Here is a 111,658-nt window from a genome sequence, read left to right as displayed (position 1 = left end):
TGACCGGGCCGCCGATCGCGAGTGGCTCGTCGGGGTGGGCCTCCTGGAAGTAGTCGAAGTAGGTCGGCATGACCGGCGAGAGCACGACGTCGTGACCGGCTGCCGCCGCCCGGCGGGCGACCTCCGCACCACGCCACGCCATGACCAGCGTGGTGGTCGATCCCGCGTCGGCGGTGCTTCCTTGCGCGGCAAAGCTGTCGTCCCACGTGACCGGTGTTTTGCCGTGCTCAGCCAGCATCTGCCGTACTTCGGCCATCAGGGCGGCGAAGATCTCGGCGCTTCCGGAAAGCCTCCGCTTGTCGGCGAACGCACGCACCACCGGGTCGGTGTCCCACGCCCGCAGGACGGACTCGTCGCCACCCACGTGCACGTAAGGGGACGGGAACAACGGGAGCAGTTCGTCGAACAGGAGACGCAGGAACTCCAGGGACTGCTCCGACGGAGCCAGGAGTGCGTCGTGCACGCCCCAGTTCGTGTGCACCGCGCGATCCGGCACGGACGGGGACCCGAACTCCGGGTAGGCGGCCAGCAAGGCGCCGGTGTGGCCGGGAACGCCGATCTCCGGGATGACCGTGATCGCGCGGTCCGCCGCGTAGGCGACGACCTCGGCGAGGTCGTCGCGGGTGTAGTAGCCGCCGTGCGGCGTGCCGTCGTGGACGACCTCGTCGGAGTAATGGCTGACCTGGCTCGTCGCCCGCCAGCTGCCGACCTCGTGCAGGCGCGGGAAGCGAAGGCTCTCCACCCGCCAGCCCTGGTCGTCGCTGAGGTGCAGGTGCAGCGTGTTCAGCTTGTGCGCGCTCATCAGGTCGATGTGGCGCAACACTTCCCGCTTGGGCAGGAAGTGCCGAGCGACGTCGAGGAGCATTCCTCGCCAGCGGAATCGTGGACTGTCCTCGACGCGGACGACTGGTGCGACCCACCGGGTGTTCGACGGCGCGGCCTGCCGGTAAGCGGCGTCGGGAAGGAGCTGGCGCAGGGTCTGCACGGCATACACGACACCGGAACGGTCCGCCGCGGTGATGGTCACTCCGGCCTCGGTCACGTCGAGCACATAACCCTCGGGAGGGGTCACGCCCGCGCGGACCAGCACCTGCAGAGCTGCGGGTTCGGTGACCACCTTGCTGGTCATGGGCACCAGCGCGATCGCCCGCAGGACCGCCGCCCGTTCCTCCGCCGGCACGTCCAGGCGCACCGGGAGTTCGGCCGGAAGCTGGAGCACACCCGCGCCGAGCAGCACCGAATGCGGTTGGGGAACGAGGTGCGCTGCCCGCTGTCGCGCGTCGTCCTGGCTCATGGTCGCTGCCTCCTGTATGCGTGCACATGTTTCTTTTTGTTCACTAGACATCTAGAGTGAGCATCTAGTGCTCATTTTAGGCCTATTATGCGCATAAACGAACGAGAATCACCACGAAGGGACGCCGATGTACCTCCAGATCGCCGAGGTTGCCTGTGTGCCGGCTCGGGCGCGCGTCTTCGAGCAGGGCTGGCAGTCCTGGAGTCCTACCGGCACCTACCCGGGCGACGCGACCTCGCCCCGGCCGTCCTCGGCGCAGATCGCGGCGAGCTGCTTCCGCTTCGACCGGCCGATGCCGGAGTCCGGCTTCCAGAGCGAGGGATTTATCGTGATCGACCCGGGCGACGGCGGCCCGGTGCGGTCGTGGTCCGCGGTGGATCACTCCGCCGAAGTCCCCTCCATCCGCGTGCAGGCGCTCGGGGACCGGCTCGTCGTCTCCAGCCTGGGCACTGTCCGGGAGACCGAGCACGCCGACCTCCCGCGCGCACTTGTCGCCTGGGCCGAGGAGGTGGCGGCCGCCGGTGGCGTGACGGCGGTCCGTCCGCTCGGTCCGGGGTGGAGCAGCTGGTACGGGCACTGGAACAAGGTCACCGAGCAGGACATCGCCGACACGCTGGTGCACGCCGAACGACTGGAGCTGCCGCTGGAGATCATCCAGCTCGACGACGGCTACCAGAGCGCGATCGGGGACTGGCTCGACATCCGGCCGGGCTTCGGATCCCTTGAAGGAGTGGCGAAACGCGTCGCCGACACCGGGCGGCGCGCGGGCATCTGGCTGACGCCGTTCTTCGTCGCCGCCGACAGCCGGGTGGCGACCGAGCATCCGGACTGGCTGGTGCGGGACACCCCCGCGATGCGCGAATGGGACCGGGACATCGCGGTGCTCGACGTGACGCACCCGGGCGCGGCGGAGCATCTCGGCGACGTGTTCAGGTCCCTTGTCGCGACCGGGTTTTCGTTCTTCAAGATCGACTACATCTACGCCGGAGCGCATCCCGGCCTGCGGCACGCCGACGTGTCGGGGCACGACGCCTACGTGGCGGGGATGCGGATCATCCGCGAGGCAGTCGGGCCGGACTCCACCGTTCTCGGCTGCGGCGCGCCGATGCTGCCCAGTGTGGGACTCGTCGACGCCATGCGGGTCAGCCCGGACACCGCGGTCGCCGTCGAACCCAAGTCCGGGGACGTCAGTCAGCCCTCGCAGCTCGGCGCGCGGCTGGCCGGGGCCGCGCGGGAGTTCATGCACGGCCGGTTGTGGGTCAACGATCCCGACTGCCTGCTGGTGTCTCCGCGCGTGGAAGACCGCGCCGGCTGGGCGGATCACGTGGCCTCCAGCGGTGGGTGGAGGTGTTCGAGCGATCGCCTCGCCGACCTCGACGAGTGGGGAGCCACGCGCACCCGCGAGTTGCTCACGCCGTCAACCGGTCCTGCCTGATCTCTCCGGAAAGGAGTCCACCATGGCTCAGGTCCTCACGGTGCCGACCCCGCCGCCACCGGTCTCGCCCCGGCCGGTGCCGCCACGGGGACGTCGTCGGCGGGCGCGGGAAACCCTGACGGCCTATGTCTTCGTGGCCCCGAGCCTATTCGGCGTCGTCGCGTTCCTGTTGCTGCCAGTCCTGATCGTCGCCGGGCTGAGCCTGTTCGACTGGAAGCTGCTGGCCACGCCGGAGTTCGTCGGGCTGGCCAACTACGAGCGGCTCTTCGCCGACGGCGGGATCGGCCACTCGCTGCTGGTGACCATCGCCTACGTGGTCCTGACCATCCCGGTGCAGACGGTGCTGGCCTTGTTGCTCGCACTGCTGCTCAACCAGCGAGTGCGCGGCGTGAAGATCTTTCGCGCGATGTTCGTCCTGCCCTGGATGGCGACGCCGGTGGTGATGGGACTGGTGTGGGGCTGGATCTTCGACCCGGCCAACGGCGCGGTCAACTCTTTCCTGGAGATCTTCGGGATCGCCGGGCCGAGTTGGCTGTCCTCGTCCGGCCTCGCGCTGCCCGCGGTGGCGTCGACGCAGGTGTGGCAGTTCGCGGGCTATAACATGCTGTTCTTCCTCGCCGGGTTGCAGTCCATCCCGAAGGACTTCTACCAGGCGGCCTCGCTGGACGGGGCGTCGCCGGTCCGGCAGTTCTTCTCGATCACACTGCCGCTGTTGCGCCCGACGCTGTTCTTTGTCCTCGTCACCAACGTGATCGGCTCGTTCCAGGTCTTCGACACCGTTTTCGTGATGACCAACGGCGGTCCCGGCAACAGCACCGAGGTCATCAACTACACGATCTATCAAACCGCGTTCCGGCAGTTCGAGTTCGGCTACGCCTCCGCCATCGCGATGGTGCTGTTCCTGATCATCCTCGCGGTCACCATGGCGCAGGTCCGGTACTTCAACCGCACCACGACCTACGACCTGACCTGAGAGGGGCCGACCGTGACCATGACGACCCGGCGACGGCGGCCTTCCCGCCGCGCCGCCCTCTACGCGACGCTGATCATCGGGGCGGCCATGTCGGTCTTCCCGTACTGGCTGATCGTCTCGACCGCGTTGAAACCGCGTGGTGAGCTCTTCGAGGCGGCACCGTGGGCGCCGCCGTCCTCACCGACGCTAGAAAACCTCGGCGCGCTGCTGGGCTCGGACTTCGCGCGGTCCATCCTCAACACCTTCATCTTCGTCACCGTCCTCACCGTGGGGCAGCTGATTTTCACCACGCTGGCGGCGTATGCGTTCGCGCGCTTGGACTTCCGGGGCCGCAACTCGCTGTTCTGGCTGTACCTGGCCACCCTGATGGTGCCCAACGTGGTGACCCTGATCCCGCTGTTCCTGATCATGCGTGAGCTCGACTTGGTGAACAGCTGGTACGGGCTCGTCGCGCCGTACGTCTTCGGCACGCCGTACGGGATCTTCTTGATGCGCCAGTTCTTCCGCAGCATCCCGCGCGAGATCGAGGAGGCCGCGCGGATCGACGGCGCGGGGCACCTGACCATCCTGTGGCGGATCATCCTGCCGCTGAGCAGGCCGATCCTGGCCACGCTGGCGATCGTCACGGTGATCTCGTCCTGGAACAACTTCCTGTGGCCGCTGATCATCACCAGCAGCGAGGACACTCGCGTGGTCACCGTCGCGATCGCCGCCCTGCGCTCGGAGATCGGCATCGACTACACCCGGATGATGGCAGGCAGCCTGCTCACGCTGCTGCCGATGCTGCTCGTCTTCGTCTTCTTCCAGCGCTACATCGTCCGGTCGGTCGCCCTGACCGGACTCAAGTGACACGAAGGAGTGTCCCCATGAAACTCTCGGCTTTCCGGCGGAAGATGCTCAGCGCGCTGACAGTCGGCGCACTGGTCGGGCTGGTCGCCGCCTGCGGCGGCAGCGGCGACAGCAACGGCAAGACGACACTGACCTACCGAATCTGGGACGAGCAGCAGCAGAAGGGGTACGAGAAGGTCTTCGAGGCGTTCAAGGCCAAGCACCCCAACATCGATGTCAAGATCGAACTTCAGCCCTACGACCAATACTGGACCAAGCTCGTCACCGAGATGGTCTCCGGAACCGCGCCCGACGTGTTCTGGATGACGCCCGCGAACTTCCCCGAACTGGCGACGCAGGGCGCGTTGATGGACGTCTCCGCCGCCGTGGAGCAGTCCGGCCTGGCCAAGGACAAGTACCACCCCAACGTCGTGGATTCTTTCACCTACAAGGGAAAGATGTACGCCGTCCCCAAAGACTGGGGCGTGCCGGGGATGCTCTACAACAAGCAGGTCTTCGCCGAGGCGGGCGTCGAGATGCCCACCGAGCCGCTGACCTGGGCGCCTGACGGGTCCGGGACGTTCCTGCCGTTGATGCAGAAGCTCACCGTCGACGTGAACGGCAAGCACCCCAATGAACCCGGCTTCGATCCGGCCAAGGTCAAGCGGTGGGGCTTCGCCTCCTGGAACCACTCGGGCACGCAGTGGCTGAACTGGATCCCGAGCAACGGCGGCACGACGATCACCAAGCCCTACGGCACGTTCAACTTCAACGAGCCCGATTCGGTCGAGGCGTTGCAGTGGGGCGTCGACCTGATCAAGAAGTGGCACGTGTCCCCGCCCGCCGAGCAGACCAACCCGCCCGCGGGCCGGGCGACCGAGATGTTCCAGCGCGGCGAGGTCGCGGTCTTCCCGGCCAACAACGCGCTGCTGCCCTTCGTCGCCCCCAGCTCGACCTTTCCGATCGGCACCGCATCGCTTCCCGCGGGCAAGGCAGGCCGCGTCGTGATCATCAACGGCCTCGGCGAGGCGGTCTACTCCCGCACCGAGCATCCCGACCAGGCCAAGCAGCTCGTGTCGTTTTTGGCCACCCCGCAGGCGCAGGCGATCATGGCCGAGGGCGGCTATGTCTTCCCGGCCATCAACGACCTCGCCCCGCGCTACGTCGAGCACTGGAAGGCCAAGGGCATCGACACCCAGCCGTTCCTGGACGAGGCGCGCGGCAAGACGGTGAATTTCCCGATCGTGTCCGGCTTCGCCGCGGCGGAACCCAAAATCAACCAGATCTTCAACGACATGTACCTCGGATCGGTCAACGTCCCCGACGCCGCCGTGGAGGCTGTCAAACAGGGCAACGCCCTGCTCCGCCCCGAGAAGTAAGGAGGTCTGCCATGTCCGCATCACCCAAGAGATGGCGCACGGCGGCGATCGTCACCGCCGCGTCGCTGGCCGTCTCACTGGCACCGGCCGCGACGGCCGAGTCCGCGCCCGGAGTGCCCGTGCAGCTGCTGTCGATCACCGACCTGCACGGCTACTTCGGCGAGTACACCACGACCGTGCCCGGCTCGCGTGCCGGTGAGCCAGCGATAACCGTGGGTGGCGGGGCGTATCTCGCCTCGCACCTCAACCGGCTGCGTGCACCGGAGAACTCCGTACTGTTCTCCGCGGGCGACGACTTCTCCGGCTGGCCGTCGGAGACCGCGTGGTTCTGGAACGAGCCGACGATCGAGTACATGAACATGATCGGCGTCGAGTTCTCCACCGTGGGCAACCACGAGATCGACCGAAAACCGGCCTACCTCAAGCACATGATGGAGGGCACCTGCCAGGGCCGCCCCGATCGCGACCTCTGCTTCACCGACTCGACCGGGAAACGCTTCCAGGGCGCGGACTTCGACTACTACTCCGCGAACGTGATCAACGAAGCCACCGGCCGGCCGCTGGTCGAGCCGTACCACGTGCGGCAGGTCGACGACGGTCGCGGCGGCACGCTCCCGGTGGGATTCATCCACGCCACGACCACTCACACGCCGGAAGAGCAGCTCTCCTACTGGCCGAGCGAACTGAAGTTCCTGCCCGAGGTGGAGACGATCAACCGTTACGCCGAGGAGCTCCGCGGGCGGGGCGTCCAGGCCATCGTCGCCGTGGTGCACGAAGGGTTCTCGCAAGCGAACGGTGCGGGGTACAACGACTGCACCGCACCGTTCGGCCCGCTTGCCGACATGAACAAGCAGATCAGCCCGGCGGTGGACGCCATCGTCGGCGGGCACTGGCACGCGCTGGTGAACTGCATGCTGCCCGACCCGGCCGGTAATCCCCGCCCGGTGGTGGAAGCGGCGAACCACGGCAGGCTGATCAACGAGATCAACTTGGAGCTGGACCCGGCTACCGGCGATGTCCGCCGCGACCGGACGAAGTCGGTCAGCCACGCCAACACCCGTGATGTCGCACCGGATCCCGAGGTGCAGCGGATGGCGAAGTACTGGAAGGACCGGCTCCCCGCGCGGGGTAACCAGCAGGTCGCCACGGTCAACGGCGACCTTACCCGCACCTCCGGCACCGACGAGGAGTCCACGCTCGGCAACGTCACCGCCGATGCGTTCCTCTGGGCGGCCAACAAGGACGGACAGGCCGACCTCGCGGTCGCGATGCCAGGAATCCTATTGCGCGACATCCCTTTCGCTCCCAATCCGGCCAATCCCGCTGACGCGCCGGGACGGGTGCTGTTCTCCGAGCTGGTCTTCGGCACGGTCTACGAGAACGGCATCGGCCCGGCCGTCGTGCGCGGGACGGTGACCGGCAAGAAACTCGACGAGCTGATCGAGAGCCAATGGCAGCGGGGGCCCGACGGCGTCGTGACGTATCGGCACATGGCCGTTTCCGACAACGTTTCCTACACTTACGACCCCGGCGCCCCGCTCGGGCAGCACGTCGATCTCAAGAAGATCCGGATCAACGGGAAGCCGGTGAAGGCCGACCGCGAGTACCGGATCGCGACTCTGGCCAACAACTTCTTCGCCCGCAACGCCACACCCGGGTTCACGGCGCTTTTCGAGGCCAGGAAACAGGATCGGAGCATCTACTCCGGCGCGGACGCGCTCTGGAAGTACCTGGAGGCGAGGTCACCGGTCCGGCCGCCGAAGCTCGACCGGGTCCGGCCCGTACCTGGAAACCGACCGGCGTAGTCCGGTGCCAACGGCTGTCGACCGGTCCTGCTGCCGGGCCGCGTCTCTCACGGTGTGGATTTTGGGGCGTTATTGAGGGATAGGGCGAAGGTGTCGCGAAAGCCACTTTCGGGCCATCACATGTCCTGAAAGTGGCTTTCGCGACACGAGCAGCGGGCGCCGCCTTCGCGGGAACGCGCACCGCATAGGTGCCGACCACGACACCTGTGCCTCATCCTCACTAACCCTCTTTATCTTGAGGGGTAAGGCGAAGGTGGCATGCCCTGGGGGCAGGGTTGGTGTTGCGGAAGCGGCTTTCGCGACACCTTCTTGAGGGCTGGGGGGAGGCTGGTCATCCCTGGTGGTGTGAGCAGGCAATCGGGAGGCGGGCATGTCTCCAATGCGGCATTGGAGACTGTCAGTGTCCCCAATGCGTCATTGGGGACATCCGGCCGCGGCGCGAGCCGACGTCGCACGCAACGCGACACCTTTGCCTTACCCCTCAATAACGGGTCAGCCGGAGACCACGGTCCCGCCCTGGATGACGTGCCGGAACTTCTCCGGTTCGGCCAGGACACCGATGTCCGCCAGCGGATCGCGGTCCACGACGAGCAGATCCGCGTGCGCGCCGGGAGCGAGCGTGCCGATCTCGCCGGTCAGGTTCAGCAGGTCCGCGGCGGTCGAGGTCGCCGACCGGAGGATGTCAAGCGCGGGCTGGACCTCGCCGCGCAGCCGGAATTCGTGGTTCTGGTGCCGGTGCATCCCGCCGAGGAGATCGCTGCCGTAGACCAGTTTCACCCCGCCGCGAGCGGCTCGCTCCAGTGCGGCCATCCCCGCACCGAGCACCTCGTCGACCTTGCGCCAGCTGGCTTCCGGCAGCCCGTGCTCGCGCCCTTCCTCCTTCAACGCCCAGTACGTGACCAGGGTGGGAACGAGATACGCGTCGTGCCGGCGGAACAGTTCGACACTGAGATCGTCGATCAGGTTGCCGTGCTCGATCGACCGCACGCCCAGTTCCAGCGCGCGGTTCACCGCACGAGCGGTGTAGGCGTGCGCGGCGACGTAGCGGTTGGCCGCTTCCGCCTCCTCGACGATCGCGCGCAGTTCGTCGGCGGAATACTGCGTCGAGTCGATCCGGTCGGTGGGGGAGGCGACACCGCCGGAGGCCATCACCTTGATGTGGTGCGCTCCCTTGCGGAGTTCGTCGCGCGCCGCCGCGCGGACCGCGTCGACCCCGTCGGCGAGCCTGCCGAGACCCGCGCAGCACGGGTGGTCGTCACTGGCGTTGGCGCCGCGGGTCCGGCTGTCGCCGTGCCCGCCCGTCTGACTCAGCGCGCGTCCGCAGAACAGCAGTCGGGGACCCCGGAACAAGCCCTCGGCCTGCGCGTCGGCGAGGCCGTAGTCCGCGCCCGAGGCATCGCGGACCGTGGTGAAGCCGCGGTCCAGCATCCGGCTCATCGTGCGCGCGCTGTGCGCGGCCACATAGGACGGTGACGACGAGGCGAGCGATCCGAGATCCGCCGTCGACGCGGTCACGTGCACGTGGGCGTCGACCAGACCGGGCAGCACGACCGCGCCGCGCAGGTCCTCGGTCCGGCCGTCACCGGCGGTGAGACCCGTGCCGATCTCGACGATGCGGCCGTCCTCGCACCGGAGGTCGCCCTCGGTGTACTCGCCCTTGGCCGGGTCGAGCAGCCGGGCGTTGCGCAGCAGCAGTGATCCGTTCATCGCGTCTCCAGGATTTCGCGCAGGGCCGGGACCGCCAACGGTGCCAGGGAACGGGCCGCCACGACGGAATCGTCGTCGTAGCTGCCTTCCGCGTCGAGGATGTTGAGGACGCCGAGCGTGCGGCCGTCGTCCACCACCGGCACGTTGATCACCGCGCCGCAGCCCAGCCGCTCGATGAGTTCGTGGTCGGCGAAGATCTCCCGTACCGCCGCGCTGTCCGCCCCGAAATAGGGTTTCTGCCCGGTGATGCACCGGTCCAGCCAGCCCGCGGCCACCTCGACGGTCTTCTCGCCGCCCACCGGGTATTCCGCCGGGTGGCTGCTGTGCACGCGTCGTAGCGCCTGTCGTTCGGGCACCCACGCCAGTACGGTGAACAGGCGCACGCCGATCGTGGCGCGGGTCTTGTCCTCCACAGTGGACAGTGACACGGTCACTTCGTCATCTCCTTCGCGGTCTTCACGGGGGCACCGTGCTCGGTCAGTTCTTCCAGGGAGCGACCGGCGGTGGACAGGCCGAACACGACCACGCACACCACCCCGGCCGCCAGGACGGCGGTGGTGAGGCCGAAGACACCGGCGAAGCCGAGGCTCGCCGCCGACAGGCCGATGATCGTCGGGGCCAGGATGCTGCCGACCCGGCCGAACGCGCTGGACAGCCCGGTCCCGCTGGCGCGGATCCAGGTCGGGAACACCTCGGGGGTGTAGGAGTAGACGCCGGCGTAGGTGCCGTTGAGGAAGAACGACAGCACCGCCCCGGCGAGGGTGATCGACCACGGCGCGTCCATTTGGCTCAGCCAGAACGCGCTCACCGCGGAGCCCGCCAGATACAGCGCGATGGTGTGCTTACGGTCGAGCCGTTCGGAGAGCCAGGCGGCGGAGAAATACCCGGGAATCTGGGCCAGGTAGATGATGATGGAGAACTCGAAGCTCTTGGTCACCGTGATCCCGCGCTGCACGAGCAGCGTGGGGATCCAGGAGAAGAAACCGTAGTAGGAGAACGTGATCACGAACCAGACGGTCCAGATCACCGCCGTCCGGCGTGCCATCGCGGGGCTCCAGAGGAACTTCAGCGCGCTGAGGAGATTGACCTTCGGCGTCTCCGTCGCCGGCTGGGCATCGGTCTCGGCCACGGCCGGAAGTGCCTGCCCCGTCGCCTTTTCGACGTCGCGTTCGAGTTTGATGACGATCTTCTCCGCCTCCGCGTGCCGCCCGTTCGCGACGAGGAACCGCGGTGATTCCGGCAGGGACCGGCGCCACCACAGCAGCATGACGATCGGCAGCGCGGTGATCAGCTGAGCGACGCGCCAGCCCTCCGGCACCGTCGGGACGACGAAGCGCCCGATCAGCGCGGCGGCCACGAACCCGAACGAGAAGAAGCCTGCCAGCGCGCCGACGAACCAGCCGCGTCGTTTGGCGGGGACGAACTCCGACAGGAACGGGGCGATGATCGCGCTTTCGGCGCCCGCGCCCGCTCCGGCCAGCACCCGGGCGCCCAGGAAGATCTCGTAGTTGGGGGAGAAGGCGGCGAGTACCGAGAACACCGCGTAGAAGGCAAGGGCGTACATCATGACCTTCTTGCGGCCGATGCGATCGCCCAGCAAGCCGGCCGCGATAGCGCCGAAGAGGAAGCCGAACGGCGTCGCCGAACCGATCAGCCCGAGCTGGCCGTTGTCGAGGTCCCAGGCAGCTTTCGCGCTCGGCAGGAGGAAGGCGACCACGGCGGAGTCCATTCCGTCGAAGGTGTAGCCGAGTCCGCCGATGAGCAGGAGTTTGTAGTGGGGGCGGCTCAAGGGGAGCCGGTCCAGTCGTGCCAGAAGCGTCATGGGGAACGCCTTCCGTGTTCGGGCGACGAAGAGTGCGGACAACGTATACTGCGTTTCGTTAAAACTGCAATGGTTGTTGCACGTGGCTCGACGAGCACTATGCGTTACCGTGACGCGGTCGAGGGAGGGTGTGCGTGGCAGAGACGGGAACCGACGACGGTTTCGAGGCATGGCTTCGGGATCGGACGCCGGAACGCGGGTTGCGCCCGAAGTCGGCCGCCGTGCTCGAAGTGCTGGTCTCCCAGCCGCGCCGGGCGTCGTTCGGCTCGACGGCCGAGCTCGCCCAGCTCGCCGGGGTCAACGTCGCCACCGTCACCCGGACCGCACAGGCGCTGGGTTTCGCCGGCTGGCCCGCGCTGCAACAGGAACTGCGGGCGCGGTACATGTCCTCGCTGAGCGCGCCGCAGGTGGCCGAGGAACACCGGGACGTCGACTCGCCGGGTTCGGCGTCGCTGCGCCGCGACCTCGACAGCCTCGCTCTGCTCAACCGCCGGTTCGACGAGGACGAGATCCGCAACGTCGCCGAGGCGGTCGCCGCCGCGCGCCGCACCGTCGTCATCGCCGATGGCAGTTACGCAGCCGTGGGGATCGCCTTCGCGCACAACGCGCGGCTCGCCGGTTACGACGTTCACGCGATCACCGCCGGCGACGCCGAACTCGCCAACGCCACGGCGAAACTCACCGCCGACGACGTGCTCATCGCGATCAGTTTCTGGCGGCTGTACGAAAGCACCGTGCTCGCCGCGAACGAAGCCAAGGCCAGGGGAGCGCGCGCCTTCGCCATCACCGACGCGGCCAGCCCCGCGCTGGCGGGCGCCGTCGAGCAGGTGCTGATGGTGCCCGCCGAGGGCGTCACCTTCTTCCCGTCCTTGACCGCCGGAATGAGCCTGGTGCAGGCCATCGTCGCGCAACTCGCCGCCGTCGATCCCGCCCGGACCAGTGAGTCCATCGAAGCGGCCGAGGCCATGTGGTCGCGATTCGATCTGCTGCACCGTCGTCCTTCGGGTAAGCGGGCCTCCGGCGACTGACCCGTCCGGGGTCGGCCGAACGGACAGCGCGGAAAAGGCCGACCGGTCGAGGTGCCTCCGCCGGATGACCGATCCGCCGCACCCGCCGGACGGCGATCCTGGTTACAGGCCGCCGAAACCAGGCGGCACGGGAATCAGGAGGCGGAAATGACGATCGTCGCGACCCTGGGCGCTTACGCCGGACTCGCCCTGCTGGCGCTGATGGCGGTGACCCCGCTGCTCGTCGAACTCGACCAGCGCTTCCCGGTCACCCGCCGGGCGAAGGCGGCCGACCGGGAGCGTCGGATGCCCGCCAAGTTCGCCTCGGCGTGACGCAGAGCACAGACATCGCTGTGGGGCTACCTCACGTGAGTGATTCCACCCCGGCCAAGTCGTAACTTTGTGTCGCGTCGTGAAACGCTGAGTGACGTGACCGTGGATTGCTGTTCCAACGCCCAACCCGCCGACGCGTTCGCCGAGTTCCGGCACAACGTCGACGAACTGACCCAGGCGTTCATCGACGCCTGCCGTCAGGGCCGTAGTCCCGGGGACGCCACGCTCGACCTGTTGCAGCGGGTCCACCGCGAAGACCGCAATTGGGTCGTCGTCCACCTGACGTTCGCCATCGCGGCGCTCGCGCATCAGCGTGCCCTCGCTTCGGCCGATGCCGTCACCCGGCCAGGTGGCGTAACGGGTGCGCCGGAGCGGGCGTTGCTAGCTTCCGCGAGTGACTGATCCGACCGTCTCCGCGGTCATCGCGGTGTTCGCGGGCTTCGTGTTCGCGGGCCTCCTGGCCGTCCCGTACATCGCGGCGAGTTACCGCCGCCGCGGCGAACTCGGGCTCTGGCGGGTCCTGCTGGCGTTCGGATTCCTGGTCTACGTCATGTCCTTGTGGACCTACACGTTGCTTCCCATCCCGCAGACGACGGCGGCGTGGTGCGCCGAACACGCGGCGAGTCACCTGCAACTGCGACCGTTCCAGTTCATCGCCGACATCCGCCGCGAACAGCTCGGGAACGGCCTGCGGGCGTTCCTGCGCAATCCCGCGCTCCAGCAGGCGGTGTTCAACGTCGCCTTGTTCGTGCCGCTGGGGATGTTCGTGCGGCACCTCTTCCGGCGGAGCTTCCCGGCCACCGTCGCGATCGGACTCGCGGTCTCGCTATTCATCGAGTGCACCCAGCTCACCGGGGTCTGGTTCCTGTTCGAGTGCCCGTACCGGCTGGCCGATGTCGACGACCTGCTGACCAACACCCTCGGCGCCGCCGTCGGCTTCGGACTCGCTCCCTTGCTGCGGCTGTTGCCGGGGAACGAGCCGTCCGCGCCGCCCGGGATCCCGCGACCGGTCACCGCCCGCCGCCGCCTGCTCGGAATGGCCGTCGACGTCGTCTCGGTCATCCTGCTCGGCACCACCATCGGGTTGGTGACGACCTTGTTGGCGGGCGAACCGAACACCGTGGTCACGGCCCTGATCAGCACGCTGCTGCCCGCGGTGCTCCTGCTGCTCGTCGTCCCTGTCGCGGGGAACGGCGCCAGCTTCGGCCAGCGGGTCGTGTTGCTGCGCCCTGCCGGACCGGACGGCGGGAAGCCGGCCGGGTGGCGGATGCTCGTGCGGTTTCTCGCCGGTTCCGGCGGCTACTTCACCTTGCTCACCCTGGCTTCGGTGGTCAACGACGGATTCGAGCCGTTGGCGAATCTGCTGTTCTTCGCCAGCGGCATCCTCGCGATTCGACCCCAAGATCACCAAGGACTGTCCGGTCTCCTCGCCGGTTTGCAGGTGGTCGACGCCCGGACGATTACCCGATCGGGTCTATCCTGCCGTTCACGCGAGTCATTCCACCTGGTAGCGGACGCGGACCGGAACACTCCCCGCCGTGGACGTGGAGTCGATGGATGACGTGGCCGACTGCCTGCTCTCGGTGGCGTGGAACATTCTCCCACTGACGGGAAAAACACCCGCTCGCGCGGGAAACCGGCCGCACGAGATCCGGTCCTTCCTCGTCGACGCCTGCCACGACGCCGGGATGCGGGCCCGCGAATGGGCGGCCGCGCACGGAGTGGGGACCCAGGAGGACCTCCGTCCCTTCCTGCGGCTCGCCGAGGTCGCGGTGGACACGAATCTGTTCCTGAGCATGGTTTCCGGCACACTGATCGCCGACGACGAGCGGATCCGCCACCGGTGGGCCGAAATCGAGACGCTGGTCGGCGAGGCGCGCGACCTTACCGGGCAGATCGAGGAATTCCTTGACAGGCACGCGGCTTTGCCCTGCCCCTGATACAGCCCCGTCGAATTCGACGGGGGCGGCCGGGGAACTCGGCCGCCCCCTGCCAGGGTGATCAGTCCTTTTCGAGGGTCAGATCGTAGCGGTCGAGCACCTCCTTGACAGGCTGGAAGAAAGTGGTGCCGCCTTCGTCGCAGTCACCGGATCCGCCCGAGGTCATCCCCTGCGCCTGCACGAGTTTCGTGCCGGAACCCGACGAAGGACGGCTGACGAACGAACCGCCGGAGTCGCCCGGTTCGGCGCAGGCGTCGGTCTGCGTGAGACCCTTGACGATGTTCCCGTTGCCGTAGTTCACCGTCTGGTCCAAGGCTTCCACCCGCCCGCACTGCCAATGGGTGGTGATCCCGGACCGGCAGATCCGGCCACCGACCCCGACGACGTCGGCGCCTTCGATCCGCACGTCCGAACCGTCCTCGTACCGATCGACGCGGGGCGGGGTCGAGACGTCCGATTGGGTCACTTCGACGGTCCCGTAGTCGTTGCCGGGGAAGGACGACCGCGCGACCTTGCCGATCGTGCCGTCGACACCGCGTACCGTGCCGCCGAGTTCGGTGCAGTGGCCCGCGGTGATCACGTAATGGTCATCGTCGTCGTAGGCGTTGAACCCGACAGAGCAAGCCCCGCCGCTGAAGTAGAGTCCCTGCCCGCCGATGACCGCCCACAGCGGCCGCGGCGCGCTCTTCACTTGTGCCACTCGGACCGGGACTCCGGCGGCCGTCGCCCAGGCCCGGCCCGCGGGGTCGCCGCCCACCACGCTCACCACGACCTCGTTCGTGGGCGCGTCGATGTACCAGCCGGCGACCGAAGCGGGCACGCCGGCGGCTCTGTTGTCCAATGTGGACTGGATCTTCTTCAGTTCCGCCAGGCTGTGCCGTAGCGGTTTCGGGATCGCGCCCCGCCGCGCGGATCCGCGCCGAGTGGCTCGCGTCGGTGGTGCCGACGACCAGCTCGCCGGTCGTCTTGTCGAGCCAGGAACCGGCGAACGCGGCGCCGAGCGAACCGCCGAGGCGCTGCTGCGTGGCGGCCAGCGCGGCCGGGCCGGCCGCTTCGCTCTGCACCGGAGTCGCCGCCGAAGCCGGGGTCGCGAACGCGGTCGCGGACGCCGCGGCGCCGAGTAGGGCGGCCATTCTGCGCAGAGGACGTCGAATCACGAAAGCCTCCAAATATTGCGGAATTCGTTGCGGGGTGTGTACTGAAGACACGCTCCTCATTCGACGTTACGACAAGGAAGTACCGGTAGAATGCCGCCATTTGAGTTGCACCGGTGGTTCCCCTTTCCGGCTCAGTGGGCTCGAGTGTTTCCGGATCTCCTCACTCTTGTGAGTGGAGCCTGCACGATTTACCGTCCCTGATTCGCCGATCGGCAATCGACAATCCGCGACGCTCGTGCGCTCATTCGGGAAACGATCGCTCGCGGGGAGGGTGGGCACGTCACCTGATGGTGATCGTGCTGAACCCATTTGTTCGAATCGGTGACGAACGTGTCTCTTTCGCCCGGCCCTCGCGGAAGCGGCCAGCCGACCCGGCCGCCGTGACAGGCCCCCTGGTGCGGTGTTCACTTCGTCAGCTAGGTTCGGGTCGTCAACTGGGGTGGCACGGCTTCGTCGTGCCTGGACAAGGAGTTTCAATCACAATGTCACGTACTTTGACGCGGCGCGCCGTGGTCGTCGGCGTCACCGCCGTACTGCTCGGCGCGTCCACCGCGGTCGCGAACGCGGCCGATCCGACCGTCTTGATCCCGACCGGCAAGTATCCCGAAGCCGTTGTGATCAGCCCGGACGGCAAGAAGGCCCTCGTCACCAGCCCGCCGGACGCGACCGTGACCGTCGTCGACACCGCGACCAACAAGGTCACGAACACCATCGCGGTCCAGCGTGGTCCCTTCGAAGTCGCGTTCACCCCGGACGGGTCCAAGGCGTACGTCGCGAACGCCTACGCGAACGCCGTCTCGGTGATCGACATGGCCTCGGAGACCATGGTCGCCTCCGTGTTCGGCGGCGACTACCCGACCTCGCTCACGGTGTCGCGTGACGGCGGCCGGGTCTACGTTGCCGGACGGGAAGCGGTCCACGTACTCGACACGGCCACGGACACCGAAGTGGCCGCGGTCAAGCTCGAAACCTCCGCCTACGCGCTCGCCACCGCGCCGGACGGCACGAGGATCTGGGCAGCGACGGAGTCCGGCGAGCTCACCGCGATCGACACCGCCACGAACACCGTGACCGACGCGGTGAAGACCGGCTCAGGCGGCGACGTGGTGCTTTCCCCGGACGGAACACGCGCCTATCAGAACGGTGGCAGCGCGCTCGTCGTCGTCGACCTGGTCGCGCACGAGGTCGTCACGCGCGTGCCGGGGCTGCAGAACGGCCACCGACTCGCCATCAGCCCGGACGGAAGCCGGGTCTATGCGGGCAGCAGGGCGAGCGACACGACGCAGGGCACGCTCGCCGAGTTCGACACGCGCACGAACACGCTGGTGCGCAAGCTGCCCGCGGGCGCCTACCCGTACGGCATCGCGGTCACCCAGGACGGCACGCACGCCTACGTGGTGCTCGCCGGGCAAGCGGCCGTCGCCTACATCGATCTGCGGAGTTGATCTCGCTGCGTCGTGAGTGGCTGGCGTGAAGTACGTGATGGCCCCCTTCCTTGCGCTAGGCGCAAGGAAGGGGGCCATCACGTACTGTCGGCCCGGCCGCTAACGGGCTCATTCCGCCGTAGGTAGCTAAAACACCCTTGGCTCTGGCCCGAATCGCCACTCACGACAACGCTCGTCACTCAGGCGTATCTGCGGGTGCTCGGCCGAACCACTCGGCTACCCGGTGTCGAAGGCTGCGGGCGGTGAGGCGTTGTTCTCCTGCGCGCGACCCGCCGCGCTCGACGCGAACTCGGTCAGCGTTTCGTGGAAGACCGAGTGCGACCTCGCCGGTGGTTCCAGCGGTGGCCCGTGGCTGCGGAACTTCGATCCCGCCACGGGAAAGGGGACCATTTTCAGGATCACGAGCCGGGGAACGATGAACAAGGATCTCGTGACCCTGGACCTGAGCGGTGCCGCGCTGAGCGAACCCGTGCGCAAGCTGTTGGAGAGCGCGGGGACCCACCTTTAGCTTGCCCCTCAGCTGTGGTTCGTTCGACCGACAGTGCGCCGCTACGCGTGCCGGTAACTTGTGGCCGACCCCGACAACACCAGAGGAGCACCATGACGACCACCCGGCGCGTTCTCACCGTTCTGGCCACCGCAGGCCTGGCCGTCTCGGTCCTCGGCGCGGGTTCCGCCTCCGCCGCGACCAAGGGCAAGATCTACATCTCCAACAACTGCGGCAAAGCGGTTCCCACCACGATCCACCGCGGCGGTTTGATGATCGCGGGTACCGGGGCCGCCCCGGCAGGCAGCTACTTCGGCTACCCCGTCGACCCCGGCACCTATCAGGTCCGCGTGCCCGCGGGGAACAAGGACGTGAAGATCCTCGACCTCGGCAGCAAGGCGCACTCGGTCATCGTCAGGGCCTGCTGACCGCCACCGAGGACACGAAGTCGCCTGCGCCCCGCCTCCCCCGGCGCCCCGGCATCTTTCGAAACGCGGTCGATTCCTTTCGCCATGACCGGGGTCTACCTGAGGGGAGACGCGGCCCGCGTCTCCCCTCAGGTACGCCGAGAAGCTAAGGCTGACCGCCGACGACCGTTCCAGCGACCATGCAGCGGACTTCCCTGGCCGGTCCGCGTGACCTGCGCCTGATCACCGACGCGTCGGTGCCGAACCCCGGAGCGGGTGAGGGTCCTGATCCGCGTGACCGCGGCAGGCGTCAACTTCGCCGACGTCTCCTGCCCGCTCGCCAACGGGCGATCCTCGTCCTGCGCGAAGTGCTGGCTTTCTCCGCGGCCGAGACCGCGGAGACCCTCGGCACCACTACGGCCGCGGCCAAAGCGGTCTGCAGCGCCGCGACCGCGACCGATGTTGACGATCCCACGCTGGTCGCGATGTCCGGCTTCCCGGAACACTGGACCTCATAAAATCACTCCCGGCCGAGCAACCCCGGCGCGCTCACCCCCGGTTGTAGGAGGTGTGAGCGAAAACCACGGGAGGCCTGGGTGAAGCGGTCCGAAGAAACGGCGTACCGGGAGTACGTCACGTCTCGGATGGAGGTGTTGCGGCGGACGGGCTATCTGCTCTGCCGCGACTGGCATCTCGCGGACGATCTGGTGTCGATCACGATCACCAAGCTCTATCGGCATTGGAAGCGGGCGAGTGGCGTCGACCATCTCGACGCGTATGTGCGCCGGATCCTGGTGCGCTCTTGGCTCGACGAGCGCGGGCGGTCGTGGCGGCGTGAGGAACTGTCGGGAGATCTGCCCGAACCGGCGGTGGAGCTGAACTCCGGGGTGCTCGACCGGGCGCAGCTGTTCGCCCTGCTCGAAGCGCTGCCGCCGGGGCGCCGGGCCGCCGTCGTACTGCGCATCTATTGCGACCTCTCGATCGAGGAGACGGCCGCGATTCTCGGCTGTTCGGCGGGAACGGTGAAGAGCCAGACCGCACGGGGCCTCGACACGTTGCGTGCGCGGCTGGCCGAAACCACCCTGAGCTGAAGGAGACGAGATGACCAAGGAACGGATCGACGAGATCATCGGCGCGACCCCGCCGTCCACTGTGGACGTCGACGCGATCGTGGCGCGGGAACGGAAGACGGCCTGGCTTCGGCCCAACCCGTGGGTGGTGACGGCCGCTGGCGTGGCCGCCGTCGCCGTCGGAGCGGCTTTCGTCCTCGCGCCCGGACCATCCGGGACGGTGAGTCCGGCGGCGGGACCTTCCTCGGCGCCGGAACTGCCGGAACCCTGCAAGATTCCCACCCTGATGGGCCCGGTGCCGACGGAGAAGCCGGCCGACGCGACGACGCGGCTCACCGGTGTGCTGACCGCCGCGGTGAACACCCGGCTCGCGGCGGGGACGACACTGGCCCCCAGCGCGGCAAACTACCCCGTGGCGGACCCCGGGCGCGGGGCGCTGGAGGTCGTCCATTCGGCGAGGCCGGTGACCAACGGTGGCGGTGGCATGTGCAGTGGGGGAGAGGACGAGTTCCTCGCGGGGGCGGCCACGGTCAGGTCGGGTAAGAAGGGGAGCGTCCAAGTGACGCTGGGACGACTGGGCGGTCGCCTGAACATGCCCGCCGACTGTGTGAATCAGGCCCCGAAGGGCATGGAACAGGTGTGTCGCCAGTCGATCGGGCCGAAGGGGGAGGTCATCGTGGCGACCACGTTGACCTCGAATGGCGGTGGGCCGTCGATCCATCGGGTCGAGGTCGCCCGCGCCGACAAGATCGGGGTGATCCTCGAGGCCTCGAACGCAGTCGACGCCAAGCGCGACCGGAAACCGGACAGTCCGGTGCCGCCCCTCGACCTGGAGCAGCTGACCGAGATCGCGCTCGACCCGGGGTTGACGCTGTACCCGTGAGCCGCCGCGATGTCCATTGTGGAAGACGGTGAGGAAGGCAGCGCGAAGCCCGCCGCCCCGGCAGGGTGCCGGGGCGGCGGGCCCGGCCGGTCAAAGCCAGTCTGCCTCGATGCCGCGGGCTCGCAGCGTCTCCAGTGCCTCGTCGTTGCCCGTGTAGAGCAGGGTCATCGACTTCAAGTTCGGGAAGTGCCGCACGTCGGCGAATTCGTCGACATCGAACAGACCGTCCTCGCCATCCCAGTTCGGCGCGATCTGGAGATAGATCTCGTTGCCACCGTCCATCTCGATCTCGGTGATCTTCTCCGCGAGCTCGACCGGGACCTCGAGCGCCTCGAAGTAGGCCAGAGCCTCAGGCACCGCCTCGACGCTGCCGCCGTCGAAGGTGACGCCCTGCGTGGCGGCGTAGTCACGCAGGTCGAACCGTGGCAGGAGGCCCTGGGTGTACATCAGCTCCTGGACCACGGCGAGCTTGAAGTTGAGGTCCGTGAACGGGATCGGCTGGCTCATGGCCGAACCATACAAGCGGTGAAGTGCTCGTTGTCACATCGGCAGTTGTTCATTCGTTTGGCGGCGACGAAGGTTCCGGGCTCAGTCCGACCAGCTGACCAAGCCGGCGTAGCCGAAGCCCTGGTGGCCGCAGCCGGTCCAGGTGACGAGGTAGCCCTGGGCGCGTTTCTGCTGGGCCAGCTGGGAACCTGCCGCGTCGCACTCGGCGAGGGTGAACCCGGTGACGGTCTGCTGGTAGTACGCGGGCACGGCCTGCGCGGGCGTGGCGACGGCGATCGACAGGGCGGTGATCGCTGTGGCGGCGAACAGTTTCTTCGGCACCGGATCAGCCAAGCACATGGTCCGTCGCCGCTCTGCGGGTAATTTCCGCGGCATTCGAGCGCTTCTCGGGGCGGAGGCACCTGACGACAGGAGTGAAATCCGGCAAAACGGGTAAACCTCGGTATGACTGAGGGTCGAGTGGCGGTGTTCGCGCCGTCTCCGCAGCTGACGGTGACGGTGGAAGAGTTGGACGGGGCGCCCGACGTCCACGTACACGCGGGCGGGCAGGGGGTATGGCAGTCGCGGATGATCCAGGCCCTGGGCGCGCGGGCGGTGTTGTGCTGCGCGCTCGGCGGGGAGACCGGGCGAGTGCTGCGGCATCTGATCGGTGTCGATGCCGAGGTCCGCGAAGTCGCGGCGCGCAACGGTGCCTACGTGCACGATCGGCGCGACGGCCGTCGTGACGAGATGGTGCGGATGCCCGCGGACGCGTTGACCCGGCACGAACTCGACGATCTGTACGAGTTGACTCTCGTCCAGGGGCTGCGCGCGGACGTCGCCATCCTCAGCGGGCCGGACGGGGACGACGTGCCGGTACCGCATTCGGTGTACGAGCGACTCGCCCGGGATCTGGGCACGCACGGCACGCCGGTCGTGGTGGACCTGTCCGGGGAACGGCTCGCCAAGGCGCTCGCGGGCGATCCGGCGGTGATCAAAGTCAGTCACGAGGAAATGGTCGAGGACGGGCTGGCCAAGTCGGATTCGCTGCCCGATCTCGCGGACGGTTGCCGTGAGCTGGCGTCGGGTGGCGCCCGCGCGGTGGTCGTGTCCCGCGCGGCCGAAGAGACGCTCGCTTACCTCGAAGGACGGCTGGTCCTGGTGGAGTCACCCGACCTGAGCCCGGTCGACACCCGCGGCGGCGGGGATTCGATGACCGCCGGGCTCGCGGTCGGCCTCGCGCAAGGCCGGTCGCTGGAGGACGCGGTGAAGCTCGGGGCCGCGGCCGGCGCGATCAATGTGACACGACACGGTCTCGGTTCGGGTAGCGACGGCGCTGTGCGGGAACTCTCCGGACGAGTACGCCTGAAACCGTGGGAGGCCTCCTGATGCGTGCCCTGATCACCAATGACGACGGTATCGATTCCCCGGGGCTGGCCGCGCTGGCCCGGGGAGCCGTGGACCACGGCTGGACCGTGGTGGTCGCCGCGCCCGCGGCGGAGGCCAGCGGAACCAGCGCGGGCCTGACCGGTGCCGGGGAAGAGGGGCGGGTCACGGTCGAACGGCGGGAACTGTCCGGCCTCCCCGACGTCCCGGCGTTCGCCGTCGCCGCGCATCCCGGGCTGATCGCCTTGGCCGCCGCGCAGGGAACGTTCGGCGAGCCACCGGAGATCGTGCTGTCCGGGGTGAACCACGGGGCGAACGTCGGGCGCGCGATCCTGCACTCCGGCACGGTCGGCGCGGCGCTGACCGCCTCGATCAACGGCGCCAGGGCCCTCGCGGTGTCCCTCGACGTGGGATTGGAACCCGGGCCGCGACCCCACTGGGACACCGCCGTCGCCGTCGCAGCGACCTTGTTCGACAGGCTCGCCGCACTGCCGCCCGGCACGGTCCTGAACCTCAACGTGCCCGATCGTGCCGAGGCGGGGCCGCCGAAACGCACCGGGCTGGCCGAATTCGGTGCGGTGCGCAGTCACGTCCAGAACGGCGAGGACAGCGCGTTCACCGTCACCGCCCTCACGATCGAGGGCGAGTTGTCACCGGACAGCGACGCCCGTCTGCTGAGTGAGGGCCACGCGACGGTGACCGCGCTGAAGTCGGTCACCGAAGACCCCGACCTGGTCTGGTGATCACCAGCATGCCTTCTGACGACCGGGAAAACGTGTCCGCCGCGGCGCTCGCCGAGCTGAACCCGGAGCAGCGAAAGGCGCGGCTGGGCTTGGCGCTGCTGCCTCTGGTGCAGAAACACCAGCCCATCCTGGCCGTGCACGTCACGAAGAAACTCCTGGAACTGGCCGACGACGAGGTGCTCGCCTTGCTCGAGAACGACGCGCGCCTCGAACGGAAGATCGAGGAAGCGACGACCGAACTCGCGCACCGGCGGGTGGAGTGAGAATGCCGCCTGCTGTCGATACTGCGGCTAGCCGCCACCAGTTGTCACAACGCTCGTGCTGGGTCAGGGGGCGGCCAACGGAAGGTCCATGATGCCGGTGGCTTGCGACCAGGCACAACGCCAGGTGCCGCTGGCATGGGTGTAGACGTCGGTGTGCCAGGCCTCGTGCCGCGGGATGTCCGCGCCGTCGACGGTGAGTTCGATGACGCACCGGTAGCGGAGGACGACGACGTCGGTGCCGACGATGGCGTCCACGTCGCCGGTCAGCCCCAGTTCCCGGTAGGCGACCCGCCCGGTGGTGAGGAGATCCAGGTATTCGGTTTTCGTCCACACGGTGCCGGTCGGGTTGCACAACCGGTACTCCGCGGCGTGTAAGCGGTCGTAGGTGCCGCGGTCCACGTCGAGGAGACAGCGGATCCGCTCCTGCTCGGCCTTGATCACTTGGCCGGCCACATCGTCGGTCATACCCGCTCCTGTTCACTCGTCGGTCTGTGCCGGTGCCGAGCCCTTGAGCATGGCCGTCGGCCACACGGCATCGGGGGACCAGGAGTACATCACGGCTCGCTGCTCGCACCTGCGGCCTTGAACCGCCCTTGTCCGCGAGGGGCCGTTCCCGCGCGATGTCACGGACAGCGATCACGGCCGCCATCAGATCGAGTTCGGACTTTCCCCGGACGGCGCTAGCGGGGCATTTCGGCGTGGATCAAGCTGAGCCGATGTCGGAAATGCTCGTACCGCCGGGGTTGTCGGCTCTGGAAGCACTGAAGTACCAGGGCGATCCGCTCGCCGACGCCGTCGTCGCCGAGGTGGTGACCGGTGAGCGAACGGGTGCGGTGAACGAGGTGCTGGCGCATTTCCGGGACAACGATCAACCCATTCCGGAGGAGCTGCCGGAATCGGTGCGCCGGTATCTGATCGAGACCGACACCCCGCCGGCGTGGGCGGATCTCGAGCGAGTCGCGGGCGCGTACGAATTTTTCGTCGACGACGGTATGCACGTCGCTTCGGTGCTGTCCTTCGGGGCGATGGTGAACTGTTATGCCCAACCGCGGCCCTCCCGCGTCCTGTCGCTGACCCACCGGCTCAATCAGCCACATCGACGGCTGTCGGAGACCTCCCAGTTCGTGCTGAACCTCATGGGCCGCGACCCGTTCGGGTCCGGTGGCAGCTTCGTGCCCACGATCCAGAAGACCAGGCTGATCCACGCGGCCGTCCGGCATTTCATCACTCGGTCCGGTGAATGGGACGTCGAGGCGGACGGCGTCCCGCTGTGCCAGCAGGACATGCTGGGCGCACTGCTGATCTTCTCGGTACAGGTCATCGACGGGATGCGCCGGATGGGAATCACGGTGTCCGACCGGGAAGCCGAGGACTACTACTACGTCTGGCGGGTGACGGGCGCGATGCTCGGTATTCCCGCCGAAGCGATGCCGGAAACCCTGAGGGAGGCCCAAGAACTCAACGCCGGACTCGTCGAGGCAAGTTACGGCCCCTCCGCCGAAGGCATCGAACTGACCCGTAATCTCCTGCGCCTGTACGAAAACATGGTGCCCGGCACCGCGTTCGACGGCGTGGTCGCCGCGATGGTGCGCCAAGTCGTCACCGAAGACGTCGCCGACTGGCTCGAAGTGCCACGCTCACGTGGCTGGGGTCGCGCCGTCGACGCGGGCGCGCGCGCCATGCGACTCCTGGAACGGGCGGAGGACCACAGCCGGATGGCCACGGCGGTGCTCGACAAGGCGGGCAATCTCCTGCTCGGCGGCAGCGTCCGCACCCTCACCGACGGACAATCCACCGCGCTGACCATCCCCGCCGACCTCCGGGAAAAGTGGCTTGCCGCAGGGGTTTGCCCCGTCGCACCTCAGCGGACTTGACGGGCCGAGAGGGTTCCGACGGCGATGAGCACGGCGCCCAGTAGCAGGAAACCGAGATCGTAAGCGAGCTGATGGGGGCCTGGGCGGACGTGGTGAACACCGAGGATCAGGTGGTCGACCGTGCCCTCGACGAGATTAAACACACCCCAGCCCGCGAGCGCCCCGCCCCAGAGGACCCGAGCGGGCAAACGATCTCCCCGGTTCAGCAGGACGACGCCGGAGAGTACGAAGATCAGGCACAGCAGGTGGAACAGGCCGTCGCCGACCATGTTCAGGTGCAGGTCTTCGGGGTTGTCCGGGGGGAACCAGCTCGACAGCAGGTGATGCCAGCCGAGGATCTGGTGCGCCACGATGCCATCGACGAAACCGCCGAAACCCAAGCCAAGGAGTAAGGAAGACGCGGGGAGCCTCATGCGGACAGGGGTAGCCTGAGCGCCCAGGGTCAAACGCCGATTGCCGGATCCCGCGGAACCCTACGCTGACCGTGCCTCTGTCTCAGGCCCCCGGTAGTGACGCATGCGGCTGAAGGCGAAGAGGACGCAGCTGATGGTCAGGCAGGCTCCGCAAAACCACATGGCGGTACGGAGTCCGGCGAAGGCGCCGAGGTAGCCACCGAGCAGACCGCCGAGGGGGACGGCGCCGTCGATGACCAGGCGGTACGACCCGGTGACGCGGCTCAAGTGATGGGAGGGCACGATTTCGGCGCGGATGCTGAGTGCGTAGACGTTGAACACCGCCAGGCCTGCCCCGTGAAGTACGAGACCGGTGAGCAGGATGGTGATCACCGCGGCCGGTGCCCCGGTCGCGGCGGGTACGGCGAACAACGACACCGAACTGATCGCCATGGCGAGCACGGTGGCGCCGCCGCTGCCTGTTCGCCGTCCGATGCGGCCGGCGAGCAGCGCGCCGGCCAGTGCGCCGGCGCTCCCGGCCGCCAGCAGCCCGCCGAGCAGGCTCGCCGACAATCCGAGGGTCTCGATGCCGTACAGCAGGTACAGCGTCAGAATCGCTTGTTCGAAGCAGTTGAACACCGCTGACTGGACGGCGAGGGTGCGCAGATGGCCGTTGCGGAAGGTGAACCGCACTCCTTCACGCATGTCACGCCACAGCGATGGGGACTTCCGGGGCGGCGGCCGCGGTTCGACTCGCTTGATACGACCGATGCCGATGGCCGCGAGCAGATAGGTCATGGCGTCGACCAGCAGGACGAAAGGGGCGGCGAACATGCCGACGAGCAGGCCGCCGAGCCCCGGTCCGCCGATCTCGGCGATGGAATAGGTGGATTCGAGCCGCGAGTTCGCCGATACCAATTGGTCTCGCTCGACCAGCGTCGGCAGGTAGGACACGTAGCCGATGTCGAAGCACACGGTGAGCGCGCCGATGAGCGCGCTGATCACCAGCATGGCGGCCAGGGTGAGCCAATCGGCCAGGAAGAGAAGGGGGATCAAGCCGAGCAGGGCCGCCCGGCCGAGGTTGGTCAGCACGAGCAGCGGGCGGCGGCGGTGGTTGTCCAGCCACACCCCGGCCAGCAGCGCTATCACCAGGACGGGCGCGGTCTGCGCGGCCCTGAGCCAGCCGAGTTGTTCAGGGCCGGCGTCGAGGTACAGGATCGCGATGAGGGGTAGCGCGAGGAGGGTGATCTGGCTACCGACCTGGGACAGTGTCTCGCCGCCCCAGAGCTTGGTGAAGTCGGTGTTGTGCCAAAGGCTCCGGGAACGGCCGGTATCGGCCTTCCCGTCGGTCACGGCGGGTCCATCGCCCAGCCGCCGAGGTCCCACTGCGACGACGGGGCCAGGTTCGGAGCCGTCTTCGGGTTGTCCGCGTACCGGCGGTAGAGCTCGGTGTTGTGCTGCCTGATCTTTTCGGCGGCGTTCGTGAGCGCTGCCTGACCGGAAAGCTCGACCAGCCACAGCGGCCGCAGGTCGGCACCGCGGAATGCTTTGGACACGGTGTTCTCGATCCCGGCGTGCAGCCGGCCGGCGCCGATTTCGACACCGCGGCGAAGGGTGCTGTAGTACATCAGGTTGAAGTATTCGGACGCGTCCTGCAGCAGTTCGTAGTCGAAACCGACCCAACGCACGTACAAGGTCCCGTGCCAGGGGTAGTAGAGACAGAAGCCCGCGAGTTCCCCGGCCGCGGTATGGCAGAGGGCGACCGTGGCGTCCTCCGGCAGGGTCTTCGCGTGATTCTCCAGCGCTGCCAGCTCGGTCTCCGGGTCGGTCCGGTGGCCGTACCGATTCAGCGTGGCGGCGGCGAGCCCGCCGAGGTCTCGGTAGTGGTCGGCGAGCTTGGCGTGGGACACGGTATGCCCGGCCTGGTCGAACTTTCGGATGTCCTGCCGGACCATGCGGCGGCGGTTGGCGGACAGCGACGCCAGCCAGGCGTCCCAGCCGCCGTCCGGAATGCTGATCCAGGCGTCGACGTCGAGCAGGACCGGCGGTGCGGTGACGCCGGCCTGGTGCAGGGCACCGGCGTCCTCGGAAGTCAGATACATGGCGACACAGGATCGATCCGGACCCACCCGGTGCCGCAGCCGGTCGATCAGGTCGGCGACCGCGTCGGTGGCCGGTTCGCGGCCTCCGCTGAGCAGATTCGTCTGGTACCCCTCCCGAGAGCCGACGAGCAGTCCGGACTCGTTGATACGAGGCAGTTCGCGTTCGGTAAGCCCGCTGTTCCAGTGGTACCGGGACCAGGACGGCAGCGCACCGGCGGTCACGGTGGGCACCGCGCAAACCGGCTCGTCACCGTCGAAGACGACCACGGCGTCGCTGGGGGATCCGTAGTCGGTTTCGCAGAATCGCAACCAGCCGCTCGACGAATAGAAATGCGGTCCGGCAAGGCGATCCCATTGTTCGGCGGTGAGCCCGCCGAAAGTGGCATCCGGGTTCATAACATCTCCGGTGACGTGTGCTGGCAACGGGCGAGCTCCTCGTGCAAGGCGCGCAACCGCGGGCCGTAGAATTCGGCGTCGTCTTCTGTCGCGGGGTACCACAACGACCACAGTCGCTCTTCGCGGAAGCCGTACTTGCGCTTGAAGTCGTCGTTGCCGCGGCCGAATTCGATCCGTCGCCAGCCGTTTTCCCGGTCGGGGGACAGTAGTTCGTAGAGCAAGAAGAGGTAGGGACTCGCCTCCCGCGCCGCGGCGTGGTCCATACCACCGACCCACAGGTGCAACTGCCCGTCGTGCTCCAGCGCCAGGAAACCCCCCACCGTGCGCCCGTTGAGTTCCGCCCGGAACAGCTTGCCGTAGGGCGTGGCGAGAACGGCCTGCATGGTCGGCAGGTCGTAGAGCACCGGCCAGCCGTGCCGGGTGGCCGATCCGTTGGCGAAGCCGATGATCTCTCCGATGGCGTCGGCGCTCGGACTCTGTTCTTCGACGATCCGCACCCCGGCTTCGGTCGCCCGCCGCCAGCGCCGCCGCCAGTCCGTACGGGCGCTCTTCGAAAGATCGCCCATCACGGGGTCGGCGCCTTCTCCTGGGACACGGTAGTAGGTGTTGTCCAGGCGCACGGTCAGGGCGGGAGGGCGGCAGGCGCTCCAGCGGCGCGCGAATGCCTCACGGAGGTTGAGCACCAGGACTCCGTGTGCTTCGCGATCCCGTGCCCGGTCGAGGGCGTCTTCGACCACGTTGGCGACGGCGGCCTTGTCGGCGGCCAGGTACTCGGGGCCGAACACCGAATACACCGACCCGATCGTCACCAGTGGGCGTTTCCACGTCGGTCCGGTACCGGTGTCGATTTCGTACCCGTGCCAGAACGGCGAATATTCGAGCAGGTAGGTGGGCGGATCGTGCTCGCGCAGCACCTCCTGTCGCTCGATCGTGGAGGCGGCCCAAGTGGACGTCCACGCCCGGGTGTCGTAGACGCTGCCTCTCGAATCAGTGTCCATTTGCCTCTCCCGCTCGAAATTCGGCGCCGGTCACTCGGCCGTACTCGCCAGGCCGCCCGCGGTCTCCCCGCCGTCGATCACGATCGCCTGGCCGGTGATGAACGCCGCGTCCGGCGACACCAGGTAGGCACCCAGCGCGGCGATTTCGGCGGGCCTGCCCCATCGGCCCAGCGGAATCCTGGCTTCGCAGGCCTTCAATTCCTCCGTGCTGTATTCGGCCTCCTGCATCGGGGTCAGCACGTAGCCGGGGCAGATGGCGTTGACGCGGATCCGCGGCGCCAGTTCGAGCGCCAGGGTCTGGGTCAGTGACAGCACACCGGCCTTGCTGGCGTTATAAGGGGCGTATCCCGGCATGCCCACCAGCCCGCTCACGGAGGCGGTGTTGATGATGATTCCCGACCCGGCGGCGGACATCCGGCGCGCGGCTTGCTGGGCTACCAGGAAAACACCGGTCAGGTTCACCGAAAAGGTGTTTCGCACCTGGTCTTCCGTCGTTTCCAGGAAGGTGGCGCGTGCACTGATCCCGGCATTGTTGAACAGGACGTCCAGCCCGTTCCAATGGCTGTCGAGGTCTGCGAACGCCGCCCGTACCGCGTCGGCGTCGGCGACATCGGCCGTCAGCCCGAAAGCGATCCGCGGCTCGTCGCGCACTGCTTGTGCCAAGGCGTTTTCGTCGCGATCGAGAATGGCGACGTCCGCACCGTCGTCGACGAACCGGCGCACGATCGCCGCGCCTATTCCAGAGGCCCCGCCGGTCACCAGGACTCGCATGCCGCCACCCTCCCAGCCGGTTGGCATCCGTGGCCGTCGAACAAGCTAGCACGCTTGTCCGCCGAAGACTCGTCGATCATGAACGCCCCGCCTTTCGGCGCATCGTTTACTGTTGGCGCATGTCTTTCCCGGTGAGCGAAAACCTGGTGATCGAGCGGTCGGAGCGCTACGGCTGTGACCTCGGCGAGAATCTGGTGGAATACCTGGAGTGGTACCGGCGTGCTCTGGTCCGCAAATGCACGAATCTGTCCGAAGCCCAGCTCACCACTCCGGTGCGGCCGGTGACCTGGTCTCCGCTGGGCCTGGTGCAGCATCTCGGCTGGGTGGAACGCCGTTGGCTGCAGTGGGGATTCGCCGCCAGGCAGGTCGAGCCGTACCCCGACTGGGTGAGCGGTGTCGACCATTCCGCCGAATTCGTCATTCTTTCCGCTGACACTCCGGCGGAGGTGTTCAAGCGGTACGAGGCTGAGCTGGACATTTCTCGCGAGGTGATCGCCGGTGCCGAGATGAGCGACGTCGCGGCCCTCGGCGGCCGATTCACCCGACCGGAAGAGGCGCCCGCTCTCGGCGACATTCTTCTCCACCTGGTGCAGGAGTATGCCCGGCACGTCGGCCAGCTCGACGTCGTTCGACAGTCGATCGACGGCGCGATCGGTGAATGACCTCGGGTTCAGTCCAGACCGAGCATGGCTTCCATTCGGTTCACTTCGGCGTCGAAGGCCACTTGAAAGGCTCGGCCGGTGGGCGCGATATCGGCGAATCCGGCTGTCACGTCCAGTCTGCCGGCTATCACCGTGAGGTTGACCCAGCCGACGGCGATGTCGCCCCAGAACAAGGGCAGGGCGTAATACCCGAATCGCCGTTTCTTCGGCGGCGTGTACGCCTCGAAACGGTATTGCCAGCCCCACAGGTGCTCGAACCTGGTGCGGTCCCAGACCACGGGGTCGAAGGGGGCGAGGAAACGGACCCGGCGCCGGCTTTCTCCCGGCAGGCAGCCGACCGGTGTCAGATAGGTGACGCCTTCGACGTTGTCGCTCCGCAATGCTCCCCGGTGCAGCAGATCGGTGACGACGCTGTCGTTCCCCGGCAGGGCGCCACCGTTGTTGCGCAGTTGCGTCAACGCCCGTCGCAGGCCGGCGGCCGACACGGGAGCCAGGAGCCTGGTCATCAGCAGCGTCAATTCGGCGAGGCGTTCGGCGGGCTCGAGCGCTTGCACCACCGGAGGGCGCGGAGCGTAGACCTTGCGGTTGTCGAGCCTGCCCGAGACGCGGGCGAAGCCGTGGTAGTGCAGGTATTCCAGCGCGCGGGTGGTCGCCGAGGACACCCCGCCCCAGTCGTTGGTCTCCGGTACCCGTCCCAGCGTCGTGGCCGCTTCCCGCGGGGTCAACCGCCCGCGTTCGCGGAGCAGGCCGAGCACCATCGAGGCCAGCCCGGACGGCTCGAAGGAACCACCGCCCCGCGGGTGCAGCAACTCGCTGTACGCCGACGGCAGGACGCCATAGGTGTAGAAGTAGTCCTCTTCCAGGTTCGACGAGGGATAACAGCGGTCCAGGTCGCCTGCCCGGAAGCCGCGGACTCGCTGGTGCAGGATGAGATCCTGGGCGCGGGCCGGACGGCGGATCGGGTCGTACTGGACGAAACCGAGTGCCGCGACGGCGGGTTCGAGTGCGCCGGGTGCGGGCAGGGACGCGGCTGCCGCTCGTAGCCGCTTCAGCGCCGCTGAACGCCGGGTGGACATTGTGGTTCTCCCGTGTTCGCTCGGCACTGAGCCACCGAGGGTAGTACCCGCCGTCCGGCACCGCGGGCCCGCCTCAGCGTTCCCAGGGCACGACAGGCCCGTATTCGGCCACGGGTCGACCGTGGTAAGCCTGCGCGACCGGCGTACTCCACTCGTAGTGCCAGAATTCCCACGGATAGGGCGAGAAACCCGCTCCGGTCATGGCCCAATAGAGCAGTCGCCTGCGGTCGCGGAAGAGCAGTCCGCCGTTGCCGGGGTTCTCTTCGTAGTACCGCAGCCACGACACGTCGTCGAACTCGTCGAAGCCCGCGCCGAGGTCCAGCGGCTCACCATCGGTGTCGCACAGCGTGAGATCCACGGCTCCGCCCGTGGAATGCGGAGGTGGCTGGGCCCGGAACTCCGCTTCCGAGCGCGGTGGTGGGGCCAGGTAGCGTTCCACGACTTGTTCACGGCCTTCTTCCGGCAGCGACGCGCGAAACGCTTCGACGATTTCCGCCTGCGTCCGCAGCGGACGCAGCCCGTCCCAGATGAGCAGGTCGATCCCGGAGGGCAGCGAGGCGGTGACCTGCCGGAGCTTGTCGAGTACGCCCGCGCGGAGCTGGATCCGTTCGGGCGCCCCGGGAATGCCGCGAGCGTGGTAGGCGGGCGCCGCGTGGATACCGTTTCCGGGTTCGACGGTCACCACTGGGTCGTTCGACTCGTCGATCCGGACGTCCTCCGGCCGGCCACGGGGGTTTACCGGCGGAATGGCGATGTCCATGGGGCTGCCTCCGTTCAGGGGAACCACACGTCGTGCAAAACGGCGCTTAGCTGGTCGGGCAGCTCGACGACCGGCGGGGGCGCCAGTCCTTCCGGAGTAGCGGAGTAACCGAAGGCGTAGGCGCCGACGTTGGGCACGAGCAACGGTGCGCCCGGTTCGAGCGGGGGCAAGTCGGCTTGACGCCGGACCACGTCGAACGAGTCCATCAGAGGGCCCACCACGTCCGCGGGCCGCGCGGGCGGCCCCGGCCTTGCGCGGACCATCGGCGGGTCGGCACCGAGTCCGATGAAGCACGACTCGAACAGTGTGGCGTAGGCGCTGGCGTCCACGTGCACCAACCGCCGTTCACCCAGTACACGATCGGCGATCACCCGGGTGAACAGGATGAGCGTGGGTTCGCTCAGATACCGCCCCGGCTCACAAAGGAAGTCCACTTCGTCACCGAACCGGCGGGCGAGCTGATCGGCGATGCCGAGGAAGAATTCCGGATGCCGCCGGTGGAACTGCCGTTGAGCGCCGGGGAAACCGCCGCCGATGTTGATCATCGGCACGAACAATCCCCGTGCGGCGAGCTTCCCGTGCAGTTCGGCGACCAGGTCGACGCCGAGCCGGAACGGGGTGCCCGCCTCCAGGTCCTTCCCCGCGGCGCCCACGAAGAACGAAAGGGCTTCGACCGTCGCTCCCGCGCCGGCCACGGTGATCGCCAGATCTTCCACCGCCTCGACGGTGTTTCCGAAGCGGACGACCGACCTCGCCGACTGCCCTGGAGCAGGCGGTAGTACCCGGAGAGTCACCCGCGGCCGGTCGATCACCGAGCGCAGCACCTCGAAACCACGTTCGTCGTCCACCACGAACCGGGTCACGCCCAGCGCGGCGGCGGCGTGCAGGGTTTCCCGCGGCAGCATCGGGTGGACGAGGGCGATGCGTTCCGGCCGCACGCCGAGACCGAGCAGCGTCCGCAGATGGGCGAGGTTGGTGACATTGAATTCGTCGACCAGACCGGCCAGTTCGGTGAGCAGCCGTGGAGATGCGTTCGCCTTGGTGGCGTACGAAACGCGCATGCCGAGGCCGCGGCGGAGGCGGTCCACCGCGTGATACGCCATTCCGGGCGCCAGCAGCAGCGCCGGGCTCGGCACGGATTCGGCGTCGGCCCACTGGATGATCCGCTCGGCCTGTTCCGGTGCGGGCAAGTGCGTCTCCTCAGCTGTGTCCGGGGCCGCGCAGCAGGTAGCCCAGTTCCAAACCGGTGGAGTCCACCGTCTCGTCCGTGGTGACGAACGCGACCGTGACCAAGCCCGCGTCCTCGAAGAGCTCGTCCCAGAAGGACTTCTTCTCCAATTGTTGTTCAGTAAAGGAATGGATGAGGTAATACGGGTTCCAGAAGTTCTTGGCCAGACCGTGCCGCATGATCGCGGGATCGGCGATTTCGTCGGCGACTTCGATGACCACCACGTTCAACGCCGGGAACGCCTTGACCAGTCCCTGAAGCAGTTCGACCACCGCCGTGCGCCCGCGCTGGGCGAGGATCTCGTGCAGGACGAAGGCGAGCACGGTCAAGTCCGGACGGCAACTTTCCGGTGGAGCGGCGAAAAAGTCCGTGGCCGAGGCGTTGATCACCTGGACCCGGTCGCTCAGCCCGGCTTCCGCGACCAGTTCACGGGCCTCCCGGTAGCCGCCTGGATCCGGTTCGACCCCCCAGGCCCGCAATTCCGGCATCGATCGGCAGAAGTCCACGAGATACAACCCGTTCCCGCAACCGAGATCGAGTAGTTCCTCGCAGTCCGCGCCCGCCCGCGACAGCAGTTCCCGGGTCATGGGCATTCCGTCATACCGGGATACCTCGCAACTGCCGAGCCCGACATAGCGGCCTTCGCGAGTGCAGTACGCGGAGCCAAGGCGAAGTGCCGCGCCCATTTGGGACAGTGTCGAGGTGTAGCCGCCGATCATGATCGTGTACCACGCCCGGAATTCCCCGTATCCCCGGCCGCGCGTGGTCAACCTGGCGGTGTCGCCCTCGAAGGCGATCACGCCCTCATTGGCCAGGTAGCGTAGGAGGCCGGTCAGGCGCTCCGGCTCCAGGGAAAGCTCCTCGGCGAGCGCGTCCGGCGTCCGGCCGCCGGGCTGGGCGGCCAGCGCGTCGAACACGCCGGTGTCGAACAGGTGGTGCAGGGCCCCGGCCAGGAAATGCTCGGCGATGGGGCGGATGCCGTCGATGAGCCGCTGCTCGAAGCCGGAGTCGGTGACGGGCCGGGGGTAGACGTGGGGAAGCACGGGATCCTCCGCTGGAGAACTGGGGGCGGTCATCGGCGCGCCGGATCGTTGTCTTTGGAGAAGTTCCCGTGCCGGACCAGGTCGTACAGGCGTTTGCCGGTCGGCGCGGGAGTGAAGAAGAAGTCGGAGCGCTGCGGTTTGCCCAGTACCCCGTATCGGAAGAAGTCGCGCAGGGTGGCCGCCCAGTACCGAGGCCCGAGGCGCGCCAGCAGCCCGGCGTAGTCGGCGAATCCCATCGGTTCCCCGAACCAGTGGTTGATCGAGATCGAGGGGCTGCGCGAACGGATGTCGTGCCAGCAACCCCGCGGCATGAACAGCACGTCGCCGGGGTTCATGGTGGCGGCCAGCAACGGAGCCTCTCGCAGGCGGGGAAACCGGCCGAGGTCGACCTCCGCCAGGTCTACCTGACTGTTGACCAGGTTGTCCGGGAACGGGTAGGCGGCCATGCTGTGTTCCCAGGGCAGCAGCACGACGTGCTTGTGACCCCAGATCTGGCAGAACAGGTTGTCCTTGAGGTCGGAGTGGAACATCGATCTGGTCCCGGCCGAGCCGATCCACGCCCGGGTGTCGCCGGTGCCGTCGTCCGCCCGGCCGAGGAGGGTGGCGAAGTCGTAGTCCGCGCTGGGAAGGATGTCGGCGACACGCGTGTACGCCAAATAGCACGGTTTCGTGGTCGTCGTGGTCATCATGGTTTCGACGAACGACGCGAACGTGAGCGTGCGCTCGTAGGCGCTTTGCTGGTCCGGCATGAGCACACCGTCGGCGGGCAGACCCATCAGCGCGGTGACCGTCGTCCCGCCGTGGCGCTTGATCAGCTTCTGTGGCGTCCAGTCGGTCCTGGCGGGCCAGTCTTCGATCATGCCGGTCAGGATCACCGGCTGGCGGCGACGGGTGATCAGCTCGTCGATCTCGCCCGCGGACGGTCGTTCCAGCCGGGGCACCGGTCGCACGGTCAGGCCCGAGGCCCGCATGGTGACTTCTTGTGGATCGGGTTCCGCTTCGGCCATTCCATTTCCCTTGGTTCGCGGTGGCGCTCAGCGCAGCACCGACGCGGGCACTTGGGCTTCGCCGTCGGCGACCAGGAGCGGCATCCCGGTCAGGCTCCAACCGTCGACGCCGCTGGTGACGACGAGTTCCGCGTCCGGGACGAACCAGCGGCATCGGTGCGGCCAGAACCGGGTCGATTCCTCGCTGGTCAGTCCGAGTGCCCGCAGCACGAAAGCCATGGCGATGACCCCCGATCCACAGGCGAGGGTCTCGCGGTCGATAGCCCGTTCGTAGGTGCGGTACTCGACGGCTCCGGCCGGGAGCCGCCGGGCGAAGTTCAGATGCACGCCCTGCGGGAACAGATGGCGGTAGGTGTCGTTCACGTGGCGCCCCAGGTGATCGACCAGCGCCAGCGTGGCACGGACCTCCGGGGTCGGTGGCTGCCCGATCAATTCCGGTCCCTGCCCGCCCGGCTCGATGAAGAGCACCTTCTCCAGTTCCTCCGGCAAACCGTGCCCACTGATCAGGGCGAGATGCGGTTCCCCGGTGAAGGTCAGGTAACCGCTCAGCGGCAGGACCGGGGGCAGATCCCCAGCCCATGCCGCCTCCGCGGGCAACGGGACCTCGATTCCGGTCACGTGGTCGATACGGGAAGTCGGTGGTGGCTCAGCGCGGTTGAACAGTTCGGCAGGCGCGGGCCGGGGCTCACCGACGTTGATCCACGTGGTCCCCTCCCGCTCGCCGGTGCCGAGCCGGACTGGTCGCGGGTCACCGGTCGGCACTTCGGTGAGCACGACCGCGGTCCGGTGACCATAGCGGGCGTTGAGGAACGCCGCGGTGCAGAGCAAGCCGTTTCCGCAGGAAAGCGTTTCCGTGCCGTCATGTTCGAATATGCGGAATTCGAAGTCGGCTGTCCCGCTCGCCGCGTTTCCCGTCGCGACCACCGAGTCTGCCGCCGTATTCGTGCTCAGCCGGGTCAGGTAGAGCACGTTGTCGGTACCGCCGAGGCCGAAGGCGCCGTTGAGCAGCCACCTCGCCAGCGAGGCGCGTTCGCTGTCACTTGGCAGCGGATGCGCCGTCTCGTCGACGATGAGGAAGTTGTTCCCGAAAGACGTGTATTTGTCGAACGGGACCGGGGTGGTTCGCATGCTTCGCCCTCCCTGCTCGGTTCAGGCCTGCCTGGACAGTGGGCCCACGGCGACGGGATAGGCTTCGTCGCCCTGAATGAGCGATTTGACCCACGCCCGGACAGGGGTGTCGGCAGGCGGGAATTCCGACCCGTAAAAGTTCTCGCAATGCCGCGCGCGTAGATCGCGATCTTTCCCGGAGTACTCGGCTCGGCGGTGCATCATGCGGATGTTGTCGATGACCGCCACCCGGCCGCGCTGCCAGTGCAGATGTTGTTCGGCCGCCAGCGCCTTCCGTTGGATGAGTTCCGGCAGTTCCGGGGGGACCGGTGAACCGTCTGCGAAGGACATTCCGTAGAAGGAGGGCTCGGTGATGGCCTGCAGCATCGTGTTGCTGAAACTGTCGGTGCCGTCCACGGTCTTCGTCACAATGGGGGCACGGTAACTCACATGGACGTCATCGTTCGGCAGAAAAGTGTACTCCAGGTGAGGGACCTGCCGGAACGCCGCCGCCAATTCGTCCTTGGCGTCCGCTCCGACGGCCTGCTGCCACAGTGCCGCCGCCCATCGTCGATCGAAGCGCAATTCGTTGCGGTAGCACATCTCCCGCCACGGTTCCTCGAGTCCGGCGAGCAACCGCACACCGTCGACCACTCCGGTCGGTGCCCCTCCGTCGCTGCCTTCGAACACGCACAGGAACCACAAAGTGTCCGGGCGGTAGGGATTGTAGGCATCCTCAGCGTGAAAACCGAGCGCTTCGCCGCCCGGCGGGTAGTGCACTGTCCTGGTGTTGGCGCACTCGCCGAACTGCGCGGAAAACGCCTCGAACTCGGGCACGGTCACCTCGAAACCGGTGAAGGCGATCCAGCCGTGACGGCTGAGTAGATCGCGCACCGACCGTGGGTCGCACTCATGAATCTTTTCGGATCCCTCGGCGAGTACCTCGCAGCCCACGTCCTGAAACTCTGTACGCATGGGACGGTTCCCCCTGACAATGATCAAATCATTGAGAAGTGCCGATATGGCGCACGCTACCCTTCTGTCAAGAACCCGGCAACCGGGGCAATCGTGTGCCGGCCGGGAAACTCCTCAATGGACAATTGATGCCGCCGCATGAATTCGATCAAGAAATATGGTCACCGGCAACGCCCATACTTTTTGCCGGTGGCGAATCGCGCGGAAGCTGTGTTACCGTCCGAATCGGGGTCCTGCAACGGAAGCGGTCGACTCGGTGTTCGCTGCGGTCCCCATGATCGTCCACTAGGGGATGGCATGCACATGGACAGCAGGTTGGTCACGCTCGAACCCGGTAAAAAGATAAACGGCCCGCAGTGGGTACGTGAACAGTCGGGCAAGTTCGGCACGTTGCTTTCCCGCGGTGACTATCCGTGCAATTTCGGCCGGACCGCGCTGTTGCGCGGAGATCTTTACGCCACTTGGGTCAATGAGGCCGAGCCGACGCACCTGCCGGACGACATGCGGCGCTTTGTCCACGCCGCGCTGAGCCATCCGGACCGGCGGCAACCGTTGGCCGTGTTCGTGCGGCCGCGTGAGTCCGAACGCACCCAGTTCGACTACGACCGGCGTTTCTGGTCCATCCTGGCCTATCTATTGGATCACGATGGCGAGTCGTGGCCGTCAGACGTCCCACGGGATCCGGGCGAGCCGGGCTGGCAGTTCTGCTTCGCCGGGCAGTCGATCTTCGTGTTCGCGCTGACGCCTTTGAACGAACGGCGGCTTTCCCGCAATCTGTGCGACTGCCTTGTGCTGGTGTTCCAATTGCGCAGCGTGTTCTCCGGCATCGAGGTGGGTACGGCGGCCGGAGACATCGCCCGGCAACGGATCCGGGCGCGACTGGCCGCTTGGGACGAAGTGGGCAGGCATCCCAGCATGGGCGATCACGACGAACTTTCCGACGACGAATGGCGTCAGTACTTTCTCACCGACAGCAACGAAGACCTTCATCCGAAGTGTCCATTGGCCGACGACTGAGAAACCCGGCTCGATCAAAGGGGGAGACGAGCATGAGCCTGACCGAGCCCGGCCGCGCGGTCATCAGTTCCTATACCGAGTGGGATCCGCTCGAGGAGGTGGTGGTCGGCAGACTCGACGGCGGCGTGTTCCCCACCTGGCAACCGTCCATGGCCGCGGTCATGCCCCCCGGTGTGACGGGACTGCTGCGGCATCGAGGCGGCCAGCCCTTCCCCGGCGAACACCTCGAAATCGCTTGCCGCGAGCTTGACGACTTCGCCGATATGCTGGCGCGTGAGGGGATCGAAGTCCGGAGGCCGGGGGTCGTCGACCACTCGGCGGAATTTTCCACCCCGCATTGGCGCACCAACGGCGGGCTTTATGCCGCTATGCCGCGAGATCTGCTGCTGGTCGCCGGCACGACCATTGTCGAGGCGCCGATGTCCTGGCGCTGCCGCTACCACGAGGTACACGCCTACCGGGAGCTGATCAAAGCCTACTTCCAGGCGGGGGCGGGCTGGCTGCAGGCGCCGCAGCCACTGTTGACCGACGAATTGTTCCGCGCCGAGCACGACCGCGAGTCGGCCGGCTACGCGATCACCGAGTTCGAGCCGGTGTTCGACGCGGCCGACTTCCTCCGTTTCGGCCACGACATCGTCGCCCAGCAATCCCACGTGACGAACGCATTCGGCATCCGATGGCTCGATTGGGCGCTGGGAGACGAGTTTCAGGTGCACCGCATCACGGTGAACGACCCGCACGCCATGCATATCGACGCCACTCTGGCAGCGCTCGCGCCCGGCGTGCTGCTGGTCAACCCGGAGCGGTACCTCCACAGTGATCTGTTCAAGGACTGGAAGATCATCGAGGCGCCGGAGCCGACGCTACCGGCGGATTGGCCGATGTACTTCTGCAGTCCTTGGGTGAGTATGAACGTACTCTCACTGGACGAACGGACAGTCGTGGTCGAGCGGCAGGAAAAGCCACTCATCGACGTGCTCACCAGCGCCGGGTTCGACTGCCTTCCGGTGGACTTCCGGCATGTGTACAGCTTCGGGGGATCCTTCCACTGCGTCACCGCGGACATGCGCCGGGCCGGCGGGCCGGAAACCTATCTGACCTGACGAGGAGACAGCGATGCGGACCATCCGGATCGACGGACCCCGCCGGTGCGCGCTCGCCGACAAACCCATGCCTGCCATCGACCGGGACTACGCACTGCTTCGGGTTCAAGTCGCCCCGATGTGCAACGAATACCTGGCCTATCGCGACGGGATCTACCTGGAGCGCAACCGGCCCGATTCCTTGGGGCACGAGATGGCGGGCGAAGTGGTCGCCACCCAGCCGGGATCGCGGTTGAAAACCGGTGACCGGGTGGTGGCCCTGTGCGGCTATCCCTGCGGAAACTGCGTTCCCTGCCAAGACGGGTACTACGCGCACTGCAGCGCTCCGGACGACCCGCGCCAAGTGTGCGGCAGTGAGTCAGGGGAGTGTGGGTTCGCGCAGTACGCGATCAAGCCCGAGCACCTGCTGGTGCCCATTCCCGACGACTTGAGCTACGAGCACGCCTCCATGATCTGCTGTGGACTCGGACCCACTTACGGGGCGCTGCAACGAACCTTGCTGCACCCCGGTGATTCGGTGGTGATCACCGGTTTGGGCGCCGTCGGTTTGGGCGGTGTGCTCAACGCCAAGGTCAGGGGCGCGCGAGTTGTCGGTGTGTCGCGAAGTCCCTACAGGGCGGCTCTGGCGGAAAAACTCGGGTGTGACGCCGTGGTGGACCCCTCCAGCACGGATGCCCGGGAGGCAATCCTGGACCTCACCGGCGGACAAGGTGCGAACGCCGTGCTCGAGTGTTCGGGACAGCAACCGTATCAGCGTATCGCCCTCGACTGCGTAGCCCGGCTCGGCACCATCACCTTCATCGCCGAAGGGGCCCTTCTTCCCGTCCACATCGACGATCATCTGGTGCAGAAAGGAGTTCGGTTGCAAGGCAGCCTCGATATCAATTTACGCGACGCCCAGCGCCTGCTGAACGTGATCCGCGCCGTTCCCGGCGAACTCGATCACTACATCACCCACCGTCTCCCGCTCGACCGGATCACCGACGCGTTCGAGGCACAGATCGCTCGTGAATGCGGAAAGATCTTGCTGTATCCCTGGCCGGCATGAGCAGGAGGCCGCGGTGACCGCCGGGACGGAATTGGCCGCACTTGCCACGGAATACTCGCGACCGATGCGCAGGTTCCTCACCGAATTCGGCAGCCATTCGCTCGGCGCACTGGTGGAACACCTGCACAACCAGCCGACCCGAGGTTGGCAACCGCGCGAAGATTTCGTCCGGGTGGTGCATCGAGAGGCGACATGCTTGTACGGTCCGCACATCGCCGACGCGGCACGACGGGAACTTCTCACCGCCGCCGCCGTGCCCACCGCCAACCATTTCGGCGTGGACACCTTCGCCGATTCCGTGCAGGGCACCTTGCTGTTGGCGTCGGCCCGGCCGGATTGGCGGCGGCACGCATTGGTGGTGCTGGGTTTCGGCTCCATCAGTATGAACAACCTGACCTATCCGATGGGACTCCGGCTCTACGACGATCCGGGAGACGGCGCGCTGGAACGGATACCGCTGCGGTTTCCCGTGCTGCCGAACCGGGTGAAGCGCAGTACGGTGCGGGCCGCGGGGCCATGGGATCGGACCATGCTCACCCGGGCGTTGGCCCGACTGCGGAACGCGGCTCGCGAGGACAAGCTGACTCCGTTCACGGCTCGCTCGGCCACCGAAGTCCTCTCCGAACATTACGGCGATGAAACCGTCCTCGGCTTGCCCAGCTACGCCGAACAGGCCGCCCAGGTCACCGCCGCCCTGTGGCGGCGCCTTTCCGCGCATGGCGACCTGCCGCCCTTGGTCAGCATCCAAATCGAAGACGTCTGCTCCGCATTGCTCGAAGAGGATCTGCTCAATCCGTCGAGTCTGGCCACAATCATCCTCTTCGAACCGGCTACTCGTCGTCGGCTGCTGTCCGCTTTGGACGGTCGAAAGGGCTGCTGGAAATTCGGCGACCCACCCCTCGGAACTGTGTTCTTCTGGGCGTTGGACAGGCAGGGCCGACGCGTTCCCCTGACCATGACCGGCCTCGACCGGCCGGTTCCCAGATTGGTCGGCGGCGGCGCGAGCTACGACTTCACCCCCGCCGCGGTTCTCGACGGTTTGCGGACCGGCTCCCTTTTGCCGTCCCTGTTCAGCTGTTTCCTGACTCTCGCGTTCGCCCGCGGTATCCCCTGCGTCGGTGGGTACTTCCAAGCCGAGTACCTCCCCGTGATGCGACGAGGACTGCTCGAGGCCCTGTCGGTCGCCTCGGAGCTGTCGCCGCTCACCGAAGCCATCACCCGAGTCCCAGTGGATCTGTGCCTGGCAGGCCTGCAGGGCGTCACCCGCGTACTCGGCGATGGCAGCGCGATCCCCGCCGGGCCGGTCGAGATCGTCGGTGCGGGCGGGCTGTCCTCCGAAGAACTCGGCCGCCTGCGTGCGCTGCCGGTGCGGGATGCCTGCTTGCTCGCCTTTACCGAGGTGCTGCCGCATGTCGTGCCCCCAGAACGACTTCGCGGCCGATGGCAGCTCCACCTCGCCAAAGAGAACGCCGCCGGACGCGGTATCCGACTCCGCACTGCGGAACCTCCGCACCCTCTCGCACACCGACATCGTCAACCGCTTCTCGACTGGGGTTCTGGTGAAAGGTAAGTCGTGTGGGTTGTCGGCCGCGCTCTTCCCTGAGCCGCCGAGTTGCTAACGTGGCCGAATGGGATTTCTGGACCGGATGCGCCGTACCCGAAAGCGACCGACTCCGGCTGACACCACGAGTACGTCGCCGCCGAATCCGGCCGAACCGTCGATCGACGACCTGTATCTGACCCTGCGGGCTCCCGCCTTCCGTGATCCTCACAGCGGCGACCCCGGCCCGCTCGACCCGCACGGTGACCTCATCAGGGCCGCGGTGCTCCGGGGCGACACCGCGGCGGCGTGGCAGTTCCGGCCGGAACTGGATCTTTTCCAGCCGTGGCTGGTCTTCGAGGAACCGACCGGTGAGAACCGTGTCGTCACGCCGGAACTGCTGGAGAAACTGGGTGCGGACCGGGAGACCGCGATCGAGCGGGCGCGGGCCACCACCGCCGGACTGCTCGGTGGAACCGGCGGGGCCGAGGTGAGGATCGGTGACGGCGGCCCGGCGAAGAGCTTCGCCGTGCGGTCCGTGCGGAGTTCCCGCCGCACCATTCCGCTCGTGGCCCCGGCCATGCTGGAGCCGTGGCGGAATCGGGTGCCGGGCGAACTCGTCGTCCTGCCCGCCTGCGACGACGACATCATGATCATCGGTGCGGACGGCGAGTATCTCGAAGTCATGGTGAGCAGCGCGATCGACCGCTTCCGGTATTCGGGAAGCCGGCGGCTGTCTCCCGCGCCCTACGCGATCGTCGACGGCGCACTCAGCCCGTGGCGGCCGCCGGAGGATTCACCGGCATACCCGACGGTGCGTGAAGCCGAGGTGATCCAGCGGGTCGTCGCGTACGCCGATTTCATCGACTACCTCCGTGAGCACCTGCACGGTGTCGAAGCGGACGTCGCGGCGGCGCAACGGGGCGAGAACGCGAAGACCTCGCTCCCGTTCAGCTACAGCTCCACGACCCTGGTCGGCCCGACCCAGTACCTTCCGTTCGTCGAGTACGTCGGGTTCGAAAACCTGGACCCCCAGCAGGACGACTGGGCCTGGATCCCCTTCGACAGGCTTCGCGACCTTCCCGGCGAGACGATGACGCCCGCCTGGCAGTACGGCCTGCCGGTCGTCCGCTTCGAGCCACCCGTGGACCCCGGCACCCGACGGCAGATCTCTACCGCGCTTCGCGAGTACGCCGAAAATCCTTGGTGACGGCGTAGGTTGTGGAAGGTCTATCGCGCCTCGCGGATGCTGAACGTCGTGACGCAGAAGCCACCGTCCGCCGTGCGATCCGCGATCACGGTGCCCCTGGCGGGCCGTCCTTTGACGACTCCGGTGACGTCGGCCAGGACGAACTTGGCGGTTCCGCCCGCCCTGGTGATCTCGACGCGGGAACCCAGTGGGAGAAGTGAGTCGATCTTGTCGTCCATGAACCGCTTCTGCGCCTCGCAGGCCGCCGCGATCGCCCCCGCCCTGTCGCTTCCTGCGATCTTCGCGAGGAAGTCCATGACCACCTGAACACCCTCAGCGGGTGGCTTCGGAGCCGGGCGTACGGTCACGGTGACCCTCGGTCGGGTCGTGCGGCTGGCTGTGGTCCTGCTCGGGCTGCTCGTCGGAGTGGAGGTCGACGCCGAGCTGGAGGACGGGGTGGGCAACGCGATCCCAGCGCTCTCGCGGAGCAGGAACCCCGGAGCGGCGAAACCGGTGACGCAGAAGGCGATCAACGCGATCACCCCGACCAGGATCCCGATGGCCACACCGGGTTTGACGGCCGAAGACGGAGTGTTCTGCTGGTCGGGCAGGCGTGGATAGGTCATCGGATTCACCTCTCGTGCGGATCTGAATCGGCGATCCGACGGAGCCTTCGGGGGGTAGGTTCCGATCCTTTCGGAAACCTTACGTATCTGAGTAATTTGTTCCCTGACAAGGAAAAACGTGCCTCCGCCAGATATCGGCGATCTTCGCTGGGTAAACTGTCGATGAGGCCTGAAGCAAGGGCTGGGCCGCTGCCGACCAGTTGACCAGTGGCGGTCAGTGTGCCGAGGTCGGTGCCACTCGTGTGGGCGCCTGTGGCACGCTGGGCTGGAGATCGCCTGCCCGGTTTGCTCGACTTATAGAGGGGTAAGGCAAACGTGGCGTGTTCGGGCGGGATGATGGGTTGGGTGACGTGGCGCCGTACTCGCGTGCTTGAAGGCGTAACACCCGTGCTTGAAGGCGTAACACCCGTGCTTGGAGGCGTATCACCCGAGTGCGGGGTTCGGGCACGCGAGTTCCGTCTCTGAGCACGCGCGTTACGCCGTCGCCCTGCCCCTCACCTTGGCGAACAGCCCGCCCGCAACCACGACACGTTTGTCTTTCTTCTCGCGATACTGAGAGAGGATCACATGGAATCTCTATGGACGACACTGGGCGTCGTGGCCGTAGTGGTGGTCGCTGTCCTCGTCGTGGTCGCGCTGTTCCTTGTGGTCAAGCTGGTGCGGAAGCACCGTGAGGTCCATCGACCGGGCACGCCGGTGCCGACCAAGGTCGCCTACTGGGTTTCCCTGGCTTACACGGTCTTCCCGTTCGACTTGTTGCCCGACCCGGTGTACTTCGACGACATCGTGGTCCTGTCCAGCGGGCTGATCTTCGTCAGCAGGTCGCTCACCAAGAAGGCGCGCGACGACCGCCGGGCGGACTGAAGCACGGCCCACCGGCGTCGCGGGCCGTGTTCCTCGCGTGCTGCGATTCCACGTTGTGGCCGAGCACGCCCCCGGTCTCGGCCGCCGGGCCGGTCGCTTCTAGGTCGGCCGCGGATCCGTCCATAGAGGAATCGGGACGGACGCGCCACTGCCGGGCCGAGGGCGAGCCTCGGCGGTCAGGATCGAGAGTTGAGGACGTGGTCGACGGCTGCGTGCAGCGTCTCGGTTTCGTTGGCCAGGATCGATTCGTCGGAGGGCAAGGCTCTCGCGATGGCAAGTCCGTTGAGGACGGTCACGAGGAATCTGGCGCGTCGCCGGTTGTCGCCCTCGGCTAGCGCGCCTTCGTTGCTCAGGACGGTCAGCCAGTGCTCGACACGGCGTTGCGCTTCCCGGTCGATAGCCAGATATGCTGCGCGTTTCTCGTCGGTCGGTTCAGGCTCGATGTACGTCTTGAAGATCTCGGCCCAGCCTGCTCGTGCCTGTTCGCCCACGCCGGCAAGGGCGAGCACTTGCCGCAGGCAATCGATCAGCCGGTCCCGTGCCGGCGCCGATCGGTCGTGGATCCTGTCGTCGGTGGTGATCACGTCGTAGATGCCGGTGAGCACGGCGTCCTGCAGTGCGCGCTGCGTCGGGAAGTGATACCTGAGCGAGCCGGTGCTCACCCCGGCCCGCGCCGCGACCGCCCGCACGCTGAGCCGCGCACCCGGATTCTCGCCGAACATCGCCATGGCCGCCTGAAGGACCTTGTCCCGGCTGCCGGTACCCGCTTTCCGCTCCACCGCCACCTCCTCTAACACACCGTACTAGCACACTGTGCTACAGTCGCCACCGACCGCACTAGCACAGTGTATTAGAAGCTGTGGCGAAGCGGTCGGCATGTGGTTGCCCGACTAGCGAATGGACGTGAATCCATGCACCGCCTCCGCAGACCGTTCCAGATCGTCCGCGCTGACCTTCGGGCGTATCTCCTCGTCAACGTGTTCGTCTACGGGATGCTGCTCCTCGGCATGGCACTGGGATCGCTCTTTCCGGCCCTGCGCGCCGCGCGGGTCGCCTCGTTTACGGGAGGCGGTCAGGGGGAGCTCGTCAACGCCGTCGTCGGCAACGGCTGGCTGTTCGGCACGGTCATTTTCCTCGTCAACGTATTCCCGACGGCGCTGCTGCTCATCACCCTCCCGTCACTCGTGGCGCCTTTCGCCGGGCTCGCGGTGTTCGCGGTCAAGACGATCGACCTGGGCATCACGCTTGCCCCCGTCGACTCGATCTCGCGTCTGACCCTCATCCCGCATTCCCTCACGCTGCTCATCGAGTTCCAGGCCTACGCGCTCGTGATGTTCGGCGCGTACCTGCTCGGCAGGTCATGGCTCCGGCCCGCGACAGTCGACGCATCCACCCGTCGGCAGGGATACGTGCGCGGGCTAACCCGACTTGGCTGGCTCTGGCTCCCGGCACTCGGGCTCTTCGTCATCGGGGCCGTGTATGAGGTCGTCGAGATCTACTTCCTCGTGCCGCTGGTGCTCGCATCCTGATCGTCGAGCACCCCTTCGCCTGGTGACGACTCGCACCATGCCGGGCGGCGCTGTCCCCGTCCTGACGTTTCGTTTTCACCGAATCGATCTCCGCCGACGATGTCGGCGGCCTGAGGAGGCACTGTCATGTACGAGTGGGGCCGACGTCGCGCGGCGAAGCGGGTGAAGCCCGGTACTGGGCGGGAACTGAAGCCATTCCGCTGGTGGCAGCCATTCTCGCGATCGCTGTACTCGCTGGCACTCGAGCATGACGGCGGGCGCGGGGTGTACGTCGTCGACGTACCTCATCGCCGGCGGTTCTGGGCGAACGACGGCAAGGGCTCCGCCGACCTCTACCTCGACGGCCGTCATCACGCCGAATCCAAGCTCCCCGCAGCCTTCCCCGTCCCCGGCGGCACGATCGAGGTCGCGGAATCTCCGTTCGGGCTGAAGCGCTGCCACTACACCACAGCGGCAGGGGAGGAGTATCCGCTGACTCCGGAGCACACCTCGGCCGAAGGACGCCGGGCTCAACTCGCGCGCAAGCATCCCGCACTAAGCCGTGCGATCAGTGTCACCTCGGTCATCTTGCTCGTGATCTCGGTGCTCTTGCTCATCCCGCAACTCGCCGAGGTCGCCTTCAAACTGCCGCCCGTCGCGGCGCGCTTCGGGACCTTTGTTTCGCCCGTCTCCCTGCCGGCGTGGCTCAACTCTTTGCTCGGCATCGGCGCCGCGCTGGCCAGCATCGAACGCGCACTCCGCCTACGCCACAACCGGTTCCTCGACACCGTCGGCTAGAAGCCGAGCACGGCGGCTACGAATGTCGACGTTCAGGCCGATCACGAGAATGATGACTCCGTCGCTGTCGCCTGGCATCCTGCGCCGGTCGGCGGTAAGAGGCATGCTGGAGGGCGTGGCTTCGTCTGATGGGGAACGAGTACACGTGAGCTCACGTCGCCGTCGCGGGTGGATAGTGGCGTATTTCGTAGGGCTCGCCGCACTGTGCTACCTGAGCGCGGTCGGGATCAACTACCTGTTCGGTCGCACGGACATCTGGTTTCACGGGATCGTCGGGTTGGGTCCGTTCACCGGCGGGATCGCTGTCGAGTGGTGGAATCGACGTCGGCGTCGTCAGGAACCCCCGTGACGATCAAGGCACGGATCAGCGTCTCGGCGAACGGGCTCGACGAACCTGAGCATCGGCATGCGCCGGCGGTCGACACCCGACGAGGTGGAACCCCGCCGTCTTTCGCGAGGCCGTCTACGGCACACCTCGTGGCGAGGACTGTGTGAGGACAAGGCCAGGGTGAAGTCGTGGCCCCGCGACGAGACACCTGCTTCAGGATGCGATCCCTCGACGTCATTGTGAGAGCGATGCTCGCAATCGGCCGATGACCCGCAGGATCTCGCTGCGGTGCTGAGCGGACTTCAGCCAGGCCGGAAGCCGGGCCAGCATGGTCAGCTCGCTTGCAACCACAGTGGTTGCCGGAAGTACGGATCAACCTGACAGCCCCACCGCAGGATCGGTGAACCGGCCATGCGCCGTGGATGGCTTAGCGTTCACTCCGCCATTGTGCCCACTGGCTCCGTCCTGACGCATGCTCTTTGCCCAGCAACGGCGGCGGAACTGCCCCGCAGACACGCCGCCGGAGTCATCGTCGCGGGCGCTGGAGAAAGATCGCCGGAATTTTCGATGGGCGTGTTCGGCCACTCGAAAACGGGTATCAGGGCATGGTCAACTGTGGGAAGGCCTGGGGGCGAGAACCATGAACCTGACGGGGAAAAGGCTCCTGGCCAGCGGCGGCGCCGGATCCAGCGGTAGCCACGGCGTCGATCGACTGTTGGAAGCGAAGGTAGCAGGGATGGTTGTCTACTCCGGGCTGACCGTCTTGGCCGATCGGCCCGACATTCGCGGCTTCGACCGCGTCGGCGTGGGCACGACCCTCCGGGAGGTCGTGTCGACGCTCAGCGACTTGACCGGTCGTCCCATCGAACCTGAGTACCGGGAGGCCGCCGTCCCGGCGAATCTGGTCACGAAACGTAACGGCGGCAAAGACAAGGCTGCTGACCTTCTCGGGTTCTCCGCGGGGCCGAACTCGCCGATGGCCTTCGAAGTCCGGTCGAACGGCGCGATCGGACCCGCGTCGGCGGCGTACCGTCGCGGTAGCCCGTGCCCACGCCACCTCACGTCCGACGTCCACGCCGAGCGCTGCCGGTGGGACTCCGTCCGCTGCGCCACAGCCGGTTCCGCTGGCTGTGGGTGGCGGGCGTTGCCTCGTTCTTCGGTACATGGATCCACAACGTGGCCGCCCGGTGGACGGTGGCCACGCTCTCGCCGTCCCCGTCCCCGTCCCCGTTCCTGGTCACGGTCGTGGACGCCCTCCAGGCGCTGCCCATCGTCCTGTTGTCCGTCGCCGCCGGAAAACTGGCGGACACCCGGGACCGCCGGAAATTGCTCATCGGCATCAACCTCGCCCTGATGGTGGTGTCGCTGGTCATGGGCCTGCTGGCAGCACTCGGTCAATTGCGGATCCCTGCGCTCTTCGTACTCACCGCGCTCATGGGCGCGTTCGTGGCGTTGGACAACCCGGTATGGCAGTCGACCGTCCCCCGGCAGGTGCCCGACGAGGATGTCCACGGCTCGGTGGCGCTGGTGAGTACTGGCTACAACGCCGCCCGGACGCTGGGGCCGACCATCGGAGCCTGGCTACTGGTCGTCGTCGGCGCGCCGACGGCGTTCTTCCTCGACGCCGCGAGTTTCGCTCTGATGGCGGTGCTCGTGTGGCGGTTGCTGCCGCCGTCGGAGAAGAAACGAATCCGGACCGAACGGGCCCGGCCGCTTCGCGATCCGGTCGTCCGCAAGCTATACGGTGTCGCCTTCCTGTTCTCCCTGTTCGCGATGCCGTCTATGTCACTGCTTCCTGTGGTGGCGAGGGATTCCTTGCAGGGCGGTGCGCTGGGCTTCGGCGGGCTCCTCAGCGCGTTCGGTGCGGGCGCCATCGTGGCTGGGGTCTTCGTCGCCGGGCTCGCGGCCAAACTGGGCTACAACCGGTTCGTCGCGCTCTGCTGTCTGACCGGTGCAGCAGGAATGACCGTGCTGGCCTTCTCCTCTCACCCTGTGCTCGCCCTCATGGGCGCGGCGTTGAGTGGTGCCGGCTGGCTTGGCGCGATCAGCATCACGAACTCGACCGTCAACACCTCGGCCTCGGACGAGACGCGAGGTCGGTTGCTCGCGGTGTACTTCATCTTCGCCTTCGCCGGGCAGTTCGGCGGTTCCCTGCTCGGCGGGCTGACGGCGCAGGCATGGGGGCTGACGGCAACCTTCGTGCTGTTCGCCGCGCTACTGGCGGTGCTCGCGGCCGGGATGGCCAGGCTCGGCGAAATCCGACTGTGACGACTCGAGAAAGCTCCTCCGTGAAATACACGAGGAGACCGGTCTCGACGTCGAAATCGACCGGCTCACCGGTGTCTAATGTGGACGAATGCGGTGAATACCTCCCGTACGACTCGTACCGCGGCGGCTGAGCGACGCCGAGGCCATCGACCCAGGCTGTGGGTTGAGAGGGACAACTTGCCGGCCGGCCGAGTGCGGGCGTTCGTGCTGTGACCGCCCCGCGGGCCCGGCGTCGCCCAGCGAGATCGTACGGGAGTAACGGGGCGAGTCGTGTTACGGAACTCCAGCCGCTGGAGGGAAGCCGAGCGCGGTCTCCGTCCGTTGCTTTTCATGCCGGAGACAAAGAAGCAACGGGCATTCGAGTGAATCAGCTGCCTCGCGCAGTGAGTGACGGAAGGCGGTCAGGGAGCAGTGAACTTTTAGAAGACTTTTGAAGACAACTCTCTGTAGTATTTCACGCGGATTTCACCGGGCTTCTGCCTTGTCGTCATTGCCAAGTTTGTTTGACAGCGTCTTTGATATTCCTTTACTTTGGTTGGGCGATGATCAATCCACATCGTGTTCCCCGAGCACTCCGGAGGCAAGCTATGAACGAGCTGGTCAAGAAAATCGCCCAGGACAGTGTGTGGACCAAGTGGGTCGCCGCGAACTCGGCACCCGCCGCGAACAAGGACGGATGCATTTCGCGCGCCAAGCAGGGCTGTATTTCGCGATCGCAGAACCGCAGCTCCTGACGGACTCCGGGCCGGTGGCCGGTGACCGCGATGCGGTCGCCGGCCACCGGTGCGGCATCACACGACGGGTGACCATGACAAGCCAGTTCACGACCGGCACGGCCGAGATGCTCGACCAGGTCCGCGATATCCCGCTTTACCGTGATTCCGTACGCACCGGCGAGTTCCCGGTGCTGGAGAAAGCCACTATCGCGGACGGGTTCCCGGACAACTGGATGACGCCGAAGCTCAGGGCGGCCCTCGATTCGGGGGAGGCCGAGTTCGTGCTTTCCACCGGCACGAACCATGCGCGCATGCAGTTGATCCGGCCGCCGTACTTCCTGCTCAAGTCCTACTACCGGCTTTGGAGCGAGCATCCCGAGCTCGCGCGCACCTGGGAACTCGGCTGTCCGCGGGTGTCGATCACCACGGTGCTCGCGACCGAGCACGTGGCGAGGGTCAACGCCAAGGCCCGTGGTGAGAAAGCCGCCGAACACCCGAGTCTGGCTGATCGGCGACTCGACGACCGCACCGTCTACGTCAACCAGACGCTGGATCCGGCATTGTGGCGCCGCGGCGAAGTGGAGCGCATGCTCGACGAGATCGAGCAGACACGGGCAGCCCACGCCGACGGGCGTTATCACCTGGACTGTTCGAGTTATCACCTCGCCCACCTGGTGCTCAAGGCGCGTGAATGGGGACTGGACGACCGGTTCCCCGAGCCGGACAGCATCATCCACGCCTACGAGTACACCCCGGACAACGTGTCCCGTTTCCTGCGCGAGCGGTTCGCTTGCCCGATCGTCGATCTGTTCGGCAGCACGGAACTGGGCTATCTGTATTACAGCGACGGCCAGGACACCTATCGTCCGTACCTTGACCAGATGAAGGTCGAGCTGATCCCGGTTGAAGAGGGCAGCAGCCTGTTCAGCTTGATCGTCTCCAGTGTCCGCAATCCGTACATGCCCCTCATTCGCTACCGGTCCGGCGACTGTGCGCGAACTATCGACGGCAGTCCCGATCCCACCCGGATATCGCGTTTCTGTGGCAGGGAGAAAGAACTCGTCCGGGTCGGCAGCACCCTCGTCTGCCACGGTGATCTCGATCGCTGGATAGGCGAATGCGCACCCGCGATCTTTCTTTATCGGCTGTGCGTCGGTGAGGGCTCCGACGCGCAGCTGGAATACACGACGTTCGACGGCGCACCGATCGCTCCGGCGGCTTCCGCCACCCTCGTCGCTGCCTTGTCGGACAACCTGGAGATGTCCGTGACACCGGTATGGCGCGAACATATCCCGATCGGAAAATCGGGAAAGTACGCCTGGCTGCACCCGGATTCCCGAAACACTTAGGAGTATCGTGTCCCTTGTCTCCGAGGCCGATCTGCGTTCTCTGCTCGGCGAGCCGCTGTACACCGAGGTGGTCGAGTACTTCACCGAGAAGACCGGTGAACCGGCCGAGTACGTGGCACGCCAAACCCTCGAATGCCTCCGCTACCTCTATCTGGTCTCCGCGCACCACGAGGAACTCGCCGGCCTGTTTCTTCCGGTCGAGCAGGAGATCGACGAGATCTGGCACTACCTGATCCTGCAGACCAGCGAATACCGGGAATTGTGCGAGCGGCTCCCCGGCCGGTTCTTCATCGAGCACCGCAGCATCAGCTACGGCGAGTACCAGGAGGAACCGCCACGCGAACAGGCGGCTGCCGAAGCTCTGCGTTGGATTCCTTTGTACATCAGCGAATTCGGCCCCTTCGACGAAGGCGCTTTGCCACACTGGACGATGGTGCGGTTCCTGGTCGAAGAGCTGGGCATGTCTCTCGAGCAGATCGCCGGACTCGACGCGGCCGTCGTCAGCTGACCGCCTTGCCGCGGAAGACATACGCGACCGCGATGCAGGTGAGCAGTTGCGCTACGAGGACGAAGCCGAAGGCCGTCGCGTGGCCGTGACCCAGCGCCACTGAGAACACGGTGCCGAGCACGGCCACACCGACTGCCATCGACCCCTGTTGCGTGGTCACCAGCACTCCGCCCCCGACACCAGCGTAGGCGGTCGGCACCGCGCCGAGCACCGAGATGTTCGCGGCGCCCACCACCAGTGCCTGCCCGAACCCGATCAGCACCAGCCCCGGTAGCACGGTCCACACGACGTCACCTGGCCGGCCCAGCCACCCCAGCGGCAGCGCCGCGAGAAGCCATGCCACGCCTAGTCCCTGTAGCAGCGCGCCGCCGGGGACGACCCTGGCGGCGAACCTGGCGCGCAGCGGCGGAACGATGAACGAACCGATCAGGAACGCCAGTGACATCGGGACCACGGCCAGCCCGGCGGACAACGGGGTGAGGCCGAACCCGTGCTGCAACGTCAAGGGCAGGGCGAACAGGAAACCGCCCCACGCCGCGAGGAACGGTCCGAGCATCAGCAGCCCGCCACGGACCCGCGGCTCGGTGAGCACAGCGGGCGGCAGGAGGGGCACCCTGCCGGACTGGGACACCCGGTTCTCCGTGCGCCACAAAACGATGGCAGCCACCGGCGCGAGCAACAGCGGCACGATCGCCCACCACGGCCAGCCGAGCAACGGGCCGCGGTTGACCGGCACGAGTACCAGCAGCACCGTCGCGCCGAGCAGCGCCGTGCCCCGCAGATCGACGCCGACCGGGTGATCGGACCTGGATTCGGGTACCAGGATCAACGCCATGACCACGGCGGCCAGGCCGATCGGCAGGTTGATCAGGAACAGCAGACGCCAGGACGTGCCCCACAGATTCGCCTGCAGAAGGACACCGCCCAAGAGCAGGCCCAGGATCGCGGCCAGTCCGCTGACCGCGGCGTAGAGACTCATCGCACGGGCACGGCGTGCAGGCGTGACAGTGGCCTGGATGGTGCCGAGCACCTGGGGCGGGATCAGCGCCGCCGTGGCGCCCTGCGCGATCCGGGCCGCGACGAGCCACCCCGCGGACGGAGCGAGCGCGCACAGAAGCGAGGTCAGCACGAATCCCAGCAACCCGAACACCAGCACCCGACGCCGCCCGAACGCGTCGCCGAGCCGCCCGCCGAGCACCAGCAGCAAGGTGAACGCGATGCCGTAACCCGCGACGACCAGTTCGAGATCGGCGTTGCCCGCGCCCAGATTCCCGGCGATCGTCGGCAGGGCGACGTTGACGATGAACGAGTCCATCATCGGCAGGAGCGTGGCCAACAGCACGACGCCGAGCCCGAGGGACGACAGCAACGGGTGCCCGGCGCGCACGGGGGGAGCGGCTTTCTGATGGCTCATCGCGTCACCGGACCGGGCTCGCTTTCGCGGACAGAGTGAATCCTCGGTATCCGTCCGCGGCCACCGAATCGCAGATGCGGCGGTACACGTCGAGTCCACCGGCGTACGGCATGAACACCCGAGCCTTGCCGGGGATGTTGGCGCCGAGGTAGTAGGAGTCGGTGTGGTGGTAAAGCGTTCGGCTCGCGGCTGCGGCCACCTGGTCGACCCAATCGACCTGGGCCGTCGGCTCGGCCTCCGCGAACAGCCGGTCTGTCGAGCGCAGGGTCAGCAGCAGATCCCTGATCCATTCGACATGGTGTTCGATCGCCCGGAGTACGTTCGACAACACCGTCGTACTTCCTGGACCGGTGATGGTGAACAGGTTCGGGAATCCGGCGATCGCCAGCCCGAGGTAGCTCTTCGGCCCGTTCGCCCATTGGCCGGTCAGCGAGACACCGTCACGTCCGGTGATGTTCATCCGGGTCAGCGCGCCGGTGAACGCGTCGTACCCAGTGGCGAAGACCAGCACGTCGAGGGGAAAAGAAGCACTGGTGGTGCGGAGACCGTCTGCGGTGATCTCCTCGATCGGCTCCGTGCGGAGGTCCACCAGCCGCACGTGATCGTGGTTGAACGTGGCGAAATAGCCGTCGCTGACGCAGAGCCGCTTCGTGCCGATCGGGTAGTCCTTCGGCACCAGGCGTTCCGCGGTCTCGGGATCGGTCACCGTCGCGCGGATCTTGCCCCGGACGAAATCGGCCAGCAGCGTGTTCGCTCGGAGGTCGCGTCCGGTGTCGGTGAAGGCGGCCACGATGGACGTCCCGCCGAATGCCCAGCGGTCTTCCAACACGGCCAGCCGGGTGGCAGGGTCGGTGTCCAGGATCGGCTGTCCGGTGCCCGGTACCACGTGCCCGAACCGGGTCGTGCTCGCGAGGGCCACCCGTTCGTCGTACTTCGCGGGTTCGGCGGCCCGCTCGGCTTCGGTCAGCGGGCGGTTTCCCGCGCGCACGCTGAAGTTCGGTGTCCGCTGGAAGACCACGACCTCGGCGGCTTTCTCGGCGATCTCCGGGATCACCTGGATCCCGGACGAGCCGGTGCCGATGACCCCGACGCGTTTGCCCGTGAGATCGACCGGTTCGCGTGGCCAGCGGCCGGTGTGGAAACTTTCGCCACGAAACCTCGACAACCCTGGCATTTCCGGTGTCTGTGCCGCGGACATACAGCCGACGGCGGTGACCAGGAACCGGGTCCGCACCGTGTCACCGTGTTCTGTGCGTACCAACCAGACGCCTGACGACGCGTTGAAGTCCGCGGCCACGATCCTGGTGTCGAACGTGATCAGCGGCAGGATCCCAGCGCGGTCCGCGAAGTGCTCGGCGTAGCGCAAGATCTCCGGCTGGGTGGCGAACCGCTCGCTCCAGACCCAGTCGCGGTGCAGCGTCCGGTCGTGGAGGAAGCAGTAGTCGACGCTCTCGATGTCACACCGCGCGCCAGGATACCTGTTCCAGTACCAGGTCCCGCCGACGCCACTGCCAGTTTCGTAAGCATGGCAACGGAATCCTGCCTTCTTCAGTTCGGAGAGCATGTGCAGCCCGGCGAATCCGGCTCCGATCACAAGGACGTCGTAATCAATCCGCCCGCAGTCACCCAAGTGGTCCTCCTCCAGGCGCCACTGGAGCGCCGTTCCGATCCGTCTCAGCGACACTACCCGTGAAAAGGATCATCTGGACAGATCGGTCACCCAGCTGTCGCTGTCCTCTGCCCGGCCGCGGTGACTGGTCACCGATGTGAACGAGATGGATCTCGGCGATCCTGCCGGAGCGCCCGGCCACGGCCGGCGTTTGGTGCCGTAGAACGTCACGGGAACCTCGTTGACGTAGGTCGCGGTGAGCGGGGTGCCCGCCCGTTTGCGCCGTTTGGCGCGCGCGAGTTCGACCACCCCTTACCGCCACCATCAGGAGGGTGCCTGCCGGAATGCTCCCGGCCGGCGGCGTTTCCGCCGGGTCCAGACCGCGAAGCTACCCGAATTCAGCCCAGGGTGACCGGGAGGACCCGGTGCCCGTTGGAGATGAAGGACGCCGTGGGCTCCAGCTCCGCCGGTTCGACCGCCAGCGCCAGCTTCGGGAAGCGCGCGAACAACGCCGGCAGCGCGATCTCCGCCTCCACCCTGGCCAGCGGGGCGCCGAGGCAGAAGTGCACCCCGTGCCCGAACGAGAGGTGGCTCTTGTTCGTCCGCGAAAGGTCGAACTGCTCCGGGTTTTCGCCGACCTCCGGCGCGCGGCCCGCGGCCGCGTACGAAGCCAGGATCGCCTCGCCCCGCTTGATCGTCACCTCGTCGTCGACAACGATGTCTTCGACCGCGTACCGCAGCGGGAGGTGCGCGACGGGCGCCTGCCAGCGCAACGTTTCGTCGATGACGTCGCCCCAGCCGTACTCGCCGTCGAGCACCTGGCGCAGCTGCTCCGGATGGGTCAGCAACGCCGTGATCGCGTGGTCGAGCAGATTGACCGTGGTCTCGTGCCCTGCCGAGATCATCAGGATCAGCGTGTCGACGAGTTCGGCTTCCTGCAACGAGGAACCGTCCTCGTCGCGTGCCGCGATCAGGCCGCTGGTCAGGTCGTCGCCCGGCTCGGCGCGCCGCAGCGCCACCAGTTCGCCGAGGATCCGGTACATCTGCTCGCCGTTGGCCGCCGCCTCTTCCGGGGTGGCGGTGGTGTTGAACACCCCGTCGACCGCCTTGCGCAGATCGGCGCGGTGCTCGTCGGGCACGCCGAACAGCTGGCAGATCACCTCGATCGGCAGCGGGTAGGCGAAGTGCTCGCGCAGATCTACGACCCCGTCGGTGCCCTCGATCCGGTCGAGCAGGCCGCCGGTGATCTCCTCGATCCACGGCCGCAGCTCCTCGGTGCGACGGAAGGTGAACGCCTTGGACACCAATGACCGCAACCGCCGGTGCTCGCCACCGTAGGCGGTGAACATGTTCTGCACGGCCACCCAGATCATCAGCGGCCAGTCCGCGGGTACCGTGCCCTCCCGCCAGGCGGTCCAGTGCTGCCGCGGGTCCTTCGACACCCGCTGGTCACTGAGCAGGCGCTTCAGCAGCTCCGGATCGGTTACTGACCACGCCACCACCTGGCCAGGGAGCTCCACCAACGTCGCGGTGCCGCGGGCGCGGAGTTCGGCGTTCTCGGCGTGGATGTCGGCGCCGGTGGGGTCGAGGACGAGGGGGCGGGGTGCGGCGGATTCCAACGGTGCTCTCCAGTCGGTTCGGTGGACGGAACTGGTGTGGGAACGACAGGGGTGAACAGCACGGGCAGCGCGGCGAGCGCGCGGTGGAACGGGCCTGGCCGCCACCGCAGCTGGTCCTCCGGCACGGCGAGGCGCAGATCGGGCAGCGCGTCGAGCAGGGTTTCGATGGCGGTGGTGGCGATCAGCCTCGCCGGGCCCTGCGCGGGGCAGGAATGCACGCCGGCACCCCAGGCGATGTGCGCCCGGTTGCCCACCCGCTGCTCGGCACGCAGCGCGGGATCGGTGTTGGCGGCGGCGAAGCTGATCACCACCGGTTCGGCGGCGGGCAGGTGGGTGCCCATGAAGTCGACCCCTGGCCACGGGTAACCGGCGGAGTAGTTGGCCATCGGCGGGTCCCCCCAGAGGATCTCTTCGAGCGCGTCCTCCACGTGCAGGCTGCCGCCGGCCAAGTCACCGGCGAAGCGGTCGTCGACCAGCAGCAGCCGCACCCCGTTGGCGATCAGGTTCTGCTGCGGCTCGGTGCCCGCGCCCATCAGCAGCACCAGCTGGTGCAGCATCTCCTCGTCGGTCAGCCGCGCCGGGTGCGCCATCATCCACGACGGCACGTCCTGGCCCGGCTGCGCCCGCTTGAGCGCGAGCAGTTCGAGCATGCTCGAGGTCAGCTCGGCGTTGGCGCGCTCGGGTTCGACCATGTCGAAGATGCCGCGCATGCCGGCCACCAGCCGGTCTCCGAGCGCAGGCGGGCAGCCGAAGAGGTGGTTGAACACCTGCAGCGACAACGTGGTCGCGTAGTCGGTGAGCAGATCTCCCTTGCCCTCGGCGGAAAACCGGGCGATCAGCTCGCGCGCGGTCTGCTCGACGTAACCGCGCAGCGCGTGCGGGTTGAGCCGCGCCAGGCTGCCGGTGACCGCGCTGCGCAGGCGCGCGTGCACCGCGCCGTCGGTGAACAGGCAGTTGGGGCGGTAGCCCATCATCGGCATGACCGGGTTGTCCTCGGGCTGGTTTTGCTGCCAGCGCCGGGGATCGCGGGGAAAGGTCGACGGCGCGCGCAGCACTTCCAGCGCGGCTTCGTAACCGAGGACCAGGGTGGCGTTCACGCCAGGCGCGAGTTCGACCGGCGCGACGGGTCCGTGCGCGGCCCGCATCTTCGCGTAGACACCGGCGGGATCGCGGGCGAATTCTTCGTCGTAGAGGCGGGCGCGCTCGGCGTGCGCGGGGCAGCCGGGTGGTGGTCCGGCGGCGGGAGTACTCACGAATGCTCCTGGCGGATGGGGTCGAAGAGGTAGTCGACAAGGCTGATCAGCGCCTGCGCGGACGACCCGCGATCGCGGGCGTCGCAGCTGACCAGGCGGGTTTCGGGAAGCAGGTCCAGTGCTTCGCGAAGCTCGGCTTCGGGAAATCTCGGGGCGCCGTCGAACTGGTTGATGGCCACCGCGTACGGCAGGCCCAGTTCCTCCAGCAGGCCCATTACGTCGAAGGACTCTTCGAGTCGGGTGGGGTCCACCAGCACCAGCGCGCCCAGTGCCCCGTAGGCGAGGTCCTTCCACATCTGCGTGAACCGCTGCTGGCCAGGCGCGCCGAACAGGTAGAGCACCACGTCGTCGCCGATGGTCAGCCTGCCGAAGTCCATCGCGACCGTGGTGGTGTTCTTGCCGCGCACCCCGGACAGGTCGTCCACCAGCGCACCGGCCTGCGTCATCGTTTCCTCGGTGCGCAGCGGGCGGATTTCGGACAGCGTGCCGACGTAGGTGGTCTTGCCGACCGCGAACGGCCCCACCACAAGGATCTTCACCGAGGTCCGGACGGTGGCAGAGACGTAGCCGTCAGGTGAGAGCACGGAGGCCATCGAGTACTTTCTGCAGGAGTTGGTGGTCGGGGATATCGGCCTGGCGCACGGCGGCGCGGGCTTCGATGTGACCGGAATCGAGCAGGTCGGACAACAGCACTTTGGTCACGCTGGTCGGCAGGCTCAGGTGTGCGGCCACCTCGGCCACGGCCAGCGCGCCGCCCCGGCAGAGCTCCATCACCCGCCGCTTCTCCGGGCTCAGCCCGGCCATCGGCGCCCAGGTGGCGGAGACGACGGTGGCCACGTCCAGCGTGTTGCGGGTCGGGTGGGCGCGGCCCTCGGTGACCACGTGCGGCCGCACCAAAGCCTGCTCGCGCCGGTTCGGGGTCATGCCCGGGAGCCTCCGGCGGCGGGGAAGCGCGGCGGCGCGGTCAGTTCCTGGCCGAGCCGCTGCACCAGTTCCTGCATGCGGGAGGCGACGCCTTCGACGTCGACCCTGCCGGTGGTGGACACCGCGACGTAGGCGCCCTGGCCGGCGGCGGTGAGGAAGACGAACCCGCCGTCGAACTCGATCAGCGTCTGCCGCCACTGCTCGGCGGGCTGGCGGCAGAACTCGCCGGTGGCGCGGGCGAGCGACTGCAGACCGGACACCGCGGCGGCGGTGCGCTCGGCGTCGTCACGGCCGATGCCCTCGGAATGGGCCATCAGCAGGCCGTCGGCGGAGAGCAGCACGGCGTAGAGCATCTCCGGCATCTGCAGGGCCTGGTCGAGCATCCAGCCGAGCCGGTTGGTGGTCGCGTCGGTGTTCGTGCTCACTGGGCATCCCTTTCGAGGTCGGTGGAAGTGACGCGGCCGCGACGGGTTCCGCGTTGCCAGGCCGCGGCGGTGGCGACCGGGTTCGAGTCGGGCGCCGGAGCGGCCGGTGCGGCGAGCTCCGGGGCCTGGGTGACGGCCACCGTGCGGCGGCGGCGCCGGGGCAGGCCGTGGGCGGTGGTGCCCAGATCCGTGGTCTTCACAGAGGAAGCGGCCACGACAGGCTCGGCAGGCCGGGCTGGTTCGGGCGTCGCGGGCATTTCGGGGGTTTCGGTTCGTGGAGCCGGGGTGAGCACGGCCGGGGACGGGCTCGGCGTGGTGATCCTGGTGAGCAGTTCCGTCGGCAGGAACAGCACCGCGCGCACCCCGCCGTAGGGCGACCGGGTGTCCACCGAGACGCGGAACCCGTACCGGTTGGCGAGCGCGCCGATTACCGCGAACCCGATGCGCGGCGGCACTCCGAGCGCGGCGATGTCCTGGCCGCCGTGGCCGCCGAGCAGCCAGGACGCGCGCTGCACCGCCTCCACCGTCATGCCGACACCGGCGTCGTCGATGATGATGGCGAGGCCGTTGTGCGCCTGCTGGAAGGTGACCTGCACCGGGGAGCCGGGCTGGGAGTGGCGGGCGCCGTTGTCCAGCAGTTCGGCCACCGCAAGCACCACCGGCTCCACCGCCTGGCTGACCACGGCGGTGTCCGACGGCACGGGGATCTGGACGCGTGCGTAGTCGCGGATGCGGCCGGTGGCGCCACGGGCCACGTCGGTCAGCGTGGCGGCCGAGCGCTGCAGACCGGGCCACGAACCGCAGAGCACCGCGGTCGCCTGTGCGCGGCGGCTCAGCTGCGAGTTCGCGTGATCGAGGCCGAGCAACCCGTGGAGCACGGACGGATCGTCGTGCCGGTCCTCCATCGCGGAAATCAGCACCTGCTGCTCACCGGCGAGGTTCTGCACCGTGCGCATCATCGCGCGCAGGGTCGCGGCGGCGGAATCGGCGGAATCGCGGCGGGTCTGGCCAAGCAGTTCGGTGATCGTTTCGAGCACCGCGCGGTGCGGATCACCGTGGCCGTTGCCGCGCAGCGGGCCCGGCACGGTCACCGACGGATTCGCCAGGGACTCCACGATCGCAGGGAGCCGCACCTCGCGCAGGTGGCGCTCCTCGGCTTCGCGCGCGTTCAACTCGGCGACGGCGGCATCTCGGTACTGGCCGACGGTGGTGGTGACGTTGCGCTGCCGGAGCAGCAGCACGGCGAGCGCGATGGCGAGCAACAACAGGCAGATCAAGCCTGCCAGCAGCAGGGTGTATTCCATGAAATCCTCACGGTCAGCTGGGCGGGGACCGACCAGCCGGCTAGGCGATCGCAGGGAGCCGCATCAGGTCCGCGCCGGGGCCGCGACCGCGCTGCCGGGCGATGAGCATTCGGGCGGGCCCGGGACAGGACGGCATGTGCGCAGCTCCACAACGGCGGGGATGGACGTCGCATCGCGCCTGGCGCAATGTCAGCAGCGAGTACCGTAGCGCAAACTGGGCGTGTTCTCCCAGACTTCGTGAAGAAAGAGCACACCGCCAGTGAGGAAGGGCTTCACCGCCGCCGACCTCGTCGACGAACACGGCGAACGGTTCCTCGTGTGTGACACGCAGTTCCGCGAATTTGGTGGGCACCGGCGGGTTTCCGGTCCGGTGCGCACGGTGGCGTGCCACCAGGACCACGGTCTGGTCCGCCAACTGCTGCGCACGTCGGCCCCAGAACTCGGACGAGACGTGCCAGGGGTGACATCCGCCGTGCTCGGCGGGGGATGTTGATCACGGTGTTCGTTCTCCACCGACACTTTCGTTCCCGCCACCTCCCGCGGTGCATGGCTCGGTTCCGATGTCAGCGGGGCACTGTTTCGGTGCATATCCCGACAACGGAGGAACCGATGTCACACTCGAGGCGTGGAAGATCCGGAACCGTGCGATGTGCGCAGGCTGGACCAGAGGTCGTCCGGATTGGCGCGCTTAAGGGAAAGTCTCCTTCTTCAGAAGAGTCGTTGCCTGACAAGCCTCTGGCGGTTCTTTACCAGGCGATACCGCCGCCTTCGTTGAATGGCAGCATGAAGCCGTCCAATCCCGTCGGATACCGGGACTCCTCGGCAGACATCGCTTTCTCCTTGGCCATGGCCGGCCGTGCTGACACCTATGCCACCCGTCTTCGCCTAAAGCTAGGAGAGACGGCGGAAAGGCCACGCTTCCTGCATACCGTCTGCAGGGTCGGCCTAAAGCTCCATATCCCGAGTGACGACCACGTGCGACGAAGCTGACCTTTGCCGGTAAGCCTCGTGTCATCCCTCTGGCCGAGTTGTCTGTGGACAGTCCGACGGGCCGCGTCTCCCGACATGTCGCATCAGGGAACGATAAGGAGGGCCAGTTCGCGCTCGACGTCGTCGCGTTCGCACTCGGTGCCGACGGGTACCGAGTTGTAGGTGTGCTGAAGGAATGAGCGCACGCTGGCCGTCAGTACGTATGCCGTCATGGTCGAGCCGTGGGAGGCCAGGTCCAGCCGCAGGCTCTCCTGGCCGTCGGCGGGGCGAATCCGGACGTCTCCTTCGCCGGCGGTGGTGCCCAGGCCTGTGTCGAGCAGTTCACGGCTGAACACCCACCACCTGACATCCCATGTGTCGAGGCGCAGCAGGGTGATCGCGTACGGGTCGGCCGGGTTGTAGCGGAGCTGGGCGGGGTGTGATTCCGGTTCGTCGCGTTCGCTCATGCGGAGCGTGACGGGAAAGCTGATCACGCCTTTTTGCGCGGACACAAGAATTTCTGCCTTTCAGCCGGATGGATTCCAAGACATCCACAGCACGGTGGGATGGCCGACCGTGGTTCACTCGGTGCCCGCCGCCTGGCGTTGGTATCGACCGCGACGGTCCTGTCTGCCCCGGCGCAGCCGATCTGTTCGTAGTTCGGGCACAGCTTCCGGGGCAACCACCTGCCGCTGTGCCATCTGGAGGTCGACAAAGGTCACCCCACCTCACCATCGAGCAACCAGGTGTAGCGCAGCCGCAGCGCGCGCTCCGTGCTGGCCAGTGCGGCGGCGATCCGGACCGCGATGTTGAGCCACCCCGGCAGGTCCACCGGTGAGGTGAAGAAGTCCTCGTGCGAGCGGACCGCGTGCTCCTGGGCTCGAACGCGGGAGCACCGCTCATCGGCAGAAGCCAGTTCCAACGGGGAAGAACTATTGCCCGGGCTCGAGCAGGGCCAGGAGGATCCGCCGCAGTTCGGTGCGATCACGAGGCTCGATCCTCGCCAGTCTGCGGTCGAACTCCGTCGCGAGTGCCGCGAGTGCACGGTCGCGCGCCGCCTCACCCTCGGCGGTCAGCACCAGCCGATGCCGCCGGAGGTCCGCGTCGTCGATCTCGCGTCGCATGAACCCTTTTGCGACGAGGTTGCGCACGTAGACCGTCACGCTCGCCTTGGGAAGCATCAGCGTCGCCGCCAGTTCGGCCGGGTACGGCGACGCGGTCACCTCGGCGAGCACGAAGAACTCCTTCGTCTCGAGGCCGAGTGCGGCCAGTTCGGCGCTGCAGGCGTCCATCACGACGGTCAGCAGGCGGTGGTTCAGCGTCCACAGCTGGGCGGCGTCAGCCGACACGCGTGCCCTCCATCCGGGTGGTACAGTTCTAAACTAGTTCAATTTCGTACGGACATGCAGTTCGTACTGACTGGTTAACGAACAAACCATACGCGAAGGTGGCATCAGGTGCTTCAGCACGTCACGATCCCGCGCGGGCCGATCGAGCTCGCGGCGGACCTTCACATGCCCGACCGCGCAGGCGGGGCGGCGCCGCTGTGTGTCGTGGTGCTCTCCACTCCTGGCAGCAGCGTGAAGGAGCAGATCGGCGCGAACTACGCCTCTCGTCTCGCCGCCCGGGGCGTCGCGGCGCTCGTGTTCGACCCCGCCCATCAGGGGCAGAGCGGCGGTGAGCCCCGCGACCTCGAGGACCCGTACCGCCGCGGTGAGGACATCTCTTACGCGATCGACGCACTGAGCACGGTCCCCGGCATCGACGCGGAGCGCATCGGCGTCCTCGGCATCTGCGCCGGCGGGGGCTATGCGGTGCACGCCGCCCGCACGGATCACCGCATCAAGGCGGTCGGCACGGTCGTGCCGATCAACGTGGGCAAGGCGTTCCGCGGTTTCCAGCCGGATGGCCCAGCGGCCGCGCTCGATGCCATGGCCGCCGCGCGCCTCGAGGAGGCTCGCGCCGGTGAGCTGACCCGCGTGAACTGGCTGCCCGACACCTTGGAGGACGCCGCCGCGGCCGGGCTGACCGATATCGACACGATCCAGGCGATCACCTTCTACCGCACAGAGCGGGGTAGGAACGAGCACTCGACGAACCGCCGCCTTTCACGTGGCGACTCGCTGCTTCTGGGCTACGACGCGTATCACCTGGTCGATCAGCTCATGACCCAGCCGCTGCAGGTCATCCTCGCGGGACGCCTGGGCAGCACCGGCTCCCACGAGTCCGGCATGCAGCTCTGGAAACTGGCACCCAACCCGGTCGATCTCATGGTGGTCGAGGGGGCAGGCCATTACGAGATGTACGACGAACCCGAGTACGTCGATGCGGCCGTCAATCGGCTCGCCGTCTTCTATTCGGACACCTTGTAAGCCGGACCGCGGCATCAGCGGCACCTCGACTCGGACGGGACCGCGGTGCCGCGCCAAGCACCGACCTGCTTCCCAGTCTCTCGCAGGCGACAGCACACCGCGCGGCATGACCGCGACCAATCCTCCGTCGGGCAGTCAAACGGTGGCGCCACAGGCCGCGAGCTGAGTGTCGACGGCCAGTCGAGCAGATCTCCCCGGCGCCAAGAATCCTCGGCCACCGGGACAAGGCTCCCGTCCGATCGGCACAGTGCGATCGCGGTAACCTTCGCCGGCCTGACCTGTCCGGTGTGGACTGCCCCAGGGGCGATCATTCACCGCCACAACCACGAGCAACCCACGACAGCTGAATACTTCTGCCGCGTCTTCAAGTCATGGTTCGTGGCATCCGCTGGCGCGCTCCTTGTCGGGATAGGCGGGTTTCTGCCATCGGAGGTAGGGCACGCGGGAACGTGGTTTGCGGTCGCAAGGACACTGCGGGCGGTCTTCCCAGTCCAGCGGCATCGTGTCCTCGGCGGCATGCTCGACGAATACCGCCGAGCGGCCTGAATCAAGTCCGGGGTCGGCACGAGTCTGCGCTGTCGCTCTTACGGTGGGCCGCCCAGGCCGCCGTTGGGCCACGCGGGCAGCGCTACTTCACGCACCGTGCCGATGTCGGTTGCCCGCGTGCGGAGGAGACCAGCGAATACTGTGAACCTGGACGTCGCGCTGTACGCGGCGGTCTCCGCCAAAGCGCGGGCGGAGGGCCTCGGCACCGTCGTCCACCTCGGCTGAGCGACCACACAGCAGCGTTTTCACGGCCTCGGGATGTTGCGGAGGTTGGCGCGGGCGAGGTCGATCATCCGGCCCACCCCGCCTTCGAGCACGACTTTGCTCGCGGCCAAGGCGAATCCTCCGAGCTGACCGGCGGTGATGTGCGGTGGGACGGACAACGCGTTCGGGTCCGTCACGACATCCACCAGGGCGGGACCCTCGTGACCCAATGCCTCCTCGAGCGCCGCACGCAGCCGGGTCGGATCGGTCACCCGCTCGGCGCGCAGTCCCGCACCACTGGCGATGGCGGCGAAATCGACCGGCCGGTGGTCGGTCTGGTAGTCGGGCAGGCCGTCCACCAGCATCTCCAGTTTCACCATGCCGAGCGAGGAGTTGTTGAACGTCACGATCTTGACCGGAAGGTCGTGCAAGGCCACGGTGAGCAGTTCGCCGAGCAGCATGCCGAGTCCCCCGTCGCCGGACATCGACACGACCTGCCGTCCCGGATAGGCGAACTGCGCGCCGATGGCGTGCGGCAGGGCGTTGGCCATGGTGCCGTGCAGGAACGATCCGATGACCCGGCGGCGCCCGTTGGGCGTGAGGTACCGGGCCGCCCAGACGTTGCACATGCCGGTGTCGACGGTGAAGATCGCGTCGTCGGCGGCGAGTTCGTCGAGGAGGTCGGCGGCGAACTCCGGATGGATGGGCACATGCCGGTCGACGTTGCGGGTGTAGGCGTCGACGACCTGTTCCAGGTTTTTGCAGTGATCACGCAGCATGCGGTCCAGGAACGTCCGGTCGGTCTTGCGCCGAAGGAGCGGCAGCACGGCCCGCAGGGTCTCCCGTACGTCGCCGTGTACCGCCAGTTCCAGCGGGGTGCGTCGGCCGAGCCGGGTCGCGTCGTGGTCGATCTGCACGGTCCGCGCCTGGGGAAGGAAGGAGTCATACGGGAAGTCGGTGCCCAGCAGCACCAGGAGATCCGCGTCGTGCATGGCCCGGTAACAGGCGCCGTAGCCGAGCAGGCCGCTCATTCCGACGTCGTAAGGATTGTCGTACTGGATCCACTCCTTACCGCGCAGGCTGTGGCCGACCGGCGCCTGCACGGCGTCGGCCAGCTCCATCACCTCGGCGTGCGCGCCGCGCACCCCGGCACCGGCGAACAAGGTGACGGTTGCGGCTTCGTTGATCAATTCGGCGAGCCGGGCGACCTGCGGTTCGGGCGGCACGACCGTCCCGTGCTCGGTGACCGGCGCCCCGGTCCCGGTGGGCGAAACGGCGTCGAGGTGCGCGACGTCCCCGGGCAGCACCAGCACCGACACCTCACCGCGGGACAACGCGTGCTGCATGGCGATCCGCAGCACCCTCGGCAGCTGAGCGGGCCGGCTGATCTGCTCGCAATAACCACTGCAGTCGACGAACAGCCGTTCTGGATGGGTCTCCTGGAAGAACCCGGTCCCGATCTGACCGGACGGGATATGCGAGGCGAGCGCGAGCACCGGGGCTCCCGTGCGGTGCGCGTCGTAAAGTCCTTGCACCAGATGGGTGTTGCCGGGACCGCAGCTACCGGCGCACACGGCGAGCCGCCCGGTCAGCTGGGCCTCGGCGGCCGCGGCGAACGCGCCTGCCTCCTCGTTGCGTACGTGCACCCATTCGATGCCCGGGGTACGGCGGATGGCGTCGACGATGGGGTTGAGGCTGTCTCCGACCACGCCGTAGATCCGTTCCACCCCGGCCTGCACCAGCACTTGGACGAACTGCTCGGCGACGTTGAGCTTGGCCATCAGGACCCCTTCGATGCTCCGGCGGCGGGACTCCGTTCATGATCCACGTGCGGGCGCCGCCTCGCAGGACACGGCCTACCTAGCCGAGCTCGGCCGTGGAGCCGACGACGACGGCGTAGAGATCACCGATCGTGGCGAGGGCCGCGCGGTGCTGTTCTGCGGCGGTCACCGCGCCGGCGACGGACGGCAGCGAGCGCGTGGCACAGGCGGCGGCCACCACGGTCGGGGTGTTTCCGCGCAGGAACGCGCCTTCCGCGGTGAACGTGACGCACATATGGGTCATGAATCCGGCCACGACGACGTCCTGATGCCCGGCGGCGTCGACCAGCTCACCCAATGGTGTCCCGACGAACGAGTTCGGCGCGGTCTTCACCACGACCTGTTCTCCCGGGCCGGGAGCGACGCGCTCGTGGATCCGACCGATGTCCTGCCCGAGGTCGTACGGGCTGCCCTCGCCGCCGTCGTGCATGACGTGGATGACCGTCGCGCCCTCCGCACGGGCGCGCGCCAGCAACGTGGCGGCCTCGTCGAGCGCCGCTTCCCAGCCGTCGAGTGCCATCACGCCGCGCGTGTAGGTGTTCTGGTAGTCGACGAGGATCACCGTCGCTTCCGAGAGCGTCGCGGGGGTTGTTGGCAGGGTGCTGATTTCGCGGAGAGTGGTGCTGGTCATCGTGTTTCCTTCGCTTTCCGTCGGTACGGTTACCATCGTGACTGACCCGATCCGATATCGAGATATGGATTCGGGTCACGCATGGTCGAGATCGGCCGACATCCACGGGAAGAGAGATCGATGAGCGCTCCGAGGGTGGCGGTCCTGGCGTTCGAAGGGATCAGCCCGTTCCACCTCGCCGTGCCTTCGCTCGTGTGGGGGCCCGAATCCCCGGCGAGTGACCTGGAGCCGTGGCCGATCACGGTCGTCGCCGCGGAGCCGGGCCTGCTCGCCACGAGCGCCGGCTACGCGATCGACGTTCCCGCCGACCTCGGCGCGCTCGCGGAAGCCGACATCGTCGTCGTGCCGTGGTGGTCCGACCCGGAAGCCCCGACACCCTCGCCCGTGTCCGCCGCGCTGCGGACCGCGTACGAACGCGGAGCACTCGTCGTCGGGCTCTGTTTGGGGGTCTTCGCCATCGCGGACGCCGGGATCCTCGACGGTCGCGCGGCGACCACCCACTGGAAATGGGCCGAAACCTTCCGGAGGCGTTTTCCCTCGGTCGAACTGCGTCCGGAAGACCTGTATGTCGACGAGGACGACGTCGTGACCGGCGCGGGCGCGACCGCCGGGATCGACACCTGCCTTCATCTGCTCGCCCGCCGGGCCGGGCAGGACGCGGCCAACCGTGTCGCCCGGCGGATCGTCGCCGCGCCGCACCGTCCCGGCGGGCAGGCCCAGTTCATCGAGTTCCCCGTCCCCGCCCCCGACGAGGATCCGCTCACCCACGTGCTGAACTGGGCGCAATCCCATCTCGACGAGCGCCACAGCATCGACGGCCTCGCCGCCCGGGCCCATATGAGCAGGAGCACCTTCACCCGCTCGTTCCGCGCCCGCACCGGGACCACCGTCCACCACTGGCTTGTCGCCCAACGCCTCGCGAGGGCGCGGCACCTTCTCGAAACGACCGCGCTCGGCGTCGACGCCGTCGCCGCACAATCCGGTTTCGGCACGCCTGCCCGCCTTCGCGAGCACTTCGCCGCCGCACTGGGCACGACGCCGACCCGCTACCGGGTCGAGTTCTCCGGTCGCACCGGTGAGCAACGCTACTTTGCCGGCGAGGCGTTGCGGGCGTGCGGCGCGGCGGCGGACTCGCGATAAAGAACGAGATGCTCGTGGTAGAGCACGCCGTCGCGGATGTCGCCCGTCGCGGTGAACCCAGTGTCGTCCACATAGTCGAGATGGTTCCCGGTCACGGTGTATCGACCGGTATAGGCGCTGCGCCGTTCGCCGCGCGCCTCGTCGTAGCGCCCGTCGGCGCGCAGCTCCTGCCGGATATACCCGTCCGCGGTGACCCACATGCCGACCACTTCGATATCGCTCGTCATACCGACCAGCGTCGGCAAAGCGGACAAGCGATGGCAGGACGTGTGGTGGCTGGGTGTGCCGCACCCCCCACCCGGACGGACACCGACCTACCCTGGTGCCATGGGCAGTGGCGAACTGGGCGCGTTCCTGCGAGCGCGCCGCGCACAACGATCTCCCGAAGAAGCGGGTGTGCTCTGCGCCGGCCGGCGCAAGGTGGCCGGACTGCGCCGCGAAGAAGTCGCCGTGCTCGCCGGGGTGAACGCCGACTATTACACCCGCCTGGAACAGGGCCGCGAGACCCACCCGTCCCCACAAGTGCTCGACGCCCTCTGCCGCGCATTGGATCTCGGCCCCGACGCCCGCGAGCACCTGTACCGGCTGGCGGGCACCACACCGGACAACACGTCCACGCCGGTTCCCCAGACCGTGAGCCCCGAACTGCGGCAACTCATGGACGGCTACCCGCAGACCCCCGCCTTCGTGCTCAACCGCGTCTTGGAAGTACTGGCCGCCAACGCCCTCGCCGACGCGCTGTTCTCACCGTTCCGCGCGGTGGACAACCTCGCCCGCATGACCTTCCTCGACCCGGCAGGACGAGGGTTCTACGCGCGCTGGGACTGGACCGCGCAGGCCACCGTGGCGAACCTGCGGGTGGCCGCGGGCTTCGACCCCGACGACCCCGCCCTGCGGCACCTCGTGACCGAACTCGACGAAGGAAGCGCGCATTTCCGCACCGTGTGGGAATCCCACCAGGTGCGCGGCAAGACCCGCGAACCGAAACACCTCGTACACCCCGACGTCGGCCCGCTCACCCTCACCTACCAGGCCTTCGACGTACGCAGCGCCCCCGGCCAACAACTGATCATCTACCACGCCGAACCCGCTACCCCCAGCGCTCACGCCCTCGCACTGCTGAGCAGCCTCCACGCCGGCACACACCACGCGCGTACGGTCGCCACCTGATTCACGCGTTTTCCTCGGAAGCGCCACGTTCGAGAACGTCCGCGAGGCTGACCCGCCCCGGCGGGAACCGGGGCGGGCCAGCGGGTGTCATGAGTGCTGCGAAACGACGGCCGGACGCGCGGCCGCCGCGGTTCCCGCCGTGGGCACCGGCAGGGGGTGGGGCGCGATATCGAGGTCGCCGTTCGGGAGCAGGCCGTCGACGAGGTATTCCTTGCCGATCCGCTGGGCCTCCCCATTGACCATCGCCGGGTGGCTGCCGAACAAGCAGTGGGTACCCGCGCCACGTTCGGTCACCAGCACCGAACTCGGCAACTGCTTGTGCATCGCGACGGTGTTCGCGTACGGCGTCGCGGAGTCTCCTTCGACGCCGAAGAGCAGCATCGGCGGCAGTTTCCTCCCCGAAGGCACGATCCGCTGGTCATGCGCCGGCCAGTGGGCGCAGGCGGACGGGATCGACACGTTGTACCAAGCGAAATCGCTGGTCTCGGCCAGCTCGCCGAAGTCGCGTTCGATCTTGGTCCGGTCCGTCGGCGCGTCGGAGTCGACGCAGGCGATCGAGATCATTCCCGCGATGGAGCGCTCGCCCTGCGCGCCACCCGATGGAGTCGCCCAGTCCAGTACGGCACGATCGTCACCGCGCAGAACGTAGTCCGCCATCGCCTTCGCGAGGGGTTCCCAGTACAGCTCGTGGGAAAGGTTGGCGATGTAGACGTCCAGCAGTTCCACCGCGCCGACGTTCTTCGACGGCCCGCGCGGCGCCTTCCGGAAGTCGCCGAGCAGCTTCTTCCAGGCCGCGTTCACCTCGTCGTGGGTTTTGCCGAGGTGGAATACGTTGTCGTACTTGGCGATCCAGCTCAGGTAGGCATGTTCACGGGCGACTCCCGCGGTGACCTGCCCGGTCGAGTTGTGGTACCACATCTGCGGTTCCACCGGATTCATCGAGCTGTCGAGGACCATCCGGTCCACCCGGTCCGGATACCGCTCGGCATACGCGCTGCCGAGGTAGGTGCCGTAGGAATATCCCAGGTAGCTGATCTTCTCCTCGCCGAGCAGCGTGCGCACGCGGTCCATGTCCTGGATCACGTTGCGGCTGCCGGTGTGCTTCAGCTTCTCCCCGTTCTTCTCCGCGCACGAGCGGGCGAAGGCCTTCCAGCGCTCCCAGCTCTTGTCCCGCTCTTCGGGCCGGTCCGGGTCGGGCTGCAGCTGGCGCCAGTAGTCCTCGCCGACACAGCTGAGCGGCTGGCTGTGGCCGGTGCCACGGGAATCGAGGCCGACGATGTCGTAGGCCTCGAGCACTTCCTTCGGCAGCCGGGTGTACCCGGTCGCGTTCGGCAGTGACAGCTTTCCCGCCAGCATCACCGCGGAACCCGCCGGGCCGCCGGGATTGACGAACAGCACTCCGCGCCGTTTCGCCGGGTCGGTGCTGGCGTGTTTCGAGACGAGCACGTCCATCCGCGCGCCGAACGGCCGCGAATAGTCGAGCGGGACGTTGACCGTCGCGCACTTCAGTGCCGGGTAAACCTGGGCGACATCCGCCGGGCAAGCCCCGAAGTCGAGCTGCGAAGCGGCATACGCCGGTGTACTGACGGCCGCCGCAGTGCTCATGGTGAGCAGCGCGGTCAGGCCGATAGTGAGGAATTTCCTCATTCGAACCCCCAGTTCGATCGGACCCGGGGACTGTAGCGACAACACCGATAGCCCGTCCTGACATCCGCCAAGATTTCCCGCCGACGCAGTGCACTGAACGGCAGTTCGCCGGAAGCGACAGCGCGATGACAGAACGATCAGTCAGACTCCGCGACATGAACAGAACGAAGAGTCTCCTGGTCCTCGCCGGCGCGGCACTGGCCACCGGCACAGTGCTGACTCCGTCGGCTTCGGCCGCGCAGGCGGGCGACCCGTACAGGTGCCAGGCCGGCAACGTCTGCGTGTGGGAGCACACCAACTTCGACGGCGGCCTCGCGCAGTTCGATCTGGTGAAACTGAACTACCAGTACGAAATCTACGACAACGGCGTCAACGTCAACGACACGGCCAGCTCGATCCACAACCGCAGCAGCCACCCGATCAACTTCTACTGGAACTCCGGCGCGAACATCCGCGACAAATGCGTCACCGTCCAGCCGAACAGCACCATCAGCAACCTCGCCGCCTACGGCTGCGACAACACTCTCAGCTCCCACTACTCCGCGAACCTCTGAGCCCGACCACGTCTCTGTGACGGCGTGGCGCGACAGGCGAACCGCACCAAGCGGCATTTCGTCACCGCGCCCGCCGTCACGCTCATTCGAGACGCGGCCGGCCCCCGCCGGAATGAGCGGGTTTCAGCCCGGCTGCACGAGACCGTGACGGTAGGCCACGAGTTGTGCCCGGCCCTGTGCCCCGAGCTTGGCCAACGCGCGGCTGATGTGCGTCTTGGTGGTGGCCGGGCTGATGACCAGTTCCATATTCGGTTCGTTCTCGATCAGCACCCGGAAGCCGCCGCGCACCAGGGCCTGGTCATCGGCAAGGCGCACCGGACTTCGAATCCGCCTTCGGGTAGGGGGCCAGCGGTCAGTGATCCACCGAGCTTCTCCGCTCGGACCCGCCTGCCCTCGACGCCGTGCCCACCGACCGTAGTAACCCCTATCGCCGCGTTTCCCGTTGTCGCGCACGGTGATCTCCAATGTGTCGGCGTAGACCAGAACCACCCGGACCCTGGACGCGTCGGCGTGCCGTCGGACGTTGGTCAAGGACTTCTGGATGATGCGCAAGGCCGCCAGATCCACGGCAACCGGCATCGCCCGGTCCTCGCCGCGCACCACCAGTTCGACCTCGACCCCAGCGGTGTCGAGCAGTTCGTCGAGGCTGCGCCAGGCCACCGGTAGCCGTACGCAGATCCGGTGACCGCATCGCGCATGCTTCTGACGGGGTGGGTTTGAGGCATGCCACTCGCCAGCCGCGGCCAAAACCGGACGACACCCACAGGGCGGCGCGATTTCTCAAGCTGTCTCCTGGGAGTGCCGCCGCGGCTGAGAGACGCCAAGGCCGAGGCGATCATGCTCGCGGCGGGCCGGGAACCGCTGGAACGCTATCCCGGCAGGCACACGCCCTGGCGGTCCCGACGTATCCGCTGCGGCATCGAACGCAGCCCGACCCTGGGCAACGTGCTGGCCGCCCGGATCGGGTGCGGCGCGGCACCTTCCAAGAGGGTCGTCCGAACCGGAGGCTAACTTGGAGATCGACTGGCAGGCGCGTTCGCGCAGGTAAAAGGGAAATGAGACGGCCCGACCGGCTGTCCGTTCAACCGGCCGGGCCTAGGCCGCGCTCAACCGGTTGGACCAGGCGAGTCGACCATATGCCACTAATTCACCAACATAGCCCTCATTAAACCCATGTCGACTGCTCTAATTGGGTGTCGAGCCAAGGGCGCTTTCCTGATCCGCGTCGGCCTCGACTTCGACAAGCCTGGTCAAGGCGCGGATAGCTCGTTCGCCGAAGCGCAGCAAGTTCACCGATGATGTCATTCGACTGCCCGAGCGGTTCGCCATCGAGATGGCACTCGTGTACGGACTCCCACGGCAGAGTCTGCTCGAGGTCTTCACGGACCTGGACGAGCAGTGGCAACTCGGCTTGGCTGACATGGACCAGTTCAACGACCAAGACTCGGAGAAGCGCCTCACGAAGGCGCTGCACAAGCCCGGAGTGCACGCTCAGTACGTGTACTTGCTCGCCGGAACGGTGCCACCCACGGTCGCAATCCGATCCTTTGACCAGGGGGCGCCGCGGCGACCTCGTGTCCTTGCGCGACGAACCGGCCGCGAGCTGCTCGACCACGCCCGGACGCCGATGTGCCCGTGCCGGGTGTGCTTGCTGACCGCCTTCGACGACGCGCTGCTCGGCTACCAGGAGCGGGGCCGGATCGTCGAGTGCTGGCTGACGTCCGAGTGTCGGCGACCTGGAAGCCAACGGCGACGCGGTGGAAGTGACGCCGCTCCTCTCGGATCAAGGACAGCCGGGACGTGCTTTGGTCAGAATGAGCCCATGTCGGACGAGATCCAGTGCTCGGGGCGGAGGTAGATGGCCATATGCTCGCCGAGTTGGCTCAGCTCGAACTCCACGAAGCCGTCGACCTTGTCCGCGGGCAGATAGCGCGCGGCCATCTGCCTCGACAGCTCGCGGGTGCCCGGCTCGGTCCGGACCACCGGCCCCTCCACCGCTACCTAGCGAATGGTCGGCTCGGTCCGCTGAACCATCAGGCTGAACCGCCCGGCCGCCTCGATCGCGCGAGCCTTGCGCGAGCCGGGCGCGGTGTTCACCCACAGTTCGCCACCGGGCGTGTAGTGGTACCAGATCGGCACGACCAGTGGTGCGCGATCGGCACTCTCGATCACGGACAGCGCCCCGATTCGCGGCTCGGCCAGGAACTGCTCGCGTTCCTTCTTCGACAGCGACATCATCCGAGACTATCGAGATGACCGGAGGGCTGCAGCTCCAGCCCGATCAGCTCGTCAGCCGAACGAGGTGAGGTTGAGAACGACGGCTCCTCGGCAGTGGAGAGAAACACGGACCGCGAGGACGAGAAAAGCTAACCGTGCCTGCGCCCGTCATGCCCGGTAGGACCCAGGTCCGTCCGTGAAATCCGGGCACGGGCCCGGTGACTGGAAACGACAGGTTGCTGTCCTGGGGCTGGTGCCGGCCTGCGGAGCCGAGCGGTTGAACGCCGAAGGCGGTTTCGATCCGATGCGGACCGTAGGAACTCGCACGGCACAGCTCAGCGATTCGCCGCGCTATCCGAACTTCTGGTGGACCGGTGTCGGCCTACACGACGTGCTCTCACGTCACGTTCGATGTGCTCGCGGCTGTCGATCGTGCTCTCCGTCGTGTATGAGGCGAATCCGGGCCAATGCGGCAGATGTACCTGCGCGCCAGGATCGGCCCTGATGGGAGTGCCGATGGTGGTGCGGATCGTGCCGCGACTGACGTTGTGTTCACCGGTGAGCGTGGCTACGCCGTCTCCGCTGGGGTTCCGCTGCCGAAGTGGAGCCTGACACGGTCCGATACAGCCTGGCACTCGGATGGGGCGCAAGGCCAGTTGACTGCGCAGATGGTCGAAATCAGACACTTCGCGGCACGGACTGACCTTGCAGCGGGGGAGAGACTTGTAAACAGAAGGTCATGAGTTCGGGCCCGTTGGCGGCTCAAGACAAACTTGTCCTTTGAGAAGCCAATTTCCTTGGTGTCCTTGGGCTCCGTTTCGTCTCCGTTTCGCAGGCGAGCCGATTTCGGGTCGAGTCTGCCTGCCGCACGTGCTATGTCCTGGGCAGGATGAGCGACACGGTGCGCACACCTTCGCTAGTCAGATCCTGCTCAGTACCGCCCAGATCCGGCCCTGGTTCGACGCCTATTTTCGACGATCCGCTTCTGGTGGCAGCCCCGGGTCGATGCCACTGGCTTCCCAGGGTGCGGGGGGTTTTGTGTCGGTGCTTCCTGTGCGGCCGTGTGGCGATTATAACGCTTCAGCAGTGCTAATCAAGAATGTGCAACAAGAGGGCTGATGTGGTCGACTTTCATGGTGACGGCACACGGATTCACCTGCTCGGCAACGATCGAGACACTGAATGGGTAGCCGCCAGCTTCGATAATCGGTGAACGCGACTCTGTGAGACATCGCCGCACACCGGTTTGCCGCCCCCATGATGTGGCGAGGGTGCGATTCTCACTTTTCCACGGACAGCCGAATCAACTCGGCCCGGAATTCCAGCGAGGAAGACATGCCTACAACGGGCCAGCGGTTCGCAAGTCCCCCACCGAACGATCGTGGTCGCCGGCGTGCCCTTCGGCGGGGCACGGTCCTTGCCCTGATCGTGGCCGTCGAACTCGGCTATCCGGGAGCCGCGGTCGGTGTGGCGGGGGCCGCCGGGTTCGACCGGATCACGGTGACAGTGTCGATCGACGGCAGCACCGGAACCTGGGCCCACACCCACGCCACGGCCACGGCACCAGCGGCGACCGAGAACACGACGGCATACCCCGAACCTCTTCCGGATCAGCCGAGCACTCCGGCCACATCCGAGACGACACCGGCCACATCCGAGACGCCACCGGCCACACCCGAGACGACACCGGACACAACTACACCGCCTGGCACCACACCGGTCGGCGAACCACCCAGCCCGAGCGAGTCGGAACCGCTGACCCGGCCCTGACACACCGGGCCACCCACGCCGACCAGCGCACCCTGCCCTACCCATCCTGCGGCCTCCGGCCACGGTTTTCACCCCCAGAAGGAGAATCACCATGCGCATCACCAAGAAAGCCAAGCCCGTCATCGTCCTCGCCATCACCGGCACGCTCCTCGGCCTCAGCGGCTTCGCGATCGCCTCGTTCGTCCAGGACAGCACCGCGGGCGGCGTGGCCGGCTCGGCCGAGGCGATGTCCCCCGCCACCGTGACCGGCGCGCAAACCGGTGTCCTGCTGCCCGGGGAAAAGGGATACGTCACCTTGACGCTGTCCAACCCGAACGCCAACGTGAAGATCAAACTGGTGTCGGTCACCGCGGGCCAGGTCGTGATCGACACCGTCGCGAACGAGACCGACAAGCCCTACTGCCAAGGCCAACTCGAACTCTCCACCACAGGCGCGGACCCACTACAGCCGACCTTGGCCGTGAGCGAAGCCAACTTCCCCTACAAGCTCACCGACGCGGTGACACTCAAGCCCGACACCGACATCCGCTGCCAGGCCATGACCTACCACACCACCTGGGTCACCCAGTTCCAGGCCGTCCGCTAAGCACCAGCGCGACAATCACGAAGCCGATGGGCTCGTGATTGTCGCGCGGACCCGCACCCACTGGCCTCCGCCCACCCGGCCGGGAGGTTCCGGCTCCAGACAAGGAGAAAGTCCATGACCGGCACCAGGAGGGCCACCCCGGTACTTGTCGTCACCGCCGTGGGTCTCAGCGCCGCCATGCTCGCCGCGTTCGTTCAGAACACCACCGCGGCCGGAGTGACAGGCTCGCCGGAAGCCGTCACCCATGCCACGGTTCCCGGCACCCAGGTCGGTGTTCTGCTGCCGGGGGAGAAGACGTACATCACTTTGACTCTCACCAACCCGCACGCCAACGTGAAAGCAAAGCTGCAACCCGTCTCTGCCGGGGATGTCGTGATCGACACCGTCGCGAATCCCGCCGACAAGGCCTACTGCCACGACCAGATCGAACTGTCCACCGTCGGCGCGGCCCTCCACCGGCCCACGCTCGATCCGAACGAAACCGGCCACCACTACACGATGGTCGACGCCGTTACTCTCAAGGCAGACACCGACATTCGCTGCCGGGCCATGACCTATCACACCACTTGGATCGCCCGCTTCAAACCCGTGCACTGAGCCCTGCGGGACGGGAGAACGTTCGGTGCCACTCCCGATCATCGCAGGGCACCTGATCTCGGTGTCGGCGGTGAGGTCGGCAGCGAGCCGGTGACCGCCGCTGTGCGGGGAACCTGGCGGTGGAGCCGACAACGGTGGAGATGCCGACGATCCCGCTGGTCCAGCCGTGGTGGCCGGCCTCGTGTCCTGTCGTTCGGTGGCCGGGTGGGTGTGCGTGGTCAGGACTTCCGGACAAGTATGGCGGAGGGGTGGATTGTGTCTTTGGTGAGCTCTCGGGCGAAGGTGGAGAGTCGGCGTCGCTGGGTGTGGGCGTAGTGGCGTAGGTGGGCGAAGGCCTGGTCCCTGTCGAGGTTTCGTATGCGGCGGGGGCGCCCACCGCTGTGCCGCCCCGCTGGGAGAGGGCCGCTCGCAGCTCCAACGCGAGGACGACCGCGTGTCGACGACGGCGGCTTTCTCCGCCGACTTCTAGACGGTGACGGCCACGTGCTCCGATGGGGCAGGTCGTCATGCCGGTCTGGATCTGCGGGTCAGCTCGCGCGTGAACGATTTATTGGCTCAGTGGGGACGCCGAGAGCGAGCAGGGCCGCGTCGTCGCTGAGACCGTCACCGAAGCTGCTCAGCAGGTCGGTGAGGTCGGCGATGAGCACTTCCGGTGTTACGGGCGCCAGTCCGCCGGCGAGGGTGCAGAGGGCTTCCTCGCCGTAAAGGGCTCGGTCGCGGCCGGTGCGGGCTTCGGTGAGGCCGTCGGTGTAGAGCAGCATCGTGTCTCCCGGGCTGAGCACCGTCTCGGCGGCGGTGAAGACAGGGTTGGGCAGGAAGCCGATCAGCATCCCGCCCGGGGTGGGGAGATAGTCGGCCCCTCCGTCCGCGCGGGTGACGAGCGCCGGCGGGTGCCCACCCGCGGCGAGGCGGACCCGTATGGAGTCGCCTTCGGGATCCAGAGTGCCGAAGATCGTTGTGCAGAAACGGGTGTCACCGCCGGTGTATCGCTGGTACAGCACGGCGTTCAGTGTGGTCAGCGTGGCGACCGGGTCGGGGTTGTGCATCGCGGCGGTGCGCAGGGTGTAGCGAATCAGCGAGGTCACCGCCGCCGCCTCGGGTCCTTTGCCGCAGACGTCGCCGAGAAAGAACGCCCACCGGTCGCCCGCGAGCGGGAACAGGTCGTAGAAGTCGCCGCCCAACTGGTCGGGAGAGGCCGTGTGATAGTGGGCGGCGGACCGAAGGTTCGGTACCTGCGGCAGGTTTTCGGGCAGCAAGCTCTTCTGCAGGACCGCCAACGCCTGCTGCAATCGTGCCCGGTCGGCGTCCGCCTGCTTGCGCGCTTCTTCGGCGATCCGGCGTCCACGAAGGAGTTCCTGTTCGTAGGAACGACGTTCGCGTGCGTCGAAGATCGTGGTGCGGATCAGCAGTGGCTCGCCTCCGCTGCCGCGTTTCACCAATGAGGTCACCAGCACCGGCAACTGGTCGCGGGTGGCGGTGCGCAGTTCCAGTGCGATGCCCTTCGCTTCGCCGTGCAGATGCAGCAATGGTGCGAAATGTGTTTCGTGGTAGAGCTTCCCGCCGACGGTGAGCAGGTCGGAGAACCGAATCCGGCCGACGACCTCGTCGCGCCGGTAGCCCAGCCAATCCAGCAGCGTGCCGTTGATCTTCGCGATCGTGCCGTCCATGAGGGTGGACAGATACCCGCAAGGAGCGTTCTCGTAGAGCTCCTCGGCGCTGTCCTCCAGCAAGGCCGAGAAGGACACGTCCGTGCCCGCGTCGTCGGGCTGCTGTGGCGGGCACTGCCCGCGGGGGGACATCAACGGCGGTTTTCCAGGAATTCCAGGATGGCGCCGACCGTCGCTTCCGGTGCGCTCAGCTGCGGGCAGTGCCCGACCGCGTCGAGGGTGCGCAGCCGGCTGCCCGGGATCGACGCCTGCACGAAGGTACCGACCTCCGGCGGGGAGATCACGTCCTGGGTGCAGTCCAGGATCAGCGTGGGGACGTCCACTCCGGACAGATCGGCGCGCGAGTCGGAGAGAAAGGTCGTGCGGGCGAACACCCGGGCGATCGCCGGGTCCGTGGCGCAGAAGCTGGCGGTCAGCTCCTCGCCCAGTTCCGGCCGGTCGGGGTTGCCCATGATCACCGGTGCCATGGCCGAAGCCCAGCCGAGGTAGTTGGATTCCAGCGATTCCAAGAGTTCCTCGATGTCCTCGGCGCTGAACCCACCACGATAGTCCCCGTCGTCGATGTAGCGGGGCGACGGTACGAGCAGAACCAGCGACGCGAACCGTTCGCGCGCCGCCTTCGCCGCGAGCACGCCCACCATCGCGCTCACCGAATGCCCGACGAATGTGACCTCGCGCAGGTCGAGTTCCTCGCAGATGTCCAGCACATCGCGGGCGTAACCGTCCAGGGACGAATACCGTTGTTCGTCCCAGGCGGACCATTCCGAGCGCCCCGAACCGACGTAGTCGAACAACACCACGCGATGGCGCTCGGCCAGCACCGGCGCCACCAGGCGCCACATGTTCTGGTCACAGCCGAACCCGTGCGCCAGCATCACCACCGGCCCGTCCTCAGGCCCCGTGACGACGACGTTGTTCCTTCGCCTGACATCCATTCGCGCATCCTCGCATCCCGCTCCGCCGCAACGAAGGTAGCAACCCGCGAGCTGTGACGCCGTCTGGTCAGTCGAGTGGCTTCGCTCACTCATCGCTCCGCGATCGGTCCCGGCGGGCGACCGATCGCCGACGGCAGCGACGCGAACACCGTCCGCATGGCATGACGGTGCCGTGGAAGAGGTGGCCAGCTTTGTCGGCTGGTCTCGCCCTGAGCCTGATTGGGTTGGCCGAATATACATACCTGCATTCAGATTCATGTATGTATATTTGACCGTAGCGGAGATGTGGTCGGTGTGGTGGAGATCGCCCGCGCGGTTCGCGAGGGGGATGTGTCGGCCCGCTCAGGGGGAGTGGTGAGCTCGTTGATGTGCTGCGCGAGCGCGTCGATCTGGCCGAGCAGCTGGTCGACCTCGACTTCCAGGTCGAGGTGCCGGACGTGGATGCGGATTCCGGCGGTGGGGAGGACGTGGGTTGTGCCGTGGTGGGGGTCGTCGGCGCGCGTCGCCCGGACCGGTGTCCAGGCGGTATTTGAGTTCGCCGACGAAGCGGCAGTGGGCATCAACCGAGCGGCTCAAGCCCGGCTGGACATGCAGTACTCGCTTGTGGTGAAGGTGAAGTGCTGAGGAGTCAGCGCCCTGCCGACAATGCCGCTGCGCAGGGCGTGTTCGAGCGCCTCGATTCCGAGCCACGGCAGGGGGAAGGGGTCGTAGGCAAGGCCGAAATTGGAATAGGTCATCCAGTCCCACAGTTCGGGTGTGCGGCGACGGGGAGCCCGAGGCGACTGGCTTGGTCGACGACGATTTGCGGGTCATCCTCTGAACTGGGTTCGCCACATCGGCGGCGGGTTCGGGGTGATCTGCCCGCCGGAGGCCAGCAATGGCCTTGGGGTGGTGTGCTCGGGAGGCCACACCCCCGGATCCGTCGTCGACTCGAACAGGGTGACCGTGGGTGGCGGCTGGGGACTCGATCAGGACTTTAGTGCTGCCGGGGGATGAAAGCCTTCGCTACAAGCGAAGACCGAGAGTGGCTTTGGTGTCGGCCCCGCATATCGGTGAGGCTGACGCATCGTTCCTTCGGGCACTCCGATCGCGTTCTGTGGGAAACCATCCTTTACGGTGGTGGTCGGGATCTTCGTATATTCCCCCGGCTTGCCGCTGGCATAGTCACGATCGAGCATTTCGCCATTTCCCTTTCGAGCTGGATGAAGGATGGATCCTCAATGCAGACGGATGCCCTCGAACGTGTCACGCTCATCTTCACTCTGTTCGACCGCAACGGAAACGGGCGTCTCGAAGCCGAAGACTTCGAAATCATGGCGGCCAACGTCGTTGAGGCGGCACCCGAATCCAGCGCGGCGGCCAAGGATTCGATGCGGGTGGCCTTCCGGCAGTATTGGCGAACCTTGGCCGGGGAGCTGGACGCCGACCGCGACGGTGCGGTCACCTTCGACGAGTACACCGCCGTCGTTCTGTCACCGGAACGGTTCGATTCCACCGTCAGTGCTTTCGCCGAGTCGCTGGCGGCGCTGGGTGACCCGGACGGGGATGGTCTCATCGAGCGTCCCGTCTTCCGCTCGCTCATGACGGCGATCGGTTTCGAACGGCCCAACATCGAGGCGCTCTTCGATGCCTTCGGCCCGTCCGCCGAAGACCAGATCACCGTCTCGGCCTGGGTCACCGGGATCAAGGACTACTACAACCCCGCGAAGACGGGTATCCCCGGCGATCACCTGGTCAGCAGCACGCCCACGGCCTGAACCCGGCATCCGAGCAGAAAAGGAGCATGGTGGACCCCACCATCGGACTGGCCGTCGGCCGCGGCACCGGGCCGGAACTCGCGCACGTCTTCGAACGTGTCCTGGCCACCCTCGGGAAGGCCTCTTCGACGACCATCCGCATCGTGCGCTCGCCCAGGCTGTACCACTCGTACTTCTCCCTCAAGGCCGCGGGAAGCGGCTTCGCGGAGATCGACGCACTGACCCTGCAGGACGCCGATCACTACGAGCGATTCTGCCGCGCACAGGCACTCGCGGGCACCACCGCTATCTTCCGAACGGCGATCAACGCCCAGTCATTGTACCTGGTCCGCGAGCGTCTGCAGGCGGTGAAGATCGACCTCATCGAGGACAAGGACTCGTCGTTGCTGTTGGTGCGCGACGAAGCACAGGGCTTCTACACCGGGCAAAACAGCCATGATCCCGGCGTTGTCCAGCGCACCATGAAGTTCAGCAAGGAGATCACGGAGAAAGTGGTCGCCGCAGCCCTGGCACAGGCGCGGCGGCAGTGGCCTGGCGAACAGGTGGACCGGATCGTCATGGCCTACAAGTTCCACCTGCTCGACGGCGCTCTCGGGGACTGGGTCGAGGAGATCACGGCACGGCACGGCGTGGAGATCGCCCTTGCCCAGCCGGACACGGTCAACCGCAACCTCATCGAGCATGGGCTGCCCCGGCGCGCGGTCATCATCGGGGCCAACGAATGGGCCGACATCATGCACGTGGTCCTGCTGGACAGGCTGGGTTTCGAACGACAGGAAAGCCGCTACACCGAGAACATCCACCTGCGTTCCGACGTCGTCGGGCTGGTCGAGTACCAGACCGTCCACGGTTCCGCCGACGACCTGGAGGGTCTCGGCATCGTCAATCCCGTGGCGACGATCCGGGCCGCGGCGGCGATCGCGGAACGGCACGGCGGCTGCACGGGTGCGATCCAAAGTACGGAGGACGCTCTCGCATCCCTAGGACGCCGGGAGATCACGACTCCGGATCTCGGCGGGTCCCACTCGACCACGGAGGTGACGGAAGCTGTGGTGGACTTGCTGAGGCAACCCGGGCGGCCCGCCGACGCTCTCTCGGCAGTGGAAGGGTGACCGGGACGGCCTTGGTCGTCATGGACCTGCAGAACGACTTCTGCACCGGGCCGGTGGTGGCGGCCAGGTATGCGGGCGATCTATCCGCCGTGGACGCGGCGACGGCCGGTGCGGCGCGGGCGGTCGAGGTGGCGAGGGCTCGCGGCATCGAGGTCGTCTTCGTCCGGTTCCACGGTGACGTCGAGCATCAGGGTCCGAGCTGGCGGCACCGAGACCTGATGCGGGGCAAACGACCCAAATGCCGGAAGGGCACCTGGGGAGCAGAATTTCACCAGGTCTCGCCGTCGCCAGAGGAGCGCGTCTTCACCAAGAACGCTCGCTTCGACGCCTTTCTCACCAACGGTTTCGAAGAGCATTTCGTCCGCGGCGGTATCGGGCATCTGGTGTTCGCGGGCCTCTACACCGACGTCTGCGTGGACTCCACCGCACGGACGGCGTTCCAGCAGGGCTTTCACGTGACTGTGTTGACCGACTGCACCACGAGCCTCCACCTGCCCGACGACACGATCCTGCGATTCATGAACACCGTCTACGGCGCTCACCTGACCACCCTTGACGATCAGCAAGTGTGGTCACCGCCCGAAAGACAGGAGGATTGGCCGGTATGCAGCACGACTGCGGCGCGATAGCCCTGGGTGTCGGTCGGACCGCGCTCATGGTCGCCGCCGCCCGCGCGATCGAAACCCATCGGCCGGACTCACTCGCCCAGGACGGCTACGCGGAACATTTCGTACGTGCCGCCCCGACATGCGCAGACTGGCCGCTGCGCATAGAGCAAGTCCCGGACGGGGACACCGATCCACTGTGGGGGAGGCTCGGCCGGTATTTCGGTCTGCGAACCCGGGTCCTGGACGACTTCCTCCTCCGGTCGGCGCGGGCCGGACGATGTCAAGCCGTGCTGCTCGGCGCGGGCCTCGACTCGCGCGCCTTCCGGCTCGACTGGCCCGCGGGCTGTGTGCTGTTCGAGATCGACCGCGAGCCGGTGCTGGAATTCAAACAGGACGTCCTCGACAACCTGGGAGCCATAGCGAAAATCCGGCGCGTGGCGCTCGCAGACGACCTGCGCGGCGACTGGGCCGCCACCCTGATCGCCGCCGGATTCGACCCGGCGGTGCCGAGCGTCTGGCTGGCCGAAGGCGTGATGCTCTATCTGTCCAACGCCGCCGAGCGAAACCTCATCGACACCGTGGACAGCCTGAGCGCCGAAGGCAGTTCGCTGGCGTTCGAGGTCAAACTCGGCGTGGAAACCCCCGAAGTCCGGGCGAACGCCGTCTACACCTCGGCGAGACAGCAGATCGGGATCGACCTGCTCACCCTGTTCGCCCAGGAACCACGCCCCGACTCCACGAGAGACCTCGAGAGCCGGCGGTGGTCCACCCAAGTCAAGACGCCCTTCGATTTCACCCGCCAGTTCGGGCGCGGCCCCCAGCCCGAGCCGGACGACGCACTGGCGAGCAATAGGTGGGTCTTCGCGAGCAAGAGTTGACCAAAGCCGGGACGCGTGGCCACCTGAATCGCGCACCTGGTGGTGAAACACGATCCTCACGGCGAGCCGGTGCCGGTGCCGGTGGACACGGGAGCGGCTCACGCGACACTCGAGGCCCTCGGCGGGCGACCTCGGCTGTTCCGGCAGGAGGTGGTTGAGCAGTGCACCGGCGCCCGGGAGACGCCCTCAGAATGGCGCTGCTGCACTGCTTTAAACGAACCAGCCAGTCGCCCGGCGATGTCGGTGGCGGGCCGGGGTCAGCGGAAGTCTTCCACGTGATCACGCGTCCACTCGGCGAAGGTGCGGCCGGTTTCCCCTGTCGCCAGAGTGAAGCCGGGTAGTGGCTTCATGAGGTCCGAGTAGTCCTGGTCGGAGTAGTAGCCGTCGTCGCTGGAGCCCTCGCCGCCGTCGTAGTCGACGAACCCGAGTAGCAGGTCGGCACTCTCGGCGGCGGCGCCGCCCATCGCCTTGAGGGTGTCGCGGGCTTCCTCGCGCGTGACCTCCTCGTAGCGCACCTCCTCGCCGAGTGCATCGGCGATCGCCTGCACCTGGCCACGCACGGTGAGCTGCGCCGGGCCACTGAGGGTGTAGGTCTTGCCAACGTGCTTGTCCTCCAGCAACGCCGCCACGGCGACGGTCGCGATGTCCGCCTCGTGGATCGGAGCGGTACCGAGCTCGTCGCCGAACGGGTAGCGCACCGTCCGCGACTCTTTGATCATCGGGCCCCAGCTCGGCAGGATGTTCGTCATGAATTCGCCGGGTCGTACGTGGGTCCACTCGAGCCCGGACTCCTCGACCGCGCGCTCGACGCGGGCGTGGTGATCGGTGTCGAAGCCGAGCGTGACGGCCGCCCCGGACAGGACGACGACGCGCCGCACGCCCGCCTGCTTCGCGAGTTCGACGATCTTGGCGGCGGTCTCCGGTTGCGGGAACAGGAAGAGCTTCTCCACACCTTCGAACGCGGCAGCGACCGACGCCGGCTCGAGCAGGTCGCCCTGGCAGACCGTGACACCGTCGGGCAACGTGGCCTTCGCCGGGTCGCGGGTCAGCGCCCGCACCGACTCGCCCGCCTGCAGGAGCTGGTCGACGACGTGCCTGCCGACCAGACCCGTCGCACCGGTTACCAAGATCGTCATAGCGTTGCTCCTCGTCTTCGCGCTGGCGACAACACCGTAGAGCGAAATTGTTTGTGAGCTCTTCGTAGCTGAGCATGTGCGCGACTACGTCCGTGACGGACCATCCCGTGCACAGGGCAGAGATCCGCAGCTCACGTGATGATTTTAAAGTCATGGGGTCGTTGTCGGAATCGCGCCGGGGGCACTCGCAGGATGCACATTCGTTCCCACCTGCGCAGCTTTGTTGCGAAGCGGTGTCGCCGATGGAAGTGATCGAGTCCGGGTCGGCGGGCAGGGTGGCTGTGATGGTCGCTTGGTCGGTCTTGTAGTGGACTTCGATCGTGAGCTGTGTCAGGTCGAGCAGGCGGTAAAGCAGGTCTGCTGGGGCGTGGTGCAGGTTGGCCTTCAGATACGGCAAGGCGTCCAGCAGGTTCGCTTGGTCCAAGTTCGACGGGCCTTGAGCGTCCGCATCATCGGTGATTCGGCTCAACGCGTCGAGGAGTGTTGTGCGCTCGTTGAACACCTCGTTGCAGCGCTGTCTGAGGTCTTGGGTGAAGGGATCGTCGACACTCCAGCCGGGTCAGGTCGCCAGCCAGGAGTCGAACGTGCGGCGAACGCTAGAAGGCTGTTCGACCGGCACGTCGGCGGGTCGCTCTCGAGAAGGCGTGGTTCCGACCGGCCGTCCTCCGGGAGTGGCGGAGCCGATTCATTGCCCATAGCGACCGCGGACCCGAGATGATCGCCAGTACCCGGGATCAGGCGGCCGTGGAAGGAGCCGCCTCATGATCTTTCATTGGGCAGGAAGGTAACTGTCCTTCTCCCTGAAGATCGCTAGTATGAAGTCGTATGCCCGTTCGCGTCCTGATGGATGCGCGGGCGTCCAGACTCGTCGACGCGACCTCACTCGCCCTTGTCCTCACGATCCTCGGAGTTGCGGATGCCTGTCGTCTTCGTCCACGGAGTGCCCGAGACCGCGGCGATCTGGGAACCGCTGTGCGGTGAACTCGCCAGGACCGACGTCATCATGCTTTCACCACCCGGATTCGGTGCTGCGGTACCCGACGGTTTCGGCGCTACCTCGGACGAGTATCTCCGCTGGCTCATCGCCGAACTCGAGCTGATCGACGGGTCGATCGATCTGGTCGGGCACGACTGGGGCGGCAATCACGTGCAGCGTGTCGCCGCCACCCGGCCCGACCTCATCCGCTCCTGGTGCAACGACGTGGCCGGAGCCAGCGACCCGGCCTATGTTTGGCACGATCTTGCGCAGGTCTGGCAGACACCCGATGCGGGGGAAGTCGCGATTCAGCAGATGTTCGGCGCTCCGTTCGACGAACAGGTCGCGAACTTGGTCGCGCTCGGGATGACCACTGAAGCCGCGAAGGCAACGGCGGAGGCCGGCCCCGAGATGGGAAAATGCATTCTGGCTTTGTACCGCTCCGCGGTGGACCTCTCGGCCATCGATTGGGGCACCGGTCTCTCTGCGGAGGAACGCCGTCCAGGGCTCGTCATCAACGCTACGGAAGACCGGTTCGTCGGAGGGCCTGAGTTCGCGCACCGTGCGGCTGAGCGATTCGCCGCCACGGAAGCCGTATTGGACGGCCTTGGGCACTGGTGGATGATGCAGGACCCAACACGGGGCGCCGCTGTGCTGAACGCTTTCTATGCCGACCTGGACAACCGGTAGGTGTCGCGCCCGCCGTGCATGTCCGCAGGGATTTTGGCCGATCCCACTGCTCGCGGACGAGTTCCTGCTGTGGCTGTCGGGTCAGGACGCGAGAATGCGACGCAGAGCGAGCAGCTTTCCGACGTAGGCCTTCTGCGGGGTTTGATCTTCGCACCGACGTTGGATGTTGGCTGAGCTGCGCAAGACGACTGCGGTCATCGCCGGTGCGCCGAGTTGTCCGAACACGGTGTTCCCTGTGCCTCGGACAAGTAGTTCTCTGTCGTATTCGGTGCGTGGTCTGTCATGGAGCCGGTCGACGGCGGCCGCGCTGAACGGGCTCTCCGGCCGGCGCGATCAACGCGAACGCCAGGACGGTCCCGGTGAGACTCGGCATGTCGAGCGAAGTCGGCAGGGCTGACGCTTCGGAAACGCTCCTGAAATCCGGTTCCGGTGACGACCGATGCCTTACTAACCGGCACCATGAGTATCGCGTCGCCGATCAGGGTGCGGCGTCGGGGGAGACGTGGGCTGATTACGGAGAGCCTCCGCTGCCGGACTTGATCTTCGTCAATCAGGCCGTAACGACGTTCTCCGTCTCAACTCAAGTCGCCCACCGCTGAGAAACGCCAAGGGCCTCCGCCGCGTCAGGTGAGGAGGGTGAATCCCGGCGGCATGACCATAGGCCGCCCGGTGTTCAGCCCGCCGTCGACCAGGACGGAAGCACCTGTCAAATACGCGAAATCAGGTGATGCCAGCGCGAGCACGGCCGAGGCGATCTCCTTGGCCTCGCCCATCCTGGGTAAACCATGCACGTTGAGAGGGCCCCATGCCTGCTTGAATTTGGTCCACACGTCGTCTGGAATGCCCTGCGGACGGGCCAGGCCTGTGTCAGTCGTACCGGGATCGATTGACAGGACGCGAATACCTTTCGCCCCATAATCCAGGGCGGCCGCGCGCACCAGGCCTTGTACAGCACTCTTACTCGCGCTGTAAGCAGCGTTCCCCGGGCGGGTTTGCTGTGCCTGCGCGGACGCGGTGCAGACGATGACCCCGCCGCCGGCCTTCAGTAGGTGTGGCACCTCGTACTTGATTGAGAGGAACACTCCGCGCGCATTAGTGCGCTGCATGTTCTCCCACTCTTCGACTGACACTTCGTGCAATGGCTTGCCACGGTAGATCCCGGCGTTGTTGAATGCTATGTCGAGTTTGCCGTACCGATGGACGACGCCGTCGACGAACGCCTGTACCTGCTCGGGCACCCGGACATCCGCCTTCAAGTACATCGCCTCGCCGCCCGTTCGTCGGATCTCCCGCTCAACCTCTCGGCCGAGTTCTTCTCGTCTGCCGCAGAAGCCGACCTTGGCACCGGCTGACGCGAAGGCGAGGGCAGCGGCCCTGCCGATTCCGGACGTCCCGCCTGTGATCACCACGACCTTGCCGGCGAACCGTCCCTTGCCTCGCTGATCTTCCTGAGCCGCAGAAGTACCGGAGGCCAGCATGGTTATCCCGGCCGCCGCGGCACCGCCGAGAACGGCTCGTCGCCCCAATTCTTCGCTCACAGTCCCTCCAGATGTAATTGCTAATTCCAGCGAAAAGTAACGGATTCAAGCTGAGAGAATCTCAGTGAACGATAACGGGTCCAATTGGTCGTGGCTCACCATGCGAATTAAGCTCGCCTTCATTGTCTGATGTGTATCAGTGATGACTGAAGATGCATCGATACTGGCGGTCAGGTGGGTTCTGGCTCGGGGCCCGATCGTGACCGCGCGGGTATCCGTCGTACTCCGGATTCCCGATGAGCGGCTGCTGTGTCCGGGGGCGAATCAGCTACCTGCTCTCCTTCTGCCCGAGGCGATCGAGGCGACCTGGTCACAGACCACCGCGGGAGACCTGCACGGTCCACCTGATCCGCGCGGCGATGCGGTTCGTGTCCTACACCGACCGCAGGAAGATCGCCGCCGCGCTGAAACCGATAGCAAGGCTCATTGAAACCGGTTACTCCGCGACGGTGTGAGACTGGGGAATCGCCGGTGGCCGTTCCGGGTGCTGTAAGTGGCGGCCGCCATTCTCGCCGGACAGGCTCTGGTTGCGTTGGGCATAGGGTCTCGATAGCTGTGCGCCGCATGGCGATGTTGGTCATTCGTGGTCCTGCGGGATGATGACTCCTGTGGACAAGGGATCGCATCACGGGCTCCATACAGGCGGAATCTGTTGGCAGCGTGGCGTGGGCCGTGCATAGTGGGCGGGGTAGGCTCATCAGGAGGTGTCATGTCAGGCGAAGAGATCGTGCTCGGCCCGCTGCCGAAAGGGATCACTCCCGCGAACGAGGCCATGGGGTCGAGGGTATGGAACGTGTTCGGCCATACCTACACGATGAAGTCATCCAGTGAATCGAGTTTCGCGTTCGAGACGTTCGACCCTCCTGGGACCGGGGTGCCACCGCACGTGCATCCGCGGCAAGATGAGCACATCTACGTTCTGAGCGGACTCTTCACCCTCTACATCGACGGGAAGTGGGAGACAGCAGGTCCGGGTGACACCGTGCGGATGCCCAGAAACCTTCCGCATGCCTACTACAACCGCGGCGATGTGCCGACTCGAGCGTTGTTCTGGGTCAGCCCAGCCGGTCAGCTGGCTTCCTTGTTCGACAAGCTGGACAAGACCGAGTGCATGGAGGAGGGGTTGAGTGTGGCGAGCCAGTATGGTGTGGATTTCCTTTCGCCAGGGGCTGTCGAGGGCGTCTGACCCAGCAAACTTCTACCGCTCAACGGTATTTCGGGCGGCAATTCGGCTTGTCCTCATCTTGAATGAAAGGCGCCTTGGCGATAATCGAGAAGTGAGTGTCGCGCATTGGAGCAGCGGGAGTGCCGATGTTTGTCTTGCGGCAGGCTACCCGGAAAGAAGCAAACTGTGGAAAGCCGAAGCACACCCATCGACAGGGCAGCCGTCCTGCGCGCGCGATGTAGGGGCCACCCCGCTCTCGGCACATTGTTGACCGCCGGGACGGCCTCGGCCGCGCCGGGGCAGGCGCACGAACACCCGAACGTGAGCCTGATCCGCACCTGCTACCAAGCCTATGGTTCTGGAGAACTCAACGCGGGATCGAAGCGGGCAGCCCGGTGGAAAATCCCGATATCACGTGTACCGGTTGGGTCGGCCATGCGTACCCTCTGGATCGGCCTGACGCCGCACCGGCTCGGGTGTGGATCGATGTGCGGCCGGTTATGGATCCTCGATCAAGAGTCATGGCCGAATCGCGGCTGCTTCCTGTCATGGCGGCGAACGGCGTGTTGAATGGGTGCTTCCAAGCGGTTGTAACGTACTGGGGCGCCCGGGCGCTCCCGTCGGCAACTGTGTCGCGAGCCACCTAGGTGTAACCGTCTTATGAAAAGGCCTCATGTGATCGTGTGGAGCACTGGATTCATATTCGATCGTGTGTTTTCTGCTCGAACGGGTCAGCTTTCTCGTCATGAGCAGACGATGCGCTCGTCATCTTGTACGTATTCCCAATCTGGCTGGGTCGCGTCATTCCTTGGCGGCCACTCGGTGGCGAGTCACCGTGCGAGCCGGCGAGCGCCTGGAGGTCGCGAGATTCACCAGCAGCCCAACGATGCTGACCGAGGCGGCGGCGAGCCCCAGCCGGGCAGGGTCGAGGTGGTTCTGCAGCATGCCACCTAACGCCCCGCCGAGTGCGACACCGGCATAGATGGCCGAGCTGTTCAACCCGAGCAGCACCGCCGACGCGCTCGGTGCGTGTGCCACTAAGCGGCTCTGCTGAGGTACGACCGGAAAGGAGACGAACACGCCCCAGAGTAGCGCCCACGGCGTCGCGGTCTCCAGCGATCGGACAAGAAGGGGGCTCAATGCCAGCAGGACCGCCGCGGCTGTCAAGCCACCGGTCACGACCCGATGAGGCGGGTACCGATCGGCGAGTCGGCCGGAAAAGCCGTTCCCGATCATATTGCCCACACCCCAGGCCAGCAGAACCATCGTCAGCGACGTCGCGGATCCGCCGGTGGCAGCGCCAAGCGCCGGGCCGATGTAGGTGTAGAGCAGGTGGGTGCCCGCCAACGTCATCACCGTCACCCCGAGTACGGCGAACACCCACGGCTCACGTAGCGGTGCGAGCCGTGCCCGGAGACCGTCGACGGGCAGGGTGATCGGCGGTAGCGTGATGCCGATGCCGATGCTGATCGCCGCGACGACGCCGAGGCCCGCGACAGCCCACAACGTCAAACGCCAATCGTTGCCTCCTATCAACGTCCCGGCGGGCAGGCCGAAGGCGATCGCCGCCGTAAGCCCGCCCATGACGAGCGCCAATGCCCTGCCCCGGCGCTCCACCGGCGCGATTGCCGCTGCGGCGCTGAACGCGGCGGTGCCGATCAGGCCGGCACCGAGAGCGGTGACGATCCTGGCCGCGAGCACTACCGCGTAGCTCGAGCCGATCGCGGTGACGACATTGCCGGCAATGAAGATCGTGAGCGCCAGCAATAACGCATTGCGGCGGTCCATCGCGCTGGTCACCGCGCCAAGGACGGGAGCGGAGACGGCGAAGGCCAGTGCGAAGGCGGTGACCAGCTGTCCGGCCGCCGGTACGCCGACCTCGAGGTCGGCGGCGATTTGCGGAAGCAGCCCGGCGATGACGAAACCGTCCGTGCCCACGGCGAACAGGGCCACGGCCAGTGGGAGCAGCCGCCCCACCAGCGATCTGGGGCGCTCGGGTCGTTCTGTGTTCATGCCGTCACGGTCCACCGCGTCGCTTGCCGGTCGCTGTCCATCCGCTGTCCACGGATACGGTAGAGAGATGCGGTTCGGGGTGCTCGGCTCACTCGCGGTATGGCGATCGGATGGCGGCTCGGTCGCAATACGCGGAGCGGACGTGCGCGTCCTTCTCGCGGTTCTGCTGGCGCATGACGGTGGCTTTGTGGCTGTCGACGCGCTGATCGAGGCCCTGTGGCAGGATTCCCTACCTGCCCATCCCTCAAATGCGCTGCAGGTCCGGGTGTCCCGGCTCCGGCGTGCGTTGGAAGAGGCCGAATCCGGTGGACGAACACTCGTCGAGCACGGTAAGGCCGGTTACCGGCTGCTGCTCACCGAACCGTCCGATGCCGGCCGGTTCGATTCCTTACTGCGGCAGGCCAGACATGCGGACGATCCGTGGACGCGTAAGCGTGCCTTGACCGACGCCCTGAACTTGTGGCGTGGAGCGGCGTTCGCGGGCTTCGAGGACGAGGCGTTCGCTCGCCCAGCGGCTCGACGCCTGACCGAGGCGCGGTTCACCGCGGTCGAGGATCTAGCCGAGACGCGCCTGGAACTTGGTGAGCACGAAGCCGTGGTGACCGAGCTGGCCGAGTGGGTTCATCACGCCCCGGGACGGGAGCGGCTCAGGGCAGCGCAGATGCGTGCTCTGTACCGGTCGGGACGGCAAGGCGAGGCCCTTGCGGCCTATGACGTAGTGCGGCGCGCATTGGCTGAAGAACAAGGTCTCGACCCAGGCCCTGTCTTGGTCGCGCTGCATCGCGCGATCCTGACGAGGGACTCGGAGATCGACATCCCACCCTCCCCGGTGCGGACGAACCTGCCCGCACCGGTCACCGAACTCGTCGGTCGCGACGATGCGGTCGCGGACATTCTCAAGGTGCTATCCGGACGGCGGTTGGTCACCCTCGCCGGGCCTGGTGGTGTCGGCAAGACACGGCTGGCCCTCGAAGTCGCGCACCACCGATCCTGGGCCGATGTCACCCCCGATGGCGTATGGCTGGTGGAACTCGCGAGCGTCCGGTCAGGTGAGACGCTGGCCGAAGCCGTGATGGCGGTGCTCGACATCCACGAGGACACACCCGTCAGCCAAATCGACCGTCTCGCCGGTTACGTCCGCGGAAAACGGATGCTCCTTTTCTTGGACAACTGTGAACATGTGGCCGACCAGGCGACGGAACTGGTATGGAGGTTGCTGACCGCGGCCCCAGGGCTACGGATCCTGGCCACGAGCCGGGAACCACTGGGAATAGCAGGGGAGATGCTGCGACCGGTACCACCCCTGGATCCACCTGCCGCCAGAGCGAACCTGGAGGACGTCCGGTCGTCGAGCGCGGTCCGTCTTTTCTGCGCCCGGGCCGTGGATGCGGACCCCTTGTTCGTTATGGACAATTCGAACTTCGGTGCGGTCGCGGAGCTCGTACGGGGTTTGGACGGCCTGCCACTGGCCTTGGAACTGGCGGCGGCCAAGGTGCGGTCACTCGGCGTGAGGCACCTCGCCGATCGGTTCACCGATCGGTTCCGTCTGCTGACCAGGGGGAACCACGGCGGCCCTGCCCGGCAGCGGACTCTGCCGGCTTTGCTGGACTGGAGCTGGGAGCTGCTGACCGAGCCGGAGCGGATCGTGTTGCGACGGGTGTCCATTCTGGACAGCGGCACACTGAAAACCATCGAGTCGGTCTGCGGCGAAGGCGTGGACGATGTGCCCGTTGTCGTGGCACGGCTCGTCGACCGATCGATGATGTCTGTCACCCTGGACCGCCGCTACTACCTTCTGCAAACGGTCCGCACATACGCCCTTGCCAAGCTCGTCGATGCTGGTGAGGCCGACAAGGTGCGCGACCGGCATACGTTGCATTGCGTCTTACTGGCCGAAACGCGGGCTACTGCGGAGGGAATGTGGGCGGAACTGGACAGGGAAATGGGTGACTTCCAAGGTGCGTTCGATCACGCGGACGGGCGCGGCCACGCCGAGATGGCGTTGCGACTGGTCGACGCCCTCGGTCCGTATCTGCTCGAACGCGGAAGGCTCCAACAGGCCGTCCGCTGGGCCGACCGGGCACTGGGAATCCCCGGGCAGGCTCGACCTGAGCTGCGGAATCGGGTCGCGTCCTTTGCGCAGGCACTCACTATGAATGCCAACGGACCGTGAGACCGGAGGCTTTCCACCCTCTTTCTCACGGCGATCTTCCTGCGGAGGGGTCCCGAAGAAGCCGCTTCACCCCATTGAGCAGACAACCAGCCTGAATCAGCGACCAACCAGAGCCTCGGTGACCACCCGGGCACTCGTCGCGGGCCAGTTCTTGTTGGTCAGGTTCATCGGACCGAGGCGGACGACCACGGTGTCGGAGCCGGGATCCACCTGGACGACCTGGCCGCCGAGACCGATGGCCCAGTACATATCCGCGGGCGCGTTCGACACCATGCGCCCGCGGGGGGCGTTGGCGCTGTCTTCGCGGGTCATCGGGACCAGGGCGTTGGCGACGGCGCCGAGGTTGTTGAGCCACCACAGGTAGCCGTAAGACGAGGTGATGGGCTGGGACGGTTTGCCGGTGGCCTCGTGCACCCAGCGGCTGGACACGATCTGCCGGAGGTTCCACCGTCCGTCTTTGAGGAACAGGTGGCCGAAACGGGCCAGGTCCACGCAGGTGGACTGCATGCCGAAGAACATGTTGGTGTTGCCCGACGGGTCCCTGGTCAGGCGGGTGTCACGCATTCCTATGGGGGCGAACAGGTTCTTGTCGGCGTAGTCCGCCGGTTCGACGCCGGTGGATTTGCTCAGCACGTCGTCCAGGGTCTGGATGGCGGCGTTGTTGTATGCCCAGACGTCGCCGGGGCGGTGCTCCTGCGGGAGGGAAGCACCCAGGGCGGTGCGGTCGTCCGCAGTGGGGAGGGTGGCGTAATCGGTGACCGCGTCCCAGTGCCTGCCGGAGTTGTTGCTGAGTAGGTTCTTCACCGTGACCTGGGAAGCTGGGGTGCCTGCCCAAGCCGGGATGTACTTGGCGGCCTTGTCATCGACATTGAGCTTCCAGCGGGACTGGGCGATGCCGACCAGGGTGCTGGTGACCGACTTGGTGACCGAGAAGACCTCTTGGGCCGAGTCGGCGTTGGTGCCGTTCCAGTACCACTCGCCGACAAGGCGGCCGTGGCGGATGACGACCATGCAGTTCGAGCCGTCGGCTTGGGCGGCCGAGGCGATTTCGGCGAGTTTGGCCGGGTCGAAGCCCTCGGCGGCGGCGTCGGCGCGCTGCCAGTCGGCGCCGGGATAGGTGCCCGTCCACCAATTCGCGCCCTGCGGTGTGCCCGCCCACGCTGAGGCGCCTGGCTGGAGCACGACCAGCGCACCGGCGGCGAGCATCACGGCCGTGGCGGTGGTGGCGAGTTTGCGACGCGCGAAAACAGGCATGCTTACCCTTTCTTATTTTCCGTATCCTGAAAATATCGACGACACCGGTAAACGGTCGTCAACGCCAACTTCCTACTTTGCACCTCGGGCAGCCGACAACAATCGCGGGCGGGCGAGGGCGGTATTCGCTGTATGTTTCGCGCAACCGACGCCAGGCGCGTGCTGCCAGGAACATAGCCTCCGCCTTCTACCATTGTGCGGTCGCCGCCGCGACTATCGGGATGTTATGGGACGGCCTGGGATGCGTACCGGTGGATCGGCTGTTCCGGCGCTGTTTTCTTCGCTGATGAAGTGAATCCACAATCTCGCGTAGATCTGCGCGGCTTCATCGGGATCGGTCAGTTCGCTTAGATGGACACTCTGGCCCGACGCGCGGTCCCGGAGTGGATCGACGACCACGAGGTGGACTTCGTCCGAGGTGGACGAGGGGCCACCCCAGAGTCGAAGGGGTGACACCCAGCGCCATCGGGTGACCATCGGCCAGGTCGTCCGGACGACGGCCGGTATCGGCGCGGTGTTCCAGGTGGGCTTGGAGCCTGTCACGTGATCTGTCGCGCCTTGCCGTTCCGCTCGACTGCCGACCAGGAGTCTTTTTCGCTGCAGAGGCCGCAGGATGACCGGGGGCCGAAGAAGAGGGCGGCCGCGCGCTGGTCATCGACGAGCCAGTAGCGGAACCATGCGGCGAGCACGCCTTTGAGGCGTTTTCCGCCGCCATTGGAGAAGTAGTGGTCGGAGTTTCGCAGCTCGGCGAAGACGGCGGCGGCGTCATCCGCGTGGTGGTACCGGCCTCGGACATAGAACGATGGGACGGTGGTGTCGGTTTGTCCGGCCACGAACAGGCTCGGTCCACGCAACGCCCGGACGTCGCCTTGTGGTCCGGGCTGGACCGGTGCGGTCACGGTCACCAGCGGGTCTGAGCCGGCCGCGATCGTGCCGCCACCGCCCTGTGAATGCCCGCTGGCGCCGACTTTGACCGGATCGATGGCGTCATGGAACGGACTTGCGAGACGTGTGTTCTCCTCGATCAGAAACCGGCCGCCCGCGAGCATTTCCGAACCGGATCCCGAGTTCTTGGTGTTCGCGGCGGCGACCACGACTCCCCAGGAGGCGAGGTGCTGCAACAGGGAGTCGTAGGCCTCCGGGGTCGCACCGGTCCCGTTGCCCCAGAGCAGGATCGGGTAGCGGGTGCCTGCCCTGAGGTCGGCGGGGTAGTAGAAGGTGTGATCGGGGCCGCGGTGCAGCTTCACCGTGGAATGGGGACCCGGCGCCGCGTAGAAGTCGGTGCCGACGCTCTCGGCCACAGCAGGCGCGGGAGCGGCCGACGCAATCAACGCCAAGGCCATGACGAGTATCGATATGGGTCGTTTTCGCATGCGAGGTGCCTTCTTGTATCGACGAACCAGACAGTGAGCGGGGTCGGCGCGTGGCGGTTCCCGGACCTCCTTGGCCTCATCTGTGGCCGGCAGGGCTTCGCCGGTGATCATGTCGAATGTTGCCTGGAGAGGGGAGAGGGTCACATCGTGGAAACTACGTAGATGCCGCCACTCCCACGTTTGGGGAGAACCGGCCCGCCGGGCCTGCCACTTGTCGGCGGTTAGAGGGTTCGGCCAGATGACATCCTGCTTCGATATGCGCTCACCTGTGCGCCCCAAGCGACGACGGTAGGTGGTGAGGCAGATGGAGAGTGACAGTGCGGCCCAGCGGCAGGCTTGACGGGCGGTGACGCCCAGCGCCCATGGGTACCGCTCGCGTCGGCGCGAGCGGTGAGGTTCTCCAGGACTTCGGTGGCTGCGTCGAGCTCGCCGCAGCGGACGGCGGCTTCGATCAGTTCCGGCAACGCGATACCCGCGAGATAGAGATCGCCCGGTGCGGTCGCTTGCCGGGTAGCCCGCGCAGGCGTTGTACAGCACCGCGGCGGCCCAGTGCGCGTTCGCGACCAGTGCCGCGCAACGCGGTGGCGTGCACTCTCGCGTAGACCATCGGCGGATCGTCGAACGCGTCCGCGATCGCTTCCTCCTCGGCCACCGAGGTCATCGCGGTGCCGAGATCACCAGCGTGCGTGGTGGCGACTGCCTGCTGCGCGAGGGCAAGGCGCAGAACCCACGGCGAACCGGTGTCGCGGCCGGTGCTCAGCAGCCATCTGGTGAACGCCATGGTGCCGGCCGTCCCTGGTCTTGTCGGCCGGGTCATCCGGACAAGCCGGGCGCGGTTGGTGCGTTCAGAGCTCGCCGTGGAGTGATCGGAGGCGGAGGTTCGACGAACGAAAGCAAACACCGACGCCCAGGCCGCGGTCATCGGGCACCTATGGGAGGTTTCGGCGGGTACGAGGCGGGCAACCGTAAACCATGCGGGTGATAATTCAGCCGTCGTACCGCACGAAAGAGGCGCGGCGGCATTGGGCGCAGACGCTGGAGCGGCTGGTGCCCTTCCGGCGACCGTGGTATGCCGAGGAGCTGAGTCCTGCGGAACGTACCGAACTGGACGCCGAGCACCCGGACGGGCAAGCTCACTTCTGGGGCGCGACCGCACAGCACGACAGGAAAATGGACACGCTCGACACAGGGGATTTCGTACTTCTCACCGGGCAGAAGCATGTGCGCGGGATCGGAACGGTCGGTTGCTTCTTGCGCAACGACGAACTCGCCCGTCGACTGTGGACCCCGGATCCGGCCCGCTGTTTGTGGCGCAATGTCTACACCTTCCGCGCCTTCTGCCCGGTCACGATCCCCTACGAGCGGGTGTGGGCGCTGCCGGGATTCACGACCGGCGACAACTTCATGGGTTTGCGCTTCCTGAACAAGGAGAAAAGCGTGACCATAGTCGCTGGGCTTGGCATCACCGAGCTACTCGCGAGTGAGAGCGGCCAGGCGTCCCCGGCCCCTCGCCTCGCCGCCGGGACCTAGCGAGAAGCCTGCACCGCCGCAGCAACCCCGACCTCACCAAGTTCGCCACCTGGCGCGGACTCGCCGACTGATAAGGGCGGTACAAACCTCGCCGCAGCTACCGACGTAGCACACGACCGAGCGACAGAGCCCGCTTGCACTGCACCTGTTGCGAACCGCCCGGAGAACCCACCGGCTCGGTCAGGTCCACGCTGCCCGGGCCGGCCCCGCAGTGACCGGCGGCGAGCCGGGCCGCGCTGCAAGCCGACCTGGCCAACGCCCAGGGCCAGCTCACCCGTCGGGCTCGCCGGGATAGCCGATTCGCCGGCCGTTCGTCCGGCTTTGCTTTCGGTGACAGTTCGCTTGACGCATTTGTCCCGCGTTCCGAAACAAGCGCGGGCACATGCCGCGGATTCCGGCTCGGTCGTCGTGGCGTTTCTGCGCCCCACGGCGACCGGCCGGTCTCTCGTCACTTCACGGCGAACAGCAGCGCGGCCGTGACCGCCTCCACCCCGAAGTAGAACCAGACCGGGTAGAACCGCGTGGGGGCGTCGGCGAGCCGGGAGATGAGCCGGCCCAGGGCCATCCCGGCGAGGGCGGCCGCGACTGTGACGACCACGCCGGTACGCAGGCCGTCGAGGAACAGTGCTGTGATAAGCACGGCAGCGATCGCCAGCCCGAAACCACCGTAGACGGCCCGGATCTCCGATCGGCTCTCCGGCGCGTCGACGACGATGCGGAACGGCTTGGCGAGCGCTGCTGGCACGATGAGCGCGTAGGTGCCCATGCCGAGGAAGAACACTGCGGTGAGGGCGATAATGGCTGTCGTCATGCGCCCTCCCCGGAGGTCCGCACCAGCGCCGCTCCCGCTGCCAGGAGCAGCAGCGCTGCGGCGTCGACCTGCGCCACCCGGAGCACCTGCTCGTTCACCGGCGTCGTGGTCAGCGCCAAGAGCAGGAACGAGCCCATGCTGACGGCGCCGCCGGTGATCGCGGCACGGCGCAGTGCCGGGCGGAACGCCGACACGAGCACGAACGCGCCGGTCAGGGCGAGCAGGACCGCCCGGTGTCGCAGCAACACCTCCAGGTCCGCACTCCCGATTCCGACGCCGTACGCCGATCGCATCGACCCCGGCGACACCGCCCCCACCCCCGGCACGACGTTTATCAGCCCCACCACCACGAACAACGCCTGCCCGAATCTCATTCGTCTGCTCTGCACGCGTGGAATCATCGAGGGTATGGACGACGCCGCGCTTCCAGAAACGTGCTGCCCGCAGAACCGGGCCACAATCTGGCTCTGGCCGGGCCACGCCGCCTACCTCGGCCCATCGCTCCACCTCCACCCCCACTTCAGCTCCGTGCACTGCTTCGCGGTCGGCGTCGACACGCCGTTCCTGCTGCGTATCGGTGACAACGAGCAGAAAGTCCGCAGCGCGCTGATCCCGGCCAGGACGCGGCACCAGGTCGTGTCCGAGGGCCGGATGCTGTTCCTCTACCTGGAGCCGGACCTCGCCGACGAGCGGATCCGAACCGCGCTGGGCCTGCTCCGCGCGCACCCGTGCCTGAGCGCCCCGGAGGTCGCCGCCGAGATCAGCCTGTCGACGTCGCGGTTCCTGCACCTGTTCTCGGCGCAGACGGGCACGAGCTTCCGCCGCTACCGGATGTGGGCGCGGATGCTGCGCGTCGCGGCGGCCAGGGCGGACGGCGCGGACCTCACCAGGGCGTCGACGGAGGCCGGGTTCGCCTCGCCGAGCCACTTCAGCGACGCCTTCCACGATATGTTCGGGCTGACCGCGAGCACCGTGCTCACGAGAAACACCCGAATCATCCTCGACCCGAGGCTGGGGTGAGCAGCGGTGCCGCCGGAGTCTGTGGCGCACCCTGTCGAATCGCTCGTAACTGGCGATACTGTCCGACGCATGCAGGTTTACATCGGGCTGCTCGGTGGTGCGTTGGGTGGCGTCCTCGGTGGGATCGTCACTTACCTCGCGACCCGAACGAAGGCGCGGCTCGAATTGGTGCGGGATCGGCTTCCATCAGCTTCTCCACGGTCGCCAGCGACAGCCCGAGCCCTTCGACTCTAAGGAGGACACGCGCGGCGCGGTATGGGTCTGGCCGCCCGAGGGGGTAGGGCTAGCCACACTCGCTTCAGCGGGCGAGCGGCTCGGCGATGCGGCCCTCGAAGGCGCCATGGCCTACCGAGCGGCCCATGGTGCTCTGGCTCACGTCCTGTTACGGCGGCTGTTCTTCGTCCGGAATCGTCAGGGACGGCAGCATGTGAAGGGGACACGAAAAGCCCGCAGGCCTGGGCTTTCACCCAGAGCCAGCGGGCTCGTCGATCCGGTCGGGCTGACAGGATTCGAACCTGCGACCCCTTGACCCCCAGTCAAGTGCGCTACCAAACTGCGCCACAGCCCGGACCCGCGCTCCGTGGAGTGCGATGTGAGTACTTTAGCGGGTCCGAAAGCCTGGCTTGCAACCAGGGGTCACTGTGTGTCTGAGCTGCGGAAACGGACCGTGAGGGCCGCCCTGCCGCAATCAGGCGGCCCTCACGGAGTCACTGTGGGTTGTCCGCGTGCGTGAGGGTTTGCCAGGCGACGAACAGGCTGTTGGTGCCTGCCGGGCGCTGACGCAGGGTGAGGGCCTCGGTATTGCTCATGGTGTGCCCGAGGCGGGTGTGGAGGTGGTTGTAGCCGACCTCGGTGACCGGGCCGAGGCCGAGCTTGAGGCTGCCGCCGCACAGCCACGACGGGACGGCCGCGCCCATCTGGTATTTCGCGTGGAAGCCGAGGCTTTCGCGGAGACGGTCGGCGATCTCCGGGTAGAGGTCCTGACCTTGGATGCGGGTGGTCTCGGCGAAGTTCGCGATGGCGGCGAGGCCGTAGCCGGTGTGGGTGAAGTCGCGGCAGGTCTCCTGGGAGAGGCCGTTGACGAACGTCGTCTGGCCCTGCCAGTACTTCACGATCTTGTCGCGGGTGTCCAAGCCGCTGCCGGGCGCGGTTTTGGGGAGCGCTCCGTCGCTGGTCAGGTAGAGGTAGGCGGGGACGCGGGTCCGGAACTTCGCGACGGCCTTGTCGTAGCTCGCCTTGTCGTCGAGGAAGACCGCGATGCCGACCGCGGCCTCGGTCATGCTGAGTTCCCAGTTTCCGTTGCTGTGACTGCCGTTGATCACTTCGGGCAGGTACACGTTCCGCAGCATGGTGCCGAAGCGGCCGGAGTTCGGCCAGTTGGGGTAGGTGTGCTTGATGATCTCCGCCGCGCGTGGCCATGAGGAGGCCGACCACGCCGCTTGCAGGGGAGCATTGCTATTCGTGTGATCTTTCACTACCGCAGACCAGGCGTCCATGATCTCGATCGCCTTGGTCGCGTATTTCGCGTCGCGGGTGATGTACCAGGCGAGGGAAAGGGAGTACGCGGCGATCGCGTCCTGTCGTTCATCGGTGCACCCGATGTTCGGGTTCGAATAGGGACCGCATTCGACGACGGCGCGTGGTTTCGGTGACCGGGACAGGGACGCGTACGAACTCGACATCATCGCGTCGTTAGCCTGTTTCCATGGTTGCGCGCCCGCTTGGACCTTGGCGCGCACGAAGTCCAGTTGCGGGCGGCTGACCAGTACGCCGGGGTGGGTGAAGGTAGCGGGCGCTGCCTGGGCAGGAGCGCTGAAAAGGCTTAGCGCCAAGGGGATGAGCGTGGCCAGGGCGAGCAGTTTTCTCGGTAGGGACATGGTTCTCCTCGGGCGGGTGTGAGCCAGGTCACCGGCGGCGTGTGATTCAGTGTCATGGTCTGAACCAGTTGCGTCAAGACCTTAATTCGCCTCGAAAAGAAAGAACTGAACGCTTTGTTCAGCGGGCTGAACAAAGCGTTCAGCCCGCTGAATGAATCAGTGGGTCTTTTCCAACCTCACTCTGAACAGGTTGGGAGGAGTGCTCACGGCGTTCCGGGACAATGCTCTGAGCGGAGCAGACCGTAGACGAGCACATCGACATACTCGCCGTGTTGAAGGACCTGCCGTGCATGACCCCTTCCCGGCGGAACCCCAGGCGTTCGAGGGCTTTCTGCTCGCCGAGGTTACCGCCATTGGTGAGGGCTTCGATTCTGTTCGCAGTCGTGCGGCCGAACAGGTAGTCCACGAGCAGCCTCTGCGCCACCGTGCCCACCCCCTGTCCACGATGCTCGGGTAGCACCCCCACGCCGATCTCGTAAGTGACACCCGAGGGGAAGCCGCGGGGCTTCCAGGTGGCGATGCCGATAACCGGGTCGTCGGCCCGCGCGATCGCAACCGCCGCGGACTCGGCGGAGATGTACCCGTCGATCTCCCATCGCTTGCGGCGTGCCCTCGGATCACCGAATCCGGGCCACTCGAACTCGCCGAGCGCATCGGGATCCGTGCAGAGGCGGTCGAGAAAGGCGAGGTCGGCCTCGGTGAATGCCCTCAAGTGGACTTTGTCTGGGCGGTTCGCTGGAGTCATAAAGGCCAGTATCGCGCCCGGAACATCACCCGTCAGGCAGTGAGCACTTCCCAACCTGGTTGCGACAGGCTGGAGTTCGTCGGTCCCCAGGGGCTGAATGTGGCGAAGCTGCTCATAGCGGAGTTCACGACCAAGATCACTCGCTCGACCAGGAGCTTCGCCATGCTTGGCTACCCATCCGCGATCGACCTGTTCAGTTCGCACCTGCGCTGCGGGGATACCTCGCACGCCTCGCCGCCGGTTTCGGGATCGGCGTGGCCACTGCCTGCCGCTACATCCGCGAAGCAGTCGACCTGCTTGCCGCGCTCGCGCCCAAGTTGGCCGACGCGATCCGGGCCCGGCGGATCGCCGTTGTGGGCCTCGCCCGCCCTGCCCGGCGCTGTGCACGACATTCAAGGCCGCCGTGCCCACGGGATAATCGAGGCACTGACCGCCGCCGACCTCCGCTGCTGGGCTGACAAGGGCTACCGCGGCGCCGGCGGCACCGTGCGTGTGCCCTATTGGGGCGGTGGGCGAGTCTCTCCGCAGGCCAGCAGGCGGCCAACCGCTCACACACCCGGATCCGGGCCGTAGGGGAGCAGGCCAACGCAGCCCTGAAGGGTTGGCGTCTCCTGCGCAAGCTCCGGTGCAGTACCACCCGGTTCACCAGCCTGGTCAAGGCCGTGACGGTCCTTCACAATGTCACCAGGACGGGAAGTTGAAAAGGGCTCAGTGGCGCCAGGGGCCCACGAAGGCCGGACTTCCGATCGGATAACTGCCGATGAGCTGCCAGGTCGCGAGTTCGTAAGCTTGGATCACGTCGCTGTTCTGCGACGCGACATAACAATGCTCGCCGACGATCGAGAAATGCCGTGGCCATGTACCGGTCCCATGGTCGGCGACGGTCTTCGGGAGGACGCCGTCGTCGAGCGTGAACTCGGTGATCGCGTCGGGACCGCGGTTCGACAGGTACAACCGGTCGCTGTGCAATTCAAGCTGACCTGGGAGGTTCGCACCGCCGGGGTTCAGCGTCGCGGGGACCGCGTTCACCACCGTGAAAGTGCCTGGCGGCTCTTCGCGCACCGTCACCAACGAGGCTGCCAGCTCGCCGACGACGTAGGCATGACCGGTACCCGGACGCCGGACCAGTTGGCGTGGACCGGTGCCGGCGGGGAGCGGCGACACCGCCACCGGGATGAGGTCGCCGTCCTCCCCGATGCGGTAACTGCGGATCTCGTCGGTGCCGAGATCGACCGCGCTGACCAGCGTGCCGGTCTCGTCCACCACGGCCATGTGCACGTGCGCGGCTTCCTGCCGCTCGGCATCGGGCCCGGTACCTTCGTGCCGGACGAGCGCCGTGCGCACGGTGGGCACCCCGTCCGGGCCGAGTGCGAAGGCGGCGAGGCTTCCGCCGCTGTAGTTGGCGCACAACAGGAACCGGCCATCGGGCGTGATCGCGAGGTGACACGGATCCGCTCCGCCGGTCGGCAGCGAGTTCAACGCTTCCAGCGTGCCGTCCTCGGCGACCGCCACGGCGGTGACGGCGCCCTCGGCCGTCTCGTTCACGGCGTAGAGCACCGGCAGCGTGGGATGCGGCGTCAGCCAGCTCGGCGAGTCCAGTTCGAGGGAGCCCGCCGGGGTCAGCTTCCCGGTCCGTCCATCACGCCAGAAGGTGCCGATGCCTTCACCGTTGCCGTCGCTCGCGGCGGTGTAGGAGCCGACGATGATCAGGATCCGGTCGTCGTTCGCAGGAGTCACAGGCACACTGTGCAGCAAACCGAGGCATCCGTGAAGGCCTCCTTGCCTACTCTCAAGGTAGGCAAGGAGGCCTTCACGGACCTTTACTTCAGTGAGTTGTCCACTGTGGTCATGAGGGATCCGGTGTCACCCGACATCTCCCATGCCATGACTCCGAGCAGCCCTCTGGTCTTGAGCCAGGCGACCTTCTGCTGGATGGACCAGGCGTCGTCGAAGGTCCACCATTGCCCGCCATTGCCGGTGTAGCACGCTGTGGCCACGGCCGCGGTGTCGTGCTGGACGGTGCAGTTAGGGACACTGGCCAGGAGATTCGCGTAGCCACGAGTACCTGCTTCCTCGGGGAACTGGCCTGGCGCGGCGCCGGTCGCGCTCTGCCATTCGCCCTTCTTGCCGCCGTCCGCGACCCCTTGCCAGCCTCGCCCGTAGAAGGCGAGCCCGAGGGTGAGTTTCCGTGGATTGGCCCCGGCCTCGGTGTAGGCGTTGATCGCCGATTCGACACTGAACTTGAAGTTGTACGGATCGTCCGCGTCGGCGTAGAGGTTTCCCTGGTGGCCGGTGCGGTTCGGCTCCCATGAGTTGTCGCTGCCGGAGCCGTGGAAGTCATAGCCCTGCACGTTCGCGACGTCGAGGTAGTCGAAGATCTTCGGGATCTCCCAGCCGCCCTTCACCTTCGCCGGGTCGGCGGGGGTGAACGCCTGCAGCTCGTACCGTTTGCCGGTGGTCGCGCCATAGGCGTCCATCTGCGTGCGGAACTCCGCCAGCAGTGCGGTCAGGTTCGTCTTGTCGTTGGCGCTCCAGTGGTTGCCGGGATGCCCATCGGGACTGCCCGGCCATTCCCAGTCGATGTCGATGCCGTCGAAGATGCCCGCGGCCGTTCCCGGCCCGCCTGCGCCGCCGTACGCCTTCACGTTCCCCTTCAGGTACGTGTCGATGCACGAAGCGACGAACTTCTGCCGTGACGCGGGTGTCGCCGCGGCGTCGGAGAAGTACTTCGAATAGGTCCAGCCGCCCAAGGAGATGAGCACCTTCAGGTTCGGGTTCTTGGCCTTGAGCTTCTTCAGCTGATTGAAGTTGCCGCGCAACGGTTCCCAGCCGGTGTCGCCGACACCGTCGACGGACTGGGCCGCGGACATCGGCCGCGAGTAGTCGGCTTCCGCGTCGCCCGCGCCGTCACCCTGGTTCGGATCCTGGGGATTCGACGTCGTTCCCTTGGTGACACCCGAAAGGCAGGTGTGGTTGACCGGGTCGATGTTGCCGAAGGCGTACAGCAGATGCGTCAGCTTGCTCGCGGATCCGTTGGTCACCAGGTTCTTGAGGAAGAACTGACGGCCGTAGATACCCCACTGGACGAAGTAGCCGACCCGGGCGTATCCGTTCACGATGTCGCCGGTGCGAGCGCTGACGGCGGCGCTCGCCGCGGAGACGTTGTCGTACCCGTCGCGGGCTTTGACCGTGAAAGAGTACGAAGTGGACGGTGAAAGCCCGCTCACCGTCGCCGTCGTCCCGGTCACCGTGGTGGCCAGCGTGGTGCCGCGGTAGACGTCATAGGAGACGACGCCGGTGTTGTCGGTGGACGCGGTCCATGCCAGGGCGATGGAGCTCGACGTGACAGCGGTCGAGCGGAGGTTCGACGGCGCCGTCGGTGCCTGGGTGTCGTCGCCCGGGTTGTTGGTGGTCACCGCCAGCGCCGGGGTGGGCGGGGACTTGGCGTCCTTCCGGTCCTTGGCGACGACGGTGAAGCTGTAGGCCGTGTTCGGCGTCAGCCCGGTGATCCTCGCTTCGGTGCCGGTGACCGACGCCGCCAGGGTGGTGCCCTGATAGACGTCGTAGCCGGCGACGGGCAGCGAACCCGGGGCCGACGCGTTCCAGGCCAGAGCGGCGGTCGTGGTCGTCTTCGCCACGAGACGCAGGTTGGCGGGCGTCGATGGTGGCGTGTCGCCCGACCCGTCGCAGTTGGCGTCGTCGATCCGGCACGTGGCCGGGTTGACCGCGGAGCTGAGCCGGAACGAGGGGCTGTAAGGGTAGGTCGAACGGCCCGGCGCGAGGGACTTGATGTAGTACGCCGGGGTGAGGGTGACCTGGTTGCCAGCTTGGGAGACCGTGGCGTTGGAGCCGCTCGTGGCGGTCACGCCGGCGGGAAGAGTGAAGGTGATGGACCAGTCGGTGACGGTTTCACTGCTGGGGTTGGTGACGGTGTATTCACCGGTGGTGCCCGTCAGGATGAAGGCGGCGCGGAGGCGGCCCGCCGCCCATGCCGGATGACCGGCGGCTACGAGGAGCCCGGTGGCGAGGAGTGTCACGGTGAGTGCGCTGAGTAGTCGTTTTCTGGTGCGTCTCATGGCGGTTCTCTCCAAAAGAGGCGGCGAGACTGAACCTGATCTGAACTGGCGCGATGTGGTCAACTGTGGTCTAGACCACAGTTGAATGTAGCGCGGCTCGCATAAAAGGTCTAGACCGATTCGGCGGGCGTGAACCCGTTCGGCCGCGCCTGCGGATAGCAGGTGACACTGTCGAACGGTGAAGGGCGGTTCATGAGCACATCTGGGGCGGATCTGGGCGATCTCGAAGACGCCGAGCTGATCGCGAGGTCGGTGACCAGGTCGGACTGGTTCTCCGCGATCTTCGACCGCCATGCCGCGCATATCCACCGGTACCTGGTCAGACGGATCGGGCCCGCCGCCGCCGAGGACGCGCTGGCGGAGGTGTTCCTGGTGGCCTTCCGCAAACGTGCGGGCTACGACACCGAGCGTCGCGACGCCCGGCCGTGGCTCTACGGGATCGCGACCAACCTGGTGGCGCAGCGGCGCCGCGAGGAGGTCAGAGAGCTGAAACTGCGCGAAGCCCTCGGCCCGCCACCTGAGCAGGAAGGGCACGCCGAGCGCGTCGCCGAGCAGGTGACCGCCGAGGCGATGGGGAAGCTGCTGGACTCCGCGCTGGCACGACTGACCGACGGCGATCGGGACGCGCTCACGTTGTTCGCCGGGGAAGGCCTGAGCTACGAGGAAGTGGCCGCGGCACTGGGCATTCCCCTCGGCACCGTCCGCTCGCGGCTCAACCGCGCCCGCCGGAAGGTCCGCGAGTCACTGGGGCATCAGGACATCACGACTTCGAAGGAGATCTCCACCCATGGATGAGCTGCAGTTGATCGCCGAGCGGACCGGATCGGTCCCGCTCGCGGAATCCGGCGCGCTCGGCTCGGCGCGGGCGCGCCTGATGGCCGAAATCGCCGCCGCCGAAGCGGAAAACGTGGTGCCGCTGCGGAAACGGCGGCGCTGGGTCTGGACCGGGGTGGGGGCGGCAGGCCTGGCCGCCGCCATCACCGCTGTCGTCGCGCTGGCCCCGGTCGAGCAGGTCGGTCTCCAACCGCCTGCGGCCGCCGCGGATCCCGTGACGGTGCTCAGCAACGCCGCCGCGGCCGCACTGAAGACGCCCGACACGCCACCGAAGCCGAACCAGTTCATCTACACGAAGACCAAGCAGCCCGACGGCGAGCGGGAATCGTGGGTTTCGGCGGACGGTACCCACGACGGGTTGATCAAGATGGCGGACGGAAGTTCCTTCCCGCTCCCGGGTTGCCGGAACGGGCGAGCGCAGGCGTACAAGGGCGAGGAGCCGCTCAAGGGTGTCACGGAGCCGTGCACGCCGAGGCCCGGCTACCGGGCTGATCTCCCCACCGACGCCGACGCGATGTTCGCCTACCTCAACGCCGGCAATGCCGACCACAGCGGTGAAAAGGGCGACTACAACGCGATGGGCAAGGATGTCGTCGCGCTGGCGAACGAGACCTACCTTCCGCCCGCCGTCCGGGCGGCCCTGTTCCGCGCGGCGGCCAAGGTGCCTGGCCTGCGCGCTGTCGACCACGCCAAGGACGGGGCGGGCAGGCCCGGTGTGGGCATCACCTGGCCGCTCAGGCCGGAGGACGACCCCAAGGTGGCGAAACCGGAAACGATCGTCTTCGCCGCGGACACGTTCCTGTACTTGGGCGGCAATGGGACGGCGGTGACCGCGTCCGGCGTGGTGGACGCGGTCGGTCAGCGGCCCTAGCGGTCACTGCACAGCGGCTCAGCGGCCGGTGAAGGTCGCCTTGCCAGGACCGTCGGCGAGGAACGACTTCACCGCGCCGCGCAGGTCCTCGGTGTCGAAGAGACCGGCGGCGATCGTCGTGATGTGCTCGTTCGCCTCGGCGACGCCGCCGTGCTCGTAGTGTTCGAGGACCTTCTTGGTGGCCGCGTGCGCCCGAGTCGGGCCCTGCGCGAGGTCGTTCGTGAAAGCGCGGACGGCCTCGTCGAAGCCATCCACCGGGAACACGCGGTTCACCACGTTCCAGCGTTCGAGGGTCGCGGCGTCGTAGGTCGCGCCGGTCATCACGAACTCCTTGGCGCGGCCGACACCGGCGCGGGCGGCGAGCCGCTGGGTGCCGCCCATGGTCGGGGTCAGGCCGACGACCCGTTCGACGAGACCGAACTTGGCCTTCTCGCTCGCCAGGATGATGTCGCAGGCGACCGCGACCTCGAAGGCCCAGGTCAGGCAGAGGCCGTGGGCGGCGAACACGGTGGGGAAGGGGAGCGCGGCGATCCGGTCGGGGATCGCCAGCATCTCGTCGAAGAGAACCTTCGCCTCGGCCGCGGAGGATTGGGCGTCGAACAGGGAGACGTCGACCCCTCCGCTGACGATTTTCCCCTCGGCCCGGATGAGCGCCGCGCGCGGCGGCGTGGCCTCCAGGTCGCCGATCGCCTCGCCCAGTTCGTGCTGGAGTTCCGCGGTGTAGAGGTTCAGCGGCGGCGAAGCGATGGTCAGGACGGCGACGCCGTCCTCGCGGTCGAGGCGGATCGAGGTGGCCAAGGCGGTGTTCCCTCCGCTAGATCTTTTTTCGTGACCCTAGCCGGAGGTGTCCGCGAGTTCGTCCCATTGGGACTGTGCTTCTGGTCGCCATTCCACGTGCTTGCGGTGGAAAAGCTCCGCCGCGCGCACGCCGCTCCAGCCGTCGGGAAGAAGTTTTAGCGGGAGCCGTGGATCGAGGAACGGGAAACTGCGCCATTCGTGGACGAGTTCGGTCTGCGCACGGAGGACGCCGTGTTCACCTGAAGGATGCAAACCGGTGAAACGGTCGATGAAGTCTTCGTAGCGGTCCTTGAGTTCGCTGAGATCCCAGGATCGCGCGACCATCGTTTCCTGGTCGCCGACGTCGCCATAGGCGGCGGTGAACGACATCGCCTGCGCGTCGAGGCCGAGTTCCTGCACGATCTGCTGGGCTTCCCGCTGGCGGCTGAGGTCCGGGCTGACCCAGACACCCGCGACCGGGGAACCGAACCCGGCCCAGGTCAGGCGCGTGCGCAGCCGGTGCCGGAGGTCGCGCTTCGCTTCGGGGACCGAGACGATCAGCATCAGCCAATGGCCGTCCCATTCCCTCTCTTCGTTACCGAAGGCGTAGATCCGTTCCGCGCCTTCGGTCAGCAGGCGTCTGCCTGGAGGAGTGAGCGACCAGCGCACTCTTCGTCCGACGCGCTCGGAGATGACCCAGCCTTCGGCGGAAGAACGGGCCAGCGCCTGCCGGGCCGACTTTTCCTCGATGTCGAGCACCCGTAGCGCTTCGACCAGCGTGGACGTCCAAATCGGCTGGTCACGGGGCAGGACGTACTCGCCGAGGATCGTCATCAGGAGCGATCGTGCGCTGGCATGACTGACTTCCCGCCGCCTGCTCAGCGTCGGCCTACGGGTACCGCCTTTCTGCTGGTGTGCGACGGGGACCTGGGTGGCGGAATCCGCCATTTGCTGTCACCGACCTCAATGCTCGGGGGTTCGTTCGGGTCCAGAAGAACAACCAGGTTACCCACGTTCTGTGATCGGTTGGATACTTGCCACTCTTCCGAGGGACCACGAGCTGTTCAATCGGTCCCCGTAGACTCACTGATCTCATGAGCGCCACACTCGTTGCCAAGGATCTCGCCGCCGGCCACGGCGACCGTGTTCTGTTCTCCGGTCTCGACCTCGTCGTCGCCCCTGGCGAGGTGATCGGGCTCGTCGGCGTCAACGGCGCGGGCAAGTCGACCCTGCTGAAGACCCTCGGCGGCCTCGTGCCGCCCGAAGAGGGCAGCATCCGGCTGAACCCGCCCACGGCCACCGTCGGTCACCTCCCGCAGGAGCCGGAACGCCGCGAAGGGGAGTCCGTCCGCGCGTTCCTCGCGCGCCGCACCGGTGTCACCGCCGCGCAGGCCGCGCTCGACGCCGCCACCGAGGCGCTGACCGCGGGTGAACCCGGCGCGGACGACGCCTACGGTGAGGCCCTCGACCGCTGGCTCGCGCTCGGCGGGGCCGATCTGGACGATCGGGCGGGCGAGGTCGCCGCGGAACTCGGGCTCACGATCAACCTCGACCTGCCGATGCTGTCGTTGTCCGGCGGGCAGGCGGCACGGGCCGGGATGGCCTCGCTGCTGCTGAGCCGGTACGACATCTTCCTGCTCGACGAGCCGACCAACGACCTCGACCTCGACGGGCTGGACCGGCTCGAGCGGTTCGTGACCGGGCTGCGCGCCGGGACGGTACTGGTCAGTCACGACCGCGAATTCCTCGCCCGCACCGTGGATCGCGTGGTCGAACTCGACTTCGCGCAGCAACAGGTGCGGACCTATGGCGGCGGCTACGAGTCCTATTTGGAGGAACGCGCCGTCGCGCGGCGGCACGCCCGTGAGGAGTACGACGAGTTCGCGAACACCAAGGCCTCCCTCGAAGCCCGTGGCGCGATGCAGCGTTCGTGGATGGAGAAGGGGGTCAAGAACGCCCGGCGCAAGGCCCCCGACAACGACAAGGTGGGCCGCAAGTTCCGGAGCGAGGCGACGGAGAAGCAGGCGTCGAAGGCCCGCCAGACCGATCGCATGATCGAACGGCTCGACGTCGTCGAAGAACCGCGCAAGGAATGGGAACTGCGGATGGAGATCGCCGCGGCGCCCCGGGCGGGCGCGGTGGTGGCGACCCTGCGCGGCGCGGTGGTGCGGCGGGGCGAGTTCACCCTCGGCCCGGTGGATCTGCAGATCGACTGGGCGGACAAGGTCGCGATCACCGGGGCCAACGGCGCCGGGAAGTCGACCCTGCTGGCCGCCCTGCTCGGCCGCGTCCCGGTCGACGAGGGCGCCGCGTCGCTCGGCTCCGGCGTCGTCGTCGGCGAGGTCGACCAGGCCCGCAAGTTGTTCCTCGGCGACCTGCCGCTCTTCGAGGCCTTCGCCCGCGAGGTCCCGGAACTCGCCGACGCCGACGTGCGGACACTGCTGGCGAAGTTCGGGCTGAAGGCCGCGCACGTCCTGAGGCCGGCGGCGACGCTGTCGCCGGGGGAGCGGACGCGGTCGGCGCTGGCGCTGCTGCAGGCGCGCGGGGTGAACCTGCTGGTGCTCGACGAGCCGACGAACCATCTGGACCTGCCTGCGATCGAGCAACTGGAGTCGACGCTGTCGGAGTATCCGGGGACGCTGCTCCTGGTGACGCACGACCGGCGGATGCTGGACGCGGTGGAGACCACCCGGCGGCTGGAAGTGGCTGACGGGAAGGTCACCGAGCTTTGAGCATTTAGAGGACTAAACGCGGGGAGAGGGTCAGCCCTTGGCGTGCTGGAGTGGGAGGCGGGTCGCGTGGGTCGTGAGTGGCGATTCGGGTCAGAACCAAGGGTGCTAGGTACCTACGTGGTTCCGCGGACATCGTCGCCCGGTCTCGCACCTTGATCAACGGAAGATCCGCGACACTCGACGTCCCCGATCTTCCGTTGATCAAGCTCGTGCCGTCCACGACTGTGGACCGGCAA

At 66.9% G+C, this 111,658-nt stretch carries 111 protein-coding genes, 1 tRNA gene and 4 pseudogenes (1 of these 116 cut by a window edge); 56 read left to right on the top strand and 60 right to left on the bottom strand.

What is annotated here, in order from left to right; translation table 11 throughout:
- A protein-coding gene (locus tag ACZ54P_RS32360; protein WP_465465390.1) for a beta-N-acetylhexosaminidase crosses the window boundary here: on the bottom strand, positions 1–1,294 show its 5' portion. 389 nt of this gene lie to the left of the window's left edge; 1,294 of the gene's 1,683 nt are visible here — the first part of the coding sequence; the start codon lies at positions 1,292–1,294; its stop codon lies beyond the left edge, outside the window.
- Between the two features lie 127 nt (positions 1,295–1,421).
- Here ACZ54P_RS32360 and ACZ54P_RS32355 point away from each other — a divergent pair, with 127 nt between their 5' ends.
- The 5 genes from ACZ54P_RS32355 to ACZ54P_RS32335 are packed head-to-tail and all read left to right on the top strand — an operon-like array spanning position 1,422 to position 7,714.
- A complete protein-coding gene (locus ACZ54P_RS32355; protein ID WP_465465389.1) occupies positions 1,422–2,729 on the top strand; it encodes a glycoside hydrolase family 36 protein in 1,308 nt (435 codons plus the stop codon).
- A 22-nt stretch (positions 2,730–2,751) separates the two neighbouring features.
- The gene (locus ACZ54P_RS32350) at positions 2,752–3,702 is read left to right on the top strand and encodes a carbohydrate ABC transporter permease (RefSeq protein WP_465465388.1); all 951 of its coding nucleotides are present in this window, start codon (positions 2,752–2,754) and stop codon (positions 3,700–3,702) included.
- 18 nt (positions 3,703–3,720) lie between these two features.
- Positions 3,721–4,551: a carbohydrate ABC transporter permease gene (locus tag ACZ54P_RS32345; RefSeq protein WP_465465426.1), complete on the top strand. Its 831-nt coding sequence runs from the start codon at positions 3,721–3,723 to the stop codon at positions 4,549–4,551.
- Positions 4,552–4,568: 17 nt separating this feature from the next.
- On the top strand, positions 4,569–5,909 hold the full coding sequence (locus ACZ54P_RS32340; protein WP_465465387.1) for an ABC transporter substrate-binding protein: 1,341 nt from the start codon (positions 4,569–4,571) through the stop codon (positions 5,907–5,909).
- A gap of 11 nt (positions 5,910–5,920) precedes the next feature.
- Positions 5,921–7,714, top strand: a complete 1,794-nt coding sequence (locus tag ACZ54P_RS32335) for a bifunctional metallophosphatase/5'-nucleotidase (RefSeq protein ID WP_465465386.1) — start codon at positions 5,921–5,923, stop codon at positions 7,712–7,714.
- A 492-nt stretch (positions 7,715–8,206) separates the two neighbouring features.
- Here the strand turns inward: ACZ54P_RS32335 and ACZ54P_RS32330 are convergent, their stop codons facing one another.
- Genes ACZ54P_RS32330 through ACZ54P_RS32320 form a run of 3 tightly spaced genes read right to left on the bottom strand, consistent with a single transcriptional unit; the run spans position 8,207 to position 11,243 of the window.
- Positions 8,207–9,421 carry a metal-dependent hydrolase family protein gene (locus ACZ54P_RS32330; RefSeq protein ID WP_465465385.1) on the bottom strand — a complete coding sequence of 405 codons (1,215 nt, stop codon included), beginning with the start codon at positions 9,419–9,421 and terminating at the stop codon, positions 8,207–8,209.
- On the bottom strand, positions 9,418–9,855 hold the full coding sequence (locus ACZ54P_RS32325) for a GAF domain-containing protein (RefSeq protein ID WP_465465384.1): 438 nt from the start codon (positions 9,853–9,855) through the stop codon (positions 9,418–9,420). The genes ACZ54P_RS32330 and ACZ54P_RS32325 overlap by 4 nt, the downstream gene beginning before the upstream one ends.
- Positions 9,852–11,243: an MFS transporter gene (locus ACZ54P_RS32320; RefSeq protein WP_465465383.1), complete on the bottom strand. Its 1,392-nt coding sequence runs from the start codon at positions 11,241–11,243 to the stop codon at positions 9,852–9,854. Before ACZ54P_RS32320 ends, ACZ54P_RS32325 begins: the two co-directional genes overlap by 4 nt.
- A 134-nt stretch (positions 11,244–11,377) precedes the next feature.
- Here ACZ54P_RS32320 and ACZ54P_RS32315 point away from each other — a divergent pair.
- The 5 genes and pseudogenes from ACZ54P_RS32315 to ACZ54P_RS32295 all read left to right on the top strand — a co-directional run bounded on the left by ACZ54P_RS32315 (position 11,378) and on the right by ACZ54P_RS32295 (position 14,523).
- A pseudogene (locus ACZ54P_RS32315) lies at positions 11,378–12,339 on the top strand (MurR/RpiR family transcriptional regulator).
- A gap of 79 nt (positions 12,340–12,418) precedes the next feature.
- Entirely contained in the window at positions 12,419–12,583 is a 165-nt protein-coding gene (locus tag ACZ54P_RS32310; protein ID WP_465465382.1) for a hypothetical protein, read from the top strand.
- 96 nt (positions 12,584–12,679) lie between these two features.
- Positions 12,680–12,985 carry a hypothetical protein gene (locus tag ACZ54P_RS32305; RefSeq protein WP_465465381.1) on the top strand — a complete coding sequence of 102 codons (306 nt, stop codon included), beginning with the start codon at positions 12,680–12,682 and terminating at the stop codon, positions 12,983–12,985.
- Positions 12,978–14,144, top strand: coding sequence for a VanZ family protein (locus ACZ54P_RS32300; RefSeq protein ID WP_465465380.1), 1,167 nt, complete (start codon positions 12,978–12,980; stop codon positions 14,142–14,144). The genes ACZ54P_RS32305 and ACZ54P_RS32300 overlap by 8 nt, the downstream gene beginning before the upstream one ends.
- A complete protein-coding gene (locus tag ACZ54P_RS32295) occupies positions 14,137–14,523 on the top strand; it encodes a hypothetical protein (RefSeq protein ID WP_465465379.1) in 387 nt (128 codons plus the stop codon). The genes ACZ54P_RS32300 and ACZ54P_RS32295 overlap by 8 nt, the downstream gene beginning before the upstream one ends.
- Before the next feature lie 61 nt (positions 14,524–14,584).
- On the opposite strand, the gene ACZ54P_RS32290 is transcribed toward ACZ54P_RS32295, so the two are convergent.
- The gene (locus tag ACZ54P_RS32290) at positions 14,585–15,343 is read right to left on the bottom strand and encodes a S1 family peptidase (protein ID WP_465465378.1); all 759 of its coding nucleotides are present in this window, start codon (positions 15,341–15,343) and stop codon (positions 14,585–14,587) included.
- Here ACZ54P_RS32290 and ACZ54P_RS32285 point away from each other — a divergent pair.
- The 7 genes from ACZ54P_RS32285 (at position 15,315) to ACZ54P_RS32255 (ending at position 19,972) form a co-directional block, all read left to right on the top strand.
- The gene (locus ACZ54P_RS32285; protein WP_465465377.1) at positions 15,315–15,647 is read left to right on the top strand and encodes a hypothetical protein; all 333 of its coding nucleotides are present in this window, start codon (positions 15,315–15,317) and stop codon (positions 15,645–15,647) included. The genes ACZ54P_RS32290 and ACZ54P_RS32285 overlap by 29 nt on opposite strands.
- A 515-nt stretch (positions 15,648–16,162) precedes the next feature.
- Entirely contained in the window at positions 16,163–17,125 is a 963-nt protein-coding gene (locus tag ACZ54P_RS32280; RefSeq protein WP_465465376.1) for a YncE family protein, read from the top strand.
- A 223-nt stretch (positions 17,126–17,348) separates the two neighbouring features.
- Positions 17,349–17,633 (top strand): hypothetical protein, encoded by a 285-nt coding sequence (locus ACZ54P_RS32275; RefSeq protein ID WP_465465375.1) that lies wholly within the window; start codon positions 17,349–17,351, stop codon positions 17,631–17,633.
- 92 nt (positions 17,634–17,725) lie between these two features.
- Positions 17,726–18,040: a hypothetical protein gene (locus ACZ54P_RS32270; RefSeq protein WP_465465374.1), complete on the top strand. Its 315-nt coding sequence runs from the start codon at positions 17,726–17,728 to the stop codon at positions 18,038–18,040.
- Positions 18,041–18,219: 179 nt separating this feature from the next.
- A complete protein-coding gene (locus ACZ54P_RS32265; protein WP_465465373.1) occupies positions 18,220–18,537 on the top strand; it encodes a sigma factor-like helix-turn-helix DNA-binding protein in 318 nt (105 codons plus the stop codon).
- 78 nt (positions 18,538–18,615) lie between these two features.
- The gene (locus tag ACZ54P_RS32260) at positions 18,616–19,110 is read left to right on the top strand and encodes a SigE family RNA polymerase sigma factor (protein ID WP_465465372.1); all 495 of its coding nucleotides are present in this window, start codon (positions 18,616–18,618) and stop codon (positions 19,108–19,110) included.
- 10 nt (positions 19,111–19,120) lie between these two features.
- Complete coding sequence (locus ACZ54P_RS32255; protein ID WP_465465371.1) at positions 19,121–19,972, top strand: hypothetical protein; 852 nt, start codon at positions 19,121–19,123, stop codon at positions 19,970–19,972.
- Positions 19,973–20,062: 90 nt separating this feature from the next.
- Here the strand turns inward: ACZ54P_RS32255 and ACZ54P_RS32250 are convergent, their stop codons facing one another.
- Positions 20,063–20,479 (bottom strand): DUF6892 domain-containing protein, encoded by a 417-nt coding sequence (locus tag ACZ54P_RS32250; protein ID WP_465465370.1) that lies wholly within the window; start codon positions 20,477–20,479, stop codon positions 20,063–20,065.
- 81 nt (positions 20,480–20,560) lie between these two features.
- On the bottom strand, positions 20,561–20,800 hold the full coding sequence (locus ACZ54P_RS32245; RefSeq protein ID WP_465465369.1) for a hypothetical protein: 240 nt from the start codon (positions 20,798–20,800) through the stop codon (positions 20,561–20,563).
- Between the two features lie 123 nt (positions 20,801–20,923).
- On the opposite strand from ACZ54P_RS32245, the gene ACZ54P_RS32240 reads away from it, so the two are divergent.
- From ACZ54P_RS32240 to ACZ54P_RS32230, 3 genes are read left to right on the top strand one after another with little or no spacing between them, the layout of a single operon-like run.
- Complete coding sequence (locus ACZ54P_RS32240; RefSeq protein WP_465465368.1) at positions 20,924–21,847, top strand: 1-phosphofructokinase family hexose kinase; 924 nt, start codon at positions 20,924–20,926, stop codon at positions 21,845–21,847.
- Positions 21,847–22,587 carry a 5'/3'-nucleotidase SurE gene (gene surE, locus ACZ54P_RS32235; RefSeq protein ID WP_465465367.1) on the top strand — a complete coding sequence of 247 codons (741 nt, stop codon included), beginning with the start codon at positions 21,847–21,849 and terminating at the stop codon, positions 22,585–22,587. Before ACZ54P_RS32240 ends, surE begins: the two co-directional genes overlap by 1 nt.
- Positions 22,588–22,595: 8 nt before the next feature.
- Positions 22,596–22,850, top strand: a complete 255-nt coding sequence (locus ACZ54P_RS32230; protein WP_465465366.1) for a hypothetical protein — start codon at positions 22,596–22,598, stop codon at positions 22,848–22,850.
- 63 nt (positions 22,851–22,913) lie between these two features.
- Here ACZ54P_RS32230 and ACZ54P_RS32225 read toward each other — a convergent pair whose 3' ends face one another.
- Positions 22,914–23,315: a nuclear transport factor 2 family protein gene (locus ACZ54P_RS32225; RefSeq protein ID WP_465465365.1), complete on the bottom strand. Its 402-nt coding sequence runs from the start codon at positions 23,313–23,315 to the stop codon at positions 22,914–22,916.
- A 251-nt stretch (positions 23,316–23,566) separates the two neighbouring features.
- On the opposite strand from ACZ54P_RS32225, the gene ACZ54P_RS32220 reads away from it, so the two are divergent.
- Positions 23,567–24,724, top strand: a complete 1,158-nt coding sequence (locus ACZ54P_RS32220; protein WP_465465364.1) for an oxygenase MpaB family protein — start codon at positions 23,567–23,569, stop codon at positions 24,722–24,724.
- Here the strand turns inward: ACZ54P_RS32220 and ACZ54P_RS32215 are convergent.
- The 5 genes from ACZ54P_RS32215 to ACZ54P_RS32195 are packed head-to-tail and all read right to left on the bottom strand — an operon-like array spanning position 24,712 to position 29,383.
- On the bottom strand, positions 24,712–25,137 hold the full coding sequence (locus tag ACZ54P_RS32215) for a DUF2243 domain-containing protein (RefSeq protein ID WP_465465363.1): 426 nt from the start codon (positions 25,135–25,137) through the stop codon (positions 24,712–24,714). The two genes, ACZ54P_RS32220 and ACZ54P_RS32215, sit on opposite strands and share 13 nt — an antisense overlap.
- Before the next feature lie 60 nt (positions 25,138–25,197).
- On the bottom strand, positions 25,198–26,469 hold the full coding sequence (locus tag ACZ54P_RS32210) for an MFS transporter (protein WP_465465362.1): 1,272 nt from the start codon (positions 26,467–26,469) through the stop codon (positions 25,198–25,200).
- Positions 26,466–27,614 (bottom strand): GNAT family N-acetyltransferase, encoded by a 1,149-nt coding sequence (locus tag ACZ54P_RS32205; protein ID WP_465465361.1) that lies wholly within the window; start codon positions 27,612–27,614, stop codon positions 26,466–26,468. Before ACZ54P_RS32205 ends, ACZ54P_RS32210 begins: the two co-directional genes overlap by 4 nt.
- Positions 27,611–28,612: a GNAT family N-acetyltransferase gene (locus ACZ54P_RS32200; RefSeq protein WP_465465360.1), complete on the bottom strand. Its 1,002-nt coding sequence runs from the start codon at positions 28,610–28,612 to the stop codon at positions 27,611–27,613. Before ACZ54P_RS32200 ends, ACZ54P_RS32205 begins: the two co-directional genes overlap by 4 nt.
- Positions 28,613–28,642: 30 nt before the next feature.
- Positions 28,643–29,383 (bottom strand): SDR family NAD(P)-dependent oxidoreductase, encoded by a 741-nt coding sequence (locus tag ACZ54P_RS32195; protein WP_465465359.1) that lies wholly within the window; start codon positions 29,381–29,383, stop codon positions 28,643–28,645.
- A gap of 119 nt (positions 29,384–29,502) precedes the next feature.
- Between ACZ54P_RS32195 and ACZ54P_RS32190 the strand changes: the two genes are divergently transcribed.
- The gene (locus ACZ54P_RS32190) at positions 29,503–30,045 is read left to right on the top strand and encodes a DinB family protein (protein ID WP_465465358.1); all 543 of its coding nucleotides are present in this window, start codon (positions 29,503–29,505) and stop codon (positions 30,043–30,045) included.
- 8 nt (positions 30,046–30,053) lie between these two features.
- On the opposite strand, the gene ACZ54P_RS32185 is transcribed toward ACZ54P_RS32190, so the two are convergent.
- The 7 genes from ACZ54P_RS32185 to ACZ54P_RS32155 all read right to left on the bottom strand — a co-directional run bounded on the left by ACZ54P_RS32185 (position 30,054) and on the right by ACZ54P_RS32155 (position 37,268).
- On the bottom strand, positions 30,054–31,121 hold the full coding sequence (locus ACZ54P_RS32185) for a DNA glycosylase AlkZ-like family protein (RefSeq protein ID WP_465465357.1): 1,068 nt from the start codon (positions 31,119–31,121) through the stop codon (positions 30,054–30,056).
- Between the two features lie 73 nt (positions 31,122–31,194).
- Entirely contained in the window at positions 31,195–31,881 is a 687-nt protein-coding gene (locus ACZ54P_RS32180) for a M15 family metallopeptidase (RefSeq protein ID WP_465465356.1), read from the bottom strand.
- 14 nt (positions 31,882–31,895) lie between these two features.
- Positions 31,896–33,071 carry a type III PLP-dependent enzyme domain-containing protein gene (locus ACZ54P_RS32175; RefSeq protein WP_465465355.1) on the bottom strand — a complete coding sequence of 392 codons (1,176 nt, stop codon included), beginning with the start codon at positions 33,069–33,071 and terminating at the stop codon, positions 31,896–31,898.
- Positions 33,072–33,081: 10 nt separating this feature from the next.
- A complete protein-coding gene (locus ACZ54P_RS32170; protein ID WP_465465354.1) occupies positions 33,082–34,152 on the bottom strand; it encodes a 2-ketoarginine methyltransferase in 1,071 nt (356 codons plus the stop codon).
- 29 nt (positions 34,153–34,181) lie between these two features.
- Positions 34,182–35,159, bottom strand: a complete 978-nt coding sequence (locus ACZ54P_RS32165; RefSeq protein ID WP_465465353.1) for a cupin-like domain-containing protein — start codon at positions 35,157–35,159, stop codon at positions 34,182–34,184.
- 27 nt (positions 35,160–35,186) lie between these two features.
- Positions 35,187–36,287: a diaminopimelate epimerase gene (locus ACZ54P_RS32160; RefSeq protein ID WP_465465352.1), complete on the bottom strand. Its 1,101-nt coding sequence runs from the start codon at positions 36,285–36,287 to the stop codon at positions 35,187–35,189.
- Between the two features lie 21 nt (positions 36,288–36,308).
- Positions 36,309–37,268, bottom strand: a complete 960-nt coding sequence (locus ACZ54P_RS32155) for a TauD/TfdA family dioxygenase (protein ID WP_465465351.1) — start codon at positions 37,266–37,268, stop codon at positions 36,309–36,311.
- A gap of 270 nt (positions 37,269–37,538) precedes the next feature.
- Between ACZ54P_RS32155 and ACZ54P_RS32150 the strand changes: the two genes are divergently transcribed.
- From ACZ54P_RS32150 to ACZ54P_RS32130, 5 genes are all read left to right on the top strand, one after another.
- Entirely contained in the window at positions 37,539–38,258 is a 720-nt protein-coding gene (locus ACZ54P_RS32150; RefSeq protein ID WP_465465350.1) for a YqcI/YcgG family protein, read from the top strand.
- A 32-nt stretch (positions 38,259–38,290) separates the two neighbouring features.
- On the top strand, positions 38,291–39,361 hold the full coding sequence (locus ACZ54P_RS32145) for an amidinotransferase (RefSeq protein ID WP_465465349.1): 1,071 nt from the start codon (positions 38,291–38,293) through the stop codon (positions 39,359–39,361).
- Positions 39,362–39,374: 13 nt separating this feature from the next.
- Entirely contained in the window at positions 39,375–40,409 is a 1,035-nt protein-coding gene (locus ACZ54P_RS32140) for a zinc-dependent alcohol dehydrogenase (RefSeq protein ID WP_465465348.1), read from the top strand.
- Between the two features lie 64 nt (positions 40,410–40,473).
- Positions 40,474–41,979 carry a hypothetical protein gene (locus ACZ54P_RS32135; protein ID WP_465465347.1) on the top strand — a complete coding sequence of 502 codons (1,506 nt, stop codon included), beginning with the start codon at positions 40,474–40,476 and terminating at the stop codon, positions 41,977–41,979.
- Positions 41,980–42,037: 58 nt separating this feature from the next.
- Positions 42,038–43,159 (top strand): hypothetical protein, encoded by a 1,122-nt coding sequence (locus ACZ54P_RS32130; RefSeq protein ID WP_465465346.1) that lies wholly within the window; start codon positions 42,038–42,040, stop codon positions 43,157–43,159.
- A gap of 20 nt (positions 43,160–43,179) precedes the next feature.
- Here ACZ54P_RS32130 and ACZ54P_RS32125 read toward each other — a convergent pair whose 3' ends face one another.
- Positions 43,180–43,764 (bottom strand): hypothetical protein, encoded by a 585-nt coding sequence (locus tag ACZ54P_RS32125; protein ID WP_465465345.1) that lies wholly within the window; start codon positions 43,762–43,764, stop codon positions 43,180–43,182.
- A 567-nt stretch (positions 43,765–44,331) separates the two neighbouring features.
- Here ACZ54P_RS32125 and ACZ54P_RS32120 point away from each other — a divergent pair.
- Complete coding sequence (locus ACZ54P_RS32120; RefSeq protein ID WP_465465344.1) at positions 44,332–44,628, top strand: YkvA family protein; 297 nt, start codon at positions 44,332–44,334, stop codon at positions 44,626–44,628.
- Between the two features lie 176 nt (positions 44,629–44,804).
- Here ACZ54P_RS32120 and ACZ54P_RS32115 read toward each other — a convergent pair whose 3' ends face one another.
- Positions 44,805–45,407: a TetR/AcrR family transcriptional regulator gene (locus ACZ54P_RS32115; RefSeq protein WP_465465343.1), complete on the bottom strand. Its 603-nt coding sequence runs from the start codon at positions 45,405–45,407 to the stop codon at positions 44,805–44,807.
- Between the two features lie 198 nt (positions 45,408–45,605).
- Here ACZ54P_RS32115 and ACZ54P_RS32110 point away from each other — a divergent pair, with 198 nt between their 5' ends.
- From ACZ54P_RS32110 to ACZ54P_RS32085, 6 genes are all read left to right on the top strand, one after another.
- Positions 45,606–46,157, top strand: a complete 552-nt coding sequence (locus ACZ54P_RS32110) for a stage II sporulation protein M (protein WP_465465342.1) — start codon at positions 45,606–45,608, stop codon at positions 46,155–46,157.
- Positions 46,158–46,283: 126 nt separating this feature from the next.
- Positions 46,284–46,934, top strand: coding sequence for a hypothetical protein (locus tag ACZ54P_RS32105; protein ID WP_465465341.1), 651 nt, complete (start codon positions 46,284–46,286; stop codon positions 46,932–46,934).
- Between the two features lie 175 nt (positions 46,935–47,109).
- Positions 47,110–47,283, top strand: coding sequence for a hypothetical protein (locus ACZ54P_RS32100; protein ID WP_465465340.1), 174 nt, complete (start codon positions 47,110–47,112; stop codon positions 47,281–47,283).
- A gap of 1,068 nt (positions 47,284–48,351) precedes the next feature.
- Positions 48,352–49,530 carry an MFS transporter gene (locus tag ACZ54P_RS32095; protein WP_465465339.1) on the top strand — a complete coding sequence of 393 codons (1,179 nt, stop codon included), beginning with the start codon at positions 48,352–48,354 and terminating at the stop codon, positions 49,528–49,530.
- Positions 49,531–50,164: 634 nt separating this feature from the next.
- Positions 50,165–51,595, top strand: a complete 1,431-nt coding sequence (locus ACZ54P_RS32090) for a hypothetical protein (protein ID WP_465465338.1) — start codon at positions 50,165–50,167, stop codon at positions 51,593–51,595.
- Positions 51,596–51,602: 7 nt separating this feature from the next.
- Positions 51,603–52,103, top strand: a complete 501-nt coding sequence (locus ACZ54P_RS32085; protein ID WP_465465337.1) for a glycine-rich domain-containing protein — start codon at positions 51,603–51,605, stop codon at positions 52,101–52,103.
- Here ACZ54P_RS32085 and ACZ54P_RS32080 read toward each other — a convergent pair.
- The 9 genes from ACZ54P_RS32080 to ACZ54P_RS32040 form a co-directional block, all read right to left on the bottom strand.
- Positions 52,096–53,517, bottom strand: coding sequence for an MFS transporter (locus tag ACZ54P_RS32080; RefSeq protein WP_465465336.1), 1,422 nt, complete (start codon positions 53,515–53,517; stop codon positions 52,096–52,098). The two genes, ACZ54P_RS32085 and ACZ54P_RS32080, sit on opposite strands and share 8 nt — an antisense overlap.
- 4 nt (positions 53,518–53,521) lie before the next feature.
- Complete coding sequence (locus ACZ54P_RS32075; RefSeq protein WP_465465335.1) at positions 53,522–55,111, bottom strand: flavin-containing monooxygenase; 1,590 nt, start codon at positions 55,109–55,111, stop codon at positions 53,522–53,524.
- A gap of 105 nt (positions 55,112–55,216) precedes the next feature.
- The gene (locus ACZ54P_RS32070) at positions 55,217–55,435 is read right to left on the bottom strand and encodes a hypothetical protein (protein ID WP_465465334.1); all 219 of its coding nucleotides are present in this window, start codon (positions 55,433–55,435) and stop codon (positions 55,217–55,219) included.
- A gap of 89 nt (positions 55,436–55,524) precedes the next feature.
- Positions 55,525–56,628, bottom strand: a complete 1,104-nt coding sequence (locus ACZ54P_RS32065; protein ID WP_465465425.1) for a cytochrome P450 family protein — start codon at positions 56,626–56,628, stop codon at positions 55,525–55,527.
- Positions 56,610–57,998 carry a cytochrome P450 gene (locus tag ACZ54P_RS32060; RefSeq protein ID WP_465465333.1) on the bottom strand — a complete coding sequence of 463 codons (1,389 nt, stop codon included), beginning with the start codon at positions 57,996–57,998 and terminating at the stop codon, positions 56,610–56,612. Before ACZ54P_RS32060 ends, ACZ54P_RS32065 begins: the two co-directional genes overlap by 19 nt.
- Positions 57,995–58,591 (bottom strand): GTP-binding protein, encoded by a 597-nt coding sequence (locus ACZ54P_RS32055; RefSeq protein WP_465465332.1) that lies wholly within the window; start codon positions 58,589–58,591, stop codon positions 57,995–57,997. The genes ACZ54P_RS32060 and ACZ54P_RS32055 overlap by 4 nt, the downstream gene beginning before the upstream one ends.
- The gene (locus ACZ54P_RS32050; protein ID WP_465465331.1) at positions 58,569–58,922 is read right to left on the bottom strand and encodes a DUF742 domain-containing protein; all 354 of its coding nucleotides are present in this window, start codon (positions 58,920–58,922) and stop codon (positions 58,569–58,571) included. The genes ACZ54P_RS32055 and ACZ54P_RS32050 overlap by 23 nt, the downstream gene beginning before the upstream one ends.
- Positions 58,919–59,347 (bottom strand): roadblock/LC7 domain-containing protein, encoded by a 429-nt coding sequence (locus ACZ54P_RS32045; protein WP_465465330.1) that lies wholly within the window; start codon positions 59,345–59,347, stop codon positions 58,919–58,921. The genes ACZ54P_RS32050 and ACZ54P_RS32045 overlap by 4 nt, the downstream gene beginning before the upstream one ends.
- The gene (locus tag ACZ54P_RS32040) at positions 59,344–60,651 is read right to left on the bottom strand and encodes an ATP-binding protein (RefSeq protein ID WP_465465329.1); all 1,308 of its coding nucleotides are present in this window, start codon (positions 60,649–60,651) and stop codon (positions 59,344–59,346) included. The genes ACZ54P_RS32045 and ACZ54P_RS32040 overlap by 4 nt, the downstream gene beginning before the upstream one ends.
- Before the next feature lie 259 nt (positions 60,652–60,910).
- Here ACZ54P_RS32040 and ACZ54P_RS32035 point away from each other — a divergent pair.
- A pseudogene (locus tag ACZ54P_RS32035) lies at positions 60,911–61,138 on the top strand (ribonuclease E activity regulator RraA); the annotation flags it as partial.
- 586 nt (positions 61,139–61,724) lie between these two features.
- Here ACZ54P_RS32035 and ACZ54P_RS32030 read toward each other — a convergent pair.
- From ACZ54P_RS32030 to ACZ54P_RS32020, 3 genes are all read right to left on the bottom strand, one after another.
- Positions 61,725–62,087, bottom strand: a complete 363-nt coding sequence (locus ACZ54P_RS32030; protein ID WP_465465328.1) for an SsgA family sporulation/cell division regulator — start codon at positions 62,085–62,087, stop codon at positions 61,725–61,727.
- 251 nt (positions 62,088–62,338) lie between these two features.
- Positions 62,339–62,542, bottom strand: a complete 204-nt coding sequence (locus ACZ54P_RS32025) for a hypothetical protein (protein ID WP_465465327.1) — start codon at positions 62,540–62,542, stop codon at positions 62,339–62,341.
- 10 nt (positions 62,543–62,552) lie between these two features.
- Positions 62,553–62,969 (bottom strand): MarR family winged helix-turn-helix transcriptional regulator, encoded by a 417-nt coding sequence (locus ACZ54P_RS32020; protein WP_465465326.1) that lies wholly within the window; start codon positions 62,967–62,969, stop codon positions 62,553–62,555.
- A gap of 108 nt (positions 62,970–63,077) precedes the next feature.
- Between ACZ54P_RS32020 and ACZ54P_RS32015 the strand changes: the two genes are divergently transcribed.
- Positions 63,078–63,992, top strand: a complete 915-nt coding sequence (locus ACZ54P_RS32015) for an alpha/beta hydrolase (RefSeq protein ID WP_465465325.1) — start codon at positions 63,078–63,080, stop codon at positions 63,990–63,992.
- Positions 63,993–64,783: 791 nt separating this feature from the next.
- Here ACZ54P_RS32015 and ACZ54P_RS32010 read toward each other — a convergent pair.
- Together ACZ54P_RS32010 and ACZ54P_RS32005 are read right to left on the bottom strand one after the other, a co-directional pair.
- Positions 64,784–66,523 (bottom strand): pyruvate dehydrogenase, encoded by a 1,740-nt coding sequence (locus ACZ54P_RS32010; RefSeq protein WP_465465324.1) that lies wholly within the window; start codon positions 66,521–66,523, stop codon positions 64,784–64,786.
- 79 nt (positions 66,524–66,602) lie between these two features.
- Positions 66,603–67,193 carry an isochorismatase family protein gene (locus ACZ54P_RS32005; RefSeq protein ID WP_465465323.1) on the bottom strand — a complete coding sequence of 197 codons (591 nt, stop codon included), beginning with the start codon at positions 67,191–67,193 and terminating at the stop codon, positions 66,603–66,605.
- A 120-nt stretch (positions 67,194–67,313) separates the two neighbouring features.
- On the opposite strand from ACZ54P_RS32005, the gene ACZ54P_RS32000 reads away from it, so the two are divergent.
- Positions 67,314–68,333 carry a GlxA family transcriptional regulator gene (locus tag ACZ54P_RS32000; RefSeq protein ID WP_465465322.1) on the top strand — a complete coding sequence of 340 codons (1,020 nt, stop codon included), beginning with the start codon at positions 67,314–67,316 and terminating at the stop codon, positions 68,331–68,333.
- Here ACZ54P_RS32000 and ACZ54P_RS31995 read toward each other — a convergent pair.
- Complete coding sequence (locus tag ACZ54P_RS31995; protein WP_465465321.1) at positions 68,279–68,560, bottom strand: Atu4866 domain-containing protein; 282 nt, start codon at positions 68,558–68,560, stop codon at positions 68,279–68,281. The genes ACZ54P_RS32000 and ACZ54P_RS31995 overlap by 55 nt on opposite strands.
- Positions 68,561–68,660: 100 nt before the next feature.
- On the opposite strand from ACZ54P_RS31995, the gene ACZ54P_RS31990 reads away from it, so the two are divergent.
- Positions 68,661–69,503 carry a helix-turn-helix transcriptional regulator gene (locus ACZ54P_RS31990; RefSeq protein WP_465465320.1) on the top strand — a complete coding sequence of 281 codons (843 nt, stop codon included), beginning with the start codon at positions 68,661–68,663 and terminating at the stop codon, positions 69,501–69,503.
- A gap of 87 nt (positions 69,504–69,590) precedes the next feature.
- On the opposite strand, the gene ACZ54P_RS31985 is transcribed toward ACZ54P_RS31990, so the two are convergent.
- Positions 69,591–71,150, bottom strand: a complete 1,560-nt coding sequence (locus ACZ54P_RS31985; RefSeq protein WP_465465319.1) for an alpha/beta fold hydrolase — start codon at positions 71,148–71,150, stop codon at positions 69,591–69,593.
- Between the two features lie 155 nt (positions 71,151–71,305).
- Between ACZ54P_RS31985 and ACZ54P_RS31980 the strand changes: the two genes are divergently transcribed.
- The gene (locus ACZ54P_RS31980; RefSeq protein WP_465465318.1) at positions 71,306–71,704 is read left to right on the top strand and encodes a peptidase inhibitor family I36 protein; all 399 of its coding nucleotides are present in this window, start codon (positions 71,306–71,308) and stop codon (positions 71,702–71,704) included.
- 123 nt (positions 71,705–71,827) lie between these two features.
- Here ACZ54P_RS31980 and ACZ54P_RS31975 read toward each other — a convergent pair whose 3' ends face one another.
- The 4 genes from ACZ54P_RS31975 to ACZ54P_RS31960 form a co-directional block, all read right to left on the bottom strand.
- Positions 71,828–72,364 (bottom strand): sensor histidine kinase, encoded by a 537-nt coding sequence (locus ACZ54P_RS31975; RefSeq protein WP_465465317.1) that lies wholly within the window; start codon positions 72,362–72,364, stop codon positions 71,828–71,830.
- A 1,149-nt stretch (positions 72,365–73,513) separates the two neighbouring features.
- Complete coding sequence (locus tag ACZ54P_RS31970) at positions 73,514–73,687, bottom strand: hypothetical protein (protein WP_465465316.1); 174 nt, start codon at positions 73,685–73,687, stop codon at positions 73,514–73,516.
- 18 nt (positions 73,688–73,705) lie between these two features.
- A complete protein-coding gene (locus tag ACZ54P_RS31965; protein WP_465465315.1) occupies positions 73,706–73,939 on the bottom strand; it encodes a pyridoxamine 5'-phosphate oxidase family protein in 234 nt (77 codons plus the stop codon).
- A gap of 1,592 nt (positions 73,940–75,531) precedes the next feature.
- Positions 75,532–75,708 carry a hypothetical protein gene (locus ACZ54P_RS31960; protein ID WP_465465314.1) on the bottom strand — a complete coding sequence of 59 codons (177 nt, stop codon included), beginning with the start codon at positions 75,706–75,708 and terminating at the stop codon, positions 75,532–75,534.
- 74 nt (positions 75,709–75,782) lie between these two features.
- Here ACZ54P_RS31960 and ACZ54P_RS31955 point away from each other — a divergent pair, with 74 nt between their 5' ends.
- Positions 75,783–76,277 carry a hypothetical protein gene (locus ACZ54P_RS31955; protein ID WP_465465313.1) on the top strand — a complete coding sequence of 165 codons (495 nt, stop codon included), beginning with the start codon at positions 75,783–75,785 and terminating at the stop codon, positions 76,275–76,277.
- Between the two features lie 114 nt (positions 76,278–76,391).
- On the top strand, positions 76,392–76,874 hold the full coding sequence (locus tag ACZ54P_RS31950; RefSeq protein ID WP_465465312.1) for a hypothetical protein: 483 nt from the start codon (positions 76,392–76,394) through the stop codon (positions 76,872–76,874).
- Between the two features lie 527 nt (positions 76,875–77,401).
- On the opposite strand, the gene ACZ54P_RS31945 is transcribed toward ACZ54P_RS31950, so the two are convergent.
- Both ACZ54P_RS31945 and ACZ54P_RS31940 read right to left on the bottom strand, forming a co-directional pair.
- Positions 77,402–78,673 carry a PP2C family protein-serine/threonine phosphatase gene (locus ACZ54P_RS31945; protein ID WP_465465311.1) on the bottom strand — a complete coding sequence of 424 codons (1,272 nt, stop codon included), beginning with the start codon at positions 78,671–78,673 and terminating at the stop codon, positions 77,402–77,404.
- Positions 78,673–79,476, bottom strand: a complete 804-nt coding sequence (locus tag ACZ54P_RS31940) for an alpha/beta fold hydrolase (RefSeq protein ID WP_465465310.1) — start codon at positions 79,474–79,476, stop codon at positions 78,673–78,675. The genes ACZ54P_RS31945 and ACZ54P_RS31940 overlap by 1 nt, the downstream gene beginning before the upstream one ends.
- A 368-nt stretch (positions 79,477–79,844) precedes the next feature.
- Here ACZ54P_RS31940 and ACZ54P_RS31935 point away from each other — a divergent pair, with 368 nt between their 5' ends.
- Positions 79,845–80,009, top strand: a complete 165-nt coding sequence (locus ACZ54P_RS31935; protein WP_465465309.1) for a hypothetical protein — start codon at positions 79,845–79,847, stop codon at positions 80,007–80,009.
- Positions 80,010–80,048: 39 nt separating this feature from the next.
- On the opposite strand, the gene ACZ54P_RS31930 is transcribed toward ACZ54P_RS31935, so the two are convergent.
- A complete protein-coding gene (locus ACZ54P_RS31930; RefSeq protein WP_465465308.1) occupies positions 80,049–80,213 on the bottom strand; it encodes a hypothetical protein in 165 nt (54 codons plus the stop codon).
- Between the two features lie 483 nt (positions 80,214–80,696).
- On the opposite strand from ACZ54P_RS31930, the gene ACZ54P_RS31925 reads away from it, so the two are divergent.
- Genes ACZ54P_RS31925 through ACZ54P_RS31910 form a run of 4 tightly spaced genes read left to right on the top strand, consistent with a single transcriptional unit; the run spans position 80,697 to position 83,831 of the window.
- The gene (locus ACZ54P_RS31925) at positions 80,697–81,233 is read left to right on the top strand and encodes an EF-hand domain-containing protein (RefSeq protein ID WP_465465307.1); all 537 of its coding nucleotides are present in this window, start codon (positions 80,697–80,699) and stop codon (positions 81,231–81,233) included.
- Positions 81,234–81,262: 29 nt separating this feature from the next.
- Positions 81,263–82,345 (top strand): isocitrate/isopropylmalate family dehydrogenase, encoded by a 1,083-nt coding sequence (locus tag ACZ54P_RS31920; protein ID WP_465465306.1) that lies wholly within the window; start codon positions 81,263–81,265, stop codon positions 82,343–82,345.
- Positions 82,342–82,974 carry a cysteine hydrolase family protein gene (locus ACZ54P_RS31915; protein ID WP_465465305.1) on the top strand — a complete coding sequence of 211 codons (633 nt, stop codon included), beginning with the start codon at positions 82,342–82,344 and terminating at the stop codon, positions 82,972–82,974. The genes ACZ54P_RS31920 and ACZ54P_RS31915 overlap by 4 nt, the downstream gene beginning before the upstream one ends.
- Positions 82,950–83,831 (top strand): SAM-dependent methyltransferase, encoded by an 882-nt coding sequence (locus ACZ54P_RS31910; RefSeq protein WP_465465304.1) that lies wholly within the window; start codon positions 82,950–82,952, stop codon positions 83,829–83,831. Before ACZ54P_RS31915 ends, ACZ54P_RS31910 begins: the two co-directional genes overlap by 25 nt.
- A gap of 257 nt (positions 83,832–84,088) precedes the next feature.
- Here the strand turns inward: ACZ54P_RS31910 and ACZ54P_RS31905 are convergent, their stop codons facing one another.
- Complete coding sequence (locus tag ACZ54P_RS31905) at positions 84,089–84,967, bottom strand: SDR family oxidoreductase (RefSeq protein ID WP_465465303.1); 879 nt, start codon at positions 84,965–84,967, stop codon at positions 84,089–84,091.
- A gap of 916 nt (positions 84,968–85,883) precedes the next feature.
- On the opposite strand from ACZ54P_RS31905, the gene ACZ54P_RS31900 reads away from it, so the two are divergent.
- Positions 85,884–86,633 carry an alpha/beta fold hydrolase gene (locus ACZ54P_RS31900; RefSeq protein WP_465465302.1) on the top strand — a complete coding sequence of 250 codons (750 nt, stop codon included), beginning with the start codon at positions 85,884–85,886 and terminating at the stop codon, positions 86,631–86,633.
- A 623-nt stretch (positions 86,634–87,256) separates the two neighbouring features.
- Here the strand turns inward: ACZ54P_RS31900 and ACZ54P_RS31895 are convergent.
- Entirely contained in the window at positions 87,257–88,171 is a 915-nt protein-coding gene (locus tag ACZ54P_RS31895) for an SDR family NAD(P)-dependent oxidoreductase (protein WP_465465301.1), read from the bottom strand.
- Between the two features lie 286 nt (positions 88,172–88,457).
- Between ACZ54P_RS31895 and ACZ54P_RS31890 the strand changes: the two are divergent.
- Positions 88,458–88,587 (top strand): annotated as a pseudogene (locus ACZ54P_RS31890) (transposase); the annotation flags it as partial.
- 293 nt (positions 88,588–88,880) lie between these two features.
- Positions 88,881–89,357, top strand: coding sequence for a cupin domain-containing protein (locus ACZ54P_RS31885; RefSeq protein WP_465465300.1), 477 nt, complete (start codon positions 88,881–88,883; stop codon positions 89,355–89,357).
- A 780-nt stretch (positions 89,358–90,137) separates the two neighbouring features.
- Here ACZ54P_RS31885 and ACZ54P_RS31880 read toward each other — a convergent pair.
- The gene (locus tag ACZ54P_RS31880) at positions 90,138–91,349 is read right to left on the bottom strand and encodes an MFS transporter (protein ID WP_465465299.1); all 1,212 of its coding nucleotides are present in this window, start codon (positions 91,347–91,349) and stop codon (positions 90,138–90,140) included.
- 142 nt (positions 91,350–91,491) lie between these two features.
- Between ACZ54P_RS31880 and ACZ54P_RS31875 the strand changes: the two genes are divergently transcribed.
- Positions 91,492–93,522 carry an AfsR/SARP family transcriptional regulator gene (locus tag ACZ54P_RS31875; RefSeq protein ID WP_465465298.1) on the top strand — a complete coding sequence of 677 codons (2,031 nt, stop codon included), beginning with the start codon at positions 91,492–91,494 and terminating at the stop codon, positions 93,520–93,522.
- A 96-nt stretch (positions 93,523–93,618) separates the two neighbouring features.
- Here the strand turns inward: ACZ54P_RS31875 and ACZ54P_RS31870 are convergent, their stop codons facing one another.
- From ACZ54P_RS31870 to ACZ54P_RS31860, 3 genes are all read right to left on the bottom strand, one after another.
- On the bottom strand, positions 93,619–94,776 hold the full coding sequence (locus ACZ54P_RS31870) for a serine hydrolase domain-containing protein (RefSeq protein WP_465465297.1): 1,158 nt from the start codon (positions 94,774–94,776) through the stop codon (positions 93,619–93,621).
- Positions 94,777–95,315: 539 nt separating this feature from the next.
- A complete protein-coding gene (locus ACZ54P_RS31865; RefSeq protein WP_465465296.1) occupies positions 95,316–96,428 on the bottom strand; it encodes a poly(ethylene terephthalate) hydrolase family protein in 1,113 nt (370 codons plus the stop codon).
- A 172-nt stretch (positions 96,429–96,600) separates the two neighbouring features.
- Positions 96,601–96,930 (bottom strand): hypothetical protein, encoded by a 330-nt coding sequence (locus tag ACZ54P_RS31860; protein WP_465465295.1) that lies wholly within the window; start codon positions 96,928–96,930, stop codon positions 96,601–96,603.
- Between the two features lie 191 nt (positions 96,931–97,121).
- Between ACZ54P_RS31860 and ACZ54P_RS31855 the strand changes: the two genes are divergently transcribed.
- A complete protein-coding gene (locus ACZ54P_RS31855) occupies positions 97,122–97,679 on the top strand; it encodes a hypothetical protein (protein WP_465465294.1) in 558 nt (185 codons plus the stop codon).
- Positions 97,680–98,127: 448 nt separating this feature from the next.
- On the opposite strand, the gene ACZ54P_RS31850 is transcribed toward ACZ54P_RS31855, so the two are convergent.
- Together ACZ54P_RS31850 and ACZ54P_RS31845 are read right to left on the bottom strand one after the other, a co-directional pair.
- Entirely contained in the window at positions 98,128–98,490 is a 363-nt protein-coding gene (locus tag ACZ54P_RS31850) for a DUF4345 family protein (RefSeq protein WP_465465293.1), read from the bottom strand.
- Positions 98,487–98,879 carry a hypothetical protein gene (locus ACZ54P_RS31845; RefSeq protein WP_465465292.1) on the bottom strand — a complete coding sequence of 131 codons (393 nt, stop codon included), beginning with the start codon at positions 98,877–98,879 and terminating at the stop codon, positions 98,487–98,489. Before ACZ54P_RS31845 ends, ACZ54P_RS31850 begins: the two co-directional genes overlap by 4 nt.
- Before the next feature lie 19 nt (positions 98,880–98,898).
- On the opposite strand from ACZ54P_RS31845, the gene ACZ54P_RS31840 reads away from it, so the two are divergent.
- On the top strand, positions 98,899–99,510 hold the full coding sequence (locus ACZ54P_RS31840; RefSeq protein WP_465465291.1) for a helix-turn-helix domain-containing protein: 612 nt from the start codon (positions 98,899–98,901) through the stop codon (positions 99,508–99,510).
- Positions 99,511–100,004: 494 nt separating this feature from the next.
- On the opposite strand, the gene ACZ54P_RS31835 is transcribed toward ACZ54P_RS31840, so the two are convergent.
- The 3 genes from ACZ54P_RS31835 to ACZ54P_RS31825 form a co-directional block, all read right to left on the bottom strand.
- Positions 100,005–100,078, bottom strand: a tRNA-Pro gene (locus ACZ54P_RS31835).
- 139 nt (positions 100,079–100,217) lie between these two features.
- Complete coding sequence (locus ACZ54P_RS31830; RefSeq protein ID WP_465465290.1) at positions 100,218–101,387, bottom strand: alginate lyase family protein; 1,170 nt, start codon at positions 101,385–101,387, stop codon at positions 100,218–100,220.
- Between the two features lie 139 nt (positions 101,388–101,526).
- Positions 101,527–102,132 (bottom strand): GNAT family N-acetyltransferase, encoded by a 606-nt coding sequence (locus tag ACZ54P_RS31825; protein WP_465465289.1) that lies wholly within the window; start codon positions 102,130–102,132, stop codon positions 101,527–101,529.
- A 162-nt stretch (positions 102,133–102,294) separates the two neighbouring features.
- Here ACZ54P_RS31825 and ACZ54P_RS31820 point away from each other — a divergent pair.
- Positions 102,295–102,833, top strand: a pseudogene (locus ACZ54P_RS31820) (transposase family protein).
- Positions 102,834–102,840: 7 nt separating this feature from the next.
- On the opposite strand, the gene ACZ54P_RS31815 reads toward ACZ54P_RS31820, so the two are convergent.
- Complete coding sequence (locus ACZ54P_RS31815; RefSeq protein ID WP_465465288.1) at positions 102,841–103,869, bottom strand: lactonase family protein; 1,029 nt, start codon at positions 103,867–103,869, stop codon at positions 102,841–102,843.
- 83 nt (positions 103,870–103,952) lie between these two features.
- The gene (locus ACZ54P_RS31810; protein WP_465465424.1) at positions 103,953–106,169 is read right to left on the bottom strand and encodes a glycosyl hydrolase family 18 protein; all 2,217 of its coding nucleotides are present in this window, start codon (positions 106,167–106,169) and stop codon (positions 103,953–103,955) included.
- Positions 106,170–106,400: 231 nt separating this feature from the next.
- Between ACZ54P_RS31810 and ACZ54P_RS31805 the strand changes: the two genes are divergently transcribed.
- Complete coding sequence (locus tag ACZ54P_RS31805; RefSeq protein WP_465465287.1) at positions 106,401–107,003, top strand: RNA polymerase sigma factor; 603 nt, start codon at positions 106,401–106,403, stop codon at positions 107,001–107,003.
- Positions 106,996–107,913 carry a CU044_5270 family protein gene (locus tag ACZ54P_RS31800; protein ID WP_465465286.1) on the top strand — a complete coding sequence of 306 codons (918 nt, stop codon included), beginning with the start codon at positions 106,996–106,998 and terminating at the stop codon, positions 107,911–107,913. Before ACZ54P_RS31805 ends, ACZ54P_RS31800 begins: the two co-directional genes overlap by 8 nt.
- A gap of 18 nt (positions 107,914–107,931) precedes the next feature.
- Here the strand turns inward: ACZ54P_RS31800 and ACZ54P_RS31795 are convergent, their stop codons facing one another.
- Both ACZ54P_RS31795 and ACZ54P_RS31790 read right to left on the bottom strand, forming a co-directional pair.
- Positions 107,932–108,711 carry an enoyl-CoA hydratase/isomerase family protein gene (locus ACZ54P_RS31795; RefSeq protein ID WP_465465285.1) on the bottom strand — a complete coding sequence of 260 codons (780 nt, stop codon included), beginning with the start codon at positions 108,709–108,711 and terminating at the stop codon, positions 107,932–107,934.
- 36 nt (positions 108,712–108,747) lie between these two features.
- Positions 108,748–109,638 carry a PaaX family transcriptional regulator gene (locus tag ACZ54P_RS31790; protein WP_465465284.1) on the bottom strand — a complete coding sequence of 297 codons (891 nt, stop codon included), beginning with the start codon at positions 109,636–109,638 and terminating at the stop codon, positions 108,748–108,750.
- A 146-nt stretch (positions 109,639–109,784) separates the two neighbouring features.
- Here ACZ54P_RS31790 and ACZ54P_RS31785 point away from each other — a divergent pair, with 146 nt between their 5' ends.
- On the top strand, positions 109,785–111,422 hold the full coding sequence (locus ACZ54P_RS31785; protein WP_465465283.1) for an ABC-F family ATP-binding cassette domain-containing protein: 1,638 nt from the start codon (positions 109,785–109,787) through the stop codon (positions 111,420–111,422).
- Positions 111,423–111,658 lie beyond the last annotated feature (236 nt).

The organism is Amycolatopsis sp. NPDC034160 (assembly GCF_055575355.1).
This window is presented reverse-complemented; position numbering and strand designations above follow the sequence as displayed.

What these genes read in the sequence shown, in the direction of transcription:
- ACZ54P_RS32055 (WP_465465332.1), bottom strand. Translation starts at nt 58,591, where the DNA reads ATGGCCTCCGTGCTCTCACCTGACGGCTACGTCTCTGCCACCGTCCGG.
- ACZ54P_RS32185 (WP_465465357.1), bottom strand. Translation starts at nt 31,121, where the DNA reads ATGTCCACCCGGCGTTCAGCGGCGCTGAAGCGGCTACGAGCGGCAGCC.
- ACZ54P_RS32125 (WP_465465345.1), bottom strand. Translation starts at nt 43,764, where the DNA reads ATGACCTATCCACGCCTGCCCGACCAGCAGAACACTCCGTCTTCGGCC.
- ACZ54P_RS32050 (WP_465465331.1), bottom strand. Translation starts at nt 58,922, where the DNA reads ATGACCCCGAACCGGCGCGAGCAGGCTTTGGTGCGGCCGCACGTGGTC.
- surE (WP_465465367.1), top strand. Translation starts at nt 21,847, where the DNA reads ATGCGTGCCCTGATCACCAATGACGACGGTATCGATTCCCCGGGGCTG.
- ACZ54P_RS32205 (WP_465465361.1), bottom strand. Translation starts at nt 27,614, where the DNA reads ATGAACCCGGATGCCACTTTCGGCGGGCTCACCGCCGAACAATGGGAT.
- ACZ54P_RS32010 (WP_465465324.1), bottom strand. Translation starts at nt 66,523, where the DNA reads ATGGCCAAGCTCAACGTCGCCGAGCAGTTCGTCCAAGTGCTGGTGCAG.
- ACZ54P_RS32345 (WP_465465426.1), top strand. Translation starts at nt 3,721, where the DNA reads ATGACGACCCGGCGACGGCGGCCTTCCCGCCGCGCCGCCCTCTACGCG.
- ACZ54P_RS31800 (WP_465465286.1), top strand. Translation starts at nt 106,996, where the DNA reads ATGGATGAGCTGCAGTTGATCGCCGAGCGGACCGGATCGGTCCCGCTC.
- ACZ54P_RS31950 (WP_465465312.1), top strand. Translation starts at nt 76,392, where the DNA reads ATGACCGGCACCAGGAGGGCCACCCCGGTACTTGTCGTCACCGCCGTG.
- ACZ54P_RS32285 (WP_465465377.1), top strand. Translation starts at nt 15,315, where the DNA reads ATGTACCAGCCGGCGACCGAAGCGGGCACGCCGGCGGCTCTGTTGTCC.
- ACZ54P_RS32160 (WP_465465352.1), bottom strand. Translation starts at nt 36,287, where the DNA reads ATGCGAACCACCCCGGTCCCGTTCGACAAATACACGTCTTTCGGGAAC.
- ACZ54P_RS31940 (WP_465465310.1), bottom strand. Translation starts at nt 79,476, where the DNA reads ATGGATGTCAGGCGAAGGAACAACGTCGTCGTCACGGGGCCTGAGGAC.
- ACZ54P_RS31990 (WP_465465320.1), top strand. Translation starts at nt 68,661, where the DNA reads ATGGGCAGTGGCGAACTGGGCGCGTTCCTGCGAGCGCGCCGCGCACAA.
- ACZ54P_RS31785 (WP_465465283.1), top strand. Translation starts at nt 109,785, where the DNA reads ATGAGCGCCACACTCGTTGCCAAGGATCTCGCCGCCGGCCACGGCGAC.
- ACZ54P_RS32350 (WP_465465388.1), top strand. Translation starts at nt 2,752, where the DNA reads ATGGCTCAGGTCCTCACGGTGCCGACCCCGCCGCCACCGGTCTCGCCC.
- ACZ54P_RS32080 (WP_465465336.1), bottom strand. Translation starts at nt 53,517, where the DNA reads ATGAGCCATCAGAAAGCCGCTCCCCCCGTGCGCGCCGGGCACCCGTTG.
- ACZ54P_RS32230 (WP_465465366.1), top strand. Translation starts at nt 22,596, where the DNA reads ATGCCTTCTGACGACCGGGAAAACGTGTCCGCCGCGGCGCTCGCCGAG.
- ACZ54P_RS31905 (WP_465465303.1), bottom strand. Translation starts at nt 84,967, where the DNA reads ATGACGATCTTGGTAACCGGTGCGACGGGTCTGGTCGGCAGGCACGTC.
- ACZ54P_RS31900 (WP_465465302.1), top strand. Translation starts at nt 85,884, where the DNA reads ATGCCTGTCGTCTTCGTCCACGGAGTGCCCGAGACCGCGGCGATCTGG.
- ACZ54P_RS31910 (WP_465465304.1), top strand. Translation starts at nt 82,950, where the DNA reads ATGCAGCACGACTGCGGCGCGATAGCCCTGGGTGTCGGTCGGACCGCG.
- ACZ54P_RS31860 (WP_465465295.1), bottom strand. Translation starts at nt 96,930, where the DNA reads ATGGCGTTCACCAGATGGCTGCTGAGCACCGGCCGCGACACCGGTTCG.
- ACZ54P_RS32105 (WP_465465341.1), top strand. Translation starts at nt 46,284, where the DNA reads ATGTACGAGTGGGGCCGACGTCGCGCGGCGAAGCGGGTGAAGCCCGGT.
- ACZ54P_RS31925 (WP_465465307.1), top strand. Translation starts at nt 80,697, where the DNA reads ATGCAGACGGATGCCCTCGAACGTGTCACGCTCATCTTCACTCTGTTC.
- ACZ54P_RS32220 (WP_465465364.1), top strand. Translation starts at nt 23,567, where the DNA reads ATGTCGGAAATGCTCGTACCGCCGGGGTTGTCGGCTCTGGAAGCACTG.
- ACZ54P_RS32165 (WP_465465353.1), bottom strand. Translation starts at nt 35,159, where the DNA reads ATGGCCGAAGCGGAACCCGATCCACAAGAAGTCACCATGCGGGCCTCG.
- ACZ54P_RS32340 (WP_465465387.1), top strand. Translation starts at nt 4,569, where the DNA reads ATGAAACTCTCGGCTTTCCGGCGGAAGATGCTCAGCGCGCTGACAGTC.
- ACZ54P_RS32005 (WP_465465323.1), bottom strand. Translation starts at nt 67,193, where the DNA reads ATGACCAGCACCACTCTCCGCGAAATCAGCACCCTGCCAACAACCCCC.
- ACZ54P_RS31945 (WP_465465311.1), bottom strand. Translation starts at nt 78,673, where the DNA reads ATGTCCCCCCGCGGGCAGTGCCCGCCACAGCAGCCCGACGACGCGGGC.
- ACZ54P_RS31850 (WP_465465293.1), bottom strand. Translation starts at nt 98,490, where the DNA reads ATGACGACAGCCATTATCGCCCTCACCGCAGTGTTCTTCCTCGGCATG.
- ACZ54P_RS31825 (WP_465465289.1), bottom strand. Translation starts at nt 102,132, where the DNA reads ATGACTCCAGCGAACCGCCCAGACAAAGTCCACTTGAGGGCATTCACC.
- ACZ54P_RS32180 (WP_465465356.1), bottom strand. Translation starts at nt 31,881, where the DNA reads ATGGACATCGCCATTCCGCCGGTAAACCCCCGTGGCCGGCCGGAGGAC.
- ACZ54P_RS31855 (WP_465465294.1), top strand. Translation starts at nt 97,122, where the DNA reads ATGCGGGTGATAATTCAGCCGTCGTACCGCACGAAAGAGGCGCGGCGG.
- ACZ54P_RS32145 (WP_465465349.1), top strand. Translation starts at nt 38,291, where the DNA reads ATGAGCCTGACCGAGCCCGGCCGCGCGGTCATCAGTTCCTATACCGAG.
- ACZ54P_RS32295 (WP_465465379.1), top strand. Translation starts at nt 14,137, where the DNA reads ATGGATGACGTGGCCGACTGCCTGCTCTCGGTGGCGTGGAACATTCTC.
- ACZ54P_RS32120 (WP_465465344.1), top strand. Translation starts at nt 44,332, where the DNA reads ATGGAATCTCTATGGACGACACTGGGCGTCGTGGCCGTAGTGGTGGTC.
- ACZ54P_RS32195 (WP_465465359.1), bottom strand. Translation starts at nt 29,383, where the DNA reads ATGCGAGTCCTGGTGACCGGCGGGGCCTCTGGAATAGGCGCGGCGATC.
- ACZ54P_RS32200 (WP_465465360.1), bottom strand. Translation starts at nt 28,612, where the DNA reads ATGGACACTGATTCGAGAGGCAGCGTCTACGACACCCGGGCGTGGACG.
- ACZ54P_RS31880 (WP_465465299.1), bottom strand. Translation starts at nt 91,349, where the DNA reads ATGAACACAGAACGACCCGAGCGCCCCAGATCGCTGGTGGGGCGGCTG.
- ACZ54P_RS31790 (WP_465465284.1), bottom strand. Translation starts at nt 109,638, where the DNA reads ATGGCGGATTCCGCCACCCAGGTCCCCGTCGCACACCAGCAGAAAGGC.
- ACZ54P_RS31930 (WP_465465308.1), bottom strand. Translation starts at nt 80,213, where the DNA reads ATGACCTATTCCAATTTCGGCCTTGCCTACGACCCCTTCCCCCTGCCG.
- ACZ54P_RS31955 (WP_465465313.1), top strand. Translation starts at nt 75,783, where the DNA reads ATGCGCATCACCAAGAAAGCCAAGCCCGTCATCGTCCTCGCCATCACC.
- ACZ54P_RS31995 (WP_465465321.1), bottom strand. Translation starts at nt 68,560, where the DNA reads ATGACGAGCGATATCGAAGTGGTCGGCATGTGGGTCACCGCGGACGGG.
- ACZ54P_RS32225 (WP_465465365.1), bottom strand. Translation starts at nt 23,315, where the DNA reads ATGACCGACGATGTGGCCGGCCAAGTGATCAAGGCCGAGCAGGAGCGG.
- ACZ54P_RS32215 (WP_465465363.1), bottom strand. Translation starts at nt 25,137, where the DNA reads ATGAGGCTCCCCGCGTCTTCCTTACTCCTTGGCTTGGGTTTCGGCGGT.
- ACZ54P_RS31885 (WP_465465300.1), top strand. Translation starts at nt 88,881, where the DNA reads ATGTCAGGCGAAGAGATCGTGCTCGGCCCGCTGCCGAAAGGGATCACT.
- ACZ54P_RS32250 (WP_465465370.1), bottom strand. Translation starts at nt 20,479, where the DNA reads ATGAGCCAGCCGATCCCGTTCACGGACCTCAACTTCAAGCTCGCCGTG.
- ACZ54P_RS32040 (WP_465465329.1), bottom strand. Translation starts at nt 60,651, where the DNA reads ATGGAATACACCCTGCTGCTGGCAGGCTTGATCTGCCTGTTGTTGCTC.
- ACZ54P_RS32190 (WP_465465358.1), top strand. Translation starts at nt 29,503, where the DNA reads ATGTCTTTCCCGGTGAGCGAAAACCTGGTGATCGAGCGGTCGGAGCGC.
- ACZ54P_RS32130 (WP_465465346.1), top strand. Translation starts at nt 42,038, where the DNA reads ATGGGATTTCTGGACCGGATGCGCCGTACCCGAAAGCGACCGACTCCG.
- ACZ54P_RS32140 (WP_465465348.1), top strand. Translation starts at nt 39,375, where the DNA reads ATGCGGACCATCCGGATCGACGGACCCCGCCGGTGCGCGCTCGCCGAC.
- ACZ54P_RS31870 (WP_465465297.1), bottom strand. Translation starts at nt 94,776, where the DNA reads ATGCCTGTTTTCGCGCGTCGCAAACTCGCCACCACCGCCACGGCCGTG.
- ACZ54P_RS31830 (WP_465465290.1), bottom strand. Translation starts at nt 101,387, where the DNA reads ATGTCCCTACCGAGAAAACTGCTCGCCCTGGCCACGCTCATCCCCTTG.
- ACZ54P_RS32310 (WP_465465382.1), top strand. Translation starts at nt 12,419, where the DNA reads ATGACGATCGTCGCGACCCTGGGCGCTTACGCCGGACTCGCCCTGCTG.
- ACZ54P_RS32320 (WP_465465383.1), bottom strand. Translation starts at nt 11,243, where the DNA reads ATGACGCTTCTGGCACGACTGGACCGGCTCCCCTTGAGCCGCCCCCAC.
- ACZ54P_RS32355 (WP_465465389.1), top strand. Translation starts at nt 1,422, where the DNA reads ATGTACCTCCAGATCGCCGAGGTTGCCTGTGTGCCGGCTCGGGCGCGC.
- ACZ54P_RS32150 (WP_465465350.1), top strand. Translation starts at nt 37,539, where the DNA reads ATGCACATGGACAGCAGGTTGGTCACGCTCGAACCCGGTAAAAAGATA.
- ACZ54P_RS31840 (WP_465465291.1), top strand. Translation starts at nt 98,899, where the DNA reads ATGGACGACGCCGCGCTTCCAGAAACGTGCTGCCCGCAGAACCGGGCC.
- ACZ54P_RS32135 (WP_465465347.1), top strand. Translation starts at nt 40,474, where the DNA reads ATGCGCAGGTTCCTCACCGAATTCGGCAGCCATTCGCTCGGCGCACTG.
- ACZ54P_RS32330 (WP_465465385.1), bottom strand. Translation starts at nt 9,421, where the DNA reads ATGAACGGATCACTGCTGCTGCGCAACGCCCGGCTGCTCGACCCGGCC.
- ACZ54P_RS32000 (WP_465465322.1), top strand. Translation starts at nt 67,314, where the DNA reads ATGAGCGCTCCGAGGGTGGCGGTCCTGGCGTTCGAAGGGATCAGCCCG.
- ACZ54P_RS32255 (WP_465465371.1), top strand. Translation starts at nt 19,121, where the DNA reads ATGACCAAGGAACGGATCGACGAGATCATCGGCGCGACCCCGCCGTCC.
- ACZ54P_RS31980 (WP_465465318.1), top strand. Translation starts at nt 71,306, where the DNA reads ATGAACAGAACGAAGAGTCTCCTGGTCCTCGCCGGCGCGGCACTGGCC.
- ACZ54P_RS32335 (WP_465465386.1), top strand. Translation starts at nt 5,921, where the DNA reads ATGTCCGCATCACCCAAGAGATGGCGCACGGCGGCGATCGTCACCGCC.
- ACZ54P_RS31965 (WP_465465315.1), bottom strand. Translation starts at nt 73,939, where the DNA reads ATGTCGCTGTCGAAGAAGGAACGCGAGCAGTTCCTGGCCGAGCCGCGA.
- ACZ54P_RS32240 (WP_465465368.1), top strand. Translation starts at nt 20,924, where the DNA reads ATGACTGAGGGTCGAGTGGCGGTGTTCGCGCCGTCTCCGCAGCTGACG.
- ACZ54P_RS31805 (WP_465465287.1), top strand. Translation starts at nt 106,401, where the DNA reads ATGAGCACATCTGGGGCGGATCTGGGCGATCTCGAAGACGCCGAGCTG.
- ACZ54P_RS32270 (WP_465465374.1), top strand. Translation starts at nt 17,726, where the DNA reads ATGACGACCACCCGGCGCGTTCTCACCGTTCTGGCCACCGCAGGCCTG.
- ACZ54P_RS31985 (WP_465465319.1), bottom strand. Translation starts at nt 71,150, where the DNA reads ATGAGGAAATTCCTCACTATCGGCCTGACCGCGCTGCTCACCATGAGC.
- ACZ54P_RS32280 (WP_465465376.1), top strand. Translation starts at nt 16,163, where the DNA reads ATGTCACGTACTTTGACGCGGCGCGCCGTGGTCGTCGGCGTCACCGCC.
- ACZ54P_RS32265 (WP_465465373.1), top strand. Translation starts at nt 18,220, where the DNA reads ATGCAGCGGACTTCCCTGGCCGGTCCGCGTGACCTGCGCCTGATCACC.
- ACZ54P_RS32030 (WP_465465328.1), bottom strand. Translation starts at nt 62,087, where the DNA reads ATGAGCGAACGCGACGAACCGGAATCACACCCCGCCCAGCTCCGCTAC.